Annotated in this window: 112 protein-coding genes, 3 pseudogenes and 1 riboswitch (1 of these 116 only partly in view); of the genes and pseudogenes, 32 read left to right on the forward strand and 83 right to left on the reverse strand. The window is 31.5% G+C overall.

Features of this window, described 5'->3' with window-relative positions; genetic code table 11:
* Positions 1-158, forward strand: partial view of a DUF7147 family protein gene (locus MUA60_RS10500; RefSeq protein ID WP_262648192.1) — the 3' portion only. Its footprint begins 232 nt before the window's first position; 158 of the gene's 390 nt are visible here — the last part of the coding sequence; the start codon falls outside the window, past its left edge; the stop codon is at positions 156-158.
* Here the strand turns inward: MUA60_RS10500 and MUA60_RS10505 are convergent, their stop codons facing one another.
* Positions 159-425 (reverse strand): DUF2129 domain-containing protein, encoded by a 267-nt coding sequence (locus MUA60_RS10505; protein WP_037587474.1) that lies wholly within the window; start codon positions 423-425, stop codon positions 159-161.
* Between the two features lie 158 nt (positions 426-583).
* Between MUA60_RS10505 and MUA60_RS10510 the strand changes: the two genes are divergently transcribed.
* Positions 584-1,498 (forward strand): glycerophosphodiester phosphodiesterase family protein, encoded by a 915-nt coding sequence (locus MUA60_RS10510; RefSeq protein ID WP_262648193.1) that lies wholly within the window; start codon positions 584-586, stop codon positions 1,496-1,498.
* Between the two features lie 44 nt (positions 1,499-1,542).
* On the opposite strand, the gene MUA60_RS10515 is transcribed toward MUA60_RS10510, so the two are convergent.
* Positions 1,543-1,983: a YlbF/YmcA family competence regulator gene (locus tag MUA60_RS10515; RefSeq protein WP_262648194.1), complete on the reverse strand. Its 441-nt coding sequence runs from the start codon at positions 1,981-1,983 to the stop codon at positions 1,543-1,545.
* A gap of 14 nt (positions 1,984-1,997) precedes the next feature.
* A complete protein-coding gene (locus tag MUA60_RS10520) occupies positions 1,998-3,065 on the reverse strand; it encodes a CAP-associated domain-containing protein (protein ID WP_262648195.1) in 1,068 nt (355 codons plus the stop codon).
* A 168-nt stretch (positions 3,066-3,233) separates the two neighbouring features.
* Here MUA60_RS10520 and MUA60_RS10525 point away from each other — a divergent pair, with 168 nt between their 5' ends.
* Together MUA60_RS10525 and ytvI are read left to right on the forward strand one after the other, a co-directional pair.
* Positions 3,234-3,605, forward strand: coding sequence for a YugN family protein (locus MUA60_RS10525; protein WP_025904648.1), 372 nt, complete (start codon positions 3,234-3,236; stop codon positions 3,603-3,605).
* 80 nt (positions 3,606-3,685) lie between these two features.
* Positions 3,686-4,732, forward strand: a complete 1,047-nt coding sequence (gene ytvI, locus MUA60_RS10530; protein WP_262648196.1) for a sporulation integral membrane protein YtvI — start codon at positions 3,686-3,688, stop codon at positions 4,730-4,732.
* Positions 4,733-4,785: 53 nt separating this feature from the next.
* Here the strand turns inward: ytvI and MUA60_RS10535 are convergent, their stop codons facing one another.
* The 7 genes from MUA60_RS10535 to cyoE all read right to left on the reverse strand — a co-directional run bounded on the left by MUA60_RS10535 (position 4,786) and on the right by cyoE (position 11,283).
* Complete coding sequence (locus tag MUA60_RS10535) at positions 4,786-5,247, reverse strand: DUF420 domain-containing protein (protein WP_262648197.1); 462 nt, start codon at positions 5,245-5,247, stop codon at positions 4,786-4,788.
* An 11-nt stretch (positions 5,248-5,258) separates the two neighbouring features.
* Positions 5,259-6,212 (reverse strand): cytochrome c oxidase assembly factor CtaG, encoded by a 954-nt coding sequence (gene ctaG / locus MUA60_RS10540; RefSeq protein ID WP_262648198.1) that lies wholly within the window; start codon positions 6,210-6,212, stop codon positions 5,259-5,261.
* Positions 6,213-6,362: 150 nt separating this feature from the next.
* Positions 6,363-6,716, reverse strand: coding sequence for a cytochrome C oxidase subunit IV family protein (locus MUA60_RS10545; RefSeq protein ID WP_037587459.1), 354 nt, complete (start codon positions 6,714-6,716; stop codon positions 6,363-6,365).
* A 1-nt stretch (position 6,717) separates the two neighbouring features.
* Positions 6,718-7,347: a cytochrome c oxidase subunit 3 gene (locus tag MUA60_RS10550; RefSeq protein WP_025904653.1), complete on the reverse strand. Its 630-nt coding sequence runs from the start codon at positions 7,345-7,347 to the stop codon at positions 6,718-6,720.
* A complete protein-coding gene (ctaD, locus tag MUA60_RS10555) occupies positions 7,347-9,248 on the reverse strand; it encodes a cytochrome c oxidase subunit I (RefSeq protein WP_048542273.1) in 1,902 nt (633 codons plus the stop codon). Before ctaD ends, MUA60_RS10550 begins: the two co-directional genes overlap by 1 nt.
* Before the next feature lie 23 nt (positions 9,249-9,271).
* Positions 9,272-10,339, reverse strand: coding sequence for a cytochrome c oxidase subunit II (gene coxB, locus MUA60_RS10560; RefSeq protein WP_262648199.1), 1,068 nt, complete (start codon positions 10,337-10,339; stop codon positions 9,272-9,274).
* Positions 10,340-10,377: 38 nt separating this feature from the next.
* Positions 10,378-11,283 carry a heme o synthase gene (cyoE, locus tag MUA60_RS10565; protein ID WP_262650614.1) on the reverse strand — a complete coding sequence of 302 codons (906 nt, stop codon included), beginning with the start codon at positions 11,281-11,283 and terminating at the stop codon, positions 10,378-10,380.
* Between the two features lie 357 nt (positions 11,284-11,640).
* Between cyoE and MUA60_RS10570 the strand changes: the two genes are divergently transcribed.
* On the forward strand, positions 11,641-12,552 hold the full coding sequence (locus tag MUA60_RS10570) for a COX15/CtaA family protein (protein WP_262648200.1): 912 nt from the start codon (positions 11,641-11,643) through the stop codon (positions 12,550-12,552).
* 51 nt (positions 12,553-12,603) lie between these two features.
* Here MUA60_RS10570 and MUA60_RS10575 read toward each other — a convergent pair whose 3' ends face one another.
* The 3 genes from MUA60_RS10575 to MUA60_RS10585 form a co-directional block, all read right to left on the reverse strand.
* On the reverse strand, positions 12,604-16,050 hold the full coding sequence (locus MUA60_RS10575; RefSeq protein WP_262648201.1) for a pyruvate carboxylase: 3,447 nt from the start codon (positions 16,048-16,050) through the stop codon (positions 12,604-12,606).
* 136 nt (positions 16,051-16,186) lie between these two features.
* Entirely contained in the window at positions 16,187-17,386 is a 1,200-nt protein-coding gene (locus MUA60_RS10580; RefSeq protein ID WP_262648202.1) for an FtsW/RodA/SpoVE family cell cycle protein, read from the reverse strand.
* A 66-nt stretch (positions 17,387-17,452) separates the two neighbouring features.
* Entirely contained in the window at positions 17,453-17,728 is a 276-nt protein-coding gene (locus tag MUA60_RS10585) for an Fpa/YlaN family protein (RefSeq protein ID WP_025904660.1), read from the reverse strand.
* A 140-nt stretch (positions 17,729-17,868) separates the two neighbouring features.
* Between MUA60_RS10585 and MUA60_RS10590 the strand changes: the two genes are divergently transcribed.
* Both MUA60_RS10590 and MUA60_RS10595 read left to right on the forward strand, forming a co-directional pair.
* Entirely contained in the window at positions 17,869-18,351 is a 483-nt protein-coding gene (locus MUA60_RS10590; RefSeq protein ID WP_048542262.1) for a hypothetical protein, read from the forward strand.
* A 5-nt stretch (positions 18,352-18,356) separates the two neighbouring features.
* Positions 18,357-18,509 carry a DUF2197 domain-containing protein gene (locus MUA60_RS10595; RefSeq protein ID WP_243559153.1) on the forward strand — a complete coding sequence of 51 codons (153 nt, stop codon included), beginning with the start codon at positions 18,357-18,359 and terminating at the stop codon, positions 18,507-18,509.
* Between the two features lie 29 nt (positions 18,510-18,538).
* Here MUA60_RS10595 and MUA60_RS10600 read toward each other — a convergent pair whose 3' ends face one another.
* Together MUA60_RS10600 and typA are read right to left on the reverse strand one after the other, a co-directional pair.
* Complete coding sequence (locus MUA60_RS10600; protein ID WP_037587446.1) at positions 18,539-18,877, reverse strand: YlaH-like family protein; 339 nt, start codon at positions 18,875-18,877, stop codon at positions 18,539-18,541.
* Between the two features lie 5 nt (positions 18,878-18,882).
* The gene (typA, locus tag MUA60_RS10605; protein ID WP_262648203.1) at positions 18,883-20,730 is read right to left on the reverse strand and encodes a translational GTPase TypA; all 1,848 of its coding nucleotides are present in this window, start codon (positions 20,728-20,730) and stop codon (positions 18,883-18,885) included.
* 220 nt (positions 20,731-20,950) lie between these two features.
* Between typA and MUA60_RS10610 the strand changes: the two genes are divergently transcribed.
* Entirely contained in the window at positions 20,951-21,136 is a 186-nt protein-coding gene (locus MUA60_RS10610) for a DUF5325 family protein (RefSeq protein WP_048542258.1), read from the forward strand.
* Between the two features lie 302 nt (positions 21,137-21,438).
* Here the strand turns inward: MUA60_RS10610 and MUA60_RS10615 are convergent, their stop codons facing one another.
* The gene (locus tag MUA60_RS10615; RefSeq protein WP_262648204.1) at positions 21,439-22,260 is read right to left on the reverse strand and encodes an inositol monophosphatase family protein; all 822 of its coding nucleotides are present in this window, start codon (positions 22,258-22,260) and stop codon (positions 21,439-21,441) included.
* Positions 22,261-22,363: 103 nt separating this feature from the next.
* On the opposite strand from MUA60_RS10615, the gene MUA60_RS10620 reads away from it, so the two are divergent.
* Positions 22,364-22,975 carry a YktB family protein gene (locus MUA60_RS10620; RefSeq protein WP_262648205.1) on the forward strand — a complete coding sequence of 204 codons (612 nt, stop codon included), beginning with the start codon at positions 22,364-22,366 and terminating at the stop codon, positions 22,973-22,975.
* A gap of 53 nt (positions 22,976-23,028) precedes the next feature.
* On the opposite strand, the gene MUA60_RS10625 is transcribed toward MUA60_RS10620, so the two are convergent.
* The 13 genes from MUA60_RS10625 to MUA60_RS10685 all read right to left on the reverse strand — a co-directional run bounded on the left by MUA60_RS10625 (position 23,029) and on the right by MUA60_RS10685 (position 35,075).
* Positions 23,029-23,547: a DUF4064 domain-containing protein gene (locus tag MUA60_RS10625; protein ID WP_262648206.1), complete on the reverse strand. Its 519-nt coding sequence runs from the start codon at positions 23,545-23,547 to the stop codon at positions 23,029-23,031.
* Between the two features lie 47 nt (positions 23,548-23,594).
* Positions 23,595-24,587, reverse strand: a complete 993-nt coding sequence (locus MUA60_RS10630) for a DUF4064 domain-containing protein (RefSeq protein ID WP_262648207.1) — start codon at positions 24,585-24,587, stop codon at positions 23,595-23,597.
* Between the two features lie 78 nt (positions 24,588-24,665).
* Positions 24,666-25,739 (reverse strand): ABC transporter substrate-binding protein, encoded by a 1,074-nt coding sequence (locus MUA60_RS10635; protein ID WP_262648208.1) that lies wholly within the window; start codon positions 25,737-25,739, stop codon positions 24,666-24,668.
* On the reverse strand, positions 25,736-26,548 hold the full coding sequence (locus tag MUA60_RS10640; protein WP_262648209.1) for an ABC transporter permease: 813 nt from the start codon (positions 26,546-26,548) through the stop codon (positions 25,736-25,738). The genes MUA60_RS10635 and MUA60_RS10640 overlap by 4 nt, the downstream gene beginning before the upstream one ends.
* 1 nt (position 26,549) lies before the next feature.
* Positions 26,550-27,353 carry an ABC transporter permease gene (locus tag MUA60_RS10645; protein ID WP_262648210.1) on the reverse strand — a complete coding sequence of 268 codons (804 nt, stop codon included), beginning with the start codon at positions 27,351-27,353 and terminating at the stop codon, positions 26,550-26,552.
* Positions 27,346-28,443 (reverse strand): ABC transporter ATP-binding protein, encoded by a 1,098-nt coding sequence (locus MUA60_RS10650; RefSeq protein ID WP_262648211.1) that lies wholly within the window; start codon positions 28,441-28,443, stop codon positions 27,346-27,348. Before MUA60_RS10650 ends, MUA60_RS10645 begins: the two co-directional genes overlap by 8 nt.
* Positions 28,444-28,453: 10 nt before the next feature.
* On the reverse strand, positions 28,454-28,996 hold the full coding sequence (locus tag MUA60_RS10655) for a helix-turn-helix domain-containing protein (protein WP_262648212.1): 543 nt from the start codon (positions 28,994-28,996) through the stop codon (positions 28,454-28,456).
* A gap of 114 nt (positions 28,997-29,110) precedes the next feature.
* Positions 29,111-29,383 (reverse strand): UPF0223 family protein, encoded by a 273-nt coding sequence (locus MUA60_RS10660; RefSeq protein WP_025905172.1) that lies wholly within the window; start codon positions 29,381-29,383, stop codon positions 29,111-29,113.
* A gap of 64 nt (positions 29,384-29,447) precedes the next feature.
* Positions 29,448-30,854 carry a dihydrolipoyl dehydrogenase gene (gene lpdA / locus MUA60_RS10665; RefSeq protein ID WP_262648213.1) on the reverse strand — a complete coding sequence of 469 codons (1,407 nt, stop codon included), beginning with the start codon at positions 30,852-30,854 and terminating at the stop codon, positions 29,448-29,450.
* Between the two features lie 2 nt (positions 30,855-30,856).
* On the reverse strand, positions 30,857-32,143 hold the full coding sequence (locus MUA60_RS10670; protein WP_262648214.1) for a dihydrolipoamide acetyltransferase family protein: 1,287 nt from the start codon (positions 32,141-32,143) through the stop codon (positions 30,857-30,859).
* Positions 32,144-32,185: 42 nt separating this feature from the next.
* Positions 32,186-33,163, reverse strand: a complete 978-nt coding sequence (locus tag MUA60_RS10675; RefSeq protein WP_262648215.1) for an alpha-ketoacid dehydrogenase subunit beta — start codon at positions 33,161-33,163, stop codon at positions 32,186-32,188.
* A 3-nt stretch (positions 33,164-33,166) separates the two neighbouring features.
* Positions 33,167-34,279, reverse strand: coding sequence for a pyruvate dehydrogenase (acetyl-transferring) E1 component subunit alpha (pdhA, locus tag MUA60_RS10680; protein ID WP_025905176.1), 1,113 nt, complete (start codon positions 34,277-34,279; stop codon positions 33,167-33,169).
* Between the two features lie 163 nt (positions 34,280-34,442).
* Complete coding sequence (locus MUA60_RS10685) at positions 34,443-35,075, reverse strand: YkyA family protein (protein ID WP_204257492.1); 633 nt, start codon at positions 35,073-35,075, stop codon at positions 34,443-34,445.
* 121 nt (positions 35,076-35,196) lie between these two features.
* Here MUA60_RS10685 and def point away from each other — a divergent pair, with 121 nt between their 5' ends.
* Positions 35,197-35,751 (forward strand): peptide deformylase, encoded by a 555-nt coding sequence (def, locus tag MUA60_RS10690; RefSeq protein ID WP_262648216.1) that lies wholly within the window; start codon positions 35,197-35,199, stop codon positions 35,749-35,751.
* Between the two features lie 226 nt (positions 35,752-35,977).
* Here the strand turns inward: def and MUA60_RS10695 are convergent, their stop codons facing one another.
* Both MUA60_RS10695 and MUA60_RS10700 read right to left on the reverse strand, forming a co-directional pair.
* Positions 35,978-36,250 (reverse strand): hypothetical protein, encoded by a 273-nt coding sequence (locus tag MUA60_RS10695; RefSeq protein ID WP_262648217.1) that lies wholly within the window; start codon positions 36,248-36,250, stop codon positions 35,978-35,980.
* A gap of 12 nt (positions 36,251-36,262) precedes the next feature.
* Positions 36,263-37,042, reverse strand: coding sequence for a Cof-type HAD-IIB family hydrolase (locus MUA60_RS10700; protein ID WP_262648218.1), 780 nt, complete (start codon positions 37,040-37,042; stop codon positions 36,263-36,265).
* 236 nt (positions 37,043-37,278) lie between these two features.
* Between MUA60_RS10700 and MUA60_RS10705 the strand changes: the two genes are divergently transcribed.
* Entirely contained in the window at positions 37,279-37,491 is a 213-nt protein-coding gene (locus MUA60_RS10705; RefSeq protein WP_048542221.1) for a DNA-dependent RNA polymerase subunit epsilon, read from the forward strand.
* Positions 37,492-39,165, forward strand: a complete 1,674-nt coding sequence (rnjA, locus tag MUA60_RS10710) for a ribonuclease J1 (protein ID WP_262648219.1) — start codon at positions 37,492-37,494, stop codon at positions 39,163-39,165.
* Positions 39,166-39,208: 43 nt separating this feature from the next.
* Here rnjA and MUA60_RS10715 read toward each other — a convergent pair whose 3' ends face one another.
* From MUA60_RS10715 to MUA60_RS10725, 3 genes are read right to left on the reverse strand one after another with little or no spacing between them, the layout of a single operon-like run.
* On the reverse strand, positions 39,209-39,871 hold the full coding sequence (locus MUA60_RS10715) for a potassium channel family protein (protein WP_262648220.1): 663 nt from the start codon (positions 39,869-39,871) through the stop codon (positions 39,209-39,211).
* Positions 39,872-39,898: 27 nt separating this feature from the next.
* Complete coding sequence (locus MUA60_RS10720) at positions 39,899-40,915, reverse strand: cytochrome d ubiquinol oxidase subunit II (protein ID WP_262648221.1); 1,017 nt, start codon at positions 40,913-40,915, stop codon at positions 39,899-39,901.
* Positions 40,915-42,261 carry a cytochrome ubiquinol oxidase subunit I gene (locus MUA60_RS10725; RefSeq protein WP_262648222.1) on the reverse strand — a complete coding sequence of 449 codons (1,347 nt, stop codon included), beginning with the start codon at positions 42,259-42,261 and terminating at the stop codon, positions 40,915-40,917. The genes MUA60_RS10720 and MUA60_RS10725 overlap by 1 nt, the downstream gene beginning before the upstream one ends.
* Positions 42,262-42,446: 185 nt before the next feature.
* Here MUA60_RS10725 and MUA60_RS10730 point away from each other — a divergent pair, with 185 nt between their 5' ends.
* Positions 42,447-42,677 (forward strand): glutaredoxin family protein, encoded by a 231-nt coding sequence (locus tag MUA60_RS10730; protein ID WP_262648223.1) that lies wholly within the window; start codon positions 42,447-42,449, stop codon positions 42,675-42,677.
* Positions 42,677-43,438 (forward strand): metallophosphoesterase, encoded by a 762-nt coding sequence (locus tag MUA60_RS10735; RefSeq protein ID WP_262648224.1) that lies wholly within the window; start codon positions 42,677-42,679, stop codon positions 43,436-43,438. The genes MUA60_RS10730 and MUA60_RS10735 overlap by 1 nt, the downstream gene beginning before the upstream one ends.
* A gap of 80 nt (positions 43,439-43,518) precedes the next feature.
* Here MUA60_RS10735 and ptsP read toward each other — a convergent pair whose 3' ends face one another.
* The 7 genes from ptsP to auxA all read right to left on the reverse strand — a co-directional run bounded on the left by ptsP (position 43,519) and on the right by auxA (position 51,223).
* On the reverse strand, positions 43,519-45,231 hold the full coding sequence (gene ptsP / locus MUA60_RS10740; protein ID WP_262648225.1) for a phosphoenolpyruvate--protein phosphotransferase: 1,713 nt from the start codon (positions 45,229-45,231) through the stop codon (positions 43,519-43,521).
* The gene (locus tag MUA60_RS10745; protein WP_262648226.1) at positions 45,231-45,497 is read right to left on the reverse strand and encodes a phosphocarrier protein HPr; all 267 of its coding nucleotides are present in this window, start codon (positions 45,495-45,497) and stop codon (positions 45,231-45,233) included. Before MUA60_RS10745 ends, ptsP begins: the two co-directional genes overlap by 1 nt.
* A 136-nt stretch (positions 45,498-45,633) precedes the next feature.
* On the reverse strand, positions 45,634-46,551 hold the full coding sequence (locus tag MUA60_RS10750) for a pseudouridine-5'-phosphate glycosidase (protein WP_198472262.1): 918 nt from the start codon (positions 46,549-46,551) through the stop codon (positions 45,634-45,636).
* On the reverse strand, positions 46,551-47,642 hold the full coding sequence (locus MUA60_RS10755) for a carbohydrate kinase (RefSeq protein ID WP_262648227.1): 1,092 nt from the start codon (positions 47,640-47,642) through the stop codon (positions 46,551-46,553). Before MUA60_RS10755 ends, MUA60_RS10750 begins: the two co-directional genes overlap by 1 nt.
* 153 nt (positions 47,643-47,795) lie before the next feature.
* Complete coding sequence (locus MUA60_RS10760; protein ID WP_025905191.1) at positions 47,796-48,332, reverse strand: hypothetical protein; 537 nt, start codon at positions 48,330-48,332, stop codon at positions 47,796-47,798.
* A 72-nt stretch (positions 48,333-48,404) separates the two neighbouring features.
* A complete protein-coding gene (locus tag MUA60_RS10765; RefSeq protein ID WP_262648228.1) occupies positions 48,405-49,577 on the reverse strand; it encodes a class I SAM-dependent rRNA methyltransferase in 1,173 nt (390 codons plus the stop codon).
* 347 nt (positions 49,578-49,924) lie between these two features.
* On the reverse strand, positions 49,925-51,223 hold the full coding sequence (gene auxA, locus MUA60_RS10770; protein WP_262648229.1) for a lipoteichoic acid stability factor AuxA: 1,299 nt from the start codon (positions 51,221-51,223) through the stop codon (positions 49,925-49,927).
* 147 nt (positions 51,224-51,370) lie between these two features.
* Here auxA and MUA60_RS10775 point away from each other — a divergent pair, with 147 nt between their 5' ends.
* The 4 genes from MUA60_RS10775 (at position 51,371) to MUA60_RS10790 (ending at position 54,535) form a co-directional block, all read left to right on the forward strand.
* Complete coding sequence (locus tag MUA60_RS10775; protein WP_255201038.1) at positions 51,371-51,496, forward strand: hypothetical protein; 126 nt, start codon at positions 51,371-51,373, stop codon at positions 51,494-51,496.
* A gap of 71 nt (positions 51,497-51,567) precedes the next feature.
* A riboswitch (TPP riboswitch) is annotated at positions 51,568-51,672 on the forward strand.
* Between the two features lie 91 nt (positions 51,673-51,763).
* The gene (locus tag MUA60_RS10780) at positions 51,764-52,339 is read left to right on the forward strand and encodes an ECF transporter S component (RefSeq protein WP_262648230.1); all 576 of its coding nucleotides are present in this window, start codon (positions 51,764-51,766) and stop codon (positions 52,337-52,339) included.
* A gap of 11 nt (positions 52,340-52,350) precedes the next feature.
* A complete protein-coding gene (locus MUA60_RS10785; protein WP_262648231.1) occupies positions 52,351-53,754 on the forward strand; it encodes an ABC transporter ATP-binding protein in 1,404 nt (467 codons plus the stop codon).
* On the forward strand, positions 53,744-54,535 hold the full coding sequence (locus tag MUA60_RS10790; protein ID WP_262648232.1) for an energy-coupling factor transporter transmembrane component T family protein: 792 nt from the start codon (positions 53,744-53,746) through the stop codon (positions 54,533-54,535). The genes MUA60_RS10785 and MUA60_RS10790 overlap by 11 nt, the downstream gene beginning before the upstream one ends.
* Before the next feature lie 93 nt (positions 54,536-54,628).
* Here the strand turns inward: MUA60_RS10790 and purD are convergent, their stop codons facing one another.
* The 11 genes from purD to purE are packed head-to-tail and all read right to left on the reverse strand — an operon-like array spanning position 54,629 to position 65,856.
* Entirely contained in the window at positions 54,629-55,882 is a 1,254-nt protein-coding gene (purD, locus tag MUA60_RS10795) for a phosphoribosylamine--glycine ligase (protein WP_262648233.1), read from the reverse strand.
* Positions 55,883-55,891: 9 nt separating this feature from the next.
* Positions 55,892-57,370, reverse strand: a complete 1,479-nt coding sequence (gene purH, locus MUA60_RS10800; RefSeq protein ID WP_262648234.1) for a bifunctional phosphoribosylaminoimidazolecarboxamide formyltransferase/IMP cyclohydrolase — start codon at positions 57,368-57,370, stop codon at positions 55,892-55,894.
* 15 nt (positions 57,371-57,385) lie between these two features.
* Positions 57,386-57,952, reverse strand: a complete 567-nt coding sequence (gene purN, locus MUA60_RS10805) for a phosphoribosylglycinamide formyltransferase (protein WP_262648235.1) — start codon at positions 57,950-57,952, stop codon at positions 57,386-57,388.
* A complete protein-coding gene (gene purM, locus MUA60_RS10810; protein ID WP_262648236.1) occupies positions 57,949-58,983 on the reverse strand; it encodes a phosphoribosylformylglycinamidine cyclo-ligase in 1,035 nt (344 codons plus the stop codon). The genes purN and purM overlap by 4 nt, the downstream gene beginning before the upstream one ends.
* Complete coding sequence (purF, locus tag MUA60_RS10815; protein ID WP_262648237.1) at positions 58,967-60,463, reverse strand: amidophosphoribosyltransferase; 1,497 nt, start codon at positions 60,461-60,463, stop codon at positions 58,967-58,969. The genes purM and purF overlap by 17 nt, the downstream gene beginning before the upstream one ends.
* Positions 60,442-62,631, reverse strand: coding sequence for a phosphoribosylformylglycinamidine synthase subunit PurL (gene purL / locus MUA60_RS10820; protein WP_262648238.1), 2,190 nt, complete (start codon positions 62,629-62,631; stop codon positions 60,442-60,444). Before purL ends, purF begins: the two co-directional genes overlap by 22 nt.
* Entirely contained in the window at positions 62,624-63,295 is a 672-nt protein-coding gene (gene purQ / locus MUA60_RS10825) for a phosphoribosylformylglycinamidine synthase subunit PurQ (protein WP_262648239.1), read from the reverse strand. Before purQ ends, purL begins: the two co-directional genes overlap by 8 nt.
* Positions 63,295-63,555 carry a phosphoribosylformylglycinamidine synthase subunit PurS gene (purS, locus tag MUA60_RS10830; RefSeq protein ID WP_058611483.1) on the reverse strand — a complete coding sequence of 87 codons (261 nt, stop codon included), beginning with the start codon at positions 63,553-63,555 and terminating at the stop codon, positions 63,295-63,297. The genes purQ and purS overlap by 1 nt, the downstream gene beginning before the upstream one ends.
* 1 nt (position 63,556) lies before the next feature.
* Positions 63,557-64,258: a phosphoribosylaminoimidazolesuccinocarboxamide synthase gene (gene purC / locus MUA60_RS10835; protein WP_262648240.1), complete on the reverse strand. Its 702-nt coding sequence runs from the start codon at positions 64,256-64,258 to the stop codon at positions 63,557-63,559.
* Position 64,259: 1 nt separating this feature from the next.
* Positions 64,260-65,387 carry a 5-(carboxyamino)imidazole ribonucleotide synthase gene (purK, locus tag MUA60_RS10840; protein ID WP_262648241.1) on the reverse strand — a complete coding sequence of 376 codons (1,128 nt, stop codon included), beginning with the start codon at positions 65,385-65,387 and terminating at the stop codon, positions 64,260-64,262.
* Positions 65,374-65,856, reverse strand: coding sequence for a 5-(carboxyamino)imidazole ribonucleotide mutase (gene purE, locus MUA60_RS10845; protein ID WP_262648242.1), 483 nt, complete (start codon positions 65,854-65,856; stop codon positions 65,374-65,376). The genes purK and purE overlap by 14 nt, the downstream gene beginning before the upstream one ends.
* A 204-nt stretch (positions 65,857-66,060) precedes the next feature.
* Here purE and folD point away from each other — a divergent pair, with 204 nt between their 5' ends.
* On the forward strand, positions 66,061-66,918 hold the full coding sequence (folD, locus tag MUA60_RS10850) for a bifunctional methylenetetrahydrofolate dehydrogenase/methenyltetrahydrofolate cyclohydrolase FolD (protein ID WP_262648243.1): 858 nt from the start codon (positions 66,061-66,063) through the stop codon (positions 66,916-66,918).
* Positions 66,919-67,206: 288 nt separating this feature from the next.
* Here the strand turns inward: folD and MUA60_RS10855 are convergent, their stop codons facing one another.
* Positions 67,207-68,364: a globin domain-containing protein gene (locus MUA60_RS10855; protein WP_262648244.1), complete on the reverse strand. Its 1,158-nt coding sequence runs from the start codon at positions 68,362-68,364 to the stop codon at positions 67,207-67,209.
* 187 nt (positions 68,365-68,551) lie between these two features.
* Between MUA60_RS10855 and MUA60_RS10860 the strand changes: the two genes are divergently transcribed.
* The 7 genes and pseudogenes from MUA60_RS10860 to qoxD all read left to right on the forward strand — a co-directional run bounded on the left by MUA60_RS10860 (position 68,552) and on the right by qoxD (position 74,377).
* A complete protein-coding gene (locus tag MUA60_RS10860; RefSeq protein ID WP_262648245.1) occupies positions 68,552-68,980 on the forward strand; it encodes an RrF2 family transcriptional regulator in 429 nt (142 codons plus the stop codon).
* Positions 68,981-69,111: 131 nt separating this feature from the next.
* Positions 69,112-69,402, forward strand: a pseudogene (locus tag MUA60_RS10865) (immunoglobulin-like domain-containing protein); the annotation flags it as partial.
* A gap of 234 nt (positions 69,403-69,636) precedes the next feature.
* A pseudogene (locus MUA60_RS10870) lies at positions 69,637-70,014 on the forward strand (immunoglobulin-like domain-containing protein); the annotation flags it as partial.
* A 374-nt stretch (positions 70,015-70,388) separates the two neighbouring features.
* The gene (gene qoxA, locus MUA60_RS10875; protein WP_262648246.1) at positions 70,389-71,492 is read left to right on the forward strand and encodes a cytochrome aa3 quinol oxidase subunit II; all 1,104 of its coding nucleotides are present in this window, start codon (positions 70,389-70,391) and stop codon (positions 71,490-71,492) included.
* Entirely contained in the window at positions 71,492-73,486 is a 1,995-nt protein-coding gene (gene qoxB, locus MUA60_RS10880; protein ID WP_262648247.1) for a cytochrome aa3 quinol oxidase subunit I, read from the forward strand. Before qoxA ends, qoxB begins: the two co-directional genes overlap by 1 nt.
* A complete protein-coding gene (qoxC, locus tag MUA60_RS10885) occupies positions 73,479-74,087 on the forward strand; it encodes a cytochrome aa3 quinol oxidase subunit III (protein WP_262648248.1) in 609 nt (202 codons plus the stop codon). Before qoxB ends, qoxC begins: the two co-directional genes overlap by 8 nt.
* Complete coding sequence (gene qoxD / locus MUA60_RS10890) at positions 74,084-74,377, forward strand: cytochrome aa3 quinol oxidase subunit IV (RefSeq protein WP_025905215.1); 294 nt, start codon at positions 74,084-74,086, stop codon at positions 74,375-74,377. Before qoxC ends, qoxD begins: the two co-directional genes overlap by 4 nt.
* A gap of 530 nt (positions 74,378-74,907) precedes the next feature.
* Here the strand turns inward: qoxD and MUA60_RS10895 are convergent.
* The 18 genes and pseudogenes from MUA60_RS10895 to MUA60_RS10990 form a co-directional block, all read right to left on the reverse strand.
* Positions 74,908-75,663 carry a nucleoside phosphorylase gene (locus MUA60_RS10895; RefSeq protein ID WP_262648249.1) on the reverse strand — a complete coding sequence of 252 codons (756 nt, stop codon included), beginning with the start codon at positions 75,661-75,663 and terminating at the stop codon, positions 74,908-74,910.
* Positions 75,664-75,676: 13 nt separating this feature from the next.
* Positions 75,677-76,228 carry a hypothetical protein gene (locus MUA60_RS10900; protein ID WP_262648250.1) on the reverse strand — a complete coding sequence of 184 codons (552 nt, stop codon included), beginning with the start codon at positions 76,226-76,228 and terminating at the stop codon, positions 75,677-75,679.
* Between the two features lie 131 nt (positions 76,229-76,359).
* A pseudogene (locus tag MUA60_RS15615) lies at positions 76,360-77,539 on the reverse strand (IS3 family transposase).
* A gap of 70 nt (positions 77,540-77,609) precedes the next feature.
* Entirely contained in the window at positions 77,610-77,786 is a 177-nt protein-coding gene (locus MUA60_RS10920) for a hypothetical protein (RefSeq protein WP_262648254.1), read from the reverse strand.
* Between the two features lie 52 nt (positions 77,787-77,838).
* Positions 77,839-78,120: a hypothetical protein gene (locus MUA60_RS10925; RefSeq protein ID WP_243558988.1), complete on the reverse strand. Its 282-nt coding sequence runs from the start codon at positions 78,118-78,120 to the stop codon at positions 77,839-77,841.
* A 146-nt stretch (positions 78,121-78,266) separates the two neighbouring features.
* Positions 78,267-79,592 carry a glycosyltransferase gene (locus tag MUA60_RS10930; protein WP_262648255.1) on the reverse strand — a complete coding sequence of 442 codons (1,326 nt, stop codon included), beginning with the start codon at positions 79,590-79,592 and terminating at the stop codon, positions 78,267-78,269.
* 23 nt (positions 79,593-79,615) lie between these two features.
* Positions 79,616-80,458 carry an ABC transporter ATP-binding protein gene (locus MUA60_RS10935; RefSeq protein WP_458256610.1) on the reverse strand — a complete coding sequence of 281 codons (843 nt, stop codon included), beginning with the start codon at positions 80,456-80,458 and terminating at the stop codon, positions 79,616-79,618.
* Between the two features lie 58 nt (positions 80,459-80,516).
* Positions 80,517-81,728, reverse strand: a complete 1,212-nt coding sequence (locus MUA60_RS10940) for a glycosyltransferase family 4 protein (protein WP_262648257.1) — start codon at positions 81,726-81,728, stop codon at positions 80,517-80,519.
* A 12-nt stretch (positions 81,729-81,740) separates the two neighbouring features.
* Positions 81,741-82,553 (reverse strand): ABC transporter permease, encoded by an 813-nt coding sequence (locus tag MUA60_RS10945; RefSeq protein ID WP_262648258.1) that lies wholly within the window; start codon positions 82,551-82,553, stop codon positions 81,741-81,743.
* A gap of 21 nt (positions 82,554-82,574) precedes the next feature.
* Positions 82,575-84,401: a hypothetical protein gene (locus MUA60_RS10950; protein ID WP_262648259.1), complete on the reverse strand. Its 1,827-nt coding sequence runs from the start codon at positions 84,399-84,401 to the stop codon at positions 82,575-82,577.
* Between the two features lie 30 nt (positions 84,402-84,431).
* Entirely contained in the window at positions 84,432-86,165 is a 1,734-nt protein-coding gene (locus tag MUA60_RS10955) for a glycosyltransferase family A protein (RefSeq protein WP_262648260.1), read from the reverse strand.
* Positions 86,166-86,291: 126 nt separating this feature from the next.
* Positions 86,292-87,065 carry a DUF3880 domain-containing protein gene (locus tag MUA60_RS10960; protein ID WP_262648261.1) on the reverse strand — a complete coding sequence of 258 codons (774 nt, stop codon included), beginning with the start codon at positions 87,063-87,065 and terminating at the stop codon, positions 86,292-86,294.
* Positions 87,065-88,009: a hypothetical protein gene (locus MUA60_RS10965; protein WP_262648262.1), complete on the reverse strand. Its 945-nt coding sequence runs from the start codon at positions 88,007-88,009 to the stop codon at positions 87,065-87,067. The genes MUA60_RS10960 and MUA60_RS10965 overlap by 1 nt, the downstream gene beginning before the upstream one ends.
* Before the next feature lie 18 nt (positions 88,010-88,027).
* Positions 88,028-89,311 (reverse strand): nucleotide sugar dehydrogenase, encoded by a 1,284-nt coding sequence (locus MUA60_RS10970; RefSeq protein WP_262648263.1) that lies wholly within the window; start codon positions 89,309-89,311, stop codon positions 88,028-88,030.
* 231 nt (positions 89,312-89,542) lie between these two features.
* Complete coding sequence (locus tag MUA60_RS10975; protein ID WP_262648264.1) at positions 89,543-91,108, reverse strand: acyltransferase family protein; 1,566 nt, start codon at positions 91,106-91,108, stop codon at positions 89,543-89,545.
* The gene (locus MUA60_RS10980; protein ID WP_262648265.1) at positions 91,109-91,510 is read right to left on the reverse strand and encodes an acyltransferase family protein; all 402 of its coding nucleotides are present in this window, start codon (positions 91,508-91,510) and stop codon (positions 91,109-91,111) included. It abuts the gene before it with no gap.
* A gap of 145 nt (positions 91,511-91,655) precedes the next feature.
* Entirely contained in the window at positions 91,656-92,822 is a 1,167-nt protein-coding gene (locus MUA60_RS10985; protein WP_262648266.1) for a glycosyltransferase, read from the reverse strand.
* Positions 92,823-92,837: 15 nt separating this feature from the next.
* Positions 92,838-94,511, reverse strand: coding sequence for a CDP-glycerol glycerophosphotransferase family protein (locus MUA60_RS10990; protein ID WP_262648267.1), 1,674 nt, complete (start codon positions 94,509-94,511; stop codon positions 92,838-92,840).
* A 137-nt stretch (positions 94,512-94,648) separates the two neighbouring features.
* Here MUA60_RS10990 and MUA60_RS10995 point away from each other — a divergent pair, with 137 nt between their 5' ends.
* Complete coding sequence (locus MUA60_RS10995) at positions 94,649-96,076, forward strand: glycosyltransferase family 2 protein (protein WP_262648268.1); 1,428 nt, start codon at positions 94,649-94,651, stop codon at positions 96,074-96,076.
* 52 nt (positions 96,077-96,128) lie between these two features.
* Here the strand turns inward: MUA60_RS10995 and MUA60_RS11000 are convergent, their stop codons facing one another.
* Both MUA60_RS11000 and MUA60_RS11005 read right to left on the reverse strand, forming a co-directional pair.
* Positions 96,129-99,326, reverse strand: coding sequence for a CDP-glycerol glycerophosphotransferase family protein (locus MUA60_RS11000; RefSeq protein ID WP_262648269.1), 3,198 nt, complete (start codon positions 99,324-99,326; stop codon positions 96,129-96,131).
* A complete protein-coding gene (locus MUA60_RS11005; RefSeq protein WP_262648270.1) occupies positions 99,323-100,813 on the reverse strand; it encodes a CDP-glycerol glycerophosphotransferase family protein in 1,491 nt (496 codons plus the stop codon). The genes MUA60_RS11000 and MUA60_RS11005 overlap by 4 nt, the downstream gene beginning before the upstream one ends.
* Positions 100,814-101,035: 222 nt before the next feature.
* On the opposite strand from MUA60_RS11005, the gene tagD reads away from it, so the two are divergent.
* Both tagD and MUA60_RS11015 read left to right on the forward strand, forming a co-directional pair.
* Positions 101,036-101,428, forward strand: a complete 393-nt coding sequence (tagD, locus tag MUA60_RS11010) for a glycerol-3-phosphate cytidylyltransferase (protein WP_232157918.1) — start codon at positions 101,036-101,038, stop codon at positions 101,426-101,428.
* A gap of 87 nt (positions 101,429-101,515) precedes the next feature.
* Positions 101,516-102,649, forward strand: a complete 1,134-nt coding sequence (locus tag MUA60_RS11015; protein ID WP_262648271.1) for a serine hydrolase domain-containing protein — start codon at positions 101,516-101,518, stop codon at positions 102,647-102,649.
* Between the two features lie 27 nt (positions 102,650-102,676).
* On the opposite strand, the gene MUA60_RS11020 is transcribed toward MUA60_RS11015, so the two are convergent.
* From MUA60_RS11020 to MUA60_RS11040, 5 genes are all read right to left on the reverse strand, one after another.
* Positions 102,677-103,351 carry an SGNH hydrolase domain-containing protein gene (locus MUA60_RS11020; RefSeq protein ID WP_316964820.1) on the reverse strand — a complete coding sequence of 225 codons (675 nt, stop codon included), beginning with the start codon at positions 103,349-103,351 and terminating at the stop codon, positions 102,677-102,679.
* Positions 103,333-104,661 carry an acyltransferase family protein gene (locus tag MUA60_RS11025; RefSeq protein WP_262648272.1) on the reverse strand — a complete coding sequence of 443 codons (1,329 nt, stop codon included), beginning with the start codon at positions 104,659-104,661 and terminating at the stop codon, positions 103,333-103,335. The genes MUA60_RS11020 and MUA60_RS11025 overlap by 19 nt, the downstream gene beginning before the upstream one ends.
* Positions 104,662-104,851: 190 nt before the next feature.
* Positions 104,852-105,904 (reverse strand): glycosyltransferase family 2 protein, encoded by a 1,053-nt coding sequence (locus MUA60_RS11030; RefSeq protein WP_262648273.1) that lies wholly within the window; start codon positions 105,902-105,904, stop codon positions 104,852-104,854.
* Positions 105,905-105,908: 4 nt separating this feature from the next.
* Positions 105,909-106,964 (reverse strand): CDP-glycerol glycerophosphotransferase family protein, encoded by a 1,056-nt coding sequence (locus MUA60_RS11035; RefSeq protein WP_262648274.1) that lies wholly within the window; start codon positions 106,962-106,964, stop codon positions 105,909-105,911.
* A 119-nt stretch (positions 106,965-107,083) separates the two neighbouring features.
* Positions 107,084-107,887, reverse strand: coding sequence for an ABC transporter permease (locus MUA60_RS11040; protein WP_262648275.1), 804 nt, complete (start codon positions 107,885-107,887; stop codon positions 107,084-107,086).
* Between the two features lie 207 nt (positions 107,888-108,094).
* Here MUA60_RS11040 and tagH point away from each other — a divergent pair, with 207 nt between their 5' ends.
* Entirely contained in the window at positions 108,095-108,889 is a 795-nt protein-coding gene (gene tagH, locus MUA60_RS11045) for a teichoic acids export ABC transporter ATP-binding subunit TagH (protein ID WP_262648276.1), read from the forward strand.
* Positions 108,890-108,916: 27 nt separating this feature from the next.
* On the opposite strand, the gene MUA60_RS11050 is transcribed toward tagH, so the two are convergent.
* The 5 genes from MUA60_RS11050 to MUA60_RS11070 form a co-directional block, all read right to left on the reverse strand.
* On the reverse strand, positions 108,917-109,174 hold the full coding sequence (locus tag MUA60_RS11050; protein ID WP_262648277.1) for a hypothetical protein: 258 nt from the start codon (positions 109,172-109,174) through the stop codon (positions 108,917-108,919).
* An 8-nt stretch (positions 109,175-109,182) separates the two neighbouring features.
* Positions 109,183-109,545, reverse strand: coding sequence for a hypothetical protein (locus MUA60_RS11055; protein ID WP_262648278.1), 363 nt, complete (start codon positions 109,543-109,545; stop codon positions 109,183-109,185).
* Complete coding sequence (locus tag MUA60_RS11060) at positions 109,508-110,650, reverse strand: thiolase family protein (RefSeq protein ID WP_262648279.1); 1,143 nt, start codon at positions 110,648-110,650, stop codon at positions 109,508-109,510. The genes MUA60_RS11055 and MUA60_RS11060 overlap by 38 nt, the downstream gene beginning before the upstream one ends.
* Positions 110,632-112,005: an AMP-binding protein gene (locus tag MUA60_RS11065; protein ID WP_262648280.1), complete on the reverse strand. Its 1,374-nt coding sequence runs from the start codon at positions 112,003-112,005 to the stop codon at positions 110,632-110,634. The genes MUA60_RS11060 and MUA60_RS11065 overlap by 19 nt, the downstream gene beginning before the upstream one ends.
* Positions 112,006-112,146: 141 nt before the next feature.
* The gene (locus MUA60_RS11070; RefSeq protein WP_262648281.1) at positions 112,147-112,974 is read right to left on the reverse strand and encodes a WecB/TagA/CpsF family glycosyltransferase; all 828 of its coding nucleotides are present in this window, start codon (positions 112,972-112,974) and stop codon (positions 112,147-112,149) included.
* 230 nt (positions 112,975-113,204) lie between these two features.
* On the opposite strand from MUA60_RS11070, the gene MUA60_RS11075 reads away from it, so the two are divergent.
* Together MUA60_RS11075 and MUA60_RS11080 are read left to right on the forward strand one after the other, a co-directional pair.
* On the forward strand, positions 113,205-114,485 hold the full coding sequence (locus MUA60_RS11075) for an LCP family protein (RefSeq protein WP_316964758.1): 1,281 nt from the start codon (positions 113,205-113,207) through the stop codon (positions 114,483-114,485).
* A gap of 18 nt (positions 114,486-114,503) precedes the next feature.
* Entirely contained in the window at positions 114,504-114,983 is a 480-nt protein-coding gene (locus MUA60_RS11080; RefSeq protein WP_262650617.1) for a DUF2538 family protein, read from the forward strand.
* The last annotated feature ends 360 nt before the right edge of the window (positions 114,984-115,343 follow it).

The following is a 115,343-nucleotide window of genomic DNA, read 5'->3' on the forward strand; positions in this document are numbered from 1 at the left end:
AGAAATTCGATTTAATCAATGAATGGGCAAATGCATATCACATACAAGTTAAAGGGCTAGATGTTAAATCTCGTGCTGATTTCGCTGAAGATGAACTTTACTTCGCCTATTTAAAAGGTGTATTAAGACTGGAAAGATACTTGCCACCGCTTCAGTAGTTAAAAGTTTAAATACTCTTTTTTGTCCGTATTTGAATTAGAGTAATCTCTTTTAACATATTTAAATGGTGAAACTTTTACATCTTTAACATATTTTAGTTTCATTAAATGTTGAACAGTGTCATCTATTTTATCTTCATTTGTATATAACATGACGTATTGTTCTTTTCTATGTGCAAAGTATATATTACCAAACTTGCGTAATTGTCGTTCGTGTTTCATATTCTTTAAATATACGACAATACTGATTCGTTCTACTAATTCCATCGACATAACCTCCTAACGCTTTTTATTTTTATATTAGCACTTTCTATAAAATGATGAAAGAAGATAACTTCAAGCGTATGTGACTTGCTTTCTTATCTTAAATCAATTTGATAGAATATATATAAGTCTTTATTTGCATTTCGAAAGGATAGGATAACATGTCAAAAATTAATTTATTAAAAACAACAGGTCTTATCGGAGGCATTGTTGCGGGTTCTTGGATTGTGACAAAAGCAACATCAAACGTTAAACCACGTACGATTAAACCATTCTTTACACAACCAGCTCCTTATGTATTCGCTCATCGTGGAGGCATGGCGTTAAGACCAGAACATACACGCTTAGCTTTTGATCATGTACTCAAATACGAAGTAACTGGATTTGAAGTAGACGTTCGACTTACTAAAGATGAAGTACTTGTCGTAACACATGATGACACTGTTGATCGTACAAGTAACGGTTCAGGGTATGTAGGTGATCATACATTAGAAGAACTTTGCCAATTAGATTTCGGATACCACTTCAAAGATATTAATAACGAGCATCCTTATAGAGGAGATGCAAAAGCTAAAATCGTCACTTTAAAAGAGTTATTAACTGAATATCCAGATGTCTTAGTAAATATAGATATTAAAGACCATCCTGAATCTTATAGTGGTAGTTTAGCACCATCACACTTATATCGTTTAATTACAGACCTTAAAGCTGAAGATCGTGTTAATATTACAAGTTTCTATGATGAACAAATTGATCGTTTTAATTTATATGCTCAAGATTCAATTGCATTAGGTACAGGTCAAAGTGAAGTAGCTAAAGCGTTCTTAGCTTATCAATCAGGATATGGTCATACGTATCAACCTAAATCTGATACATTCCAAATTCCAACGCAAGCTAAAGGCCTTCCTTTAGACTCAGAAGGTTTCATTCAATTTTTAACATCACTCAATATATCTGTTGCTTATTGGGTTGTAAATCAAATCGATACAATGGACGATTTAATCCAAAAAGGTGCACATACGATTGTAACTGATCGCCCAGATACAGCACACTTCTTAATAAAAAAACAATACTAATTTAAAAAGCTTTCCATCTGTCAAATGACAAATGGAAAGCTTTTTTATGTTGAACATCCACATGAGCCACCAGTAGAACAACCGCCACCGTGTGATTCACTACTAAAGAAAGGATTACCCGTATCCACTTTAACATTGCTAGAAACTGAATAAGAAACAATGCTAATCACTTCATCTAATAAATCTTGTAATGCAGTTTCTTTAGTCTTAAATTCAGAAACAACTGGATGTATTTCATATGCCCTCTTTTGTTGTCTTGTTTCTTTCATGACTCTACTGTAATCAGGATGATATCTGCCAAATCTTAAACAATCATCATAATGTGATTTTATTTGATCAAATTTTTGTCTTAATATTTTAACTTCAAAATTTGTTTCAAGTTGATGTTTTGCTTCGATATATTCTTGATAAATATATGAATCTTTAATACATGCGCTTAGTTCATCTGATTGATCAAGTATATCAACTGTTTCTGCAGTAAACATAATATGAATCCCCCTTATTCTTTATTTTCTTTGAAAACAAGTGAATAGTATTCGCGAGAATTACCAGCACCAAATTCGTCATATTGACTACCTAATAACTTTTCCCTATAAGTATTGTTGTTTAACCAGCTATTGATAAGTGTTGGTACATCATAGAAATTGTAAGCTAAATTTTGGTTAATGGATTCATATTCAATATTTTGATTATTGATATGTTTTGTGATGCCATCTTCTAGTGATTTAACTGCCTCTTCCTCATCGATATCATCTTCAATTAAATCTGCTTCCATTTGTGTGATATACGTAAGTTGATCATTAATCTGTAATGGTTTGACATCTTTCATTTCTCTAATTTCATTAACGATTTCAAGAAGTGATAAATCTTTATTTATATGAGCTTGAAAGTCTTGTTTATCTGTTCTCTTAAGTTTGTGCTCTTTATCACCTTTTATTTTAGTCATTGAAAATGGTGCACGCTCAATAACAGCATCTGAATCCATAAACTGTATGCCCATCACTTTATTTGTTTCACTATCAATTAAGACTTGTGTATAAACATTACCATATTTAATCAGTAATTGTATCTTGATATCACGTTCAGATAATTCTAATTGATATTTACCATATGTACTTTCAACAACTGGTTCCATATCTATATTTGTACCATTAAAAATCTTTGTTGCATCTTGTTTCATTTTAATCGGTGAAACATTCACTTTATTTCCTGTAGCAAATACTGAAGAGACTTTATCATTTTTAGTAGATATTAAATAATAATGCTCTTTATTTTTAAAGACATAATTCTTTCTATCGTGCTCTGCCTTATATACCCTATCTGGTTGTCCTAAATCATTTATGACTTCTTTAATATTTTTATAGACATATGTACCTACGCCTTCTTTCAACTTTGCATTGCCAGTTGATTTCTCGGCTTGTTGCTCATAATAATTCTCATTTGCTTTATCATGAGAGTAGTTTGGATTCTTTAAAACATCAAATTCTAATTTAGGTGAATAGAATAAATAAAAGAGTACAATGATTAAAATAGTTATTGCTACAACTTTTATGATAATATTTTTCAACTATTTACCTCCTCATTTATTCCTATATTCAATTATATCATTTTACAGGAAAACATTTACCTAAATCAATCGAAATGTTGTCATATTTGTTAAATATAAATGTACATTGCAACATTGGCGCTTTTATCATAAAATAAACTTAAAGGTACTTAGAGGGAGGAAAAATACATGGTATTTGATAATACAGGTCTTGAGAAGGTTATCATTGAACAAGAGCTATTAAAAGATGTTATGAATAAACATGGTTTTATTGCTGGAGGACATTGGGATTATGAACGTATTACTTATGATTTCAAATATGAAATAAGTGAAGGCGTCTATTACCTTAGAATTCCAGGTTATGCACTTAAAGGGGACATCGGTGCCAATAACGCAACAATTCAATTAATGGATCCATATCTCGGTAAACACTACTATCCAACAGGTGTAGAATACGGAGATGATGAAGTTTATCCAGATAATTTAGTTGCACATTGTAACTTATTAATTGAACGTATCACATCAGATATTAATGCATTAAATACATTAGGTGCGCATTAATTAAAATAATACTAACAGAGTAGAGACGTGATATTTCACGTCTCTTTATTTATATATAAATGAGCAAAGAGGTCATCATTATGAAAAAATGGATAAACAAACGAAACATAAGCATATTTATCATTATAGTTTTATCTATTCTATTTATTTATTTCATTTTACCGATATCAATACCTTTAATAACAGCACTTGTTATCGCATTAGCACTCAATCCGCTCGTTAATAAACTTACACATAAAATTAAAAGCCGGAAGTGGAGCGTAACGATTATTTATACGTTACTCTTATCGGTAACAGGATTTGTTATATTTTTATTTTTAACAAAATTAATAGACCAGATTGTGCTATTTATTAAAGATTTGCCTAATAAAATTAATATACTCATCACAGTGATTGAACAATACAATGACAAAATGAAAGCTATTTTACCGGATGAAATGGCAGTTACTATCAACAAAGAACTGCAGAACTTTGTTGCTTCATTAAGAGATTCAATTGCAAATTATTTAAGCGTTGAAAATATAACAGAAGTTGTATCTTCTTTACCAGGTTTCATTATAAGTCTTGTAGTGTTTCTTGTAGCATTGTTCTTATTTATGTTAGAAATACCAAATATTCATAAATTTATTAAACAACATCTATATCCATCGACTTATCATGAAGTTTATAAAATATACAATAAAATAGGTCATTCAATCATTGGAATGATATCTGCTACCGTCGTATTAAGCTTTATAACTTGGTTATTTACATACGTTGGTCTTCTGATTATCGGCGTTGACTCAGCGTTTATCATCAGCTTATTTATATGGTTTATAGATATTTTACCGATTATTGGCGCAACAGGTTTTACAATTCCGTGGGCAATTTATGCTTACATAGTTGGAGATCCGACGCTCGGTATTCAGCTGATTATACTTTCAGTTATATTACTCGTTCAAAGAAAAATATTAGAACCTAAAATATTCGGTACAGGTGTCGGTTTATCTCCATTACCTACTTTAATATCCATGTTTATCGGTTTAAAATTACTAGGCTTTATTGGATTCTTTATCGGACCATTATTCTTAATCGTTATCAAAACAATACTAGAATCTGGTCTTATAAAAACAGACTTTAAAATATAATATATGCCAAAAACCTCTCAATCCATTTTACAAACGAATCGAGAGGTTTTAATTTAATGTCCTAAAATTGCTTTTATCATAGATGTTGTATCTCCACCGTGATAGAACACATATAATAATAAATAAACGGCAACACCTGTAATAGCCGTAAAGAACCAAATAATAGATGTTACTGGCCCGAATTTACGGTGTCTGTCCAGTTTGTTCGTCCAACCTAAATATATCGTATAGATTCCCATCACTGCACCGACAGTCGCTAGTGTTATATGGAATATCAAGAATATTGTATAATAAATTTTGATATTATCCGGTCCACCAAATGAAGTATTTCCAATAAATACTGTTCTACTAGCATAAATGGTAAAGAATACGACTGCCGCAACTGCAGCAGATATCATAAACTTTTTGTGTGTTTCAATTTTTCGTTGTGCAATAAAGTACCATCCGATAGCAACTAAAATAGCGCTTAATACGATGAAAGTTGTACTTATTGTCGGTAAAATTGGTAAATTCATTTTCATACATCCTATCTAAATTGATTATATAATGCTTTTTGCTCTTGTAATTTTCTCAAGCTATCTTCAGTGATTTGCTTTTCATTTTTTCTCTCATACCTAAACCATCTCATGAAAATGATATATAAATAAATACCAAACACGATTTCTTGCATAACTTTCATGATGACGCCACCTGTTTGCTGATCTTCTAATGGTGTGAAATTCGTAAAGTATTCTGGACCTGATAATCCTGTTCCTTGAACGACTGTATTTAATGTATCAGCTGGTACACATAAAGTCATCGCACCAAGCCATGCTTTACCTGACGTGTATGTTTCATACATTGCAGTTCCGCTAAATATGATAAGTCCACATGAAGGTGTTAACAACACACCGATAAAGAAGATATATAAGATTTTCTTAATGTTACTCATGTGCAGTTCTTCAGGAATATGTTTATTAAATATTGGATGCCACATAAACCATGCACTTATGAATAAAATAATCGTATATAACTCATGCAAAACAAGATCTTGTTTTAAAGTATCTAACACAAGTGGTATATGATATACAGAGAATAAACCGTTAAAAAGAAAAATTGCTAATATCGGCTTTGTAAAAAATTGAACAATTTTATTGATTACAGGTAGTTCTTCCACATATTTGATGATATATTCTGGGATAGCAAAATACAGCAATGGAACTACAATTAAAAATAATAAAGCCATTTGCAACATATGGAAACTAAATATGATATGTGAAAGCAGATCAAAAGGTCCACCTTCTAATAAGTATATCGTTAGCATTAAGATAACGAAAAGTGTCGCTTCACCTTTTCTTAAAGGTCTTCCTCCTGGTATATCTTTATACCATTTTCCACAAATTAAAAAGTATAAAATAATTACACATAATACGCCTACAAAAAAGAATGGCGTCCAGTTTGCCCAAAAACCGAATATAGATATTGAGGTTAAGTTACCCATCTCTTTACACTTCCCCACTTAGTGATTACTTTCATTATAAAATTTAATCAACCGTTAAACAACCCAACAATGTAAATAGTTATGACAATGATATGACCAAATAAAAAGACTCGAGAACTTATATAACAAAGTTCTCGAGTCTTTTATAAATTATTTTGTTTTTACGAATAACGGATCGCCTAACCATACGATGTAAATAAACGTTACGATGAACGATAATCCGAAGAATACACCCGTAATCATAAATAATTTTGATATACCATGTTTTTCAGCTTTCATATGCATGAAATAATAGAATTGTAATACAACTTGTAGTACTGCTAATCCTAAAATAACCGGTATAACGAACTCTTTAGGAAGTTCAGCAGCAACTAATGCGAAAGCAATAAAAGTAACAAAAATCATAATAGCGAAGTTTGTAACTTGCATACGCATTTCTTTTGTACTTTTACGCTTCTTATAATCTCTAAGTGCTTGTGCGTCATGATTTAATTGTTGACTCATATTATCCTAACGCTCCCATCAAGTATACTACTGTAAAGATAAACACCCATACAACGTCAATGAAGTGCCAATATAAAGCAGCAGTATTAAATTTATGTGCATTATAAATACTTAATCCTCTAGCTCTATTACGGAAGATGAGTAATGTTAACCATACTAAACCTATAAGTACGTGGAATCCGTGTGTTCCTACTAAGAAGTAGAAGGCACTACCGAATGCACTTGAACGGAATGTATGACCTTGATGTACATACTCAACAAATTCATAAATTTCTAATCCTAAGAATCCTAATCCTAACAATATTGTAATACCAATCCAAAGGAATAATCCTTTAGCATTGAAATTACGCATATGATATAAAGCATACACACTTGTTAAAGATGATGTTAATAATAACATCGTCATTACGAACGCTAATGGTAAATGGAATAAATCTTTAGCTAATAAATGATCTTCACTTGGTACAGCATCTTTTAGTGCTAAGTAAGTAGCGAATAGTGATGCGAATAATGCAACCTCTCCACCTAAGAACACCCAAAATCCTACGAGTTTGTTCTTACCTTCCATAGATGCTGTTTCAGGATGGTTTGGCCAATTGTCAGCTGTAAATTTTGCTTCTTCATGTGACATTAACGCTCACCCCTTTCATACTCTAATAACTCTTCTTTAGAAATATGATGACCATGATCATCTTTAAGTGATCTTACAATCATACTTCCTGCAGTAATACCTAAACCAAGAATCAATACGTATACTGCCCATGGTTTTTCATGTAAATCTTTAACTGCATCTAGAGCCCATTCTTTACCATCTGCAAAGTACATAGCACCAAATGCTGCTACGAATAAACCGAATGCTTGCATAAATGGAATAAATGAATTATTTGGCATATGAATCTCATCTAAAGATTCAGCTGGAAGAATTTTTCCGTCGCCTTGTGTTTTTTCAATCCATAATGCATCTAATCCACGAACTAATGGTGTTTGTGCAAAGTTATAATGTGGTGTTGGTACTGGTAACGCCCATTCTAAAGTACGGCCGTCTCCCCAAGCATCTTTTCCAACTTTTTCACCTTTAGCTAATGTCATGATTACATTGATAACTTCAGTAATAACAGCTACTGCCATGAATAGCGCACCAATTGTTGAAACTAAGTTTGGTATGTCATACCCTTGACCAGGTAAGTATGTAAATACTCGACGTGGCATACCCCATAGTCCTAAGAAATGTTGAATTAAGAATGTTAAATGGAAACCAATAAAGAATAACCAGAATGTTACTTTACCTAATTTTTCACTTAACATTTTACCAGCTATTAGCGGGAACCAATAATGTAAACCAGCTAATAATGCGAATACTACACCACCAACAATTACGTAGTGGAAGTGAGCAACGATAAAGTATGAGTCATGTAATTGATAGTCAGCTGGTGCTGATGCTTGCATGACACCTGTTACCCCACCCATAACGAATGATGGAATAAAGAATAACGCATATAACATTGGTGTAGTAAATTCAACGCTACCGCCCCATACAGTTAGTAACCAGTTGAATATTTTCACACCAGTTGGAACCGCAATTGCCATTGTTGCAACAGCGAATATTGCGTTAGCTACTGGACCTAAACCTACAGTGAACATGTGGTGAGCCCAAACCATGAATCCTAAGAAACCGATTAATACTGTAGCGAATACCATCGCTGAATAACCGAATAAACGTTTTCTAGCGAATACAGGTATAATTTCAGAGAATATACCGAACGCTGGTAATACTAAAATATAAACTTCTGGGTGTCCAAAGATCCAGAATAAATGTTCCCAAATAATTGTGTTACCACCTTGAGAAGCAACGAAGAATGATGTACCAAACATTCTATCGAAAATTAATAAGAAAATACCGATAGTTAATGGTGGGAATGCAAATACGATTAATGTTGAAGCAACAAATGTTGTCCAAGTCATTAATGGCATACGCATATACGTCATACCAGGTGCTCTCATGTTAACGATTGTAGCTACAAAGTTAATACCAGCAATTAATGTACCAGCACCAGAGATTTGTAACCCTAGAGCATAGAAGTTAATACCATGCCCTGCCGATTCTAAAGATAAACTTGCATAAGATGTCCAACCTGCGTTAGGCGCTCCACCTAAAATCCAAGATAAGTTTAAGAAAATTCCACCGAAGAAGAATAACCAGAAACCTAATGCATTTAAGAATGGAAATGCAACATCTCGTGCACCAATTTGTAATGGGACAACTGCGTTCATATAACCGAATAACAAAGGCATTGCGGCTAAGAATATCATTGTTGTACCATGCATTGTGATAATTTCATTAAACAGTCCAGCTGTAACAAAGTCGTTTTCTGGAACTGCTAACTGGATACGAATTAACATTGCTTCGATACCACCGATAGCAAAGAATAATCCCCCAGCAATTAAATACAAAATAGCAATTTTTTTGTGGTCGACTGTTGTTAAATAGTCCCAAATAGTCGATCCAAACCCCTTTTTACTTTGAGTAGACACTAGAGTAACCTCCCTTTCAATTCTTACTTATCAACTTTTCTTTCCATTAAGTAGGCAGATAAAGCGTCAATGTCTTCATCAGAAACTTTATATTGACCAGTCATCTTATTACCAGGTTTAACGCTTTCTGGGTCTTTAATCCATTTTTTAATATTTTCTTCATCATGTTTTAAGTAACCTGCAATTAAATCACGATCACCAAAGTTAGTTAAGTTAGGGCCTTTAGCTCCATCTCCTGTTGGTGTAACAGCGTGACATCCTGCACATGATTTGTTAAATACCTTTTCACCCTCTTTAGCTTGGCTAGAAGTAGCGGCTACAGGTTTTTTAACGTCTTTCATATCTTTAACCCATTTATCAAAATCATCTTGTGGTAGGGCTTTCACTTTAAAGTCCATTAAAGCATGTGATGGTCCACATAACTCAGCACACTTACCATAGAATAGATTTTTGACTTCTTTAGCTCTTTTATCATCGAATTTTAAGTAGAATTTATTAATACCTTCTACGTTAGTATCCAATTTTCCTCCAACTGCTGGTACCCAGAATGAGTGTTTAACATCAGCTGAATGTAATCTGAAGTAAACTTTCTTATCTGTAGGTACAACGAGTTCTTGGCTGGTAACAATTTTTTCATTTGGATAACTAAACTCCCACCAATAAAGGTTAGCAGTTACATCAATAACAAGTTCTTTACTTTTACCTTTTTCATCTACTTTGTCGATTGATTTCGTATCTCCAAGTGAGAACGTAAGCATAACAGTAGGAATTGCTAGAACAATAAGTAAAATAATTGGGATGATTGTCCAAACCAATTCTAATTTATGATTTCCTTCAACGTCTTTAGGTACATAATCTTCACCTAATTTTTTACGACGGAATTTAATCATTGCAAATAAGAATATAACAACAACTACAACAATAACTAGCAACATAATGCCTATTGAAAGCATTAGTAAAAAGAATTGTTTATCAGCCACTTCACCAGCTGGGTGAAGTACTGATAAATGTTTTTGTCCACAACCTGCTAATACAAACAGCAAAGTAGCAAGCAAACCGAACATTTTCGTGTTTTTTAAACGTGTCTTCATTCGTTTAACCCCTCTTTCATGCATTCATTCATAATTAATTATATTAATTGTATAACAGTTACGATAACTGTCATGACAAAGAAAATAACAAGATAATTTAAAGAAAAAACAAACATACTCGTAGCCCATTTTGATTTGTTTATTTCTTTTTTAAATCCATATAAAGCTAATAACATCCATGCTAAATTGAGCAGTGTTGCAATAACGATAAACACTGTACCAAGTTGCGTCATTAAGAACGGTATCGGTAATAATAGAACTACCCAAAACAACATACTTAAACGCGTTCTATTGAAGCTTTTAACTGACGGTAACATTGGTATATTAGCTAAGGCATATTCATCTTTACGACGATAAGCTAAAGCATAAAAATGAGCAGGTTGCCATGCAAATAACACTAAGAATAGTGTCCATGCTAATGGGCTTAATGATGGATCAATACTCGCCCAACCAATTAACGGCGGTATTGCACCTGGAAAACTTCCTACAACTGTATTCCAAACGGTATGTCTTTTTGACCATATTGAGTACAGTACAACATATCCAAATATACCAAGTAATCCAATTATGCCAGTTGGAATATTTATCATGAATAATAAAATTTCACCCACAACCATTAATCCGAAACTTAATTGTATTAAGTGGCGATTACTAATACGTCCATTTACTGTAGGTCTCTTTTGTTTTGAAGGCATGATAGAATCGATATCTTGATCGTAATAATTGTTTATAGCACATGCTCCACCCATAATAAGGGTTGATCCTACCATCATTAATAGAACAACCGATAAACTGTGGAAGAAGTTAAATCCACCAAATACTATTGCAAGCCACGCACCTGCAAATGTTGGGATCAAATTTCCTTGAACAAGACCCATTTTAATGATGGCTTTAATTTCATACAAAGTGAGACGACCAGTTTCTATTTCTTTCTCAGAAGTCACACTATATTGATTTTGTTGCAATTTTGTCCCTCCTTCCATTATCTTTCACATATAATTCAATGATATATGAAAATTGTCACATAATCTATACATTTTTGAAACAAAATTTTGACATTTTATTACTTGTCATTTGTTCGCATAAAAAGTCATTATTGTGTAACATTTACAATGCACATTCATTGTTATACTATAGATATTAGTGTTTAAATTAGAATCGTATTAAAGTAAGAATAATTGTTAATACGTTGTTCTCTTAAATTCTATCATATTTTGACATATAAATAAGGTTTATTTTAGAATAAAACTCATTTTATAGTACTATAAATATCAATTTTAATTTTACTTGAGGTGTTCGAATTGTTTAGTGATAAATTTTTAAAATGGCTATCCACTATAGCGACAATTGTGATGCTCTTTGTCCAATTAGGTGGCGCTTTAGTTACGAAGACTGGTTCTGCCGATGGTTGCGGAAACTCTTGGCCATTATGTCATGGCTCTGTTATACCTGCAGATTGGCCAGTAGAAACGATTATAGAATTAGCCCATAGAGGCGTATCTGGATTAGCACTTATTCTTGTTTGTTTACTTACTTATATAAGTTGGGTCAAACTTGGTCATATTAGAGAAGTTAAACCACTTTGTATTACGAGCATTGCATTTATCTTTGCCCAAGCTTTAATTGGTGCAGCAGCTGTAATATGGCAACAAAATGATTTTATTTTATCTCTACATTTCGGAATATCACTTATTAGCTTCGCTTCAGTTTTATTATTAACATTAATCATTTATGAAGTTGATCAAAAATTCGAAGCTACAAGTTTAATAATAGATAAACACTTAAGGTTCCACACTTATGCTGTTACATTATTTATATATTTTGTGATTTATTCAGGCGCACTCGTAAGACATGCAGATGCAAGTTTAGCATGTTTAAGTTGGCCATTATGTAGAAACGGTGAAGTCGGACTACCTCAAAACTTTTATGAATGGATTCAAATGTCACATAGAACTTTAGCTTTCATCATATTTATTTGGATATTATATATATTCATTCATGCTTTCAAAAATTATACACAATACCGCGTTATTAAATACGGTTGGACATTAGCTTTTGTACTAGTTTGTTTACAAGTAACAACAGGTGCTTTATCAATTATCACACGTGTTAATTTATTTATCGCACTCTTCCACGCATTATTTATAACAATGTTATTTGGATTATTATGTTACTTTATTATGCTAATATCACGTTCTAAACGTCGAAGTTAACATACAAAAAGCCGCTTAAATCATCATTTGATTTAAGCGGCTTTTACTTTATTATGCTTTATCGATTGTAATAATCAAATCTTGTGTTTGAATACTGTCACCAGCTGAAACGTAAATATTGCTTACCGTTCCATCAAATGGTGCTTGTATTGTTGTTTCCATTTTCATTGCTTCAGTAATGATAAGTGCGTCACCTTGTTTCACTTCATCACCTTGTTTTACTTTCACTTCTGAAATTGTACCAGGCATTTGAGCACCAATATGAGATTCATTACTTAAGTCTGCTTTTTGTAATACTGCCTCAGAAACTTTAACATGTTCATCTTTAACGTATACTTTTCTTGGTTGACCATTCAACTCATAGTATACCCAACGATGACCATCTTCGTATACATGACCAATAGAAAGTAATTTAACGATTAAGATCTTACCTTTATCAATTGTTATTTCTACCGTTTCATTTTTCTTCATACCGAATAAGAATGTAGGTGTGTCTAACAATGATAAGTTTCCGAAACTTTCATATGTCTTAATATATTGTTCGTAAACTTTAGGATAAATGGCATAACTGATTAAATCTTGTTCTGTTACTTCTTCTTGTTGTTTAGCTTGTAGCTCTTCACGCAATGCATCAAAATCAACAGGCTCTAATAATTCACCTGGTCGTTTTTCAATTGGTTGTTGACCTTTTAAGATGACTTTTTGTAATTCTTTATTAAAGCCATTTACCGGTTGACCAATTTCACCTTTAAAGAATGAGACAACTGATTCAGGGAAATCTAGTGAACGTCCACGTTTAATGACACTTTCTTCATCTAAATCATTTTGAACCATGTATAATGCCATGTCCCCAACTACTTTAGAAGAAGGTGTTACTTTTACGATATCACCAAATAATAAGTTAACACGTTTATACATGTCTTTAACTTCATTAAATCTTTCACCTAATCCTAAACTTTTAGCTTGTTGGCCAAGGTTAGAATACTGTCCACCTGGCATCTCATGTTGGTAAATTTCAGTATGTGGAGAACGAATATCACTTTCAAAATCAGAATAATAGTTTCTAACTGTATCCCAATATTGAGATAATCTTTCAAGACCATCAATATTTATTCTAACATCTCTTTCATTTCCACTTAATGCATAGTATAAAGAGTTAGCTGAAGGTTGTGATGTTGTACCACTCATACTAGCTACTGCAGTATCAATAACATCAACACCTGCTCTTATCGCACTTTGATAAACAAGTAATCCGTTACCACTCGTATCATGAGTATGTAAATGGATTGGAATATCAATTTGTGTCTTCAATTCACTAATTAGTTCGTAAGCTGCTTTAGGTTTTAACAATCCAGCCATATCTTTAATGCCAAGAATATGTACACCTTCACGTTGTAATTCTTTAGCTAGATTAATGTAATACTCTAAAGTATATACGTTAGATCTTTCTGGATTTAAGATATCGCCTGTGTAGCAAATCGCACCTTCTGAAATTTTACCTGATTTTTGTACCGCTTCATTTGCGACTTTCATTTGATCTAACCAGTTTAATGAATCGAATATTCTAAACACATCGATTCCGGCTTCGGCACTTTCTTTAACAAATTTTTCAATCACATTATCAGGGTAGTTTTTATATCCAACTGCATTTGATGCTCTTAACAACATTTGGAATAACACATTTGGAATTTTTTTACGTAAGCGTGTTAAACGTTCCCATGGATTCTCTTTTAAGAAGTTGTATGCCACATCAAATGTTGCACCGCCCCACATTTCTAATGAAAATGCATCATTTAAATATTTAGCTGTTTCAGGAGCAATTTGTAACATATCGTATGTTCTCATACGTGTTGCTAATAATGATTGATGTGCATCTCTAAACGTCGTATCTGTTAATAGTACTTCTTCTTGTTCTTTTAACCATTTACTTACGCCTTCAGGTCCATGTTGTTCTAAAATTTGCTTCGTACCTGATAATGATGCAATTTCTTCTTTAGACACTTCCTCTAATTTGAACTTTTCGAAGTGTGGTTTTTCTCGTTTTTCCACACCAGGAAATCCATTTACAGAAATGTTTCCGATATATTGTAACGTTTTTGTACCTCTATCTCTAGTTGGTGTAATCTCAAAAAGCTCTGGGTTGTTTTCTAAGAATTTAGTTGTATATGTACCCTTCGCAAACTTCTCGTGATTTACCACATTATATAGGAATGGAATATTGGTTTTAATACCTCTTATTCTCATTTCTTTAAGAGAACGCAACATTTTTTCAGTCGCTTGTCTTAATGACATAGCATGCGTTGAAACTTTCACTAATAATGAATCGTAATAAGGTGATATTTCTGCACCTTCGAATCCATCACCAGCATCTAGTCTTACGCCGAAGCCACCACTTGAACGGTAAGCAATAATTTTACCTGTATCTGGCATGAAGTCATTTAATGGATCTTCAGTTGTGATACGACTTTGAATTGCGAAACCTAAAGTAGTAATGTCTTCTTGTTGTGGCATTTCAATTTTGTCACCAAATAATGATTCACCTTCAGCAACTAATATTTGCGTCTTAACAATATCAATACCTGTTACCATTTCAGTAATAGTATGTTCTACTTGTACACGTGGGTTAACTTCAATAAAGTAGAATTCATCACCAGATACTAAGAACTCAACCGTACCTGCATTGACATATCCGATTTTCTTCATTAAGTCTAATGCGACATTACAAATACGATGTCTTAATTCATCACCTAATGAGACAGATGGTGCAACTTCTACGACTTTTTGATGTCTACGTTGTACTGAACAATCTCTTTCATATAAATGAACTAAGTTTCCGTGTTCGTCACCTATGATTTGAACTTCAATATGTTTTGGTTGATCTATGTATTTTTCGACATAAACTTCGCTATTTCCAAAAGATTTTCCAGCTTCTGATTTAGCTCTTTGGTATGCATCTTCTAATTCACTCGCATTATTAACGATACGCATACCTTTACCACCACCACCTGAAATGGCTTTGATGATAACTGGGAAACCGTGTTCTTTTGTAAATGCTTCTACTTCCTCAAATAATTCAACAGCACCATCAGTTCCTGGAATAACTGGAACATCTGCAGCTATAGCTGTCGCTCTTGCTTTTACCTTATCCCCAAACATGTCTAAATGTTTAAGTTCTGGTCCAATAAATTTAATGCCTTCTTCAGCACATCTCTTTGCGAATGTTTCATTTTCACTTAAAAACCCATATCCCGGATGAATCGCATCGACGCCTGCTTTTTTAGCAACTTTTATAATTGCCTCTATATTTAAATAACTTTCAGTTGGTCCAAGATTTTCATCTACTAAATATGACTCATCTGCTTTATATCTATGCAATGCCCCTAAGTCTTCATTAGAATAAATCGCTACCGTTTCAATATCTAACTCTGTTGCTGCTCTAAAAATTCTGATTGCAATTTCGCCTCGATTGGCTACTAATAATTTATTTATTTTGCTCATATTTGGAGGCTCCCCTCAATGTATTTGAATTTTCTAAAAACAATATATTAGTCCATTATATAAAAATTGCGGGTTATATTCTACTATAATCCGCAATTTTTATATAATTTATTAATTTGATTGATTAAATATACATTTATCTCGTGCTTTGACGACTCTCAATTCTTATTTGTTTAGCCGTTAATAATAGTATACCTGTCGCGATACTTAAGCTTAACATTGAAGATCCACCAAATGTCATAAATGGCAATGGAACACCTGTTAAAGGAATCGTTCCTGAAATACCCGCTAAGTTTACAAAAGTTTGAATACCAATATAGCTTGAAATACCGACACATACTAATTTAAAGAAATATGAATCCGTAAGTGCTGCATATAAGAAACCTTTATATACAATGAACCCAAGTAATCCTATTATAAATAACACGCCGACTAAGCCTAATTCTTCAGCGATAACTGCAAAGATAAAGTCTGTATGCGGTTCAGGTAAATAACCTAATTTCATAATGCCATTACCTAGCCCTTTACCAAAGAGACCACCGTTACCGATAGCTAATAATGAATTAGCTAAGTGATATCCAATACCGCTTTCGTAGTTGAAAGGATTTTCGAGTACATGGAATCGGTCTGCTTGGTGTTGTGACAGAATGCCACCTTTAAACACTATACTAAAGATAATCAGTAATACAACACCTGCAAAAATTGGACCAGACCATTTTAAAATTGCTTTAATACCAATACCTGAATATGCGAAGATACATAATACAATCATACAGAGTATCAACGCTTGACCTGTATCATTTTGTAATAAGACTAATCCAATACAAGTACCAATCAAGAATAAAGGCATCATCAGTGCAAGTTTAAATTGCTTAAGTCGATTTCGTCTTTTATCAATAATGAATGATAAGTATAAAATCATTGCAACTTTCAAAATTTCAGATGCTTGTAAGTTCATAAAACCTAAGTTAATCCAACTTTTTGCACCGTTAATAGTCGTACCAACAAGTAAAGTTAACACGAGCAAACCAAATATTGTGAATATAACAATTTGTTGTACTCTTTTATTCTTTAAAATGTTAATATGCATAAAATACGACATAAAAAATACAATAAAAAATCCAACTATACAATATATAAACTGCCTTACAAAAAAGTAAGTACCCGATACTGGGATACCACCTGTTAAAGTACCTTTTGTAGCAGCTACCATACTTGCGCTGTATACCATCACTAAGCCAATGAATGATAAAATGATATAAGTAATTAACAATGTGAAATCTATGTATTTTGAGTAATTCTTAATGTACTGGAAAAACCTCTTAATATATTCCATCGACTCATTCCAATTCTAAAAAAATAAGTCTAAAGAAAGATTTCTCCTCTCTAGACTTTGTATAATTTAAGCATTTGTGAAAGCATCATGCAATTTAGATAGTTCCTTTTCTAAACTTGCCATAAGTGTCTGACCCTTTTCTCTATCAACAAGTCCAATTTGTACTGCAAAATCTACTTCCTTTTGAAGACCAAACATTTGCGTATCTAAAACTTCCTCATATAAAGGACATTGTGGCATAGTTAAGTTGTCCATTTGTACCTTTATTAACTGAAGGATTTTTTCAGAATCGTTATATAATTGGTCATATGCCCTTTGACAAATTTCTGAATCGTAATGCATGACATACTCCCCCTTAATTTTTTAAGTTTCTATACTTATAAAAGTTTAGCCTACAAATCTGAAAATTGCAAGCGAAAACAGAAGGTTATTAATTACAAATATGTTAAAATTGAATTGTGAGATTGATAGGAGTGAAAAAATTGATACAAATTAAAGGAAATACGAAGTTTAATATTACGTTAGATGCAACAACATGGATTTTTGATGATCGCAAAGTAAAAATTGAAGATTTAGAGCAAGGTATCTTTAATGGCGAAAAGCCAATTGAATTTGAAAATAATGTTGCATGGAACCGTGCAATCCTTGAAGGTGCTACAAATCCTCCAACATTAAATAGTGAAACAACTTATAAAAGACGTTCATTTTTAAAAGATACTTATGTTATAAATGCGATGCCTTTTATCAAAAATGCCGAACCAAATGAAAGCGCTACAAAAGTAGTCTTGAAAAATGATCAAGATTCAATAGAAATTCCAATTGAACAATGGCCATATTTATTTTTCCAATTCTCTAAAGAAGGAAAAATGATATATAAGGATGGCAAAATCGACGCTTTTACTTATGATCAAGAAAATGGTTACCAAAATAAATTCAGTTATGTTTCAGACATAGAGGTTGTTTAACCATGATTATGAAAGTAAAATGTATTATTTGTGATTCTGTTGTTAATTTGGATTCTAAATCTAAAGAAGCAAAAAGATTAAGAAATCACCCAATCCGTACATTTATGTGTGATGATTGTAAAGAAAGACTTGATAAACCTAAATCAGAATACAAATAAAAAAGGCAGCTCTTACGAGCCGCCTTTTTTTATTGTTGTTTACCGCTACTCCGTTCTTTATGAAGTCTGTAACGATATAGACCTAAAACAATTGCTGCTATTATTAAACTTTCTCCTACAGGCAAGAATACCGCTAGAAATGTTAATAATAAACAACCTAAAAACAGTAATATATAGATAATAATGTTTTGCCAAAACTTTAGTTTTCTTGCAAACCCTAAATTATAAACAATCGCACTTAATACAAAAATCGTTAATAATAAAAGCCACATACCAAGCTCTGGGTTCTCATCTACTCTAAATAACTTACCAAAAAATGAAAGCCTTTCTGTTGGATTAACACTTACATTTTTAGCAACTAAGAGCATCTATATCACTCCTCTTCTTGTTCAGCCATTTTTTGTCTCTTCTGAGCTCTTTCTCTTTCTGATTTATCTAAAATTTTCTTTCTTAAACGAATTGATTCAGGTGTTACTTCAACTAATTCGTCATCATTTAAGTATTCTAGCGCTTCTTCAAGTGTTAAAATTCTAGGTTTTTTCATTGTTGTTGTTTGTTCTTTAGTAGCTGAACGGATGTTGTTAGCTGCTTTAACTTTTGTAATGTTAACTGTTAGATCGTTTTCACGAGTATTTTCACCAACAATCATACCTTCATAAACTTCAGTACCTGGTTCCATGAAGTTTACACCTCTATCTTCTAAGTTCAAGATAGCATAAGTACTTGCTACACCTTTATCGATTGATACAAGAACACCATTTCTTCTTCCACCAATACGTCCTTTAATTCTTGGACGGTAAGAATCGAATGTATGGTTAATAATACCATAACCACGTGTCATTGACATGAATTCAGTAGTGTAACCAATTAATCCACGAGCAGGAACGATAAAGATTAATTTAGTTTGGCCATTTTCGTTAGATTGCATATCAACCATTTCACCTTTACGAGATCCTAAAGATTCAATAATTGCACCTGTATATTCATCAGGAACATCAATTTGAACACGTTCATAAGGCTCAGATTTAACGCCATCTATTTCTTTAACAATAACTTGAGGTTTAGAAACTTGTAATTCATAACCTTCACGTCTCATATTTTCAATTAGAATAGATAAATGTAATTCCCCACGTCCTGCTACAACCCATGCATCAGGTGAATCTGTAGGTGTTACACGTAAAGATACATCTGTTTCTAATTGTGTTTCTAATCTTTCTTCAATCTTACGAGCTGTTACGTAAGTACCTTCTTTACCAGCGAATGGAGAATTATTAACTGAGAATGTCATTTCTAATGTTGGCTCATCAATTCTTAAAATTGGTAAAGCTTCAACATGATCTTGAGGTGTAATTGTTTCACCTACGTTAATATCTTCCATACCACTAATAGCGATTAAGTCACCAGCGTATGCTTCATCAATTTCTATACGGTTTAAACCAAAGAAACCAAAGATTTTTGTAACTCTGAAGTTTTTAACGCTACCATCAATCTTAACTAATGATACTTGTTGTCCAACTTTAATTGTACCTCTGAATACACGTCCTACACCAATACGTCCAACGTAGTCATTATAATCTAATAATGCAACTTGGAATTGTAATGGCTCATCTCTATTATCAACAGGTGCTGGTACATATTCTAAAATTGTTTCATATAGACATTGCATGTTTTCGTCTTGTTTATCAGACTCTAAACTAGCAGTACCACTTAATGCAGATGCATATACAACTGGGAATTCAAGTTGCTCATCATTAGCATCTAATTCAATAAATAAGTCTAATACTTCATCTACAACTTGTTCTGGTCTTGCAGAAGGTTTATCAATTTTATTAACAACTACAACTGGTTTTAAATTTTGTTCTAATGCTTTTTTAAGTACGAAACGTGTTTGTGGCATCGTTCCTTCATAAGCATCTACTACTAATACAACACCATCAACCATTTTCATAATACGCTCAACTTCTCCTCCGAAGTCAGCATGTCCAGGTGTATCTAGTATATTGATACGGTGATCTTTATAGTCAATTGCCGTATTTTTAGCTAATATCGTAATACCGCGTTCTTTTTCAAGGTCGTTTGAATCCATCGCACGTTCTGCTATATGTTCATTTTCACGAAAAATACCAGATTGCTTTAATAATTCATCTACTAAAGTTGTTTTTCCGTGGTCAACGTGGGCAATAATCGCAATGTTACGTACATTTTCTCTTAAATTAGTCATGCAAAAAATTTTCCTCTCCTATTTAAATTAATCGACATTTATTCGACTTAAATTTATAACTTGATAATTATAACATAAATCGTTTGAAAAATAACTATTATTGAACAGATTTACTCAAATTTCCATATTTTTTATTTAGTACCGTTTTAATCAACAGGTTGATTTTTCTTTAAATGTGAAGCATAATAAAATAATGAAAACGGTTAAAGGATGGATATAAATGAAGAAATCTAAAGCAATATTCGTACTACTTGCTTTAATTGTAACATGTCTCCTTTTAGTGTTTAGCTTTGCATTAGCAGAAGGTTCAATGTTGTTTATGTTACTAGCAGTATTGCTAATCGTTGCAACAATGGGCTTTGGTTTTACACTTAAAAAGAAATACCGCGAAAACGGTTGGCTATAAACATCATACGACTTCAAATAAAAAGCATATCACTTAACGAAACGTTAAAGTGATATGCTTTTTTGTTATTTTAGATTTAGTTGTAAAGTGTTTATCGGAAATGGTGTTGATATTTAGGTGATAGATTTTGTTAGAATCTTGTTCGGATCATGATATCATAATTCTGAATTCTGGTAATTAGAATGCTCTAACTTCCATTATTCTGAATTCTGGTAGTTAGGTGGGCGCTCACTTACGGACATTTCTCGGAATTATGTCCCTATAAAAAAGAGGCTTAAACAATAATTGTTTAAGCCTGCTCGCTATTTTCCTTTAAATCTTTCTGTATGAATTTGTTCTAACATTGTCTTATATGGTAAGAAGTATTCATTCAATAGTTCTTGGTGAATTTTTTTATTGCCTATTAAAATTGAATTGGCTTCTAATATATTTAAGTGTTCTCCTAATTGGTTTGTTACAACTGCGCCTACTTCTTCTGCAATTATTAAACCTCCTGCAAAGTCCCATGGATGTAATCGCATTGTTAAATACGCACTTGTATTGCCTTTTGCAACGTTAGCAAAGTCTAACGCTGCTGACCCGTATGCTCTTGTACTTCTTGCTTGATCAACAATCGGCATATAAATTTTAGCTAATTTTTCTTTTGTTAACCATAAAGGATTTGTTGAAATTAAACTGGTCTGCAAATCAGTATCTTCTAATGGTTTAAGTTGTTCATTATTTAACCATGCCCCTTTACCAGCTATGGCGTGATACATTTTATCATTCATGACATCATATACAAATCCTGCATATTTTTCACCATCAATAAAAATACCGATTGAAATGGCGAAATTTTCTTGTTGATGTACAAAGTTAAGTGTGCCATCTATTGGGTCAACAATCCATAGGACGCCCTCTGTATTATCAATATCCGTGCCGTGACCTTCTTCTCCTAAAATACGATGTTCTGGATATGTAGATTTAATTTGATTAAATAATCTTTCTTCTGTTTCTTTATCTATATTTGTCACTAAATCATTAGGATTTGACTTTGTTTCTATTTGAATATCGTCATCTATTGAATCACGAATAATTTGACCCGCTTCTTGTATTATTTGATAAGCAAATTTGTATATTTCCATGACAAAACCTCCTATGTTATTTTATATTAGCATTGTTCTTTATATATTCAAAAAAATTTATGATAAAATATTGTTATGTACCACAGTTATAAGGAGGACAACTATGACTAAGTATACGTTTAAACAAAAAGATTTTAAAGTTTTTAGTGTTGAAGGTTTAGAAAATAGGATGCAAGCACTAGACGAACAAGTAAGACCACAATTACATGCTTTAGGTGAAAGATATACAAAATATTTAACTGAACAAACTGGAGATACATTCCATTACCATGTTGCAAAACATGCAAGAAGAACTGTAAATCCCCCTAAAGATACGTGGGTTGCATTTGCGACTAATCAACGTGGATATAAAATATTACCACATTTTCAAATTGGTTTATTTGAATCACAATTATTTATAATGTTTGGTGTCATGCATGAAAATAAAAACAAAGGTCAAATGGCTGACTTTTTAAATAAAAACTTTAACTTATTAGAAGACTTACCTAGTGATTATTCATTATGTTTTGATCATTATAATATTGATAAATCTCCTATTGATTCATTATCTACAGAAGATTTGAAACATCATATAAAGAGATTAAAAGATATTAAAAAAGCGGAATTCTTCGTGGCACGTACTTTAGATCCTAAGTCTGATGTATTAAAAACAGATAAATCATTTACTGCATTTTTAGATGAAACATTTGATGAGTTAATTAAATTTTATAGTTAATTTTTAAAACAACAGCCCTTCAGTTCGATACTGAAGGGCTGTTGTTTTATTAATTAATAAATATATGGGTCGTCATCTTTTTTCTTTTTATCTTCTGAATTAAACTGATTTTGTTGATGATTATCATCGTCTAAATGATTATGGTCATTTTGGAAATTCACATCTTCAAATTGATGATTTTTTTCTTTTCTCACTAATAACATAATACCTGCAATAATTAATACAAGGAATGAAATAATGTTAAAGATGAGTATTGAAACAAGACCACCAAGTATAGCTGATATACCAGATAAAATTCTTTGCTTTTTAACAAATACTAATGCCACTATCACTAATATAATACTGATGATTAGAATAACAAGCGCATAATTCAATATACTACTCATAACAGATGATAATTCATCCAAAGGCACTTCATTTTGCAAATCAGGATTATTTTGCATTTGTCGCTCAAATTCCATCTTAAATTCAGCAGTATTCGAAACAGATTTCGTTATAAATGCCAATACAATTCCAATTAACGAGAATACTGCACCAACAACGAGTAATATATATTCTGTTGTTCTTTTCATTTAAACCCTCCTAAATTTTGTCAATTATCATTATCTCAATCTGAATTTTATTTATCAAGTTTATGATCGTTTTTTTCTATATTTTGTTCATCTTTATTTTTTTCTTCAAAATATTTTTTCTGTTGTTGCATTCTTTTTTCGTAATTCTTTCTTCTTTCAATTGTTGCATTAGGTTTAACTTTTTTAGGTTTCTTTTCTTTTTTTAGTTTATCAGGTTGAACTTGATACTCATCTGATTGTGTTATTTCATAATTGTATGGATCTTCATGTCTTTGACCAATATCCTCTTGTTGATCTATATCGGACTGAGCTGCATCATCTAAGTCTTCAACATTTGTCTCTTCTTGTTGATTTCTTTGTTTTTTATTTTGATGCTTTTTACTACGAGAAAGCACTTCCTCACTATGAGTCGTTTCAGTTTGTTCTACTGGATCAACTTGTGCTAAACGCTCTTTCTCTTGTAGTGGTTCTTCTACATGTTCTTCTCGATATTGCTGCTTAGGTTCAACTCGCTGACGTTCTCTAGGCTGTGGTGGAATATTTTCGCGTTGATTTTCATAATATGGTTGTTGTGGTTCCATACCTTGAACTGGTAATATTTTATCTTTTCTTACGAATAATAAAATACATACAATAAAGAAGAATAATGGTACAAGCACAATAAATAATGGAATTGTTATAATTGCTAAAAGTAAAAATACAAAAGCAGAAAATATTCTCCACCTCATTAAAACTAAACCAATAAATGAAAATATTAAAACAATAATCAAGTAAATTATAAATAACCAAATACCATTTTGAATATTGAGTGCTACTTCACTAGCAGACATTAATTGTCCGTTAGTTGTAATATTAATATTTAGTCTATTAATTAAAGTTTCTAGCCTATTTATATTATCTGGATTATTTAATACGACAAGTGCAGCAAATAAAGATAAAGCTGTTATGCCTAATAAGATAATCCAAGCAAACCAGCCGAGAAATTTTTCTACACCTCTACCAACTGGCTGTCTCACATGTTCTACATATGAATTCATCATGTTTACCTCCTAATAATGAATTGGTTTTAATTATAACAAAAAAAGGGCTTTGTTTCTCACAAAGACCCTTTATAATGACTAATTAAGCGACATTTTAAATTTTAAAAAGGCTTCATTATACGCTGCTATATTTTCTTTTCCTAAATCTTTGTAAACTTCAAGTTTATTTCTTACTGAAGAATCAGGATAGAAACGCTCATCTTCTCTAACACTCTTATCTAAAAGATTATAAGAAGCTTTGTTAGGCGTTGCATATCCAACCCACTCTGCATTTTGCTTTCCATTTTTCTCTTCTAATAAGAAGTTAATAAATTTATGTGCACCATCAACATTCTGTGCTGTCTTAGGTATAACGATATTATCAAACCATAAGTTTGAACCTTCTTTAGGAACAACGAAATTCAATTTATCATTTTCAGTCATGATATCAGCTGCCATACCACTCCAAACAACGGCTACATCTGATTCATTCTGAACCATCATTGTATTAATTTCATCACCTACAACACCTCGAACATTAGGTGATAACTTAATTAATTTATCTTGTACTTTTTTCAGTTTTTGTTTATTCGTCTCATTTAAACTTTCATTCATACTATTTAATGCAAATCCTATACCTTCTCTTGATCCATCAACGATTAATACATCATCTTTAAGACGTTTATCCCATAGACTATTCCATGTATTAAAGTTGATCCCTTTCGTTGTTTCAGGATTGTACAAAATGCCTACCGTCCCCCAAAAATAAGGTACGGAGTATTTATTCCCTGGATCAAATGGTAGGTTCATAAAATCTTTATCAATATTTTTTAAATTCGGTACTTTTTTATGATCAATCGGTATTAACAACTTTTCTTTTTTCATTTTTTCAATAGTATACTCACTTGGTACTGCAACATCATATGCTGTACCACCGTTTTTAATTTTAGCCATCATCGCTTCATTTGAATCAAACGTTTCGTATACGACTTTAATACCTGTTTGTTTTTCAAACTTTTTCGTCAAATCTGGGTCAATATATTCTCCCCAGTTATATACATAAATGACATTCTTTTTTCCTTTAGAAGGAGGGGGATCAATTAATTTAGTAGATAACATTAACAATGCCCCTACAACAATTGAGATGCCGACTAACTGCATTAATTGTTTCATCTTATAATGCCCCCTCTTTTTTCAAGTCTTTTTTGTTGGCTTCTTTTTATGAAATAATATCCTAAAATCAGTATCATAACTAACGCAAATAGTAATGTAGAAATCGCATTGATTTCCATTGTAATACCTTTTCTAGCCATTGAATACACTTCAACAGATAATACGCTAAACCCACTACCTGTCACAAAAAAGCTCACTGTAAAGTCATCTAATGAGTACGTAAGTGCCATAAAGAATCCACCAATTGCACCAGGTAGAATATGAGGTATCACAACTTTAATAAGTGTTTGCCATGAAGTTGCACCTAAATCTTTAGCAGCATCGATCATAGATGTATTCATATCATATAGTTTAGGAAGTACTAAAAGCACGACTATTGGTACACAAAATGCTATATGAGATATTAATACCGACCAGAAACCAAGCCCCATACCTGTATAGTGATCAATAACAGTAAATAACAGTAAAAATGATGATCCGATTACAACATCAGAACTTACCATTAAGATATTATTCAATGTTAATAATCCGACTTTTAATTTTTTATTTCTTAAGTAGTAAATACCTATTGCGCCACATATTCCGATTAAAGTAGAAATACTCGCGGCCAACAATGCAATCGCAATGGTATTCACAATAATCACTAACAATCGTTTATTTTGAAACACTGATGTGTAATGATCAAAAGTAAAGCCTTTAAAGTGCGTCATGTTACCTGCACCGTTAAATGAATAAAATATTAAGAAAAAGATAGGCAAGTATAGAAATATAAGTATGATTGTAAAATAAATTTTTCCTGTTAATTTCATACTATACCTCCTTATTCTCTGATTTAGATTTCGTAATAATGAGTATAATTGCCATAGCTAATATTAAGAACACAGCTATCGTAGAACCCATACCATAATTTTGTGTAACTAAAAACTGTTCTTGAATTGCTGTACCTAAGTTAACAACTTTATTACCTGCGATTAAACGTGTAATCATAAATAATGATAATGCTGGTATAAATGTAATTTGGATACCCGTTTTCACACCTTCTAATGTTAAAGGCACGATTACATTTTTAAATGTTGTAAAACTATTTGCACCTAAATCTCTTGAAGCTTGCAATAAATTCTCTGGTATTTCATCCATTGAATTAAAGATTGGTAACAGCATAAATGGAATATAAATATAAACCGAAACGATGATAAATGCTGTACTTGTAAATAATAATTCTGTTGATGGTACATGAAATACACTTAAGATTTTATTTAATAAACCATCATGACTAAGAATGCCGATAAAAGCATACGTTTTAAGTAACAAGTTAATCCAAGTTGGTAATATTATAAGTAATAATAATATATCTTTATGTTTAGCATTTCTAAGTGTTAACGCTAAAGGATAACTGATGAGTAAACAAAAGAAAGTTATAATTAATGCATACCAAGCTGAACTTAATGTCATTTCTAAATAACTGCTTGTAAAAAAGTTTTTGTAATTCTCGAATGAAAAGTGTCCATGAATATCAAGTAATGATGCATAGAAAATCATAGCAATCGGTACGATAATAAATAATACTATCCATATCATGTAAGGTACGAGTAATAATGATTTTATTTTATGCATGTTCCTCATCCTCATAGCTTTCAATTCGACGATCAAATTCTTCTTCAGTTTCACCTGGCAACATAATATGAATCGCTTCTGAATCAAAATCAAGTCCTACTGTTTCACCGATTGTTGCTTTTTTCGTCGTTTGGATTATCCATTCATTACCTTGCGCATCATAACAACAAATTTCATAATGAACGCCTCTAAATAATTGAGAATCAACAACTGCAGAGATACGACCTTCATTCTCTGATTTAATCGTGATATCTTCTGGACGAATCACGACGTCAACTTTAGCATCTTTCTCAAATCCAGCATCTACACATTCATAAGGAATACAGTACATTTCAACAACATAATCACGTTTCATAACACCAGTAACGATATTAGATTCACCAATGAAATCAGCTACGAATTTATTAACAGGTTCGTCATATATGTCGACAGGCGTACCACTTTGTTGAATTTTACCGTCTTTCATAACAAATATGTAATCACTCATTGCTAATGCTTCTTCTTGGTCATGTGTAACAAATATAAACGTAATACCTAGTCGTTGTTGCAATTCACGTAATTCATATTGCATTTCCGTTCTTAACTTTAAGTCTAATGCTGATAATGGCTCATCAAGCAAGATAATTTCAGGTTCATTCGCAATTGCTCTAGCAATCGCAACTCGTTGCTTTTGACCACCACTCATTTCAGTGATTTTACGTTGTTCATATCCTTCAAGTTTCACTAATTTTAATGCTTCTTTTACTTTAGTTTGAATATCTTTTTTATTTAACTTTTTTATTTTTAGTCCAAATGCTACATTGTCGTATACATTTAAATGAGGAAATAATGCGTAATCTTGGAAAACTGTATTTACTTTCCTATTATTTGCTGGCACTTTATTAATAATTTTATTATTAAACAAAATATTACCTTTAGTTGGTGTTTCAAATCCTGCTATCAATTTTAAAATAGTTGTTTTACCACAACCTGACGGACCTAATAATGTATAAAATTTACCTTCTTCAATTTCAAAACTGACATCATCTAATACTTGCGTGTTGTTAAAGTTCTTTGAAATGCCTTCGAACTTTATGATTGGTTGTTTCATGCCTTACCTCCTATAAATACGATTCTGTAGCTACAATCAATACTTCAGCATCTTTGCTAGATTGATTTAAAAACTGATGCGTTTCATGCGCTTTAAAATAAAAACATTCTCCACTTTTAGCAGTATATGTTTGATTCCCTATATTCAAAGTTATTAATCCTTTTTTTACATATGCAAATGTTTCAGAATTTGATGGGCTAAATGCTTTATATTTAGATCCACTTTTTAAAGTGATAATTACAGGTTCCATTTCAAATTCATTGGAATCTGGAACGAGCCATTTTATTTTGTAACCTAAATCATATTCATCATATATCGTGTGTGCTTGTTCAGGATAATGTATACGAGCTTGATACAATTTCTCATTAAAAAACTCACTCGGTTCAACCCCTAATACATCTAAAATATTCAAAAAAGTTTCCATAGATGGTGAAGATAAATTTCTTTCTAATTGCGAAATATACCCTTTAGATAAATCTGTACGCTCTCCAAGTTCTTCTTGTGTTAGGTTCTTTTGATACCTTAAATTTTTAAGTTTTTCTCCTATATTCATAAATCCCCCAAGAAAGTGTAATGTTTACTTTTACTAAACATTAAGTTTAGTACCTTTAATAAAATAACAGAAATCATTTTATAGTTCAACACTTTTTTGGGGGATTTTATAATATTATTTAACTGAAATCGTTGTCGCTTCTTTATTCTCTTTTAAAGCTTTTACAACTTTATAGCCATCATAACCACTTTCTTCTTTGAAAGCTTTATAAAAATTATTCTCATCAGCTTTACCAGGAATAATTTTTTTGAAATTTTTATAAGCTTTGTCTAACTGTTCTCTATTTGCTTCACTTTCATATGCATCTTCTATAAGGTTATAGAAAGCCATCACTTCGAGAATCTCTTCTTGCGTCCAATCCACATCTATTGGATAACTATACTCCATATTTTCTACTCCTTTACAAAAAAAGGCTGGGACATAAATATGTCTCAGCCTTATATTTTTATGATTACATTGTATGGATAGGTGTTCCTAATGCTACTTCTGCAGCTTCCATAGAAATTTCACCTAATGTTGGGTGAGCATGAATTGTTAATGATACGTCTTCAGCAGTCATACCTGTTTCAATTGCTAAACCTAATTCAGCAATGATATCTGAAGCGCCTGTACCAGCAACTTGTGCACCAATTAGAATACCATTTTCTTTTAAAGCGATAAGTTTAACGAAACCAGCAGTTTCATTTAATGCTAATGCACGACCATTTGCAGCAAATGGGAACTTAGCAGCTTTAATTTCTAATCCTTCTTCTTTAGCGCTAGCTTCTGTGTAACCTACTGTAGCTAATTCTGGCTCAGTGAAACATACTGCAGGAATACCTAAGTAATCCACAGCTGATTTTTCACCAGCAATTGCTTCAGCAGCAACTTTAGCTTCATAACTTGCTTTGTGAGCAAGTGGAGGTCCAGCAACGATATCACCGATTGCATAGATATTGCTAATTGAAGTACGGCTTTGTTCGTCAACTTCAACTAAACCACGATCTGACATTTTTAGACCTAATTCTTCAAGACCTAATTCATCAGTATTTGGTCGACGTCCTACTGTAACTAATACATAGTCAGCATCGATTTCTTTTGTTTCTCCGCCAGCTTCGTAAGTAACTTTAACGCCGTTATCAGTTTCTTCAGCTGATTTAGCCATCGCTTCTGTTACGATTTCTACACCTTTAGCTTTAAGACCTTTTTTAACGATTTGAGTCATTTGCTTTTCAAATCCGCCTAAAATGTCTTTAGCACCTTCAAGGATTGTTACTTCAGAACCAAAGTTAGCATATGCAGTACCTAGCTCAGATCCAATGTATCCGCCACCTACTACTACTAATTTTTTAGGTACTTCTTGAAGTGATAATGCACCTGTAGAATCGATTACACGTTTACCAAATTTGAAATTAGGAATTTCGATTGGACGTGAACCAGTTGCGATAATAGCATTTTTGAAAGTATAAGTTTGAGATGCTTTTTTAGTCATAACTTTTAAGTTATTTTCATCTACAAAATATGCTTCTCCGTTAACAACATCGATTTTGTTACCTTTCATTAATCCAGCTACGCCGCCTGTTAATTTTTTAACTACGCCATTTTTGAATTCTTGAACTTTTTCGAAGTTTAATGCTACCTTCTCAGCTACAACACCCATATCTTCTGAATGTTGAGCGTTGTAGAAACGGTGTGATGCTGATAATAAAGCTTTAGATGGGATACAACCAACATTTAAACATACGCCACCTAATTCGCCTTTTTCAACGATTGTTACTTTTTGTCCTAATTGTGCTGCACGAATTGCTGCAACATATCCACCAGGACCTGCTCCAATTACAATAGTATCTGTTTCAATAGGAAAATCTCCAACTACCATTTTTACCCCTCCATTAATAATAATTCTGGATTATTTAATAATCTCTTAATATGGTTCATTGCATTTTGTCCAGTAGCACCATCAATTTGTCTGTGGTCGAAACTTAATGATAGTGATAATACAGGTGCAGCAATAATTTCTCCATCTTTAACGATAGGTTTTTGAGCAATACGACCGATACCTAAAATAGCTACTTCAGGATGGTTGATTACTGGTGTAAACCATTGTCCACCTGCTGAACCGATATTACTTATCGTACATGTTGCGCCTTTCATTTCGTTAGCTTGTAGTTTACCGTCACGTGCTTTTACAGCTAATTCGTTAATTTCATCAGAAATTTCGAACATTGATTTGTGATCAGCATTTTTAACTACTGGTACTAATAAACCACGATCAGTATCCGCAGCTATACCTATATTATAGTAATGTTTATGAACAATTTCACCATTTTCTTCATCAAATTCAGTATTTAATGCTGGGTATTTCTTAAGTGCAGATACTAATGCTTTAACAACATATGGTAAGAATGTTAATTTAGTACCTTGCTCAGCAGCAACTTCTTTGAATTTTTTACGGTGATCCCATAATTCTTGAACATCAATTTCATCCATTAATGTTACGTGAGGTGCAGTATGCTTAGAGTTAACCATTGCTTTAGCAATTGCTTTACGCATAGCTGGTATTTTCTCACGAGTTTCAGGGAATTCTCCTTCTGGTACTTGTGGAGATTGTACTGCTTGTGTATCTTCAGATGAAGTTTGAGCTTCTTCTTTAGCTGGTTGCTCTGTAGTAGCGCCACCATTTAAGTAAGCTTCAACGTCTTCTTTTAAGATACGGCCATTTTTACCTGAACCTGAAACAGCTTTAATATTTACATCGTTATCACGAGCAAATTTACGAACTGAAGGCATAGCAATTACACGTTTAGACTCATCAACATTTTCTGATTGAGTTTCAGTAGTTGCTTCTTCTTTAGCTTCTTCAGCTGGTGCTTCTTCTTTAGTTTTTTCTTCATCGTCGTCATGACCTTTGAATTGTAAGCCTTCTGCATCAGGTGCATCAATTTTAACAATTGTATCACCAACAACAGATACTGTACCTTCTTCAACCATAACTTCTTCAATTTTACCTGCAACAGGTGATGGAATTTCAACGACAGATTTATCATTTTGAACTTCACATAATACATCGTCTTCTTGAATTTCGTCTCCTGCTTTAACAAACCATTTTACAATTTCACCTTCGTGGATACCTTCACCGATATCTGGTAATTTAAATTCGAATGACACGATTTTTTCCTCCTAAATATTAAATCCGTATTTTAATGCGCATTAAAACTCTAATGTTTCTTTAGCTTGCGCTACGATATCTTTTTTGTTTGGTAACCAAACACCTTCAGCTTGTGTGAATGGATAAATAGTGTCAGCAGCTGCCACACGTGCAATAGGAGCTTCTAATGAAAGAACAGCTCTTTCAGAAATTTCAGCTACAACATTTGCGCCAACGCCTGCTTGTTTTTGAGCTTCTTGAACTACGATTACACGGTTTGTTTTTTCTACTGATTTAACAATCGTTTCAATATCTAATGGTTGAACAGTGATTAAGTCAATAACTTCAACTGAATAACCATCTTTTTCTAAATCTTCAGCTGCTTTTAATGATTCTTGAACCATTGCACCATAAGCGATGATTGTTAAATCTGTACCTTCACGTTTAACTTTAGCTTTACCGATTTCTACTTCGTACTCTTCCTCAGGTACTTCTTCACGGAATGAACGGTATAACTTCATGTGTTCTAAATAAACAACTGGGTCATTACTGCGGATTGCAGAAATTAATAGTCCTTTAGCATCGTAAGGGTTTGAAGGAATAACAACTTTCAAACCTGGAGATTGTGCTACTAAACCTTCTAAGTTATCTGCGTGTAATTCTGGTGTATGCACACCACCACCAAATGGTGCACGGATTGTGATTGGAGCCACTTTAGAGTTACCTGAACGGAAACGGTGACGAGCTATTTGACCAGCAATTGAGTCCATAACTTCAAATACGAAACCAAAGAATTGGATTTCCATGACAGGACGGTAACCTTCAAGCGTTAAACCTAAAGCTAGACCACCAATACCTGATTCAGCTAGAGGTGTATCAAATACACGATCTTCACCGAATTCTTTTTGTAAACCTTCTGTTGCACGGAATACACCGCCGTTTACACCAACGTCTTCACCGAATAATAGAACATCTTCGTCTCTTTTTAATTCGTTTTGAAGCGCATTGTTAATCGCTTGAATCATTGTCATTTGTGCCATGACTTATTTCGACTCCTTCTCTTTGTAAATTTCATATTGTTCAGCTAAATTGTAAGGCATTTCTTCATACATGTTTTCCATTAAGTCTGTAACTTTTTGTTTAGGTGTATTGTCTGCCTCTTTAATAGCTGTTTTAATTTCTTCTTTAGCTTTTTCCATTACTTCGTTTTCTTTTTCTTCAGACCATAAGTTTTTCGCTTCAAGATATTTTCTGAAACGTACTAATGGATCTTTCTTTTCCCAATCAGAATCTTCATCAGAAGTTCTGTAACGAGTTGGATCGTCACCAGCCATTGTATGTGGACCGTAACGGTAAGTTAATGTTTCGATTAATGATGGACCTTCACCATTTACTGCACGTTCACGCGCTTGTTTAGTTACTGCATATACTGCTAATGCATCCATTCCATCTACTAATACACCTGGAATACCAACTGCTACTGATTTTTGAGCTAATGTTTTAGCAGCTGTTTGTTTGTCACGAGGTGTTGAAATCGCATAGTTGTTATTTTGGATAACGAAAATTGCAGGTGCTTTGTAAGCAGAAGCAAAGTTGATACCTTCATAGAAGTCACCTTGTGAAGAACCGCCATCACCAGTGTAAGTAATTGCAACATTTTTCTTACCACGTTTTTTAAGACCTAGTGCTACACCAGCTGTTTGGATAAACTGTGCACCGATAATAATTTGTGGACTTAAAGCATTAACACCTTCTGGGAATTGGTTTCCAATAAAGTGTCCACGTGAGAATAAGAAAGCTTTTGTTAATGGTAAACCATGCCAAATTAATTGTGGCACATCACGGTAACCAGGTAATACATAGTCTTCTTTCTCTAACGCATAATGTGAAGCTAATTGTGAAGCTTCTTGTCCAGCTGTTGGTGCATAGAAACCTAAACGTCCTTGTCTATTTAATGAAATAGAACGTTGATCTAGAACACGAGTCCAAACCATTCTTTCCATTAATTCAACAAGTTCTTCGTCAGATAAGTCCGGTAACAAGTCACTATTTACGACATTTCCTTCTTCATCTAAAACTTGAACCATTTCAAACTTAGACTCTATTTCATTTAAAGTCGCTACTGCATCGAATTGGGCTTTTTTTCTCGGAGCCATTCAATTCACCATACCTTTCCCTATATTAAATAATCATTTCTTAATCATTCTAACACAAAACTGTTTTACTGTTAAATAAAAAATACTAACATCTTAAAAACCCCACAATTAAAGGTTTCTATGTAACTGTACTAAAACATAATATTAGCTGTACTAATACAAATTATTTATCTAAAATAGCTGAAACATCTTTCTTTTCTTGTTGGACTTTTCTTAATGTGTTTTGATAATCTGTTACAACTTTTTCAGTCTTTTTATTAACTTCAGTTAATTTAGAAGAACGATCATTTGCACCTTTTTGCGTAGCATTGTCTTTTGATAAGTAACTAAATAAATCTTTTTCAGTTTTTAATACTTCTTGATATGCATTCATTACTTCATTATGTAGTTTATACTTTTCATCTAAAGCATTCTTTAAATCTTTAGCTTCTTTTAATTGTTCTTCATCTTCTATATTTTTATAGTCTTTTTTAGATGATTCATAAATGTCCTTAGATTTCTTCATTGCAGCTTTTTCATCTTTTACAATTTCTTCTCTATCTTTTATACCGTCAGTTAATTCTTGCGCTTTTGCTTTAAAGTCATCATTTTTAGCTTTATTTAATGCTTCAATTTTTTGAACTTTATCTTTTTCTGCCTTAGTCATTTTCTCATTTAAATCAACAATAACTTTTTCTTCTTTATTTGCTTTTTCAACTTTGTTATAAAAAGATTCAAGTGATTCTTTAGATTGACCACACGCTGTTAAAATTATTGAAGTCGCTAATGTTAATGTTACAAATTTCTTGCCAATCATTGGTAATTCCTCCTTTTAATCCTATCAATATGTTACTCTGTTTTTTTTATTTATACAATTAATAATAGATGTAAAAATGACCAGTTTTTGATAATATTTTATATGAGGAAGGTGCATGTAAATGATAACGATGGAAAATATTATTCGTGACGGCCACGAAACACTTAGAAAGAAAGCCGAAGAAGTAGAATTACCAGTATCGACTGAAGACAAAGAAACATTAAATGAAATGATGGAATTCCTAAAGAACTCTCAAGATGAAGATCTTGCTAAAAAATACAAATTACGTTCTGGCGTAGGACTTGCCGCTCCACAAATCAATATTTCTAAAAAAATGTTAGCTGTATATATACAAGATGACGGAAAAGGAAACCAAATCGAACTTCAACTTATCAATCCTAAAATCGTAAGCCATAGCGTACAAAAAGCATATTTAAATGGCGGAGAAGGATGCTTAAGTGTAGACGAAGCTAAACCAGGACTTGTTCATCGTAATTATAAAATAACAATTCAAGCATACGATATAGAAGGAAATCCATTTAAGAAAAGATTCAAAGGATATCCAGCAATCGTATTGCAACACGAAATCGATCATTTAAATGGCATCATGTTCTATGACTATATTAATGAAGAAGATCCATTCAAACCACTCGATGATGCAGTAGAAATTAATTAATAAGTATGATGATAAAAGAGCGAATACCATTCAGTCGGTATTCGCTCTTTTTACTGTCATTATTCTGAATTCTGGTAATTAGATATGCCCCATCTTACGGACATTTCTCAGAATTATGTCCCTAACTCGCACATCACCCTTGTTTCTCTTCTATCACTCAATAAAAAACAGTAATCTCAATTTTCCAATTGTAGATTACTGTTCTTCTGTTTCATAATTTTGTTCATTACATAAATTCATCTCTTCGTTCGATGAAATGAATGTTTTTTTCTTTTAATGCTTTTTGAATAGCGGTTAATTCGTCCAAACTTAACCATTCTGGATCTTTGTTATGTCGAATGTAATGTGGATCTTGTTTAACGTTATTAATCATTTCATCATAGTTATAAATCATCACAACTTCATTTTTTCGAATATTAAATTCTATTCCTTTAAATTGTTTGTCAGATTTGTTTTTTTCTGCATCGATTGTTTTGATGATGCGTTCGACCTTATCCATAAAATTCACATCCTATTCATCTATCAATCCTAATTCTTTACAAGCATAGTATATACCATTTTCACTTACATGTTTCGTTTCAAAATCACAAACTTCTTTTAGTGCGTCAACGGCATTCCCCATTGCTACACCACACCCTACTTCAGTAATCATTTCTACATCATTAGGTCCATCACCGAATGCTACTACTTCGTTTAATGGGAATCCTAATTTATCACTGAGTTCTTTTATGCCTTCTGCTTTAGAACGATCATTTGGCACAACATCTCTACTTAGTGGATGCCATCTATAGAACTTCAATGCATTGAATTGATTATCGTACTTGTCATCTTCATCATCAGCATGGAAAATAAGTGTTTGATAAACTGGGTGATCAAGATAATATGTATTGTGGTATTCTGGATAATCCATCTTTAATGTTCCAAGACTTTCAGAAATGTCGTTATCACTTTCTACATTTGCATATACTGCAGTTTCACCGAAGAATACTAGTGGATGATTATTCGCATGTGCTTTGTCTACTATGCTCGTAAGTTCCTCTTTATTTAATGGATATTTACTTAAAATTTCTCCATTATATACAACAATTTGTCCGTTTAGCGAAACAAAAGTATCTATACCTGTTTCTTTAATAACTTCTTTAAACATATATGGTGCTCTTCCTGTTGCAATTGCGACGATATGGCCAGCTTCTTTTAATTTTTTTATCGCTTCAATAGTTGATTCTGGAATTTCTTTGTTTTCATCATAGATTGTACCATCTATATCGAAAAATATTAATTTCTTATTCAACTTTCATCGCCTCCTTGTCTCTATTCTAGTTGATAATCAATATATATGAAAGATTTAGTTAAATATCTTTATTTATCTCTAATTATCATGTAAAATGAACTTATTAAAAAGGTATTTATATATTTTCATATAATTACTTTTAAAAATGTACGGGAATCAAATTTCGAAATTGACAAACCCTAGACTTAAAAACTAGGGCTTTATTTATGTTAATTAACCTAGGAGGATTTATATATATGGCAGTATTTAAAGTATTTTTTCAAGAAGACAAAAGTGAAGTAATCGTACGTGAAAGTACACAAACAAAATATTTCGAAGGACAAACTGAAGAACAAGTTAGAAGATATTTATCTGACCGTAATTACAATATCGAATTTGTCCAAAAATTAGAGGGCGCTCATTTAGAATATGAAAAGAAATCAGATCACTTTAATGTGGAGACAATCTAAATGAAGCCTTTACAAAAAAATGAAGTAGGCGTATACGCACTGGGTGGTCTCGGTGAAATTGGTAAAAACACGTACGCCCTCGAATATCAAGATGAAATCATTGTCATCGATGCAGGTATTAAATTCCCTGATGACGATCTTCTTGGTATCGATTACGTGATACCAGATTATACGTACTTAATTCAAAATAAACATAAAGTGAAAGCTTTATTTATCACTCATGGACACGAAGACCATATTGGTGGTGTCCCATTTTTATTAAAGCAAATGAATGTTCCGATTTATAGTGGACCACTTGCTTTAGGTCTTATTAGAAATAAATTGGAAGAACATAATTTATTGAAGACAGCTCAATTAAATGAAATTGATGAAGATTCTGTATTTGAATTCAAACATTTCAAAATTTCATTTTATTTAACAACACATAGTATTCCAGAAGCATACGGGATTATTGCAGATACACCAGAAGGTAAAATCGTTCATACAGGTGACTTCAAATTTGATTTCACACCTGTTGGCAAACCTGCAAACATTGCTAAAATGGCTCAACTTGGTGAAGAAGGCGTATTATGTTTGTTATCAGACTCTACAAACTCTGAAGTTCCTAACTTTACATTAAGTGAAAAGGAAGTTGGACAAAACGTAGATGAGATTTTCCGTAAATGTTCTGGTAGAATTATTTTTGCAACATTTGCATCTAATATTTATAGAGTTCAACAAGCTGTTGAAGCAGCCGTTAAATACAATCGTAAGATCGTTGTGTTCGGTCGTTCAATGGAGAACAATATTAAAATTGGTACAGAATTAGGTTATATCAAAGTACCACCTGAAACATTTATTGAACCTAACAAAATTAATACCGTTCCTAAACATGAAATTCTTATTTTATGTACAGGTTCTCAAGGTGAACCAATGGCAGCATTATCAAGAATTGCGAATGGTACACATAGACAAATCAGCATTATTCCAGATGATACAGTTGTATTCAGTTCATCACCAATTCCAGGTAACACGAAGAGTGTAAATAGAACAATCAACGCATTATACAAAGCTGGTGCTGATGTTATTCACGGTAAATTATCTAACATTCATACTTCAGGTCACGGTTCACAAGATGAACAAAAATTAATGTTACGTTTAATTAAGCCTAAATATTTTATGCCGATTCACGGTGAATATAGAATGCTTAAGAAACATAGTAAAACTGGTGTGAACTGTGGTGTAGATCCAGATAATATATTTGTTTATGAAATTGGTGATGTGCTCGCACTTACTAAAGATTCTGCAAGATATGCTGGCCGTATTCCATCAGGAAATGTATTTGTTGATGGTAGCGGAATTGGAGACATTGGTAATGTCGTAATTAAAGACCGTAAAGTCCTTTCTGAAGAAGGTCTTGTAATAGTTGTTGTAAGTATAGATTTCAAAACGAAACAACTACTCTCAGGACCAGATATCATCTCAAGAGGATTTGTATATATGAGAGAATCAGGTCATTTAATTTACGATGCACAACGATTAATCAAAAAAGCTGTTATTGAAAAGCTAAATAATAATGACAAAGTAGAATGGCATCACGTTAAATCTACAATTACTGAAGCTTTACAACCTTATTTATATGAAAAAACAGCTCGTAAACCAATGATTTTACCAATTATCATGAAAATTAAATAAAACATTAAAACACCCGTAATTTTTAGAAATTACGGGTGTTCTTTTATTCGTTTACGAGTTTTTTCTCGAATCTATTTAAGTCATTGTCATGACCTATCACGATTAATATATCATGAAATTCAATATTTTCATTTGGATCTGGTGCTACGATGATATCTTTACCCCTTTTAACAGCAATGATATTGATACCGTAATTTGCACGTACATCCAATTCTAATATAGAACTACCAGCAAGTCTTTCCCCTGCTTTAATTTCTACAATTGAATACTCATCAGAGAGTTCTAAGTAGTCTAGTACAGATGCGCTAGCAACATTATGTGCGATACGACGACCCATATCTCTTTCTGGATGGACAACAGTATCCGCACCTATTTTATTTAGAATTTTAGCGTGATAATCGTTCTGAGCTTTAGCTGTAACTTTTTTAACACCTAATTCTTTAAGAATTAATGTTGTTAACGTACTCGCTTGTATATTCTCACCTATCGCAACAATGACATGATTGAAATTGCGTATACCTAAACTTTTCATGACCGCTTCATCTGTTGTATCTGCAATCACTGCATGTGTGGCGATATCACTGAACTCATTCACTCTTGCTTCATCTGCATCTATGGCCATTACATCCATATCTAAAGCATTGAGCTCTCTTACAATACTTCCGCCAAATCGGCCTAAACCTATAACTACATACTCTCTACTCATGATATGCCTCCATACTTTATAATAATTTTATTTTTTACCTTTAACGTAATCAGCATCAAAGATAAATAATCTTAATAATAATATAAGCGATGGCACGAGTAAAAGTAAACCTAAAATAAATACGATTACAAGCATTAATGCCATTTGATCGTTCACAACTGCTTTATCAATATTGATAAATGGATCTAAGATATACGGCAATTTACTTACACCATATCCAAAGAATGCTGTACCGAATTGTAATAATATCATAATAAATGCAACACCATGTGCTTTTTTAAAGTATATTAATCCAACAGCAATGATAAAGAATATAATACTTAAACCGAATAACCACCAATAACTGCCGACTGCATTATTAAAATGCGTTTCGTTATGTTGTCTTAAAGATAAGAAAACGAACTGACAAATGATGATCATCGGAATTGCCCATATAAGGAACCACTGTCTCAATAAATGATATGCTTCAGAATCTTTAGCTTTATTCGCATAAAATGTTAAAAATCCTGATGAAATATATAACACTGAGATAATTGCTAAAAATACAACTGCCCATGCATATGGACTTAATAATAAATCAACCCACAGTAGGTGAACGCCATCACTTGTTTCTCTAATATAGCCACCTTCAGCAATTGTTAAAATTGTTGATAATGATGCCGGAATCAATAAACCTGTTCCACCATATAAGAATAACCATGATAACTTACTATCTTGTCCATAGTTTTCAAATGCATAAAAGCTACCACGAATGGTTAGTAAAATTAATGCAATACTACCAGGTATTAATAATGTTGACCCGAAATAATATGCAGAGTCTGGGAAGAATCCAACTATTCCTACAAAGAAGAATACGAAGAACACATTTGTTACTTCCCAAACTGGGTTTAAATATCTAGAAATCAAGTTATTGATAATATGATCTTGCTTCGTTAATTTAGCGTGAAATGCGAAGAATCCTGCACCAAAATCAATAGCACCAATAATAATGTAACCAAACAGAAAGAGCCAAAGCACTGTAATACCTATATGTTGATAATCCATTATACTTCACCCTTTCTGTCTATTATTTTGTTCACATCATCAGTCGTTTTACTGTGACTAAACATTCTAATAAGTACATAACTTGATGAAATACCAAGAACTAAATAAAGTATTGCGAATGCAATGAATACAAGTGCAAGTCCATCAGCATTTGTTGCAGCTTGTGCAACTTTTAAGTAACCTCTTAATATCCAAGGTTGTCTACCCATCTCAGCTAAGAACCAACCAAATTCAATTGCAAGCATTGCAAGTGGTCCGGTTAATACCGCTAAATATAAGATTGGCTTACTATATTGCGACCATTTTTTCACCCATTTTAATACGACAAATAAAGCTGAAACGACAAAGCAATACACACCAAAGAATACCATCAAATCAAAGAAATAGTGAATGATAAGTGGTGGTGTTTCATCGCTCTTAAATTCGTTTAAACCTTTAACTTCAGTATTAAAATTACTATCTGACAAGAAACTTAAAGCGCCAGGTATTTTAATAGCACCTTTAACTTCTTGTTTATCTTCATCAACTACCCCAAATAATACTAGGTCTGCTTTTGATTCACTTTCAAAATGCCACTCCATAGCTGCTAATTTTTCAGGTTGTTCTTGATGTAAGAACTTAGCTGATAAATCGCCAGCTAACATTGCAAGTAAACTCGCAATTAAACCGACTATCATCGTAAGTTTAAGAGCTTTTTTATGATATTCCTTATCATCTATAAATTTATTCTTAATTAAACGATATGCTGCTATACTTGCTAAAATAAATGCAGCTGTCATAAATGCAGTCGCTATAACGTGAAAAGCTCTAATACCGAATGATGCATTAAACATCGCAGCAATTGGATCAATGTTCATCAATTTTCCATTGATAAAATCGAATCCATTTGGCGTATTCATGAAAGAATTCACAGATGTAATAAAGAACGCTGAGAATGTACCACCAATAATTACTGGTAACGTAATTAAAAAGTGCGTCCATTTACCTTTGAATCTATCCCACGTATATAAATAAATACTTAAGAAAATAGCCTCAAAGAAAAAGGCGAATGTTTCCATAAATAATGGTAGCGCAATAACTTGCCCACCTAATTGCATAAATGCTGGCCACAATAATGATAATTGTAGACCAATAATTGTTCCCGTAACTACTCCGACCGCTACAGTAATCGTATACCCTTTAGACCAACGTTTTGCCATTGCTATATACATAGGATTATTGTTCTTAATACCTATGAATTCAGCAATTGCAAACATTAATGGGATCCCCACACCAATTGTTGCAAAAATGATATGGAATCCCAAGGTCATAGCAGTTAGTAAACGACTTATAACTACTGCATCCATAATATTCCTCCATTCAACGTTTGTGATATACATCACAATTTAATCTTATTATACAACACTTTAATCATTTGTGAAATGTTTAACATTTACAAAGTAATGACAAATTAATGGCAAAATAGGACATAATCGTTGAACGCTTAAAAAAATCATTTATAATATGTCTATATAAAGTTGAGGTGAAATCTATGAGTGAAGTTACAATTTATACACAAGACCAGTGTCCCCCTTGCCAATTTGTAAAACAATATTTTAATGAAAAAGAAATTCCTTTTACAGAAAAAAATATAAAAAACAAACAATTTAAAAACGAACTTATCGATCTAGACAGTTTTTCAACACCTACTGTTCTCATTAATAGAGAAGTTTTTTATCAAGTTGATATAGAATCTTTTAATAAAGCATTAGGCATTCATTAATGAAGATTCAATTTCCAAGTTCTAAAATTAAAGTCACCACACATTCTATTGATACAAACTTAAAATCAAATCTGAAACTCATTCATATAACAGATTTGCATTTAGGTTATTATTCTAATTTAGAAAATTTATATCAACTTGTACGTCTTATTAATGAGCAAGAAGCAGATATTGTTTGTTTCACAGGTGATTGTTTTGATGATATTGCTCAAATTTCATTTGACCCTTATCTAGTTATACCTTTATTTCGTACAGTTCAATCAAAATATGGAAAATTTTTTGTTCCAGGCAACCACGATTACGGTTCAAACGGCACTCATACGGTATTAGATATCATGAATAAATCGGGTTTTGAAGTCTTGTTAAACAGTTCTTACGTCGTCAACACACCTGCTGGTATCATTCAGATAAACGGTATAGACGATTTGTGTTTTGGTCAGCCTAACTTTTGTAGTTCATTCCAAGTACCTAATTGTCGTATAGACTTTAGAATAGGTCTCGTACATGAACCAGATAAAGTTAAATTATTAGATCCAAACATCCATTTAGTACTATCTGGACATACACATGGTGGTCAAGTTCGACTTCCTAAGTTTGGCGCTATTTATACACCAACTTATGGAAAAGTATATAAACAAGGTTTGTATCAAATTAGAACTGGACAATACCTCTATGTTAATCAAGGCTTAGGTATGACAAGACTTCCGATTAGAATATTTTGCTCACCTGAAATTGCGATATTCAATTTGCAATCTCAATAAAGTCTGAAAAGATCATTCACATATAAAAACAGAGCAGTTATCTACTTAATGTTAAGAGATAACTGCTCTGTTTTTTAATTTTAAAGAATTTGATTAACGAGTTCAACAACTTCTTCTTCTGTTGCACAGTTAATTGCTTTGTTCGCTAATTCTTGCATTTCTTTTTGATCTAATTGTTTGATTTGTTTTCTAGCTTTTAGAATACTTGTCGCACTCATAGAGAATTCATCTAAACCTAATCCAAGTAATAATGGAATTGCTGTATTGTCTCCAGCCATTTCTCCACACATACCAGTCCATTTACCTTCTTTATGAGAAGCTTCAATTACTTGCTTAACTAAGCGAAGAATTGCAGGGTTATATGGTTGGTATAAGTAAGAAACACGCTCAGACATACGGTCAGCAGCCATTGTATATTGGATTAAATCATTCGTACCAATACTGAAGAAATCAACTTCTTTAGCGAAGATGTCTGCAAGTGCTGCAGTAGATGGAATTTCTACCATAATACCGATTTCGATATCATCCGCAACGTTAACACCTTCAGAAACTAATTTTTCTTTTTCTTCAAGTAAGATTGCTTTAGCGTCTCTAAATTCTTTAATAGTTGCAATCATAGGGAACATGATATTTAACTTACCAAATTCAGAAGCACGTAATAAAGCTCTTAATTGAGTTCTAAAGATATCAGTTTGATCTAAACATAAACGAATCGCTCTATATCCTAAGAATGGGTTCATTTCTTTAGGTAAGTTTAGATAAGATAATTCTTTATCTCCACCTATGTCTAAAGTACGAACGACAACACGTTTGCCGTCCATTTCTTTTAAGACTTTACTATATGCTTCAAATTGTTCTTCTTCTGAAGGCATATTGTCTCTACCCATGTATAAGAATTCAGTACGGTATAAACCGATACCTTCTGCGCCGTTATTTTTAACACCTTCTAAGTCATTAGGTGTACCAATATTCGCAGCTAATTCTACATGAACACCATCTTTAGAAACAGATTCATCATTAACTAGTTTAGCTAATTCTTCTTTTTCAGCTAAGAAGTTTTTCTGTTTTTGTTCGTATGCTTGAACTTCGTCATCTGTTGGGTTAATGATTACATCACCAGATAAACCATCAATGATTAAACTATCACCATGGTTTACACGATCAGTAATATCTTTAGTACCTACAACAGCAGGAATTTCTAATGAACGACTCATTATTGCTGAGTGTGAAGTTCTTCCACCGATATTTGTCGCAAAACCTTTAACAAACTCTTTGTTAAGTTGCGCAGTGTCAGATGGTGTTAAATCTTCACCTACAATAATAACGCTTTCATTAATCATACTAGGGTTTGGTAATTCTACACCTAAAATATGTGCCAAAATACGTTTAGAAACGTCACGAATATCTGCCGCACGTTCTTTCATGTATTCATTATCCATATTTTCGAAAATTGTAATGAAGTTTGTTGATACTTCATTTAACGCAGTAGGTGCATTTACTTTGTTATTGCGAATATTTTCTTCAATTGGATTTAATAATTCTGGATCTTCTAACACTAATAAATGTGCATCAAAAATCGCAGCTTTATCTGCACCAAGTTGTTTTTCAGCATTATTACGAATTTGAGTTAATTCAACTTTTGTTTGATTAACAGCCGCTTTAAACTTTTCAACTTCGCCGTCTACATCGCTGATATTTTCGCTTGAAAACGATAAGTCAGGTTCAACTAATAAATATGCTTTACTAATAGCCACACCATCAGATGCAGCTATACCTTTTAATAATTCAGACATTATTTAGTTAATCCTTCTTTAGATAATACTTCAGTAATTGCTTCGATAGCTTCTTTCTCATCACTACCCTCAGCGTAGATAGTAATTTCAGCATCTTTACCAACACCTAGGCTCATTACACCCATGATTGATTTTAAGTTAACTTTTTTAGTGTTATATTCTAATTGTACATCTGAATCAAATTTAGATGCAGTTTGAACTAACATTGTTGCTGGTCTAGCGTGAATACCCGTTTCGTCAATAATTACGTATGAATTTTGTTCCATTTTTATTGTCTCCTTCTGATACCTATATTAAATTTGTATAAAATCAAATTTTATCTATACGATTAAAGAATATCAAAAAACCACTTACAATTCAATCATATTACATAAGTATGCAATTATTTGAGCTGATTATTCTTTATTTTTGAAGGTTCGTGTATTCAACTGCTATTTGTGTACCAATTTTAGCGTTATGTTCAACAAGTTTAATATTTGTTTCTAATGATTTACCGCCAGATTGCTTAACGATTTCACCTAATAGGAATGGTGTAGAATCTTTGCCGTGAATACCTTCTTCTTCAGCTTTAGCAACTGCTTTGTCAATAATACCATTGATGAAACTTGGTTCTAATTGATCCTCTTCTGGTACTGGGTTAGCGACAACAATACCTGTTTCTAAACCTAAGTCCCATTGTACTTCTGCAAGTTTCGCAATTGTACTTACTTCATCAATTCTTGTGTTTAATTTAAGACCACTTTCTCTTGTAAAGAATGCCGGGAGTTCATCAGTTTGATATCCAACTACAGGTACTCCTTTTGTTTCTAAATATTCTAATGTTTTGTCTAAGTCTAAAATTGATTTAGCACCTGCACAAATGACAGCTACTTTCGTTTTAGAAAGTTCATCTAAATCTGCAGAAATATCCATTGTATGTTCAGCACCTTTATGAACACCACCGATACCACCAGTAACAAAGAATTTAATGTCTGCTAATTGAGCACAAATCATTGTTGAAGCCACTGTTGTTGCACCAATTTTTTTAGTTGCTAATATTTCAGCGATATCTCTTCTAGAAACTTTTGCTACATTTTCTGCACTTGCTAATAATTGTAATTCATCTTCGCTCAATCCAATTTTAATTTTTCCATCAATAATTGCGATTGTTGCAGGTACCCCACCATTATCTCTTACAATTTGTTCTACTTTTTGTGCCATTTCTACGTTTTGAGGATAAGGCATACCATGTGAAATAATTGTAGATTCTAAAGCAACAATTGCTTTACCTTCCTCTTTTGCTTGTTCTACTTCTTTTGAAAATTGAATATAGTTTTCCATTATAAAGCCTCCATGTCCTTAATTAATTGTTTTTTATCTAAATCTTGTCTGACTGTATAAGCTGTTTGAATTGTTTTAGATGCATTTGCTTTTGCCAAATCAATAATTTTGTCGATTTCATATGATTTCAACCATCCATAAATTAAACCTGATGTAAATGCATCACCGGCACCTGTTACATCAACGACATTATCGACTTTTTTGACTTCAAATTGACGTTGACCTTCATCACCATCATAAATAATCTTATCTTTACCTGATGTCACAACTAAGTTATTCACACCAAGTGATCTAATTTCACCAATGTATTGAATTAATTCCGCTTCTGTTTGTGCATCTTTACCTACAAATGATTCAACTTCATCTTTATTTAATATGAGCCAATCAACAGCATGTAAATTATGAGGTAGACGATTCATCTTCGGGCCTGAAACTGCAATCAATACTAATTTAATCTTTTTCTTCTCTGCATATGAACATAAAAACTCTATCGTCTCTTTAGGACAGTTTAAATCTGCAATAATACATTTTGATTTATTGAGTAAATATGTGTTTTTAATCATAAATTCTGGCGTAATTTTGTCATATACTGACATGTCCGCAAACCCCATCGTCATACTACCATGTTGATCTAACAATGCTGTATAACTTCCCGTTGATTCACTAGAGATTTTCTCAACATAGTCTACATTCATAAATGGTGATGATAAATCAGAAATATGTTGCCACTCTGCATCATTACCTGAAGTCGTTAATAACAGAACATCTTCACCGATACGTCCTAAATTCTCAGCAACGTTTCTAGCAACACCACCAATAGAAGTTTCAGAAGTTACTGGGTTTGAAGTGCCCTGCACTAAATCGTCTGTAATATGAAATTTCCTATCTATGTTAGCTCCACCAATACATACAATTGGATTTTGCTCGTTTAATACATATGCTTTCCCTTGCACATATTCTTTCTTAACTAAACCTGAAATAATATTTGCAACTGCAGGTCTAGACAAACCAACTTTATCTGATAACTCTTGTTGTGATATAAAAGGATTCTCTTTTATTAAGTTAAGAATTAATTTTTCATTTTCATTCATCAATTTCACCTCACAAACATTTGTTTATATTTCAAACTTTAGTTTGCTTTTTTGATTATAAAGCGTTTTTAGAATAATTGCAAATATAAAATAAAAAATTACACAAAAAAGAAGCTAAGACATTACAAAATGCCTTAGCTTCTTTTCAATATTCTATTCACCTATAAAGTCTTGAATGACTGTTTCACATTTTTTAATGTGATCCTCACCCATTTTTTTCATTAAATAATAACTAATTGAACCAGCAACTGCTTGTCCAACTAATGGTACCCATCTTGATTGTTTTGCCGCTTCTCTTTTTACGACTGATCTAAATATAACTTTCACCATTGCATTCGTTACTTTTTGACCAATAAACTGGCTACCTCTCATTGCAGCTGATGTTAAAACTTTTTGTTTTAAATCATCTTGCATTTTATTAACTTGCTTATGACTTAATCCATAAATTTTATTAATATCTTCAATGATATCGCCCATTAATTTAATATCCATACCAACACCAAGTCCTGGGATTGGTACGACATTTGCAGCTGAAGACATTAATGACTTCTTATGAATAAGTTCTTTAGCTTTTTTTCTACGTTCTAACAATTCTTCTTGTGAAGTTGGTAATTCAGAACGCTTCTTTATTTCTTGTATACCAAATGCTTTATTGCCTGCTTTTGTCGTAATTTTATCGAAAATTCCCATTGTTTCCATTCTCCTCACAGTTCGATTATATTCAAACATTATTATAATAATGTATACCCGAACTAGGAAATTTTAACCATTTATTTGTACGAATACGACTTTCAAGTATTTACTTGGTTTATAGTGTGGATGACTCTTGAAGTCTTTAGGTAATCCCATTACATCAGAAATTGTATAATCAACACCTAATTGATCTAATGTTTGAATTATCATTTTTTTGAATGCTTTTTGTGGGAAAGCACTTGAATTTGTACTTAGCACTAAGTTACCACTCTCGTTCAATAATTCTAATGCACCTTCAATTAATTCAGGATAGTTTTTCTGAACACTAAAAGTCTTTTTCTTATTACGTGCGAAGCTTGGTGGATCAATCACGACAACGTCATAACTTAAACCATGTCTTAAAGCATATTTGAAATAATCAAATACATCCATTATAAATATATGGTTCTGATTAAGATCTATTGTATTTAAACCAAAGTTTGCTTCAGTTAATGGTCTAGCTCTATTAGCTAAATCCACACTTGTAGTTGAACGAGCATTTTCACTTGCTGCAACTGAAAATGCACCCGTATAACTAAATAAATTCAATATATCTTTATCTTGACTATAGTGGTCTCTTAATTTTTTTCTAACGTCTTTTTGATCTAAGAAAATACCTGTCATAGGTCCATCATCAAGATTAATATTATAGAACATATGATTTTCTTCTATGACATATGGAAATTCTGGTGCTTCACCTGCTACGAAGTCTGAAGCAGTTTCCATTCCTTTAAATCTTCTTTTTTCAAAAATTGATTTATAATCGAAGACTTCTTTAATTGCAGGTAATATTCTATCTTTCAATCGATATATACCTACTGAGTACCACTGAACTAATAAATGACCGTCATAATGATCAATTGTCAGTCCACCAATTCCATCGCCTTCTGCATTAAATAATCTATATGCATTGATACCATCTACATTTTCATAATATGCTCTATCATTTTTAGCTTCTTCGAATAACTTTACAAAAAAGTTATGATCAATCTTTTCAGTTGAGTCTAATGATAATACCCAGCCTATACCTTTATTTTGTTCACCATAATATGCAGTTGCAATGAATTTTTTCCCCGCATCAACAAGCGCAACTAATTCTCCTTCATCCATTTTAGGCATATCAAAAACATCGTCTTTTTCTACTAGAGGATATCCTCTTAAATATTTATCTTCTTTTCCTTTTTTGAGCATTAATTGTTTCATTATATATTAGCCATCCTTTCGAAATGTCTCACATATTATAACGTATATTATTCAAAACACCAAAAAACAGAGTATTCCCCTTTAGAATACTCTGTTAACCGAATTTTATTAATCAAAATTTCCCCCAGAAAGTTTTGATCCCCTTATATGTAAACGCTTACTAAAGTTAGTATAAAGGATAAGATTATTCCACGCAATACATTTTTTGAATAAATTCATTAAAATAGTTTACTTATTACATATTTAAACTTTTAATTACAGCAATTGCTCGTGAAAATTATAAAATAAAAAACACTTTATTAAGCGCATAGTGCTCAATAAAGTGTCTAATTATATCGTGTAAGATATTAAAATGATTTTTTCAAGTGAATGATAAATGCTGGTGTTACAAATAATAATAGTAAAAATGAAATTGGTGTGATAAACACGGAAAATTGTGAAGTTTGAATTGCTGAAACAAAGAATGTCGTTGCAATTTCAAAGAATAATGCTGAAATAACAAACAATTTACCAAAATTATTTTTATTCTTATAATTTGTCGTGTAATTGAAGTATGCATATAAGATAATCAATAACATCATAATAAATAATGTTAACCATTCAAAAACATATTGAATTTGAGATAATTTCCATTCACCTGATAAGAATAAACCATTACGGTTATTAAACTCTATAAATGTAAATAAGAATAAAACTACAGTACTTATCCATTCTATATAGCTTTTCTTTAACCATTTCGGTCTTCTCATCCATCTTGGAATATCGTCTTCTTCGATTTTAATAATCTCTATCCATTTTTCATTACGGCGTTTTCTTTTAGCAATTGCCTCTTCAGAATTAAATTTTTCTAAAGTCGCCTGTTTGAAATTCTGTAATTTTTGGTAAAAACCTTCTGCTAAAGTATATATTTTTCTTGTTAAGCGGTTATTTTTAACTCTTGAATATCTTTCTTCATGAAATTGTTCAATGTCTTCATCGCTTACTGGTAAAGATCTTCTTAAATATAAACTAATCCAAACTGACATTTGACTTAGACACCACAACAGAATGAAGAATAAGTTAACACTCATAACGTCTATAGGCTTTACATTTTGAGCATCGATATTATGGTTCATTGCAAATTGTGAAATGAAATAACATAATCCATAAGAAATGATAATCCATAAGTACTGTTTCTTTCGATGCATTGGATTTAGCTCATTTTTATAAACGACATATCCCACATGAATTGCAAATGGAATAATAAATAAGAAAGATGCAAAACTATATACTTGGAACATGGTCATCATAATAACAATCATTAAAATAATTGTCAGTCCGATATAAAATACAGAAATATCATAATCGTAATGCGTCGTTCTTCTTAAAGTACGTCCTACTAATAATACAAACACACCAAATAGCAATACAATTATTGCTGCGATAACTGGAAAGTTACCAATATAATGGTGCAATATTCTTACTAATTCATCAAAAAAAGCTACAAAAAAGTCCCAAATGTTATTGATATGGATATTACTTGAATCCTTGATATTATAGTCTTTAATACGTGGCGCATTAAAAAGTATAAGTAATCCAGTAATCAAAAGAAATATACCTATAATTCGACTAAAATGAACTTCCCAGCTTTTTTTCTTTATAGCCATGTTCTTCACCTCATTGAACATTATAATTGTTTCATTTTCAATTGTCTTTAATTATATTGAAAATCAGTCCCAAGTACTAGCAAGAAGTTTAATACTTATATGTAGTTGGGTATATAATAATATCATACATTTTAAAGGAGTGTTATTATGACTCATAATGATAAGCATAAAGAAGAAGCAGAAAAAGCTAAAAAGAAAGAACAAGAAAATAAGCAAGACAACAACAAAGGTCAGGATGAAACAAAAGAAAATATACAAGACACATTTGAATAAATGAATTTTAGTTTTATGATTTACTATTGACAAATAGATTAATAAGACTTATCGTATGGATAACAAATTAATAAATGCACTAGGGGTGTTTTGAAACTGAGACAGACATGAAAAGGTCTGAACCCTTTGTACCTGATCTAGATGATACTAGCGTAGGAAAGTGTTCGTAAATCATATAATATTCATTTTTAAATGATAACAATATTTTTGTGCGCTTCTATTTAGATATAGGAGTGCACATTTTTTTATTTAAAAGGAGAATATAACATGTCAAAGAAATTAACGTTATCAGATATTTTAGTAACTGTATTAATTGGTGCTTTGTTTGCAATCATTTATAAGTTCTTATGGATACCTTATGAAATTTTAAAACCACTCGGTCTACACTTAGAACAATCTGTATATGGTGTATGGTTTATTGCAGCAATTGTCACTTATTTAATTATTCAAAAGCCTGGTGTTGCAATTCTTGCTGAATTTGCTGCGGGTGCTGGCGAAACGATTGTAATGGGCCAATTCGATATTCCAACATTTGTATACGCATTATTACAAGGTTTAGCTTGTGAAATCACCTTCTTAGCTGTTCGATATCAATCTAGAAAATTATCAGTTGCTGTTATAGCTGGTATGGCTGCAGGTATTATTACGTTACCAATTGATTGGTTCTATAATTACTTAGGTGACGTTGCTTTATGGAATGTTATTTTAATGTTTACGATTAGAATTTTAAGTGGTGCAATCGTTGCTGGTGCATTAGGCTATGCAATTGTAAAAGCACTCGACCAAACTGGTGTTACGAAATTGTTCAGACCAGCATCTAAAAAAGATTATGACTTATTATAGGAGTTATTCAATTGTTATCACTAAAAAATTTAAGACTAAAGTATCCTGATGATGATCGCATTATATTTAAAAATTTAAACATCAATATTAATGATAAAGAAAAAGTACTTTTACTAGGTCCAAGTGGATCTGGTAAAAGTACGTTATTAAATATATTAAGTGGTATTATACCGAGATCGATGGACATACCGATGAAAGTTGATTCAATCAATATCGATTCACTTCCAGGTGTTATTTTTCAAGACCCTGATACGCAGTTTTGTATGCCTGAGATTAAAGAAGAATTAGCATTTGTGCTTGAGAATATGAACATCGAACCTGATAAAATGGACGGATTTATAAAAAATGCCATGAAACAGGTAAATTTAAATGCTGATCCTTCACTTAAAATCAATCGTTTAAGTGGTGGTATGAAACAAAAATTAGCGATTGCTTCTATATTATTACAAGATACAAATACGTTATTTCTTGATGAACCGACAGCAATGCTTGATCATCAATCAACGACACAACTATGGGATTTGATTATGGAACATTGGACAAATCAAACTGTTGTAATCGTAGAACATAAAGTTGATTATATTTGGAATTATGTAGATAGAGTTATTGTAATGAATGAAAATGGTGAAATCACACATGATAGTACACCTCAAGATATATTAGATCATCATACAGACATTTTAAATGAATACGGTGTTTGGCACCCTAACTCGTGGCAATATGCCCCAAAATTATCTGAACAGACTGCTGAGCACAATCCGTTGTTAAATATAGAGCAGTTAGATGTACTGCGTGGCTCCAAAAAACTATTTAGTATAGATAAATTAACGATTTCAAGTGGCGAATGGCTTACAATAACTGGACCAAATGGAACAGGTAAGACAACATTATTAGAAACGATGATGCAGCTCATTAAATATAATGGTAAAATATTTTATAAAAACAAACAGATTAAAAAAGTAAAAGATGCTTCTAAACATATGTATTTCGTATATCAAAATCCAGAATTACAATTCATCGAAACATCTGTATATAACGAAATATTTATCAATTATGCTTATCAAGATAAACAAACAGCTCATGACAAGACCCAAAACATGTTGACGTTATTAAAACTTAATCATGTGAAAGACCAGCATCCTTTCGAATTATCAATAGGACAGAAAAAAAGATTAAGTGTCGCAACTGCATTAAGTACGAATTCTGAAATTATTTTACTTGATGAGCCAACATTCGGTTTAGACAGTCACAATACCTTTGAACTCATCAAATTATTTCATGAACGCGTTCAACATGGTCAAACTATCTTAATGATTACGCACGAAAATGAGATTATTAATCGCTATGCTACTAGAAGATTAACAATCAAAGACGAGCAATTACATGTAAGCGGTGGTGAATCTCATGTTAACTAATTGGAAGAAATACCGTACTTTTATTGATGATGTCAATATTCTAACGAAACTTATATTAGGTGTCATACTATTTTTCTATGCGATATTTATTCATCAATTTGATTTCATGCTTTATTTAACGATTATTATGTTCCTTTATCTAATCTTCATGAGCGGCGTGAGATGGTTGCCACTATTAATCGTCATTGCTATCACTTTATTTTTCGGACTCACTTCTTCCTTATTTATGATTTTCTATGGTGAAGGAAATGAAACAATTTTCAAGTTTGGTATTATTCATATTACTGAAGAAAGCTTTTTGAGAGGTATTCACGTAACCATGCGTACACTTGTCATTTCATTTTACGGCATGGTTATCCCATTTACTTCGCAAATCATTTATGTGTTTTATAGTTTCATGCAACATTTAAAAGTAAAACCTAAAATCGCATATGCTTTCATGGCTTCTATACGCATGATACCGCTTATGTTTAGTTCTTTTATGCAGTTAAGACAAGCTTTAAAAATGCGATATGCAGTTATAGATAAAAGCAATCGTAAAGGCTTAAAATGGATTCACCATTTACTCATTCCAACATTAAGTCAAAGTATAAGAAAATCACATAGGTTAGCTGTTGCGATGGAAGCAAAAGGATTCACAAACGGCAAAAGAACTTTCTATTATAAAGTACCTTTCACTAAAAATGATTTATATTTCATCTTATTGACGATTGCACTCGTTGCTGTCGCATATTTATTAAATGTTTATTTACCTATAACACACATTTCAGATATTCGATAACATTGCGTTATATTTGACCATACCTTTCCCTAAAAGAATGAAATATAGCGCAATGAAAAGGCTGAGACAAACTTTGTTGTCTCAGCCTTTAATTTATGATTTATATGCTTTTAATGCTTTATGTCCAATATCATTTCTATAGAATAGTTGTTCACTTTTAATATATTTGACTTGTTCATATGCATTTTTTTGAGCCGCTTCAATATTGTCACCTGTACCGATAACAATCATGACACGTCCACCATTATTTTCATACTTGCCTTCTGAATTTTTCTTCAAAGCACTCACAAAATATTGATCTACATGTTCTAAACCTTCAACTGAATATCCTTTATCATAACTACCTGGATATCCTTTAGATGCTAATACGACACCAACAACACTTTCATCTTTCCATTTTAATGTTATTGGCTCTTTATGATACACCTTGTTTAATATTTCAATAAAATCAGAATCTAATTTAGTCAATAATACTTGTGCCTCTGGATCACCGAATCTTGCATTAAATTCAATTACTTTTGGTCCTTCTTTTGTTAAAATTGCGCCAATATAAATCAAACCAAAATAGTTAATGCCTTCACTCACTAACGCATCCGCAATAGGTTGTGCGATTTTTTGATTCGTTTCTTCCAATACATCGTCCGTAATATGAGGTACTGGACAGTATGCACCCATTCCACCAGTATTTGGGCCTTTATCACCATCGAATGCACGTTTATGATCTTGGGCGATACAATCAAATGGAACTGCATATGATTGATTCACAAATGTCATAACTGAATATTCTTCTCCATCAAGAAACTCTTCGAATACGACTTTTTCATGAGGTGTTTGATATAAAGTTTCTACGCCTTCTCGTGCTTCTTCTCGCGTTAAAGCAACGATTACACCTTTTCCAGCTGCAAGTCCATCTTTTTTAAGTACGATAGGTATTTTACACTGCTCAACATAATTGATTGCTTCTTCTTTTGTTGTGATTGTCTTATATTCTGCAGTTGGTATATAATACTTTTTCATAATTTTTTTCGCAAATTCTTTAGAACCTTCTAATTGTGCTGCTTCTTTATTTGGTCCGAAGACTTTAGCATTTGTTTCCTCTAATGCATCTGTTAATCCATCTATTAAAGGTTGTTCCGGTCCTATTATTACCCATTCAATATTGTTTTGTTCTACAAAAGATTTTATAGCTAAATGGTCATTTTCTTGAACATCCGATACAATTGTCGCAACTTCTTCCATTGCATCATTACCCGGAATGACAAAGACTTCATTTACTAATTTAGACGATTGACATTTTTGAGCTAACGCATGTTCTCTTCCACCTGATCCTATAACAAGTACTTTCATATTGACCTCCTAATGTTTAAAGTGTCTCATACCAGTAAATACCATACTGATGCCATATTTATTTGCCATATCTATTGAATCTTGGTCTTTAATAGATCCACCCGGTTGGATAATTGTTTTAATACCTGCTTTAGCAGCTGTTTCTACAGTGTCACCCATTGGGAAAAATCCATCAGAAGCTAAGGCTACATTTTCATTCATTTCGATTGCACGATCAATTGCTATTTTTGCAGAACCAACTCTATTCATTTGTCCAGCACCTACACCAACAGTTTGGTGATCGTTCGCTAGTACAATGGCATTACTTTTAACTGAGCGGACAACTTTCCATCCTAGTTCTAAAGCTTTCCATTGTGCTTCAGTTGGTTCAACATCTGTAACGACTTTCATTTCTTCGCGCGTTAATGTTGCATTATCTTTATCTTGAACTAAGTACCCACCTGAAACTGATACAAATTCTTGTTCATCTTGCGTTTCTGTCATATCAATTTCTAATAATCTAATATTCTTCTTCGCTGTTAATACTTCTAACGCATCTTCGTCATAACTTGGCGCAATAATAACTTCCAAGAAAATAGAATGTAATTTCTCAGCTAATTCCTTTGTAACAGGTCTATTTAAAGCGACAATACCACCAAATATAGATTGAGAATCCGCTTCATATGCATATTCGTATGCTTCTTCAATAGTTCCGCCTACACCAACACCACATGAGTTCATATGTTTTACTGCAACAGCTGCAGGTTGTTCAAACATTTTAATAAGTGATAACGTTGCATCGGCATCTTTAATGTTATTAAAGCTTAAAGCTTTACCATGTAATTGTTTAGCGCCAGCTATTGTATTCGGTTCGTTAGAAGTCTTTACAAAAGTAGCATTTTGTTGAGGGTTTTCTCCATATCTTAATGTTTCTGATGTATTTCCAAAGAATTCAACAATCGCATTATCATAATCATTTGTATGTTTAAATACTTTTACCATTAATGATTTACGATAATCTTCATCTAATTTGTCAGAAGCAATACGTTCAATAACTTCATTATAATCAGAAGGATCTACGACTGTTGTAACAAATTTGAAGTTCTTAGCTGCTGCTCGTAACATAGTTGGTCCACCGATATCGATGTTTTCAATTGCTTCATCTTCCGTTACATCTTCTTTCTTAACAGTCTCTTTAAATGGATATAAATTTACGACTACTAAGTCAATTAAGTCGATGTCTTGTTCTTTCAATGCTGTTAAATGTTCAGGAATAGAACGATTTGCAAGAATACCTCCATGTACACCTGGATGTAAAGTTTTGACTCTTCCATCCATTATTTCTGGAAAGTTTGTTAACTCTGAAACTGAATATACTTCAATCCCAGCATTTTCAAGTGCCTTTTTAGTACCACCAGTTGAAAAAATTTTATAATCATTTTCTATTAATTTGCTTGCGAAATCTTCTATATTTGTTTTGTCTGACACACTTAATATTGCATTCTTCATTTTGTAAAGACTCCTTTATTGAATAATTTCTTTCATAACACGTGGATATAATTCGTATTCTAAGTTCTGTATTCTTAATTGTAATGTCTCTCTCGTATCATCTGGATATACTTTACAGCTTAATTGATCGATGATTTCGCCAGTATCCATACCACTATCAACGTAATGAACAGTTGCTCCTGTAACACTTACGCCGTAATCTAATGCTTGCCCTACAGCGTCCTTACCAGGAAAACTTGGTAATATTGATGGATGTATATTCAACATTTTACCTTCATATTGTTTTAATAATGTAGGCCCAACGATTTTCATATATCCTGCTAAAATAACCCAACTTACACGATCTTGAGCCAATCTCGTAAGTAGAGCTTCTTCATATTCTTTTTTACTATCGTAAGTTCTTGGATCAATGATATAAACTGGTAAATTAAATCGTCTTGCTCTTTCTATACAAAAGGCATTAGGGTTATCTGTATACAATGCTGTTACTTCTATATGGTCTAAATAACCTGCTTCGATATTTTCCATTATTTTTTCAAAGTTCGATCCATTTCCTGATGCAAATACAGCTATTTTAATCATGATTGAACCCCCGTCAATTTGACTTGACCTGTTCCGTTTGAAATTTCACCTATTATATATGCTTCTTCATTTTTTGCTTTCAAGATATCTAATGTTTCTTGTGCATCATCTTTATTAACGATAAGTACAAAGCCGATTCCCATATTAAACACATTATACATTTCCTCTGCTTCAATCTTTCCTTGCTCTTTTAACCAATGGAATATTTTTGGTACTTCATATGATTGAACATCGATATGCGCATCTTTATCTTCTTGAATCGCTCTTGGAATATTTTCAATAAATCCTCCACCAGTAATATGAGACATACCTTTAACTTTTACTTTATCTAATACAGCAAGAACAGGTTTAACATATAACTTAGTTGGTTCAAGAAAAGTTTCTAAATACGTTCTTTCTTCATCAAATGCATCATTTAAGTTAATTTGGCTTTCTTTAATTAAGTTTCTAACTAAACTGTAGCCATTTGAATGAATACCACTTGATGTAATACCAATTATGACGTCGCCTTCATCAACTTCACTGCCATCTATATAGTCATCTTTTTCAACAGCACCAACACAAAATCCTGCGATATCATATTCTCCTTCATGATACATTTCGCCCATTTCGGCAGTTTCTCCGCCAATTAATGCACAATTCGTTTCTTTACAACCGACAGATACACCTGAAACAATCGCTTCAATCGTTTCAGGATTTACTTTATTCGTCGCAATATAATCAAGGAAATACAAAGGCTCTGCGCCAGTCGTTAAAATATCATTCACACACATTGCAACTGCATCGATACCGATTGTGTCATGTTTGTTATAATCAATTGCGAGTTTAAGCTTTGTACCAACACCGTCTGTTCCAGAAACAAGTACTGGTTTCTTCATATTTAGTTGTGACAGATCAAATGCAGCACCAAAGCCACCTAAACCGCCTAGAACTTCCTTTCTCATTGTGCTTTGAACATGTGACTTCATTCTATTGACCGCTTCGTAACCAGCTTCAATATCTACACCAGATGCTTTATATGCTTTCGACATTAAGATTACCCTCTTTATCAAAGTATTGTTTATTACTAGCTAAATAAGCTTTTTGACGTGGACTTAAGTTTTGATAATATCTTTCTTCATAGTCATAAAGACCTGCTGGATAGTCACCAGTAAAGCTTTCTACACATAATCCGTGATAAGGTACGTCTTTATCTAATCCTATTGATCGTATTAAGCCATCAACTGATAAATATGCAAGTGAATCTGCACCGATATAATCTCTAATTTCTTCAGGTGATTTATGTGCAGAAATCAGCTCAGCAGATGTCGACACATCAATTCCATAGAAACTTGGAAACATGAATTCTGGTGATGCGATACGTACGTGAACTTCATTTGCTCCAGCGTCTTTTAACATTCTAACGATACGTTTACTTGTTGTCCCTCTCACAATAGAATCATCAACAAGCACAATATTTTTACCATTTACGATATCTTTTACAGCTGATAATTTAACACGTACTCCTTGTTCTCTTAATTCTTGTGTCGGTTGGATAAATGTTCTAGCAACATATTGATTTTTTACAAGACCCATTTCATAAGGTAAATGACTCTCTTCTGCAAAACCAGATGCTGCTGAAAGTGAAGAGTTTGGTACGCCGATTACCATATCAGCATTTAAGGCCGGACTTTCTTGAGCTAATTTTTTCCCTGATGCTTTACGAACTGCATGAACATTCTTACCAGCAATTGTAGAGTCCGGTCTTGCAAAGTAAATATACTCCATCGCTGAAATTGCAGTCGTTGTTTCCGTTGTGTATGATTCAACTCTTATACCATCATCATTTATAACAATATACTCACCTGCATGAATATCTCTCACAAACTCTGCGCCAAGTACATCAATTGCACATGTCTCACTAGCAATGATATAAGCCCCCGTCTTCATTCTCCCAACAGCTAAAGGTCTTATTGCATTTGGGTCAACAGCGCCATATAATGCATCTTTTGTTAATAAAGCAAATGTGAATCCACCTTTAACGGTATTCAAACTTTCTTTCAATGCTTCTTCGAAAGTAGGTGCTTTACTTCTTCTTATAAGGTGCATAATCACTTCAGTATCAGAAGAAGAATGGAAAATGGCACCTTCTTGTTCTAATTCTTTTCTTAAGCTTTGTGCATTGACTAAGTTACCATTGTGACAAACACCAACACTCATATCATAAAAGTGATATAAAAATGGTTGAATATTTTCAATTCCCTTATTGCCAGAAGTTGCATATCTTACATGCCCTATCGCATGTTGATTCCCTTTAAAACCTTCTAATTGTACATCCGTAATCGCATCAGATAATAATCCTAATCCTCTTTCACCTTTTAACTCGAAACCGTTTGAAGTTACAATTCCTGCACCTTCTTGACCTCTATGTTGTAAACTATGAAGCCCCATGTATGTGAGTTGTGCAGATTCTGGATGATTCCATATACCAAATACACCGCATTCTTCATTTAAACTCTTGATTTCATGCATTGAGCTATTGCCCCTTTCAATTGCTCATTCAAATCAGATACATTGTATTTAATTTGAGCAGCATCATTTTTAATCGTAAATTGAGCATTATCAGTAACACGACCTATTTCAACGGCATCGTCAATATCTATAGATTGTCCTTCTTTAACGACAACAATATATCTACCTTGAGTTTCACTAAATAATTGAGCATTTGTTACTGGTAAAGTCACATCTAATCCTAAGTTAAAGTGTGTGGCTATTTTTGCAAGTCCAATAGCAAGACCACCTTTACCAACAGCTTGTGTATGTGAAATTTTGCCTGAACGTATAGCATCTTTAATTTGTTCTCCACGTTTTACTTCTGCTGATAAATCAATTGAACTTGGTTCATGATTAACTTCTTTAAATAATAACTTTTCAATCTGACTGCCACCAAAGTCATCTTTCGTTTCTCCAACTACGTATACACGATCATTTACTTTTGGTTGATAATCATTTAAATACGTCACATCTTCAATTAAACCAACCATACCGACTACAGGTGTAGGGAAAATTGAAGTCCCTTTTGTTTCATTGTATAAAGAAACATTTCCTGATACGACAGGTGTATTTAAAGCTTCACAAGCTTCAGCCATTCCTTTAGTAGAATCTGCAAGTTGTTGGTATATATCTTTCTTCTCAGGAGAACCATAATTTAAGCAATCTGTCATTGCTAATGGTTTAGCACCTACAGAAATTAAATTTCTATATGCTTCTACAACAACCATTTTCCCGCCTTCATATGGATTGTTATAAACATACCTCGCTTCTCCATCTATAGTAGAAGCTATCGCTTTATTTGTACCTTCCACTCTAACTACTCCAGCACTAATACCTGGCTTGATAATTGTATTGGCACCAACTTGTTGATCATATTGGTCATATGCGTAATGCTTAGAAGCAATTGTTGGATGATTAATTAGTTTTTGGAATACTTCTTCTACATTGATTTCATCATATTGATTATCATTGTGCTTAAATTCTTTTGCTTTACCTTCTAGAATATAAACGGGTGCTTCATCAGCTAAAGGTTCAACAGGAATATCAGCGTAGATTTCATCTTCATAAGACAGGACAAATCTATTTGTATCTGTTACTTCACCTATTACGGCAGAATCTAATTCATGATGATCAAATAAATCTAAGAATTTTTGTTCTGTACCTTTTTCAACTACTAATAACATACGCTCTTGTGTTTCTGATAGCATCATTTCATATGGTGAGATACCTTCTTCTCTAGTTGGTACTTTCTCTAAATGAAGATGGATACCACTTTCACCTTTAGCTGCCATTTCAGAAGAAGATGACGTTAATCCTGCTGCACCCATGTCTTGAATACCTACTAATTCAGGATAAGTAATTGCTTCTAATGTTGCTTCCATTAATTTTTTACCTACAAATGGATCTCCTATTTGTACTGATGGTCTTTTACTTTCAGATGCTTCACTTAGTTCTTCAGATGCAAAAGTTGCACCGTGAATACCGTCTCTACCTGTTTTTAATCCAACGTAGATAACTGGGTTTCCGATACCTTTAGCAGTACCTTTTTGTATTTTGTCATGATCTATAATGCCAACACACATTGCATTAACAAGTGGATTGCCATCATATCTTTCATCAAATTCAATCTCACCAGCTACTGTCGGTATACCGATACAATTTCCATAACCACCGATACCTTTTACGACTCCACTAAACAATCTACGGTTTGTCTTATTAGATAACTCTCCAAATCTTAAACTATTTAATAATGAAATAGGTCTTGCTCCGATTGATACGATATCGCGGATAATACCACCAACACCTGTTGCGGCACCTTGATAAGGTTCAATTGCTGAAGGATGGTTATGAGATTCTACTTTAAACACGACTGCTTGATTATCACCTATATCTACAACACCAGCACCTTCACCTGGACCCATTAAGACATGTTCTCCAGAAGTAGGGAATTGTTTTAAAAATGGTTTAGAATGTTTATATGAGCAATGTTCACTCCACATTACCGAGAATATACCTATTTCAGTAAAGTTCGGTTTGCGTCCTAAAATGCTTACGACTTTTTGATATTCTTCGTCCGTTAAACCCATATCTCTATATAAATATTCTTTTTCAATTTCTTCTATACTAGGTTCTAAAAACTTAGACATGTTGTTCCCTCCAACTTTCGATCATAGATTGAAATAATTTAACGCCACTATCTGAACCAAGTAATGTTTCCATGGCACGTTCTGGATGAGGCATCATCCCACAAACATTTCCTTCTTTATTCGTAATTCCAGCTATATCTTTGTATGAACCATTAGGATTATCATTGTAAGTTAAAATAATTTGATTATGATTCACAAGTTCTTCATATAATTCATTTGTACAATAATAGTGACCTTCACCATGCGCAACAGGATAAATGACAGTTTCATCTTTATCATACTGATGTGTGAATTTCGTTTCGTTATTCACGATTGTTAACGATTCATTTCTACTTACAAATAAATGACTGTCGTTATGTAACAGTGCACCTGGTAACAAACCAACTTCTGTTAAGATTTGGAATCCATTACATACGCCAAGTACTGGTTTACCTTCAGATGCAAGTCTTTTTACTTCGCTAATAATTGGTGCTACGCGTGCCATTGCACCTGATCTTAAGTAATCACCAAATGAGAAGCCTCCAGGTATTAACACACCATCAAAACCTTCAAGAGAAGTTTCTCTATAGTCTACATATGCCGCTTCGACACCTGAACGTTTAGCAGCATTATACATATCACGATCGCAATTAGATCCTGGAAATACTAATACAGCTAATTTCATTATGCGTTCTCCTTATCTTCTAAGATTTTAAAACTATATTCTTCAATAACCGTATTGGCAAATAGCTTCTCACTTAAAGTATTAACGACATTCTTGATTGAATTTTCATCTGTTTCGTCAACAGTCATGTATATAACTTTACCTACTCTTATATCATTGACTTGTTCATAGCCTAAATCGTGTACCGCTCTATTTAAAGCTTGTCCTTGTGTATCTAATACTTGACCTTGTAACGTAATATGCAATTCAATCTTTTTCATTTTATAGTTCCTCCAATTTTTTGTAGAAAGTTTCATAAGTATCAATTAATGAGCCTGTATCTTCTCTATATACATCTTTATCAAAGTTTTCTTTTGTTTCTTTGTCCCAAATTCTGCATGTATCTGGAGAAATTTCATCCGCTAATAAGATTTCTCCATCTGAGGTTATGCCAAATTCGATTTTGTAATCTACGAGTATTAACTTCATGTCATTCATAATTTCACTTAATACTTTATTTACTTTTAACGCTTCTTTTTTAATAGTTGATAATTCTTCTGATGAAGCAATATTTAATAATGACACGTGATCATCCGTGATAAGTGGATCATTTAACTCATCTTTCTTATAGAATAGTTCTAATAAAGGTTCTTTAAATTCATGTCCTTTTTCAAAACCTAGTCGTTTACAAATTGAACCTGCAGCAACATTTCGTACGACAACTTCTAATGGGAAAATTTCTACAGCTTTAACAAGTTGTTCTGTTTCAGAAATTTGTTCAACAAAGTGGCTCTCAACGCCTTTTTGTCGTAATATTCCAAATATTTTTGATGTAATTAAATTGTTTAATCGCCCTTTTCCTAGCATTTTATCTTTTTTAGCACCGTTTCCGGCAGTCACTTCATCTTTATATTCGATTCTCAAAATACCTTCTTGATCTGTGTTGAATACTCTTTTAGCTTTGCCTTCATAAAGTAATGACATATTAATCGTTCCGCCCTTCAAATAATTGATTAAATTGATTTTCATCTTTATTTAAATCTGTTGATAGTCTTGTAATATGTCCCATTTTACGGTTTACTTTATTGACCTTTTTACCGTAAATATGAACGTGCCATTCAGGATGCTCACTAAATACTTCTTGTAAATTCAACACATCTTGTCCTAGCAAGTTCATCATGATTGCTGGTTGTAATAAAGTAATCTTTTTCGGTAAATGCCATCCTGCAACTGCAAGTATATGTGTATCAAATTGTGAGTAGTCACATGCTTCAATAGAGTAATGTCCTGAATTATGTGGTCTAGGCGCAATTTCATTCACATAAAGTTTATGGTCTTCCGTTACAAAAAATTCAACTGTAAACGTTCCTACAAAATGTAACTTCGTCATAATTTTTTGAACTTCTTGAATGGCTTGTGTTTCTAAATCTACTCTAGCTGGAACAACTGTCTTATATAAAATTTGGTTTCTATGTTCATTCTCTTGTAATGGAAAATAAACTGTATGATCATATATATCACGTGTAGCTGTTATGGATACTTCTTTATATAGAGGGAGATATTTTTCAACTACGCAAGGTGTATCAGTAATTAATTTCTTAGCTTCATCTAAATCTTCTTTAGATTGAATGACAAGCTGACCTTTACCGTCATATCCACCAAAGCGTGTCTTTATAATAAATGGAAAGCCAATTGTTTCTATAGCTTCATTCAAGTCTTCTGTTGATTTAACTTCCATAAACGGTACAATTTGAACATTTGCACTTTCTAACGTTTGTTTTTCAGTTAAGCGATCTTGTAATAAAGCAACTGTTTGGCTCCCTTGAGGAATATTAAATTGATTGGAAAGTCTTTCTAACTGCTGTGCATCTATATTTTCAAATTCATAAGTTACAACTTTAGAGATGTCACCAAGCTGATTGAGTGCATCTATATCCGAAAATTCAGCGTTTATAAATTGGTGTGCTACAAATCTTGCAGGACAATCTTCGTCAGGGTCTAAAACAGCAACTTGAAATCCCATTCTTTGAGCAGACTGAGCCATCATTTTACCTAATTGACCTCCACCGACAATACCTATCATGTCACCTGATTCTAGGTTATAATAAGTCATTTTGCATTTCCTCCACTTTATCGACTAAACTTTTTTCATAATTAACGAGTTGTTTTCTTACATTTTCATCTGTCATACCGATCATTCTTGCTGCTAAAATACCAGCATTTTTAGATCCGGCTTTTCCTATTGCAGTTGTCGCAACTGGTATCCCACCAGGCATTTGTACAATCGACAATAATGAATCCATACCTTTTAAGCTTTTCGATTCAATAGGTACACCAATTACTGGAACTGTTGTTAATGAAGCTACCATTCCTGGCAAATGTGCTGCCCCACCTGCTCCAGCAATAATAATATCTATATTATGATTAGTAGCATTTTTAGCAAAGTCAACCATTTCTAATGGTGTTCGATGTGCAGAAACGACCTTTTTCTCATATTGAATATTAAAATATTCAAGCATATCGCATGCTTCTTTCATGATTGGCCAATCTGAAGAACTACCCATTATAACTGCCACTTTCATGTAGGTCACCCTTTCAAATAGTTGAAATATTTAATCTTTTCTGTGTATATTACAGATATAGCATAACAATTGATCATGCTATTTTCAATAAAAAACGAACATTTTATATATTTTTTACAAAAAGTTTGATTTATGTTCGTATTAAGGGCATAATTTTCATTGTATGAATCAATATAGTTCGATTATTAATAGGAGGCAATTTTCATGGTAGCTAAGATATTAGACGGTAGAGAAATAGCGAAGACTTACAGAGCAGGTCTTCAGGCAGAAGTAGAAAAGTTAAAAGAACATAACATCGTACCTAAATTAACGGTCATACTGGTTGGTAATGATGGCGCGAGTCAAAGTTATGTTAATTCTAAGAAAAAAGCAGCTGAAAAGATTGGTATGATTTCTGAAATTGTACATATGGATGAATCATCTACTGAAGAAGAAGTATTATCTGAACTCGATAGATTAAATCATGACGATTCAGTAAGTGGTATATTAGTCCAAGTTCCACTTCCAAAACAAGTTTCTGAAGCAAAAGTATTAGAAGCAATCAATCCTGACAAAGATGTAGATGGATTTAATCCTATAAATATTGGTAGATTATATACTGGAGAAAGAACATTTATCCCATGTACCCCACTAGGTATAATGGAAATTCTCAAACATGCAGATATTGACTTAAAAGGAAAGAACGTAGCTGTAATCGGTAGAAGTCATATTGTTGGTCAACCAGTTAGTAAACTATTAACAGATCAAGATGCAACTGTTACGTTATTACATTCAAAATCAACAAATACAGAAGAAGTCTTAAAACAAGCAGATGTAATCGTAAGTGCAGTCGGACGCGTACACCTCGTTACAAAAGAATTAGTAAAACTAGGAGCAGTCATTATTGATGTAGGTAACACACCAGATGAGAATGGTAAATTAAAAGGTGACGTCGATTTCGAAGCCGTTAAAGAAATAGCTGGCGCAATCACACCAGTACCAGGCGGCGTCGGTCCATTAACAATTACTATGGTATTGAACAATACATTATTAGCTGAAAAATGGAAAAACGGACTTGAATAAAATTATAATATAGAAAAAAGCGGAACCCGATGGCGGTTCCGCTTTTGTTTATTGTGGTAGATGGAATGTGCTAACTTCCATTATTTCGAATTCTGGTAATTAGAATGCTGTAACTTCCATTATTCTGAATTCTGGTAATTAGGTGGGCGCTCTCTTATGGACATTTCTCGGAATTATGTCCCTAACAACCTCTCTTACGGACATTTCTCAGAATTCTTTCCCTAACGAAACAAAAAAGCACCACCCCATTATGCTGATCATAATGGAATGGTGTTTTAAATATTTATATTATACGTTTGTAATACTCATTTTTGGACCAAATGGTTCGAAGTGAACATCTGCTTGGCCAATATTTAATTTTTCTAGCTCATCAAATATTGTATCCATAAATGTGATACCTCCACATAAATAGATGTCGACGTCTTCATTAATCCAATTGCTTAATTCATTGCTTGTTAAATATCCGTCTTTTTCTTTTAAATGATAAGTAACTTCTACATTTTCGTTCATTGCATTTAATGCATCCACTTCTTCTTTAAATGGTACGTCTTTTTCTGCTTCATTAACATGTACGAAATGAACATTTCTACCTTTATACGCTTCATCTTCTAACATTGCTAGCATTGGTGTAACACCTGCGCCTGAAGATAATAGTAATAATTTTTTATCTTTATCTGCTTCTACTTTGAAATCACCTGCTGGAGCTGAAAGTTCAATTGTATCTCCAACTGAATATTTATCATGTAAATCATGAGATACAAGACCTTTTTTCTCGCCTTCTCCTTCGCGTTTTACAGCAAATCTTATTTTACCGTCATTTTTTACAGAGTAAATTGAGTAATGTCTTAATGCTAAATTATCATCGTTTGTTGGTTTAATACGTACAGTGATATATTGACCTGCAACAAGTTCAGGAATTTTAATGTTATCTACTGGTTCAACTTCGAATGATTTCATTGAAGTACCTTGATCTTCAATGTTTGTAATTTTAAATGATTTAAAGTCATCCCAAGCTGCTTGTTCGTACATTGCTTTTTCCATTTGGATAAATACGCCTGCGATTTCACCATATGCTTCTTCCCAAGCATTCATAATGTCATCTGTAGCTGCATCGCCTAGAACTTCTTTAATTGCTTTTAACAAGAATTCACCAACAATTGGATAATGTTCTTCTTTAACTTGTAATGCACGGTGTTTATGTGCAATTTGATTTACGTTAGGAACGATTGCTTCTAAATGATCGATATGTTTAGCTGCTGCTAAAACTGTTTGTGCTAAAGCTGTTTGTTGTTTACCTTGTTTTTGGTTAGATTTATTAAATATGTTCAATAATTCAGGATGTGCTTCAAACATTCTTTGATAAAAGACTTTTGTAATTTCATTTCCGTATTGTTCTAATACTGGTACTGTTTGTTTTACGATTTCTTTAGTTTGTTCTGATAACATCAGAAGTCCCCCTCTAAAAGATATATTTTAAATACATGTTTAATTGTAAATAATTTCACAATGTTTTTCAATACAGTTTGCAAAAAGTTTACAAAGTTGTCACTCTTTTAAAAATACATATATTGATTGATTGTTTTTTAACCTTCATATTAAGTATAATTAATATATTATAAGGAGGTTGAACTTTATGAAGCTCACCCAATACACGGATTATTCTTTACGTGTCCTCATGTATTTAGCCCAACAAAATAAACAATCTCAAATAGAAGAGATTTCAAACTTTTATGGCATTTCAAAAAATCATTTAACAAAAGTCGTACATCAACTTGTTAAGTTAGGATACTTAAAATCTATAAGAGGAAGAAATGGTGGCATAATCCTCAATCAGTCCCCTAGTGACATTAATATAGGTAAACTTGTTAGACAAACTGAAGATCATTTTGAATTAGTAGAATGCTTTAATATGGAAACAAACACTTGTCCAATAGCATTAAATTGTGGATTGAAAGGTGCAATCAATCATGCTTTAACAGAGTACTTACGTACGCTTGATCAATATTATTTAAGTGATATCATTCCTAAAAACATCCTAAAAGACACAGTTTACACTCTTTAAGTTGGGAAATCGGTCTAAAGGTCGATGTAAATGTGAAAATATTACGATAATATATCATTTAGTAAGGAAATGAAAAACGAGACATGTTATTCTTTCCTTATAGCATACAACAAAGGAGTACATAAAAAATGATGAATAAAATATTACAATCACTTACAGTACTTGGTGTTTCTGCTTCACTTGTTACACCTTCATTAACTGCGAGTGCTACTGGAAACAGCCTTCCACAAATTAAAGGTGTCGAGGGTGACGTTGTTGAAAAAGGTGCTGACTACGATTCATTAAAAGGCATAAAAGCATATGATAAAGAAGATGGAGACTTAACAGATAAGATTAAAGTAACTGGTGACGTTGATACTTCTAAATTAGGTAAATACAAAGTACAATATAAAGTCACAGATTCTGATGGCGCATATAGAACAAAATGGCATTATGTATATGTTGTCAAAGAAGGTTCATTAAATGACTCTAAAGACAACGATACTAAAGATAAGAATAAAGATGAATCTAAAGCTGAAGTAGCATCTAACAAAAAGACATCTACTAAAGATTTAGATGAAAACATGCCAATTATAACAGTGCCAACTAAAGATTTAGTTTATCAAGGTGACCACTTCGATCCGATGAAAGGTGTTAAAGCATCTGACAAAAAAGACGGTGACATCACTGATAAAGTAACTGTTAAAGGTGATATTGACACTTCTAAAACAGGTTTACAATATATCACTTACCACGTTAAAGATTCTGATGGTTACTACTACACATACAAAAGAGGCGTTTACGTAAACGATGCTGATTTAGCACCTAATCCTGAATTATCAGGTATTAAAGATGTTACAATTAAAAAAGGTCAAGACTTTGACTTATTAAAAGGTATAACAGCTAAAGATAAATCAGGTAAAGATTTAACATCTGATATTGTTACAAGTGGCGAAGTAGACACTAACAAACCAGGTAAATATAAAGTCGGCTATGCAGTTTCTGATGCTGACGGTCATATTTCAGCTGAAGGTAGAACAATTACAGTAAAATAATCATGTATAAACAAACCAAATGACATCATTCATTTGGTTTGTTTTTTATATTTATCAAAAGTGTAATGTTTAAATTTACATTTCATTTAAGTACTTATTAAAGAACATTAAAAATATTTTAAACTATTCTTAATAAGCTGAAAACTCAATGTTTTTATCAATTTAAAGATGTTTTTTCGTTTTTTTAAATATTTTTAAAATGTACACAAAAATTTAACAATTAGAAAAAAACGCGTCATATCAAAGTTAATTAAATACATTTTTATATTATAACGCTTACACCCTATTTTATAGCCTTGTAAATATGTTTAAATCCTTTAAAATTAAGGTCTAGCCATATATATAGGTATATAGAAAATTGGGAGGTAAAAAACGTGGCAAAGTTAAAGTCAATACTTCTCATGTCAACATTAGGTATTTTACTTAGTGGTTGTTCAAATTTAGAAGTATTAAACCCCAAAGGCCCTATGGCTGAAGATCAACATTTCTTAATTATCTTTTCAATTATAATGATGATCTTTATTGTTATAGTGGTCTCCGTTTTGTTTTTAATATTTATTATTAAATATAGAAAAACAAAAAACGAAACATCTGGTATGATGCATCACAACGTCGTTTTAGAAGCTGTATGGTTTATTATTCCAATAATCATACTTGTGGTATTAGCTGTACCAACAATTAAATCATTGTATTTCTATGAAGAAGCACCGAAGTCAGAAGAAAATCCGGTTGTTATTTATGCAACAAGTGCAGGCTTTAAGTGGTTCTTTAGTTATCCAGATGAGAAAGTAGAAACTGTCAATCATGTAACTATTCCAGAAGGTCGACCAGTTCTATTTAAATTACAATCTATGGATACAATGACAAGTTTCTGGGTACCTCAATTAGGTGGACAGAAGTACGCTATGACTAGCATGACAATGGACTGGACATTGCAAGCTAACGAAACAGGTACATTTAAAGGTAGAAACTCTAACTTTAATGGTGAAGGGTTCTCTAGACAAACATTTAATGTCAACGCTGTAAGCAATGAAGATTATGATAAATGGGTTTCTAAATCTCAAAAACGTAAAACAATTGATCAAGATACATTCGATCATCAACTTTTACCTACAACTAAGAATGAGGAACTTACATTTAGTGGAACACACTTAGCATATGTAGATCCTGCTGCGGATCCTGAATACATTTTCCATGCTTATAAACGTTTCCGCTATGAACCAAAAGATCCAAACTTCTATGATGAAAGTGAAGGCGTAACAGAAAAACCAGTATTACCTGCACGTAAAGTGACTGTTACAAACCCTAACTATGAACGTCATGGAATGAAACCTATGATTCTTAAAAATAACGAAAAATATGACAGTGACTTCAAAAAAGAAGAAAAACATCATATGGACGAAATGGAAAAAATGCAAGAAGATGCAAAATCTGATGATGAAAAATCTTCAGATAAGAACCATGGAGGTGACAAGTAATGAATTTTCCATGGAATGAACTTATCGTTCAAAGTGACTGGATGATAACAATGGCACAAGTTTTACTTGTATTAACAGGTATATGTGTTTTTGGTGGACTAACATATTATAAAAAATGGAAATGGCTTTATACAGAATGGTTAACTTCTGTTGACCATAAAAAAATCGGTGTAATGTATATTATATCTGCAATCATTATGTTCTTCCGTGGCGGTGTAGATGCACTTCTTATCCGTTTACAATTAATGACACCAGATAATACATTACTTGAATCTCAGCACTATAATGAAATCTTCACAACACATGGTGTAATCATGATTATCTTCATGGCAATGCCGTTCTTAATTGGTTTAATGAACGTTGTTGTACCATTACAATTAGGTGCTCGAGATGTTGCATTCCCTATGTTAAATAACTTAAGTTTCTGGTTATTTGCTGCCGGAATGGGATTATTTAATATTTCATTCGTACTTGGTGGTGCGCCAGCTGCTGGTTGGACAAACTATGCGCCACTTGCAACTGACTTCAGTCCAGGTACAGGTATTAACTATTATTTAATTGCAATTCAAATCGCTGGTATTGGTACGTTAATGACAGGTATTAACTTCTTTGTTACGATCTTAAAATTACGTACTAAATCAATGAAATTTATGCAAATCCCAATGTTCTCAATGACAACATTAATTACATCATTATTAATTATCTTAGCCTTCCCTATTTTAACTGTCGCACTTGCTTTAATGACATTCGACCGTTTAATGGGAACAAGCTTCTTTGAAGTTGCTAATGGTGGTATGCCAATGTTATGGGCTAACTTCTTCTGGGTATGGGGTCACCCTGAAGTTTATATTCTAGTATTACCGGCATTCGGTATTTACTCAGAAATCATCCCTACTTTTGCTAGAAAAAGATTATTCGGACATCAAAGTATGGTTTGGGCAACTGGTGGTATTGCGTTCTTAAGCTTTATCGTTTGGGTTCACCATTTCTTCACTATGGGTAGTGGTGCATTAGTTAACTCATTCTTCTCAATAACAACTATGTTAATTGCCGTACCAACTGGTGTTAAAATATTCAACTGGCTATTAACCTTATATAAAGGTCGAATTACATTTGAATCACCTATGTTATTCGCATTAGCCTTTATTCCAAACTTCACATTAGGTGGGGTTACAGGTGTTATGCTTGCTATGGCAGCAGCGGACTATCAATATCACAATACTTATTTCTTAGTGGCACACTTCCACTACGTTATTATCGCTGGTGTTGTATTTGCATGTTTCGCAGGTTTAATATTCTGGTATCCAAAAATGTTTGGTCACAAATTAAATGAAAAGATTAATCAATGGTTATTCTGGACATTTACTTTAGGATTCAACTTATGTTTCTTACCACAATTCCTATTAGGTTTAGATGGAATGCCACGTCGTTTATATAAATACACTCAAGCAGATGGATGGTTCTCATTAAACTTCATCTCTACAATTGGTGCATTCTTGATGGGTATTGGTTTCTTAGCTCTAGTATGGAACGTCGTATATAGCTTTGGTAAAGCGAAACGTGAAGCAACTGGTGACAATTGGAATGGTTTAGGTAGAACATTAGAATGGGCTACTGCTTCAGCTATGCCACCACACTACAACTTCGCTATTACACCAAAATGGTACGATACTGAAACATTTGTAGAAATGAAACAAAATGGTAAACACTATTTAGACGATAGAGATTATAAAGATATTCATATGCCTAACAATACACATATCGGATTCTGGATGGCAGTATGTTTCTTATTCGGTGGATTCTTCTTAGTATTCGAAACATATATACCAGCAATTATCTTTGGTGTTGGCGTATTAGCATGTATGGTTTGGAGAAGTTTCGAAAAAGACTACGGCTACCATATTCATGCTGAAGAATTAGAAGAAAATGAAGCAAAATTACGCGAATTACGTGAACAAGAATTACAGGAAAAGGAGGACAATAAAGATGAGTAATGAACACCACAATACAATTGATACTGTTAATGAAACAGGACAATTAAATAAACTCGGATTTTGGGTCTTTCTTACTGCTGAGGTTGCGTTATTCGGTACATTATTTGCAACATTCTTAGTATTACAGAAAAGTGGTTCATACGGTGGTTTCACTACACCAGAATTATTTGAATTACCATTAGTTATGATTATGACATTCCTATTACTTGTAAGTAGTTACACTTGTGGTATCGGTGTTTACTACATGCGTAAAGAAAATGTCAAAATGATGATGGTATGGATGGTTATCACACTTATCTTAGGTGCAGGATTCGTAGGATTTGAAATTTACGAATTTACTCACTATGTTCATGAAGGTGTTACACCTCAATTAGGATCATTCTGGTCTGCATTCTTTATACTTTTAGGTACACATGGTCTCCATGTTACTGTAGGTATATTCTGGATTTCAGGTGTATTAATTCAAATCCTTACACGTGGATTAAATGAACACAATGCACCTAAAGTATTTATCGGAAGTTTATACTGGCATTTCCTTGATGTTGTATGGATCTTTATCTTTACATTAGTTTATCTTGTAGGGATGGTGAGTGGATCATGAATAAAACAGTCGTTACACATACAGTCGGTTTAATATTCTCAATTGTATTAACATTAGTAGCTGTTTATGTCATGTTATACACTGGCATGTCACTACAAGTAAGAACATCAATCATTATCGGATTTGCTTTCTTACAAGCATTAGTCCAATTACTAATGTTCATGCATTTAACAGAAGGACCAGATGGACGCGCAACTGCATTCAAAGTACTCTTCGCAGTAATTATTACTTTATTAGTAATAATCGGTACTTATTGGGTTATGGTTGGCGGACACAGCGCCCATATGTAATACCTATATATTTAAAGCTGTTAATAAAGTCAGAGACTTTATTAACAGCTTTTTATTTTATATAGAATTAATTAATGGTATGGAGACTGAGTTGGTTGTTGGGGTTGGTTGGATGGGGATTTTGGATTGTATTGAGGGTGCTCTATGTTGCTAGTTTGGGTCGTCTTGCAATATACAGGGGTTCTATGTTGCTTGTTTGGTCAGTCTTGCAATATTCGGGGGTGCTATGTTGTTATTCGTGGCTGTCTTGCAATGTTCGAGGCTCCAACATTGCTAGTCACGTCCCACTTGCAATATTCAGGGCTCCAACATTGCTAGTCATGCCTCACTTGCAATGTTCAGACCCTCTATTTATCTTGTTTGGTCAGTCTTGATAAATACATGCCTCCTATTTATCTTGTTTGGTCAGTCTTGATAAATACATGCCTCTTATTTATCTTGTTTCACCTGTCTTGATAAATGGAATACCCCATACTTAAACATTTAAGTATGGGGCATCTGATAGATTTACACTAGTATTTTTCCATGATTTATAAATCAAGTTCTTCTATTATATTCAGAGCTACATGAAATTTATCTATATTATGATTTGCTTCTTTTAATCCATCTACATTATATGTTTCTTCAGAAAGTACATCACCAGCTACAAGAAAATTAAATAGTTCAAAGCCGTGAAAATCACAAACTGCTTGTACTCCAGCAAGCTCCATATCTACTGCAATACATCCTTCTTTTTTTCTAGTATTATACTGAGTGATTGTTTCCCTCAGTACTGCATCAGTTGTCCAAACTTTACCTTTTATAAATGGTAACGCTAATTTATTAAATACTTCAGCTAATTTATAAGCATTCTTCACTTTAATATAATCTGATGGAGGAGCGTAATGATATGACATTCCTTCATCTCTATAGCTGTGAGTAGGTATTATAAATTTATTAAAAGTCCTTTCGCTATCAAGACTTCCTGCTGATCCAAACATTACAAATTTTGTAGCGCCTGTTATCCAATTACATATCATGCAATATTGAGAAGCAAGCGTTGAACCAATTGCAGATAGATAAAATGCTACAGCTTTACCTTTATAAGTGAATTTATATATAGGAAATGCTCCGTTAGAGGCTTTGATTTCACCAATTTTTTCACACTTATTTTCTCTTAGAATACCATCGTATATTTCTTTAGAATATGTAATTAAGCAAACTTCAACTTTGAATTGTTGTTCACCATAGAAATCTCTCAAATTTACAATTGGTTTTCCTTGTATATCAAATGAATCGGTTATCATTTAATTACCTCCCTTATTCATTTATAGTACTTAGCCAACTTTTTATTTCTTTTTCTACTTTTACAGGGTTATCTATATAAATATCGTGGCCACTGTCAGTGATTGTTTTACAGTATATATGTGAAGGGATATTCTTAATTTTCATGTCTAATATGAATTGATCCTGTTCTTGTGGTAATAAAACCAATATATTTCTGTCTGTTAATTGATTGAAGGTAGGTAAGTTGATTTGTCTTCTTATTTTTAATAATTTTAGGATAGAATGTTCATTAATATTAAGTTCATAAACTTGTTTATTTAAATTGAAAGTCATCCTTGCAGTTGATGCTTCTAATAAATTTTGATTCCATGTTTTATATGCATCCTTTTCTGACTCTATAAATTCGTCCAAGTTCTTGAATTGAAAATTTTCTAAATGATTTTTAGTATCTTTTATTTCAACTTCACTGCTGTAGTCTAGGTCTTCAAGATTAAATAATCCACCATCTAATAATATAATATTTTTAATTTGTGGAACCTTGATACTTATATAAGATAATAAATCCGCTCCTAAAGAATGCCCCATTATAGTCAGTTCTTCATTACCATAAATTTTTATCTCTGATATAAACCAATTGGATCTATATCAAGAATACAGACACAGTAAAAAGAGAATTCTACCGCGCTTCGCTTGCTTGCCTCGCGATTCATATTCTTTTAAAGGACCAAAATTATATGAATCGCGAGGATGTTTTTATGCATATTTTTCTCAAATTCAATTGGACTCATATAATTTAGTGTCGAATGAATTCTTTTTGAGTTGTAAAAAGTAAGAATGTATTCCATAACACTGAACATTACTTCATCCCTTGTTTTGTAGTCACAATGGTGAATTAATTTTTTTTTTTGATAATACTATGAAATGATTCTATACACGCATTGTCATAACAGTTTCCTTTTCTACTCATGCTTGTTTGAATTCCTTTTTCTTTAAGTAATGTCTGATATTCTATAGAAGCATATTGACTTCCACGGTCTGAATGATGAATCAGTCCTTTTCTTGGTTCTTGTATTGTACATGCTTTTCTAAAGGCTGATAACACAAGATCTTTAGTCATTCTTGAAGACATTGACCATCCAATAATTCTTCGTGAAAATAAATCCATGACTGTTGCTAAGTATAGCCAACCTTCTCTCGTTTATATGTACGTTATATCTGCGACCCAAACACTTCCTAATCCGGATACTTTAAATGATTGGTTTAATATATTGGGATATACAGGAAGTTGATGTTTGGAATTTGTTGTAGCCTTATATTTCTTTTTTGTTATTGATTTAATACCTAATTCATTCATTATCCTACTGACTGTTCTTTGTGTGACCGTACATCCTTTGCTTCTTAGTACTTGTGTAATTTTAGGACTACCATAACGTTTTTGACTTTGAATATAAATTTGATAAATATGTTTTTTCAATACATCATGTCTAATTGTACGTTTACTTGGTTTACGATTCTTCCAACCATAATAGCCACTTTTTGAAACACCTAACACTTCACACATCTTTATAACACGAAATTCATGTCGGTGTTCTTCAATAAACCTGTATATTACTTCTGGTCTTTGGCAAAGATGTGCATAGCCTTTTTTAATATCTTATTTTCTTCTTCTAGCTCTTTTAATCTTTTTTGTAGATCAACTTCAGACTGTTTCTTAGGGGTACGTCTACCACTACCAACAAATCCTTTTTCACCTTCTTTACGATAAACACTTAGCCATTTGGTTAATGTTTGAATAGGGATGTCTAAATCTCTTGAAACTTCTGTTGCTTTTCTACCAGATTCTACTAACTGAATTGCTTCCATTTTAAAGCTATGATCATATTTTCTTTTAGACATAACGAACACTCCTGTAAATTGATTACTTTCATTATAGCTTAATTTATTATCAATTTACTGTGTCCGTTATTCAGTCTAGCATCAAATCTACTAATTCATTTAAATCATTAACGCTAACATCTAGATTCAAACCATGACCTGGTAGATCAATTTGAACTAAATTCAGATTATCCAATTGGTTATTTAAATCTTTCAAAAATAATCTATGACTACCTAAACCAGAAAGAAATAATATTTGTTCTTCCATAATAAGCTCCTTCATTAAAGATATATAGTTTATTACTTACCTCTACCAACCTCTACAAGATCAGATTTTCAAAGTTACGACTGACTTGGGATACTTTTTCTTGGTTTCCGACTTCTCTATAATATAGGATTGCTTTTTGATACATTTCGATTGCTTTTTTTCTATTTTTTTGTGAAATATATAATTCTGCAAATTTGTTAAACCCGTCTCCCATTATTTCAAAATCATATCTCACTACATTTGCTTCTAAATCTCTTAGTAACATCATTGCTTCTCGTTCATTACCTACTTCAATAAAATTGCTAACGCGTTCTATACTTTTTTTAATATACATCTTACAATTACTCCTTCTACCGTTACTATCTTAATTATATAATTTTAATCCCAATATTTACAAAACACAAGTTACTAAATATAATTGATGACTACTTCAAAGCATGTAAAAAAGGTCTACGATGCCGAGGCATGGTAGACCTTCTGTTATTTAGTATGAACTTGAGTTATTGGATGCTCAAATGGTACAAATTGATTATAAATTTCGAGTAATTTTGATTTTTCATTATTCCAATTGTAGATTTCTTTTGCTTGTTTAGTATTTTCACTTAATTGATTTCTTAAGTTTGTATCTTTTACAAGTTGATTCACTGCATTAGCTATTTCTGAAGCATTATGTGAATCCACGACTAAACCTGTATTAGTTTCTTCGACTACTTTCTTAATTTCTGGGAAGTCACAACTGATAACTGGTACGTGAGCCATCATATATTCAAACAACTTATTTGAACTTGCTGAATAGTGATTGAAGCAAATGTTCTGCAACACTTGGAATCCAAGGTATGCTTCACGCGTATATGATGGTAATTTTTGAAATGGTACTTTATCTAAGAAATGAATTCTATCAGTTTGTTTGGAAGCTTGAGCTTGTTCTTTTAAAGGTTGCGTTAACTTCCCTCCACCGATAAATAGTAAATGACCTTCTTTAATTTCATCCATTGCTTCAATAAGTAATTCAAGCCCTCTTCCTTGTTGCAGTCCGCCTTGATAAAGTAAAATTTTCTCATCTTCATTGATGCCTATTTTCTTATGTAAATTGATTTGTGGCTTTTCTTCAATATTGTATTTCTCTGAGTAGTTATACAATGTTTTAGGATAGAATCCATAAATATCTTCATTGTATTTAGCTCTTGTATGATTTTCTACAATCATTTGATCTACAAATTTTAACAGAAACGACTCAATACGCTTAATTGTTTTTGGATTATAGCCCGTTCTGTCTGATTGAACTTCATGGCTATCATAAATTAATGGTTTTGGTTTTAAGCGCAATTTAGAACAAATGATCGCTTGAGGTAATGTATTTAAATCATTTGCATGATATATATCAGCATTTTGAATATATCCTTTTACAATCATTCTCGTAATAATTGCTCCATTTATAAACCATTTTCTTATTTTTTTAAACTTTATCATACCTGCAGCAACCACGAGTGATAATAGATAAGCTGCCATTAATGTGAAACTTATATAGAAAAGACTTGGTATAATAACAACTTGGACACCAGCTACAACTAATAAGAATTTCTTGCCATGATCTTGATAAGCTTGCAATAACCATGGATATCTCTTCACTCTATGAACTTTAAATGTATTAGATATTTCTTCATAAGCTGAAATAGCAGGATTTTTCGGATCATTTATCGCAATTAAATTTACGTCATATCCATTATCCGCTAAAGTTGTACACTCTCTATTGACTCTTGCATCATTCGTAAAATGATTCCATACAAACATTGTGACCTTTTTCATTTGATAACCTCATTCCATGCAAATTATAGTATCCCTACTTGGAATAGTAGTATATATATCCATGCCACACTCATGATTCCAATCATCGCTAATAAACTTGTAGGTCTTTTTTCTTTTTGTATGACTGAATCATCAACTTCTTTATTACGTTGTTGTTGGATTTTAATACGTTTATATTCTAATTGTTCTTGTTTCGATTTCTTTTTTACTTTCTGAATGAGATTAACGTACCTGGCCACGATATCATTGACTTCACCATATGCAACCATCTCACCGTAATGTATCCAAATCGCTTTTTTACACATTTTTTTAATTTGTCCTGCTGAATGAGATACAAAAAATATTGTTTTTCCTTGTTCTTGTAAATCATGCATTTTATCTATACATTTATTCGAAAAGGTTTCATCGCCTACTGACAAAGCTTCATCGACAATAAGTATATCTGGATTTGTATGAATCGCAATTGCAAAGCCTAATCTTGATTTCATACCACTAGAATATGATTTTAAAGGTTGATAAATAAATTCATCAAGTTCACTAAACTGAACAATATCATCAAATTTTTCATTTATTTCTCGTTGCGACATACCGTGCATTAAACATTTATAATGAATATTTTCTTCACCTGTAAATTCAGGATTTAACCCTGTGCCAATCGCAATTAGCGACGGCTTACCATTTGTATATACTGTACCAGACGAAGGTTCAACAACACCACCTAGAATATTAGATAAAGTTGATTTACCTGAACCATTCAGTCCAATTATGCCTACAGACGTCCCTTCTTCTACTTCAAATGAAATATCATGTAAAGCATAATAAGGTTTAGATTTATAACTTAATCCAAAAGTAAATAAAGATAGCAGCTTATCTTTTCTGTTTACATTTAAGTCGTAAACTTTCGAGACATTTTCACATTTTATTTTATAAGTTTTTGTCATCTCTATCACCTTTTCTTAAAAATGTCATAAGCTTTTCAATATTATCTTCCCAAATGAGGTGTTCATCACGATATTCACGTGCATTCTTGGCTTTAATGGATAATGCTTGTTCGTCATATTTTAATGATTCAATTTCGTTTACGATTGTATCTATTGAAGCTTGTCTTCTTGCAAATCCTAGATTGTATTTTTGAATTATGGCTTCAGTTGGACCACTAATATTAGATATAGGAGGTGTTCCAACCCCAATTGCGTCTACAATTTTTCCAGGCATCACATTCATAAACACATCTGAAGATTCTAAAATGGAAAGTGAAATATGATGTTTGGATATTTCAGTTAAACAAGATGTCCGATCCATCGGCTTTTTCACTTGAATATACTTACAATCTCTCACAGTTTTTCTAAACTTGTCAGCTTGGACACCGTAAACAATCGCTGTAACATTGATTTGTTTACCATTTAAAGCTAAGTATATTGAAATAAGTTTATCTACATCTTGGGCATATCCAATATTTCCTGTATAAATAACACTAAAATCATTATATTTTTCTTCAGTTATCAGTTCATTTCTTGAAATGCCATTTGGTAAATAAAATATGGGCACTTTTCGCTGTAATCGCTTCTGAATATGTGACCTAAATGCTTCATTATTAATGACAATTTTATCTGCAGAATTATACATTTTCTTCTCTAAAAATTTTAATAGTGGCATAAATAAACTTATGTTAATATGCTTTAATCCATTTACACTGTCTGGCCATAAATCTCTAATTTCTAACACATATGTCGGATGTTTCGCACTTTTAAAAAATAACGTCGCCCAAGCTAAAAATATATTAGGACTAGAAACATATACAATATCATAATCGTCATTGTGCATTTTCAAGAAGACTCTTAATCTAACATATTGTTCTATATAATAGACTAACCTCATGATAAAATTACTATTTTGCTTATTGCCATGCATCTTCATTCGAATAATTTTCTTCTTTTCTAATTTATTTAAAGATGCATCTGTAAAATAAGATTGATCTTCAAATAAACTTTGGTTAGGATATGTTGGCTCGGTTGTTAACATTGTTGGGTCTGAACCACTTGAACGAAAAGCTTTGAACATCATTTTCATTCGATTTGCGGCAGAACCAAGTTCTGGATAAAAGTTTTGTGAAATCATTAATAATTTCTTTGTCATATTATGAACACCCTATAAGTAGTCTAGTAATTTCCGTTTAAACCTTGAATGAACCAATGAACCTATTAATAATAATATAATTGTTAAAAGCCAAAAATATAAATGATCATGCCATTGCCCGTACACAGAGACATTATCATGCACAAACGCCGTACGATAAACACCTACTAAATATGCAAATGGATTTAGACTTGCTAACCTTTGTAAAATACCATGTGCTTCTTCCATCGCCCAAAAGATAGGTGTCATAAAGAATAACATTCTTATAACATTTTGTAGTAAATTTTTAGTATCGCGAATAACAATAATTAATGTACTCATAATTAATGAGATACCAAAAATAATTGCATAAGATGCGACTAAAAAGTATATAAACCAAAAGTAGTGCCACCAAGGTACATAGCCATTAATGACAGATATGACAAATAAAATGGCTGATGTAATCATTAAATTAATCATATTATTTGTTAACGCTATAGAAATAAATATTGAAGATGGGAACTTCATTTTTGATAAGAGTCCTACATTGCCTTGAATAGCAGATGCACCTGTATTGATCCCTTGTGATATAAACAACCAAGGAAACAAACCTGAAATAAGATGTACTAAAAATGGTACGCCTACTACTTGTGCACTCGCATCTCCTCTTAACCCTAAACCAAACACAAGATAATATACAGCAACTTGTAAGATGGGTTGTAATATATTCCAAAATACACCAAGATAATGATTGGCATATTGACTTTTCATATTATAAATTGCAAGTTTAAAAATTTTAGGTAAATTATTAAATTGTTCTTTTAAGATATCAATAAGTATCTTCATATATAACGACCTACTTGATTTTTATTTTTCAATAAGTTCAAATTGTGAAGCACTGATCCAAGATTCTTTTTCAAAACTTTTACTTGCGTAGACAGAAATTGAAATTGATGATTGTGGTTCTATCGTCAATTCAAAATTGTTTTTACTCAAATCTACTAAGTCAATTGACTCACTTTCTATATCAAAGTACACCGTATCTCTGCCTTTTTTATTTTGATAAAATGTTCTCAACTCAAGTGTAATCGTGTTATCCTGCGTATTCGTTAATATCATTTTCTTTTGATTTTCATTACTAAATTTAGGTGTTAATGCACGAAATAACTTTTTTTCATTTTGAATAACTTGATAGAAATCTTCAGTTTGAATCATAATATTCGCCAAACTTTCTACTTGCTCATTAGTGTCTTCTTCTAATTGAGTTATTCTATCCTCTAATGTATTCATGTCATTGATTTGAAAATAATTTAAAATTGGCCAATGATGTTTAATCATCAATTTATGTAACATTTGATTCTGCTTATCTTCCTGATTAATACTCATAAATTCAAATAAGATATGCCTCGTATTGATTAAGCTAAACACATCTAAATAATCATCACTTTCTTGAACAATACAGCTATGCCAACCGTTCATTCTAGATTCGTAATACAACGTTTCATAAGGATGATAACCTAATTCAATCGTCTTATAGAGATCATTTCTTTTAACAAATTCTAGTAAATAATCGTGAGATAATTGATCCACTTGAAAATCTTTAGCCCATTTTTTGATTACATTTTCATACGGTAAAAATGAGTCTGTTCGTTGTATCCGCTTCGGAATAATACTTTTAGCAAGTTCAAAAATAGTAGATTTTAAATGTATACAATGATTAAACGACTTACTCTCATGATAATAATTGATTAAATGAATACTATGATGTGTTTCATATAACTGATATCTATCAATCAAATTTGAATTGACTGCTAGTTGATCCATATTAAATAACGTATGCTTTAAATTTAAATTGTATGCTAACTTTTGAGAAATATATTCATCTATACGATAAATATGAGCAGCTTGTTTATGTTCTAATTCACCTATATTTTTTGTATAAGTAAAGAAATTCACATCATTGATATGTTCTTTAATATAAGATAAGGATACTTTAGAATCATGACCAGCTGTGATAGAACAAATCACTTTTTGATTAAATTGAAATAAATATTCAACCGCTGCTTCAATTTCATCATTAACAATATCATATACTTCTTCTGCTGATTTCTTAACACATGGCTTGATAGGATAAATTCTTTTAATTGTATGGTCAGTTATATTGAATCTTGTATTAGCATTGAATTTATAAACATCTTTATATTTACTATAGTCTAAAAATCCATATGACTTATGCGCGATTCTTTCACAAGTCTTATCAAAACATAACTTTACGAGTTGATTTACTAATTCTGAATGACTAGCATATAAATCATGAGATGCATGATAATACAATGATAAAAATGACGTTGCATCATTATATAGTAGCAAACGTCCATTATACTCTATCAACATAATATACCTACCATTATAAAAACTCATCTCTTCAAGAAAATCATAAGAATCTATTTCGTGAGATAATAATTGGGCGCATATTTCAGGATATTTTAAATCGACATGTTTAGTATGCACAAAATGACCTAATATGACTACTTTGATGTCATTCTTTGTATACTCATAAGCACTTAAATCATTTGAAAAATAAATCGTAAAGTCAGTGAATTGAACATATTGACGATAGTTTTGATCTTCAATTGAAATTTGTCGAGGAACGATCATATATGCTTTGTTAAATTTTATGAACGTATTATCCATCATACACACCCCCTTATATTAATCACGCAATTATTGCTGAACCTCTTGCTTTAAATGTTCAACATATTGATTTAAATCATGGTCTTCTGGACGTTTATATTGATCATACAAACTATATATTTCTAAAAATCGTTCTACCGCTTCTTTTCTTTCTTCCGGTTTTACTTTTTCTAATCTTGGCAAATACCAGCCTTTAACGTAAAAATTAAATCTATGTTCTAAGTAGGATGTTAGTAATCCATGTTTTTCGTAAAATGGAATTCTTTCAATTTCTAATGTGTAATATTTATCAAATAGTTTCTTAGAAATTGAATTTGTAACTGAACCAGACACAGCTGCGTAATACATATGAATAACATCTGTTACAGCTTGTACTTTTTTAGAATGAATCATTAATTCTTGGAAGAATAACGTATCTTGGCCAGCAGCACCTTCAATCATTCGAATATGATTATCTTTAATAATTTGTGATTTAATGATTAAAGCTTGAATACTTTGAGCACGGAGACCACATTTTTTCATATATTTTTTAGGGTCTTCGATTAATAATTTTCCGTCGTTATACTTCATCACTGTGCCCGCATAATTAAACAGTGCTCTGCGCTTGTTATCTTCTTTAATAATATTACCGACAACCATATCGACATCTTTATTCGATTCTATTTCTTCTAATAATGTTGCATAACCATCACCAGTCGCTTCGTTATCAGGATCTAAATAAGTAATATAATCTGTAGAGGCAAGTTCAGCACCTTTATTTCTAGGTCTTGAAGCACTACCTGATCCTTCTTCATATGCATAATAAACGATATCTGGGTATCGTCTTCTTAATCGATTAATAATAGATATCGTTTCAGAATCCGTACTACCATCATTTACGAATATAATTTCCATATCTTTAAATATTGAAGATCTTCTTAAACTTCTCATACACTTGTCTTCTAAATAAGTACCATTATTATGAATTGGAATAATAACACTTAATTTTTTCTTGCGGTTATTTTGACCATATAAAGATGCGTCATAAATTTCTGATTGATCTAAATTATAGCCATTTTGCGACTGTGTAATATTCAATTGATGATCGAATATATTTTTATGATACATTGTTACATATTTATCTTGAGCTTTTTCAATAAATTGATGTGCTTCATGTTGTTTATCTTTCGTAACAAAATCAACATCTACATATTTAAATGCTGTTAATAAATCTTCTAAATAATACTCTTCATATTCAATTGAATCTTTCATGTAAGTTATAAAATTATATTGTGATACATCTTCTACTGTATCTTGAGCTTCTATAACATCAAACTGAACATGTAATTGTCGATATAGAATATCTTTCATTTTATCGGTTAATGCATCAACAACTACGAGTATTTGTGATTCTTTTTGAGTCGGTTCAATGCCAATATATGATAGAACTTCATCTAAGCGATGATACGTTGTACAATTTCTCATCACACTACGTATACTTTTAGCCTGCATATCTTCTATTTCATATTCTTGATATTGATTCATGATTGGTGCCACATCAGTTTTATGATTAATCATAAATACATTTGGAAACTGATTATTAACACCTACTGAATAGTTAGATAAGATTAAATTCCCAAAAGCTTGTAACTCAAATATTCTATTAGCAAACATCGTTTCTGAATATTTTACTGAATTGACATTTATTGCCCATCTATATACTTTATGCAGTTTCATAAGTTCTTCATGATCAATTGGCATTGTTAAGTATGGGATATATTTCATTGGGAATTGATATCGTCTTCTTCTTAACGGTAAGTTTCTATCGACAATTGTTAAGTCATTTTCATTATTGATTAATTCATCAAAGATTCTTGCAGATTCTTGGTTTCTAACAGGATATTTCTCAGTCTAACTTCCTGCAAAAATAACATCGTTTTTAAATGATTTATTATATGGATTTCTCGTACCGACTGGATTATGATAATGAGGATTAATACCAAATTGAAGTACATGTACTTTATCATTTTGACAATACTCTTTATAATCTTCTACTACTTCCGCAGCAGATGTCAGAATAATATCGCATTCTGTCGCGATATTTTTGTATAAATGGAAATTGACGGGGTCTTCTTTAGAATAAAAGACTATCGGTATATTGAACTTTTTAGCTTTTTGAATGCCTTCTATGAGCATTCTTCGCTTCTCACTATTTACTGAAGCTAACCCTGTCCAACTTCCGTCTATACCTCGCCATGCTGTCGCAACAATTACAACATCCATATCTCGACTTAAATCCGTAAATTCACTATCTAAATAAACAATATTCCCTATATCTTTAAATGAGTTATATAAAAATTCATCAGCAATGAGTCCAACTTTGTATTTATTTTTAATAAATACACGTGATGTATCAGAATTCACAAGTTTCGATAAATGTTGTTGGTGATTCTGAAGGAAATCTAATTTGGATTCTTCTGCTACTTTTTTATAGTAATTATGATGATTTGTATGATCTTTAACTTTTTTTAATTTATATAGTCCATACATATAATCTTGTTCAACAATATTTAACACTTCTTCTAATTGTTCAACTTTTGTTTTATCATCAAAATTAACTAACGCCTCTTTAGTGGATTCGATATTACTTTTTTGATTGATATTTGTTGGCATATTTGAAGACATTATGATTTCCTCCTATTTCTCCAACTCCAGTATTTCGTTTGAATCTTTCCTAATTTAGAATTTTTTAAATTCAAATATAATCGTTCATACTGATTTTTCTCTTCATTTTTATTTGTTTTTTGTAATGAGATATTTTCGTTTATTAAACAAACAATTGCAGATTTTGACTCTTTTCTTTCTTCTTGAAAGTTTGTAATCATATCCAGCTGTTCTAATGTTAATTCGTTATAGTTTTCATATTGTTTAGCTTCTAAATCTTGAATAATACTTTTATCTTCTAAATCATTTAAACTAATCCAATATTTTTTCTTTTTAATAATGATCCTTACCGATTCTGCTTTTAAGAACACCATATCGATCAAGACGTTATTGAAATCAAATTGTTCTTCATCCAAAGATAAATCGATTGATTTGTACAATGCACTATCTTGATAAAAAACTGCAGATTCTTCTATCGATACTTTTTTATTAATAGGAATTGCTCTATCTATATCTTTCGTAGGCACAAATCCTGTAAATGTTCCTTTATTAAATACAGCTTCTAACACTTCACCTTGAATTAAATACAATGCTCTAGATGAAAAGTTCTTTTCTTTAAACAACAAATTATAATCAACTTTAAATCCTAGCTCTCTATTAATTTGTGGTGTAGAGAAATTACGTAAATCCACTCTTATCGTATCAATAGGTTTCGAAATTAATTTGATAGAATGATTTAATCTTGTCCATCCTATAATATTCGTACCTCTTACAATTAATCCATATAGTTCACTTTCTATCTCTTTTACAGAAATAACTTTTAATGCTTTATTTAAATAGTCAGACGCATAGCCGACTGTAAGTTCATCATCATCTACATCAAATATTTCTTGATTTTCTGGTTCTCTTAAAATAATTTGAAAGCTCAATCCGCTTTGAATAATTGGACTTTTAACGTCTATCATATGAAGACCCCTCAATCTTTACTTATTAAATGAAAGTGCAATATCTTTTCCGAAAGTATATAAATTACCGTAGTTGTAATATTTAACTTGTTCAAATTGTGATTGAACAACATTTTTCGTATCGAAAATGACTTTCTCTTTCATACCTTCAAAATCTTGATCTACTAAATTTTTGAATTCTGAATGGTCACTCAAAATTAATACAAGAGATGCGTCTTTAACGGCTTTTTGAATATCTTTTTGGACAAAGCCTAGCTCAACATGTGGATCATATGCTTCTACTTGAATATCATTTTCTTTTCTCAAATCATTATATATATCAAATGCTGGTGATTCTCTGACATCGTCTACATCACCTTTATAAGTTAATCCAAATACAACAACCTTATGACCATTTAAAGTTTCTAAAATTTTCTTAGACTCATTAATGACATATTGAGGCATTGAACGATTAATACGTCTACCTTCTTGAATGAGATTCGTCGTTTCTGGATCTTTTGCGATAATAAAGTATGGATCAACTGCTAAACAGTGACCACCAACGCCTGGACCTGGTAAGTGAATATTCACACGTGGATGTTTGTTCGCCATCTTGATAACTTCTAATACGTTAATATCTAAATGATTACATACCATCGCAAGTTCATTTGCTAGTGCAATATTCAAGTCACGGTAAGTATTTTCCATTAACTTACTCATTTCTGCTGTCTTAGCATTTGTTTCAATCATTTCACCTTGTACAAATGTTCCATATACACGTTTACCCGCTTCAACACATGCTGGCGTTATACCACCAATTATTCGATTGTTATGAATAAGTTCATGTAATATTTTTCCTGGTAATACTCTTTCAGGGCAATGTACTAAGAATATATCTTTACCAATTTCAAATCCTTGGCTTTCAAGATACGGTTTAACATGATCATCCATTGTTCTTGGTGCTATCGTAGATTCTACAATGACCGTATTACCTTTTTCTAAAAATGGTACGATAGATTCAACTGCCCCCATTACTAACGAAATATCACATGATTCATATTGATCATCATTATTTGGAGTTGGAACTGCAATGATAAATGCATCTGCTTTTTCAGGTTGCATACTTGCTTTGAATTTATTTTTAGCTAACACTTCTTCATAAGCTTCTTGTAAGCCAGGCTCTTCAATATGAATTTGACCATTATTTAATTTATCTACTGCTTCTTTATTTATATCTACACCTACAACATCTACACCATGTTTCGCAAACATAATTGATGTTGGTAATCCAATGTATCCTAAACCAATAGTAGTTAATTTCATATTATATCCATCCTTTAATAATTAATTGTTAAGCTATTACTTTCGTAATGTTAAATATATTGTAACTTCTATGAATACAATAAACAGGCGTTTAACAGATACTTAAGGAAGGGTTTACACTCTTTTATCATTGTTTAAAATTGCTCAATATTTCGTGTTAAAAATAGCCCCTCGCTCATATAAAATCATATGAGCGAGGGGCTTTATAGATTAATGATTAAGTTCTTTAAATTATTGTTCGATATCTTTCTTTATTTTAGGACCAAACGTTTTAGAGTAACTATTTGATATATGTCCTTTATCCATATATACAATGACGTTACCTATTACAGGTGCAAACTTTCCATTTTCTTTGAAATACGATGTATAGTCTACATATTTTGTATTTGCAGGCTTTTGTTCAAGTTGGTCCCATTTAGAAACTTTTGGTAAACGTTGTTTAGCATTCATCTTCTTAATCGTCTCTTGTTCTCCAAATTTATCTAACGTTTCTGGAACATTAAACTCATATCTCGGATTATCTCTTATTGCCATAATCGGTGTTTTTGTATTTGTAATGTTTTGATATTGTTTTAATTGTAATGGATCGATTTGTCCATTTACATCTGTACTTGAATCTGCAGTTGTAACAACTAAATCGACGTCTTGCTTATCAAGTTCTTTAATTAAATTTTTATTCCACTCCGTACAATCTTGGTCACTGTCTTTCGTTGTTAATACACAGCCACTTTTCGTCATGCTTAATACTCTATAATTGCCTTCTTCAGCTGCTTTTTGAAGTGCGCCTAACCAATGTTGTGCATGAGAACTCCCTACTAAAGCGATTGTCTTATCATAGTTTTCTTTTTTACCGTACTCTCCTACTAGAACTTTTGATTCACCTATTTTTTGATGAACTTTGTCTCTTGTAGAATCTGGTGATTCGTTCCTGATTTTTGAAAACTCTGGAATTGCTTCTACACCTTCTTTAACTTTTACATGCTTTTCTGTAGCCATTGCACCAGGATAATTTTCACTCAATGCTACCTTTTCTTTTTCAAAAGGATTATTAAAGATAACGAAATATAAAGAGGCGATTGCCAATAACTGTATTGCTAATCCGATTCCTAATTTTTTGAATGCAATTTTATCAGAAGATGCTGACCTAATTGGTTTTTCAATATAACGTGTCATTAAATATGATAATAACCATGATAGTAAAATTATACAAATACCTAATACAATTCCAGGTCGTTCATTATTATGGTATTGATAAAATGATAAAATCACCCAATGCCATAAATATAAGCCAAATGACAATCCACCAACCTTCACCATAATGGATGATCCTAAGAATTTTTTAACTCCATATTTAGTTTCATAGTTACCGGAAACGAGTATAAATACGGCACATAACATTGGCCATAGTGCAATATATCCAGGAAACATTGTTGATACATTAAAAATAATACCCGTTAAGATCAAGCCAATTAAGCCTAACCATCCAATCAAACTTGCTACTAGACGATTAATTTTAATTTTATTAAGGTTGATTGCTAATAATCCACCGAGCGAGAATTCCCAAACTCTTGTAAATGTATGGAAATATGCCCAAGGTTGATTGACGTGCGCTAAATAAATAGAATACGACAACGAAACGATAAATAATGTACCTAAACAAAGATTTATGACATTAATAATTTTTAGGTTGGTGTATTTTTTATATAACATAAAAATCAAACTAAAGATGACAAACCATATAATATAGAATTGTCCTTGAATCGACATTGCCCAAAAATGTTCAACTGGCGTCTTCATTTAATCTTTATTTAAATAATCTGTACTCGATAAAGCGAGTTGCCAGTTTTGATAATAAAATAAAGAAGCAAAGATTTCTTTTATCGTTTTGCCAAGTATTGATTCTGGCAATAAGAAAAAGCTTAAGAAAACCGTAACAAGTAAAACTGTTATAACAGAAGGAAATAATCGTTTAATTAATCCTGTTATGTAAGGTATAAATTTAAATGAACCTGTTTTATTGTATTTAGAAATAATGGAAGTGGTAATTAAGAATCCTGAAACAACGAAAAATACATCGACGCCCCCAGACACTTTCCCAAACCAAATATGATATATTGCAACTAATAATGCTGCAATAACTCTTAGCCCTTCAATTTCAGGTCTAAATTTTTTGTCTAGATTGATAGGATTTGTCTGCATATAAAAATCTCCTTTAAGTATTATACAGTTGTAAGTATATATATAAGGATATTTATAAGAAAGACAATTAATTAATATTTACAATATCTTAACACCCTATTAAAAAATCCCTAACAATTGGCTTGTTAGGGATTGAGGTTACTTCTTATTTAAAGTGCTTGTTTAAATCTTTCATGAATTGCTCATAAATGACATCATCATCGAAATCGTTACTTCTTTCTAGACCTTTTTGAATGACATTTTGAACATCATGATGATCATAATTTTCAATGACATATGCAAGTTGCTTTCCATATTCTTTAGCATCTTGATAGTCTACTAAATAACCATTTTTTTGATTTTCAATTAAAAATTCTGGACCATAACAGCCCTTATAACTAATAACAATATTTCGTTGATACATGGCCTCTAATATTACAAGTCCAAAACCTTCAACTCTCGATGGAACAGCCGTAATTTTACTTTCAGCTAATACTTGTGATAATGAGTTAGTAGTAGGCTTAAGCTTCACAATATCTTGAATATTATATTGATTAATTAATTGATGATATTGTTCTTTTTCTTGTCCATCACCATATAGATCTAATTGAAATTGATATTTTCGCATTGTATCTTGAATTAAATTGATACTATCCAGTAACAAATCAAACCCTTTTTCACGCTCAAATCTACCTGCAGCAACAATTGTATTGTGCTTATCTACGTTATATTGAGTTTCTTTTAGTATATTTGGAACAATGATTACTTTAGTGTATGTTAAACCTTGTTGATAATCTTGTTGGTCCTCTTTAGTTAATGTCGTAACTAAATCAAGTTGTTCATAACTTTTAAGTATATCTTTTTGATATTGCTCATCATGTGCATGTAAATACATATGTTCCATACCAATTTTAAATACCAACTGACTAGCATATTTGCTAACAAGTATATTATAACTTGCGCGTGTACCTACAATAATATCTGTATTCACATTCTGAATGGCTTTAACAATATGTTGCTCAATATGACTTGAAAATTGATGAAGTCCAGGTTCAGACGGATGAATAATTTTAGGACTCAAAAAAGGAGTGTACTTATTGATTCTATTTACAAATATATTTTTCAAACCTTTGATGGTTTTGTTATATTCAATAATGGGTTGAATTTCTATATTTTCATGCAACTTAAAATAAGGTGCATCGCTCGCTTTAAATACTGACAATATTTTAACAGAGTGACCCTTTTCACTTAATTTATTTGCCAAATTAGAAATCGATTTCGTCGTCCCACCCATATGATAAATATTGTGAACTAAAAATGTAAAAGATTTCATATAAATCCCCCCTTTTCAGTCCATAGCTTGTTCTATCAATTGCGTGATAGTTTCGTATGACTGATTATTTTTGTTGATAAATTGGTCACTAATCGTATGATAATCGTTATTCATAATTGCATTAAACAATAATGACTGTTCAAAATATTGATTATCATTGATTGTTTCATAAACTTCTTTATATAAACCACGGTTATAATCATAATTATTAAAATCTGGTGTATATAAATACACTTTTTTATCAATTGTTAATGCATCAAACACGATTGAAGAGTAATCACTGATTACAATGTCAGAAACAAGTAGTAATTGTTGTGTTTCAAACTGTGTTGTATCGATATAATTATGCTGTTTATTGGCATGATCTTCTTCGTGATATTTATAAATAATGTTATATTTCGCTTTCATCTCATCTGTAAATTCTAATAAAAACTCTTCTTCTTGATTATCTCTCCATGTCGGCGTATAGAGAATTGTTTCCTTATCAGTATTTAAATTTAACTGTTGTTTGATTTTATTTATTTCATTTGAATTTGAGTGTTGCTCTAATAAATACTGATTTCTAGGATAACCACATGCAACAATTTCTGTTTCTTCCAATGGAAATGCAGATTTAAACACTCCATTGATAGATTCTACATCCGTTATAAAATAATCTTGTTTAATTAATTTATTATATTTACGTGCTCGATAATTATAAATATCAATATTTTGTTTAGGTTCTTTGCTATCTAAGAATAGTCGTTTTAAAGGTGTACCGTGCCATAACTGAATGATTGTACCATTAGGTTTAAAATGATCTGGCAAGTAACTTTCAAGTATCACTACGTTAGCTTCCTCTATAATTTGTTTCGTATCAGAATGAGAAGGAGAAACAAAGTGATCACCTTTTTCTTCGTCCGTAATAAAGTAAACCGTATATTTAGGGTGTTGCTTTATTAAATATTCAAATAAATATTTTGAATTACCTCTGTAACCATAATCGAAACCTAAAAATACAATATGTAGCTTGATTTTCGACTGATCTTTGTCATAAATATTAATTGTCTTTATTTGTTTTTGTAGTGCTGTATTATTTAATTTTTGATACGCAATTTTAGGTAATTGAAAATGTGATTTTAACATGACTTTATCAATTGTTCTTGCGATAGATGGAAGGCGTGTTTCTTTCGCCTTAAATATTGGTGTAATGCCATTTAAAAGTGCAATTTTGTTTAAATAGAATTTTTCTTCAAATCTGAGACTTTCATTTTTAAATGCTGCTAAACAGCTTGCACTTGGTTTACTTTGATGAACATAATCAAATATAACGTGAGGATCAATCTTAATTTCATCCAAGTGAAAAATCGCATTTAATGTGATATCAAATATCGTTTCCCACTTATAATTAGAAATTAGCCATAATAGATCATCTTTTTTGAAAATAATATTTGGTTGAAGCGTTATATTATTAAACCAATCAGCAACTGTAATAAATGCCTTGCCCATATATCTACTATCGTTTGTATAATAACCATTGTTTGTATAATCAACAATATAAGATTGGTTATCCAATTCTAACTTGTTTAATACGTCTTCCCTAACTTGCGTATATTTATCTATTAAAATAATATGATTTTCTTCATGACATTCTGTAATTAAATAATTCTTTAAATTATACTGGTCATGAACATTTATAATTTTAATCATTTTACACCTCATATATTTTAAGTTAATACAATAAATTGACTTCACTTTCTATTCATATTACATTATATAAACAATGTGAGACAAATATGCCACATTGTTTATACAATTTGATTTTTTTAAACGATTGGAGTTAATTTATGTTATTCAAAAGTAAAAAGCTTTTTTCTATTATTGTCACATCATATAATAATGAAGCTAAAATAGAACGTGCAATCGATTCAATATTAAATCAATCACTAGATAAAAAATATTATGAAATCATCATTGTAGACGATCATTCTACAGATAATACTCAAAACTTAATTAAAAACTATAAAGCTAAAAATATCAAAGTTATCATTTTAGACGAAAATTCAGGTGGTCCTTCAAAACCTCGTAATATCGGTATTGAAGAAGCAACAGGCCAATATATTTATTTTCTAGATGCAGATGATTATTTAGCAACAGATATATTAGCAAGAATTGCTAACGACGATGCACTTCTTAAATCAGACATGATTGTTGGTAGAACGTTACGTCAAAATGACCATTCTTTAACTATACATGCTAGATTTATGAGTAATGATAATCGTTATAATTATAACATCAATGACATCCCATATATATATAATCACTTTGGTCCGCCATCAAAATTTATTAAACTAAGTCATATTAAAAAACACAATATAAAGTTCCCGGAAAACTTACATTTCGGGGAAGATAAAATGTTTTTCACATACTTGAGTCCTTATATTAATGATGTATCTACGGTGACGGATAATTGCTCGATTATTGACAGAACAACATCTAATGAGTCACTTACAACAGGTGTAGATTTCTATGAAAAACGTGATTCAGATTTAGAAATTATTCAGCATTTACTAAAACAAGAATCAAACGCTAAAAACATTCGATTGTTAAATCGATTTTTAGAATACGATTTACTGAAAAGTTGTAATAGTCATGTATTTTTAAATAGTGATAAACAAAAACAAGTTCGGTATTTTAAACAACTGAATGAGATTTTCAATCAATCATATATAAAAACAAATATCATTCAAACAATCAGTCAAGAATATACAGACTCAATTAAGTTTATTCAAAATAATGATTTTGAGTCATTTATCAATTTCTTTACTTGGCTGAAAAAACAACCTAAAATCATTCAAAAGCAGCAACAACAAACAATATTAACTGATGCTAATGAAAGATTCACAATACCATTTCAACAGGCAACGTTATTAAACATAGCTGAAGTAGACAAATCCATCAAAATACAAATTGAAATAGATGGTTTAGATACAGACAAAATACGTAACTTGTCTCTTATGTCTCGAAAAGATTACAAAGATGATATTTTTATTGATAATATAGATGTCCAAGATAACCTCTTAACCATCTCAATACCTAAAACTGAAATCAATAATAAACCAGCAGCAATTTATAACTGTATCATTGTATATGATGGATTTAAGCATTTAAATATTAAATTTGGTTATGATAAGAAAATTAATTTAACGGATAAAAAAGGTGTTTTCTACCCTACTATAAATGGAAACCTTTCTTTAAAATTAACGAATAAATAATAAAAAGCAGAACTGACACACAATTACAGCGTCAGTTCTGCTTCTTGTTTATTTAAAATAATTTATCTACAATTTGTTTCGCCGCTGTTCCTTTTTCAAATGAACAGAATTTTTCATAGAATTTATCATATTTATCTTTATATGATTCATTAACCGTTTCTATGTTTAGAATAGCATCTATTAAGCTTTCATTGTCTTTCAACAATGGACCTGGTGCTTCGTCTTCGAAGTTCATATAGAATCCTCTTAAATTATCTTTATAATGTTCTAAATCATATGTGAAGAAGAGTAATGGTTTTTGTGTATTAGCATAGTCAAACATTACAGATGAATAGTCTGTAATACAAATATCGCTAATTAAATACAAGTCACTAATATCTTCGTAGCTCGCAACATTATAGATAAAACCTTCTAATGATTTATCGATAATAATATTATTACTAATAATGATATGAGGTCTTAAGAGAAGTACGTACTCGTCTCCAAGTTTTTCTTTCATTTGATGTAAATCTAATTTTAAATTAATTAAATGTTTTTTCGCAGATGATACTTCGTCATCTCTAAATGTTGGTGCATATAATATCACTTTTTTATCTTTAGGAATTGAAAGTTTACGTTTGATAATATGTTGTTTTTCTTCAATATCACTTTCATTTTCATAGAAGATATCATTACGTGGATAGCCCACTTCTAGCATTTCTTTTTTAAAGTTAAATGCAGATTTAAAACAACTCGTCGCGTACGGACTTGGCGAAACTAAATAATCCCATCGTGAAACTGAACGATTAATTCTATCAATATAACCTTCATCTCTACCTTTAAAGTCATCAACATCATTTAACATTTTTTTCAATGGCGTACCATGCCATGTTTGAATATATGTTGTGTTTTTCTTTTTCTCAATATAGTGAGGGAAGTTCTGATTATTAATCCAGTATTTAGCTAATGATAAATATTTATAATAACTTGGGCTTAAACGTTTAACCGTTATTACATTTTCATCATCAAATGGATATATTTTATTGGATACCCATACGATCTTATAACCTTTATCGAGCGCTTTAATTTGATCGTAAATCATTTTAGGACTATCTGTAACTTGTTTACCTAAGTTACTTTCTATCACAATTAATTTTTCATCTATTTTCCCAAATCTTACAAGGAATTTATTCATATGAGACATTATATCAAAGTATTTTTTATGTCTTCTAAATCGTTTAAACACATGTTGTGAAAGAATGTCATATTTTAATGCATCTTTAATGATATTTTTACGTTTAAATGATTTAGCTTCTTCATAAATACGTTGTGAATTGTTTGTATCTTTGTATGCTACAAAGTTATTAGCTTTGTTGATAATTTGTTGTTCATTCTTGAAGTCGTTATCAACATAATGGTTAGCCGCTTCTATAACTTCTTCAACATTATCAACAATTCTACCAGGTAGTTCTTTATCAAGATCTAAATGTGATGGTAATCTTCCGATAAATCTATCTCTATCAAATTGATAGTAAATAACTGGTTTTTCTAAGAAACTAAAGTCAAATGCAACACTTGAATAGTCTGTAATCATCAATTTACTTTCTTTAATAAGTAATTGAACATCTACTTCACCTTGTCTAATGACTTTAATGTAATCAGGTATATCAAAATACTCAACAAATGCTTGCATATTAGGATGTAAACAGAATATGATATCTACATTTTTGGATTGAGCAATTGTTTTCCATTCTGGTCTATTCAATAAGTCATTATAATTTTGTAGATAATCAGATTCTAAAAGACTATTAATATTTGTTATCCAGTCACGCCATGTAGGTATAATTAAGATTTGATTTTTAACTTCTACGTTTTCCTTAAATAATTCATCAAATCTTGAAAGACCTGTAACTTTCGCCTGATATGAATCAAATAATAAATCTCTATTGACGATTTGTTTTTCTCGATTAGAGCTTGTGATAAACATATCAACGTTAAAGTCTTTCAATTGTTTACCATTAATTTGTGTTAAGTTTTTAGCACCTAACACACCATGTTGTAAGAAGACGCGTTTAGCTCTAATTTTTTTCACATAACTTGCTTCGTGACTTGGGAATAATAATTCTGTGTGATGTGTACTGCAAATCACATCTGCTTTGATCATAACTTCGAAATGTTCTTTTGATTTAAAATCAATAACATTTCCATATGGTTCAACATTTTTTCGTTCTTCAGAGTTTTTATCTATAACATAATATACTTCTTCATTAGGATGTTCAGTTCTCATATATTTAAAGAAGTGATAACCATTATCTTGAGCTTTATATGATTTTTCACCAATTACCCAAACTTTATTTTTATTCAAATTATTTTTAATTAATGTTGGATAGTCATGCATTAATTTTTTATACGCTTCATAGTCTTCTTTTGCATATTCATTAATTCTAAACGATAAATTTCTACCCTTCATCGTGAAATATGGTATAGCCGTTTTTACTGTTTGACCAAGATCAATTGATACTTCACCTTTAGCAAATCTTTCTACCATAATTCTAGGATTACCTAATTTTACATCAATTACATTTTTAAATTCTTTTACTTTTATACTTAGGAAAATATCGATAATGTCTTCTGAATCAAAATCATTTTCTAAATACTGCTTTAGTTCATTTAAAATATCAATTTCAAAATCATAACTTGTAGAGTTTAGTTTCTTATATACATTAAATACAGTAGGTTCTAATGGGATCTCAACTACATTTTCACTTAACCTTGAAGTGATTCTTAAATGAGCATATTCAAGTGTTGAATTTTGAATCGAGAACTTCCCTTTTAAAAATGCTTGTTTATTATTTATAATAATTTTATCTATATGTCTTCTTGCAAAATAAGTAGACACTGGTAATGCTGGTTTTAATGTGAATTGTATAATTCCGTTTTTAGTAATATACGGGGTAATAGTCACTTCATCATTATTGATTGTTTCAAAGTTTTGTATATTATATTCATATTTTTTTATGTTTATTTTTTGAATGGATTGCGTAATGCCATCAGATTTTTCGAGTAAAATAAAGATAGTTTCTCTATCATATTGTGAAAATTTCTCCAAGACTTCATTTAAATTAATTTTAAATTTATTTTTGATGTTTGATTGTGGAACCATTATTTCATCAAATTCATTTTTTATATAAACATTTTTAATATTATCTAATGTTTGATCAAACTCGAAGATTAATAATTCACTTTCTTGATAAATATTTAATATTTTCATTGTTCATGAAACTCCTTTTCTTTATCTAGAGTACGTATGATTTTTTCACTTACTCTTTTAGTTGCTTCTCCATCATCAAGTTGATTATATTTATGATTAAATGTTTTATAAGTGTCTGATTGAGGTATGTCTAAATATTGCATTGATTTAATATAATCAATTAATGCTTCACTTGTTTCAAAGACTGGTCCTGGTAGATCTGATTCATAAGGTAAATAGAATCCTCTAATATCATTAGCATATTCATCTTTATCATATGCAAAAAATAAGATTGGTCTGCGTAGATTCGCGTAATCAAAATAAACAGACGAATAATCTGTGATTAATACATCACTCATTAAGAATAATTCATTGATGTCATTAGCATCTGATAAATCATACACATTTTTATAATCATCTAAATTTAAATGTTCTGATACTAAATAATGTGCTCTTATGAGTAATACATATTCATTAGACAACTCTTTACTAAAAGCATCTAAATCAAGCTTCAATTTAAAATTGTATTTACCTATATCTGTACGATCATTATCTCTCCATGTCGGCGCATACAATATAACCTTTTTATGAGAAGGGATTTCATATTTTTGTTTGAGTTGCTGAATATATTTTTCATCATTTAACTGAATTAAGTCATCATTCCTTGGATAACCTAGCATCAACATCTGTTCATCTTTTAAATTAAAAGCAGATTTAAATCGTTCAGTTGCAGTTTCACTTGGTGATATGAGGAAATCCCATCTACTTGTTTCTTTATTAAAGCCATAAATATATTCTTCAAGCGTGACATCTGGTATTGAAATAACCGTTTGATCATTAGCTAATTTCTTTAAAGGTGTACCATGCCATGTTTGAATATATAGTTGATTATCTTTCTTTTCTATCTGTGGTGACAACCTCGTATTAGCAATCCACACTTTAGCTTTTTGATAGATCTTAAAATATTGCTTTGAATTTTTCTCAACAGTATCAATGTTAGATTCATTTAGTTTTTCTTTTAAATCTTGATTATCTGTTACCATTACATGTTTGTATTCAGGTAAAGCAGCACTTAAATAGAAATAAAGCATTCTTGGAGAATCTGTAAATGATTTACCATTAAATGATTCATATACAATTGTTTTGTCTAATTTACCTGGACATATATCTGCAGCATAATGTTTAGAGCGAATAGTAGATAAATATTTACGAAATTGGGAAATCATATAACTATATTTATATTCCCCGCGTTTCATAGCTTTAATCTCCATATATTTAAATACACTTTTTTTAGAAGTGTTATAATTAATTTTTCTTAACAAAATTGACAAACCATTTCTATTTTTTAGTATAAAGTCAAATTTATAAGGAAATAGAGGATTGAAAACTTTGTTAAAATAATAAAGTAGTTTCTCTTTATTTGTATAATCAATTTCTTCCTTATTATTAAAATATATAATCGTACTTTTAAATGAGTTTTCTGTCATCAGAAATAATTTTTCTTCCATAAATACTCCTCTAATTCATAATTTACACTAAATTAACATATTCTATCATGATACACTAATGAATTATAAATTAAAACTAATGTCACATATCATATTGTAAAAAAACATTTATTATTAAAATATTTACAATTGCCTTCATAATAATTTTACAAACTTTGCAAATAGTTTACAATAATACTTATATATATTATGATTAAACATATAAAATAATGGGGTGAAATAATGCGTAGAGTAATAACTTATGGAACTTATGATTTACTACATTACGGTCATATAGAACTTTTAAGAAGAGCTAAACAATACGGAGATTATCTAATTGTTGCTTTATCGACAGATGAATTCAATAAATTAAAAAATAAAAAATCATACTATAATTATGAACAAAGAAAAATGATGTTAGAATCTATTAGATACGTTGACTTAGTTATTCCAGAGAATAACTGGGAACAAAAAACTGACGATGTTATTAAGTATAATGTTGATACATTCTTAATGGGTCATGATTGGGAAGGCGAATTTGACTTCCTAAAAGATCATTGTGAAGTGATATACCTTAAGAGAACAGAAGGTATTTCAACAACTCAAATTAAAAAAGAACTCTACGGTAATGAATAGAACACTTAATTGTGTTCTTTTTTATGATATTAAATGTAAATATTTTCAATTCGTGGTAATATAATGTAAAAACATCAGGAGAAAAACATGAAGAAAATATATAAACTAATATTAGGTTTACTCGTAGTATGTCTTATCATTGTTGTAAAAGATATTTATCAACATCGTGAAGCAAAAAAAGAACAAGCTGAGTCATATATCCAAAAACAACAAAGCCAGAATAAACAAGTTCAAAATAAACAAACTTCGTCTAAAAGTTTTCACGAATCTAATGATATTGATAAATACTTAAAATCTAAAGGATTTAATGGAAATATAACGATTTATAAAAATAACCGCCCCATTATGAGTAAAGCATATGGTTTTAGAGATATTGAGAATGGTGTTTTAAATGATGCTAAATCGATGTATCTTCTTGGTTCAGCTAATAAATTTATAACTGGTTTAATGTTGAGAGAATTAGAAGAACAAGGTGTTATTAATATAAACGATAATGTTAATAAATATATTCCGAATTTCCAAAATATATACCCCATAACTATTAAGGATTTAATGTTGCATAGAAGTGGCTTAGCTAAAGTAAATTTCCCACCTACCGTTAGAGGATTAAATGGCGCGATAGAAAGTATTAAGCTAAATGGCGTTGTCTCTCAAAATTATCATAAATATTTTTATAATGATGCTAATTACATTACAATAGCTAAAGTTATAGAAAATGCTACACATAAATCTTATAAGCAGAATCTAAATGAACTCATTATTAATAAAGCCCATTTAAAATATACTGCTCGATATGATTCTATCAATCACCAACAGTATATGGTAAAAGGCTATAAAGTTATTAATAATCAGTCTATATACCATCATCCTTTAACTTTAGATAAATATGATGGTGCTGGTAATGTCTATATTTCAACAGATGATATGGCTAAGCTTGTTAATCAATTCAAAAATAAACAAATTTTAAATGGATCATCTACTGATATTTTGCTTTCACAGATTGATACGCATATTTTTCCAAGCTCATATAGATATGGATTTTATAGATACCCGTATCATCAAAGATATAGAGGTATATTTTATCATAATGATTTTGTGACATTCTCTAACGATCAATATATCGTTTCTATCGCAAGCAATAAACTGAATGAACCTTATCAAAGTGATTTAGAGAATATGCTAAAACATATTTTTAGAGACATACTTAAACAAAAAATATAAAAATAGAGAGTGGACTTTGACCACTCTCTATTTTTTAACGACAGATTTAATTTCTTTACCTAAAATAGGTCCGAAAGTTTCTGAATAAGTATTTGTCATATGGTCCATATCTCGATACACGACAATGTTACCTATTATAGGTCTATATTCACCATTCACTTTAAAGTATTCAGATGGATCGAATTTCGGTAAATCTTTGTTTGTTTCTGATAGTTTTTTCCAATATGAAGAATCTTGTTGATTATTCCCTTTATTCATAAGTTTAATTGTTTCTTTTTCACCAGATTTTTCTAGTTCTTCTGAAACATTAAACTCGTATCTTGGAATATCTCTTATTGCCATTACTTCAATATTATAATCATTTTTAACTTTTAATAATTCATCTACCATTTGTTGTTGAATCTTATCGCTATTTGAGTCAGCTGCTGTAACATGTGATAACACTAGATCAATATCATCAGATTTCTTTAAATAGTTTTCGACATTTTTAACCCATTGACCTTTTAATGAATTATCATCATAACCAGTAGAGAATCTTGTTCCTGATCTCGTGATATTAATCACTCTGTAATCATGCTCTTTAGCCGCTTCAATAACTGCTCCTAACCAATGTTCAGAATGTGAACTACCTACTAAAGCAATTGTTGCTTTGTAGTCTTTTTTCTTACCGTAAGTACCAATCTTTAAATCTGATTTTTTAATCCTTGGTTTGAATCATCTAAGTGTGATTGTGGTAAATCATCAAACACATTACCGAATTCAGGCTTAGGATCATTTTCTTTAATTTTTTGTTTTGATGTTGCAGCTAGTGCACCTGGATAATCTTTAGATGCTAGTTCTTTATCGGCAGACATTTTCACATAGGCATTATGAGAGACTAAACCAGCGATTAATATGATATTAGCTAGTGCGATAATACCAATTCTCTTGAATGCTAATTTATTTAATTCTGCACTTCTAATTGGTGTTTGAATATATTTTGTCGTAATGAATGAAAAAACAATAGATAATGCAATTATGAGTACTCCTGAAATAATACCAGGTGTTTCTGAAATATTGTATTTGTAGAATGACAGTAATACCCAGTGCCATAAATATATTCCGAATGATACGCCACCTAGTTTAATCATAATCGGCATAGATAAGAAGTTCTTAACACCATATTTAGTATCTTTATTACCTGATAAAATAATCAGTAAAGCACAAGTCATAGGCCATAAAGCAATATAACCTGGAAACATTGTTGATACATCAAATATAGCCCCTGTTAAAATTAAACCAATAAGACCAATCCATCCAATAATTTCAGCTGTTAAATTACTAATTTTTATTCTGCTTAAGTTAATACAAAGCAAACCACCTAATGCGAATTCCCATACTCTCGTAAATGTAATAAAGTATGCTAAAGGTTGATTTACAGCAGTTAAATAAACTGAGTATGCAAATGATACAACAAATATAAAACCAAGTAAGTAATTGATTAACTTTTTACCATTTGATAAATCATATCTTTTGATTATGAATAATACACCTGTAAATAATAAGAACCAAATGATATAGAACTGTCCTTGAATGGACATTGCCCAATAATGTTCTAGCGGACTTTTCATTTGCTGTGCATCTAGATAATCAGTATTACTCAATGCCAATTGCCAGTTTTGATAATAGAACATAGATGAAACGACTTCTTTCATTGTTTTATCAAAAATGGTTGATGGTAAGAAGAATATGCTTAATACCAATATGACTAATATAATGATAAATGCCAGTGGAAATAACCGCTTCATTAATTTAGATATGTATGGCCAAAACTTAAATTCTCCTGTTTTATTAATTGTAGATATAATAGATGTTGTGATCAAGAAACCAGATACAACGAAGAAAACATCTACCCCACCAGATACTTTACCAAACCAAATATGGTAAATAGCGACTAATAAAGCCGCAATAATTCTTAAACCTTCAATTTCAGGTCTAAATTTTCTTTCTATATCAATCATATTTTTATTCATTTTTAAACTCCATCTTAAATTAGTTTGATATGCAATTATAAATTATATCAAACAATTAACTGATGTAAAGTATGTATAATAAATATTTAATTAGTGTAAATATCGATTTTAATTATAAATTCATCTATATACAACAAAAACTACTAACAATATTTTACGTTTGTTAGTAGTTTTTAAAATTTCATAATATTTAATGAGATATTTTTTTACTTTTATTTCTGATGTTTCTTAAGTTCATTTTTGTTTTTAGTTTCAATTGCTTAAATTTATATGAACGGTAAGCTTTTTTATCAATTTGCATATCTAAATTACTTGCCACTACTTTAAATCTTTCAAAATTGTAATTCGCAGCAATTGTTAATACGAGATCTTTCAAATCTTTCACGCTATTCGTTTCAAGTTGTTGAACGACTTGTAAATACTTAATTGCTGGTTCAATAACGTGATTTAAGTTTTCTACTTTCATGAAATTATTACGAATTAAAAAGTATATAATGAGATAATCCATTCTATAACTATAGTAGTTACTCACTTTTTCTTTTAAATCACTTAAGATATCCATTGTTCTTTTTCTAACTTCAGTGGCATCATTTAAGTATTTTTCAATATTTTTGTAACTTGTCGCTACTATAGAATCTTCAACGCCTATGTTATATAAATAAGCTGAATCATCTAATATTGTAATATGACTTTTTGACCAAGCTTTCAAATTAAAGGTATGCTCTTCACAAAAAGTAATATCTTCATCGAATCTAATATTTTCTAATACTTCATGTTTGTACAATTTACCATAAGGACCTATAGACTGCGTAACTTCTGGAGTTAAGTTTAATGTCGTACGATCTACAGCTTTTAAATCATTGTATGTTTGAATCGGCCTAATCTGATCACCAATTAAATGAGAAACCTTACCGACCACGATATCTGTATCATTTCTTTTTATCGCATCAACCATTTTGTCGATAATATCTTCACCTAATTTATCATCTGCATCACAAAACATAATATATTTACCTTTGGCGATACTGATGCCTTCATTTCTCGTTGCCGCAGCACCTTTATTTTCTCGATTCACAAGTACAATATTAGGATTATTAATTTTGCTAATTACATCTGCACTATTATCTTTTGATCCATCATTAATACAAATAATTTCATGCTCATAATGACTCTTAATTGATTTAATGGTTTGCTCTATTGTTTTTTCTGCATTATAAATAGGGATAATGACACTTACTTCCATATCGTTAAGCTCCTTTGTTTATAAAATCAACTAACTTTTGAGTTGCATCGAAGTTTGTATACTGATGCCACATTGGTTTAATTTTATTATTAATTTTATTCAGATTCACAAGTTTATAAAGCGTTTCTAAATCATAAGCTTTGTTCTCTTTCGTCATTTCATAATAGTATTGATTGAGGCCTCTCATTTCATCGTACTTTGCTTCATCATAACTATAGAAAATAATCGTTTTATTTAAAAGTGCCGCTTCAATACTAAGTGAACTGTAATCTGTAATAATGATTTCTGCCATTTCAACTAAATCTTGTATATCTCTCGAATCTGAATCATGTGAAGTAATGCTTGGATGTAATTTAGTCACAAGTTCGTATTCAGGGCACATTTTTTCAAATTTCTGTTTATCTATCGTATGAATTTCATTTGTATAATCTCTATATGTAGGAACATATAAAGCTATTTTTTTAGATTTATTAGGATACTCATGTTTATCTTTATATTGGTCTAATCTTGGTAATCCAAATGGTAATATTTGATTGGGTTTGGCATCTAAACTTTTAATAAAGACGTCTTTCATAATATCTGAACTTACTAAATAATAATCTGTAAAATGATAAACTGATAAATAATTTTTTATGAGTTGTTTATGTTCAAGATTAATACTTTTATCTTCTAAGCCAAATTTTTTCAAGGCTCCGGCAGCATGCCATGTTTGTATAACTTTTTGTTCTGGCGTTTTACTGATACTGCCTAATAATAAATAATAAGTATCGATAATTATTATTTTACTACTTTTAATGGCTTTTAACTGTTGTAAGACATATTTATTACTTAAATTGATCACTTTATCTACTTCTAAATCGTTCAAAAAATCAATCCATTTTGGATGCGCAATAACTGTAATATGATATTGTTCTTTCTTTAATGCTTCGATTATAGGTAACACATCTTCTTTAAATGTCATAAATACCACGACATTTTTACGTTTCACATTACTTTTGAATAATTTATTAAATACAAAAATAATAGAAAGATAGACTTGTTTAATTATGCTTCTTACCACATTGACACTTCCTTACGTATAATTTACTAAAGTTAAAAAAATTGACCATGAGAAGCTCTATATTGAGATAAAGGCTGAGACAATCATTGATGTCTCAGCCTTTTCATTTATTAATCATTTTAAATAAAGTCAGCAAATCTTTGTCTAAATCTAACATGCAATATTGCACCTACTACAAAGAATAACACTGTTACGCATATATTATAAAGTAATAATTGCCAATGATCTACGAAGTACCAATTATCATATAATATTGCTGATCGATACCCTTCTGCAAAGAAGAATACTGGATTTAATTTCATAATCATTTCAATAACTGAACCTTTTTCTGGTATCCAAAGAATTGGTGACATGTAAAATAGCATTCTCAAAATAGCTTGCATCGCCATTTGTGTATCTCGAATAATAACACCTAAAGTGGAAGTTAATAAAGAAACTGAAAATGCAAACATATACACTAAAGGTAAATATATAAATAATTGTAAAATATAAATCGAAGGTATAATGCCAGTTGGTATACATAATAAAATAATAACTAAAACTAAAATAATATGACCATAAAATCTACTTGTTAAAACATAGGCAGGTATTGCAGACAAAGGGAAATTCATCTTTGCAACTTGATTAAACTTAGTCCCTATTGATTTAGTTCCTTCAAGAATACCTTGGTTTACAAAGAACCACATACTAATACCGACTAATAAATATAAGATAAACGGCACACCATTTATCGGTGCATTCTGACGTATACCAAAGCCAAATGCAAACCAATATACAAATATTTGTAGTATAGGATTAATCAGTTCCCAAGCTAATCCTAAATAATTATCATGATTCGAAATTTTTAATTGGAATTGTGCTAATCTTTGAATCAAATAAAAGTTTTTGACGTGCTCTTTTATCACTGTAAAAACAGCATGCATGAATATCACTCTCTCGCTAAGACATTTATAACTTAATCTTTAATATAGCATCAAATGAGCATAGATGATATATTAAACTTTAGGTTAATCTCATAATTATAGAACATATATAATTTACATGATTCTAACAGAATTTACAATAAATTTACTAAACTCATAAAATAATGCATAATAGAAATGTTAATAATTATAAGGAATGAAGTACATATGAAAGAATCAGTTATCATTAATAATTTAACAAAAGAATATAAAATTTTCCGTAATAATAAAGACAGATTAAAAGATGTGTTTTTACCGAAGCATCAATCACAAAGATTTTACGCGCTTAAGGATATATCATTTACTGCGTATGAAGGCGATATTATCGGTTTAGTTGGTATTAATGGTTCAGGTAAATCGACATTAAGTAATATTATTGGTGGTTCACTTCAACCAACAGACGGTGTAATCGAACGCCACGGTGATGTTAACGTTATCGCAATTAACTCTGGTTTAAACACTCAATTAAATGGTATAGATAATATCGAATACAAGATGTTATTACTTGGTTTCTCTAAAAAACAAATTAAAGAACTTACACCTCAAATTATCGAATTCTCTGAATTAGGTGAATTTATATATCAACCTGTTAAGAAATATTCAAGCGGTATGAAATCTAAATTAGGTTTCGCAATCAATGTTACCGTCGATCCAGATATTCTTGTAATTGATGAAGCATTATCTGTTGGTGACCAAACATTCACTAAGAAAAGTTTAGATAAAATGAATCAATTTAAAGAAGCTGGCAAGACTATTTTCTTTGTCAGTCACAATATAAATCAAGTTAAAGATTTTTGTACAAAAATAGCTTGGATTGAAGGCGGCATACTAAAAGAATTTGGTTCTACTGAAGATGTACTTCCAAAATACCAAGCATTCTTAAAAGATTTTAATAAAAAATCAGCAAAAGAAAAAAAAGCATTTAAAGATGAACTAGATTCTAGCAGATTTTACGTTAAATAAAAACTGATATTGAGGCTGTAATTAGTCTCAATATCGGTTTTTTTCAATTATAATCTTTATCATCCCTTGTTGATTGATACATTTAATTTTATTTTCTTGAAATGCTTTTTCTAATGTTTCATCTATATAAATTGGATTTTTGTATTTCACAGTATAAAGTTGCCACTCAACATCTTCTAACAACCATTCACATACAAGTTGGCCGGGTACAATTTCTTGATGGATTGGATTTGAATCATGAATAATAGTTAAATATTTGTTAACAAGACTAATATCAAATTTCATGCTATACCTCACTTTCCAACGAACATTTGTTTAAGTCGAGTGTATATGTCATCTCCACTTGTAATCGTCAAACTAAATTCATAAATCGTAAACGACTTCACTTTTTTTATTTTCTCTTTTTTTAATTTTGCTTTATAAATTGTATCAACATCTAATGCTTTAAACTGTTCAACTAAGGTTTCTTTTAAGTAAATCTCTTTTCCTAAAAAACGCTCAAACATTGAAAATTTTGGCCATATACTTGCTAAATATAATACTGGTACTGAAGGTGCATCCTTTTCTATAGGAAGTATTTTTTTATATGCTTCGACATCTTCATTGTTGAAAATGACGTCAATTATTTCGATTCCATCTTCTAAATAATGTTGCATGTCCCATGCCTCCTCCTATTCCCATTGTTGCTATCGATGTCTCAATTTCTTTCATATGATATAAACGTGTAACGAGGCTTGCACCACTCGCTCCATATGGATGTCCAATAGCTAAGGCTCCACCATACAAATTAAATTTATCGTCTGGAATATTTAACATATCTTTTGAAGCAAGTACTTGAGAACTAAATGCTTCATTAAATTCAACACCGTCAATATCTTTCATTGTTAAATGCGTATGCTTTAATAAACTTTCAACTGCAGGTACTGGTCCTATACCTAGCAATCTTGGATCAACACCTTTAACAGAACTATCGATAAATTCCAGTCCTTCGCGATAATCTAAAGCAGCCGCCTTTTCTTTACTCATAATTAAAAGTAATACCCCACCGTCATTTTTCATGCAACTATTACCTACTGTTACAGTCCCATCTTTAATAAGTGGTTTTAAACGTGATAACGTTCTTAAAGTTAATTTAGGTTTAACGCCTTCGTCATGTTGAATCCATTCATTTCCAACTTTTATTGGATAAATTTCATTTGATAAATAACCTTTTTCCATAGCTTTTATTGTCTTTTGATGACTATTATATGCAAATTCGTCCTGGCTTTCTCTCGAGATTTGATATACTTGCGCAACATTTTCAGCCGCTTCAATCATTGAAGGGTCTTCTCCATCAGGCGCAAATGAAGCACGCTCAAAAAATTCTGGTGCATCATAAACTGATAGTGGTCTTTTGATTTTCCAAGGTGCTCGACTTGTACTTTCAACACCACCAGCAATATAAACTTCACCAGCACCTGCTTGAATCATTCTACAAGCATAAGTTACCGCTTCTAATCCTGCTCCACATTGTCTATCTATTGTGACACCAGGAATATCAACCGGCAAACCTGCTTCTAGCAAAGACTTTCTAGCGATATTTCCTCCATTTCCTACTACGTTCCCTAAAACAACTTCACTTAAATGTTCAAGTGCTTCAGCATGATCAGTTAATAAATATTCATATAAAGGTTTCAAGAGTACTTCGGGTTCTAATTGTTTAAAAATACCGCCATATTTACCAAATGGCGTTCGTTTTGCAGCTACAATAACTGGTTCCATGCTTTTCCTCCTAATTCATAAATAGATTTCATCTTATATCTCGCTATCTTGCCACTAGATGTATATTTCATCTGTTTAACTCGTATCATTCGAGATGGTATTTCATAACGACTTAACCCACACGCTAACAAATACGCTTTCATGCTTAAATATTGCAAATGATCTTTACCTTTATATAATAAAATTGCTATTTCTCCGAATTTATTATGTTGCCTACTTATAATAATTGCTTCATTAACTATATCTAGATTTAATAATTTTTGCTCAATAATCTCTGGATATACGTTTTTACCGCCAATAATTAAACGGTCACTTTCTCGTCCATATAAGCGTAGTTCTTGGTCTGCAGAAATTGATGCCCAATCGCCTATTTTAATCCACTCATCACAGACTTCTCCATTTAAATAACCACTAAATGTCATGTCGCTTTTGACATATAACCTGCCTATATTATTTTCATCTTTATCTTTAATTTGTACTTGAACAGATGGAAATAGTTTACCTACAGATTCTGAATCTGCTTGTCCATTAATATTGTAGCTAATAAAACTCGCTTCAGAGCTTCCGAAGAATTCAATTAAATCAATATCAGGATACTTATATTTAAATTTTTCAAATATTTGTGTAGATAATTTTGCACCTGATGAATAAATACTCGAAACATTCATTAAATGAACGTTATGATTCAATAAACTATATAGCATTGTAGGCACAATAAACATCGTTTGATTTTCATTAAAAATATTGATTAATTTATCTAGAATTTGTGTATTAAATTTCTTTTGGCCAATAAATGTTCTACCTGTACATAACGCATATATCATAGCGTATAGTGTTAATGAATGTGCGTGTGGTCCAGGTGCTATAATAATGTCTGTATGACCTTTGAGTAAGTCTTCATTATATTTAAATGATTGAACCCAAGATTGATGATTTCTCATATACGCTTTAGGTATGCCTGTCGTCCCAGAAGTAAATCCAATATGTAAAATATCTTGAGGTATTGATGTATTAACTTCTATTTGTCGATATATAACCTTATTATTGTCATCTACTAATAATGGAATACGATATAACACTAATAATTCATACTTTTTCTCTTCAGATATATGAGGATCAAGGACACACGGTATAAGTTCACACTTTAAAGCTGCAATATACCATTTTATAAACTGAATTGGATTTTTCATCGAAATACCAATCATGATATGTTTTGGATATTGTATTAACGTTGTGGCAATTTTTTCAGATTCTATCAATAAATCGTTATAAGATATATGCATCTCATCAATATACATGGCAATTTTATCTTCTTTTGTATTTAATTGTTTATTTATGAGTTCCAGTACTTGCATTAGAATACCACCTACTTTCATTGTTACCTTCATCATAACATTTAGTTAACAATTGAATAGGTAAAATTCTTCATAAAAAAACACCTTAATGTTAAATTTCAACATTAAGGCGTTTCTAAATTATCTATTCTTCATATAATCCTATTTATTTTTTTTAGGTGTGCATGATTTTTGGAATTGAACTTCTTTTAAAAACAGCGGAATTTTAAGTGCTCTATTCACACGTTTCAAATCAGTTATAATTCTATATAACCACTCTAAATTAAGTTTAATAAACATTTTTGGTGCACGTTTAACATTTCCGCTTATGACATCAAATGAGCCACCTACACCCATCATTACTGTATGCTCAAAGTGATGACGGTTATAATAAATCCAATCTTCTTGTTTAGGAAAACCCATTGCCGCAAAAATAAAGTCTGGATTAAATTTTTTTATTTTCTTAGTTACTTTATAATCTAGTACATGTTTATAGCCATGTTTATGATCAAACGTAATATTTGGATATTGTTCTTCTAAAATTTTACGAGTTGCTTTAACGCCTTCTTTAGAAGAGCCTAATAAGAATACTCTCTTGCTACTTGCGTTTGCAATATTCAACATTTCTTCCATTAACTCTATTCCCGGAACACGTTCTTTCAATGGCGTATTTAAATATTTAGCTGCTTTAACAATACCAATACCGTCTGGTACAATGTAATCTGCATGTTTAATACGTCGTTGATAGTGATTATTGCTATAAGCATAATGTGCAATTTCAGGATTAGCTGTTACAATAAATAAATTGTCATTTGTTTCCTGATTTACAAAATACTTAATACGTTCTACCATTTCATTCGCCGTCAGGTTTGCAAATGGCAAACCTAGAACATTAACGGTTGGAGGCTTAATCACGTCATACGAATTCTCTCTATTTAATTCTATTTGTTCACTTATACTATTTAAATCTTTTTCTAGTACTTTTGCCATTTGTATCACCTCTCATTCTTCACTATAATTTACACCATTTCCATAAATTTTACAACAAATTTACATTCTATATTTGATAAGTAGTACACATAATTCATTTAAATTGTTGAATTTTACTTGTATAATCATATATGATGTATAATATGCAAAAATAGATATTTCAAAACACAATACGAATAGAAGGGTAAATATATAATATGAAAAGATTCGCAAAAATAGGTTTACTTTTGATGTCAATAGTACTCATGATTCTACCCGTAGTATTTGGACTCATGCTTTATCTTGAAACTAAAGGTGCGATAAATGATTCATTTCTTGATTCTAAAAAAAGCAAATCATCTTTAAGAGATAAGCCAGTAGATCCTAGTTTAGATCATGTGTCGGTATTATTTTTAGGTATAGATGATAGTACATCAAGACGTGAAGGTGGTCAAAAGGCTAGCCAATCTCGTACGGATGCTATGATTTATACAACATTTAATAGAGATAAAAAGCAAATACGTATGGTTAGTATCCCACGTGATACATTAAGTTATATACCAGCCGTAAAATATTATGATAAAATCACGCATGCTCATGCAATAGATGGTCCAGAAGGTTCAATGGAAAGTGTTGAAAGTACATTAAACGTTCCAGTAGATTACTATGCAAGAATTAATATGGAAGCTTTTGTTGAAGTTGTAGATGAGCTTGGTGGTATTGAGTTTGATGTACCATTTGATTTAAACGAGCCAAACACAGAAGATAAAGGACGTATTAAAGTTAAAAAAGGTAAACGTATTTTATCTGGTGACGAAGCACTTGCAGTTGTTCGTTCAAGAAAACAAGATTCAGATTTAGAGCGTGGTAAACGTCAAATGGAAATGATTAAAGCCATTATCAAAAAAGCTCAAGAAACAAATTCTATTAATAAATTAGATGACTTAGTTAAAATCGTTGGTAAAAATGCAAAACACAACTTCACATTTGAAGATATTCAAAACTTAGCAACGACTTATTCATCTAGTAAAGTGAAAATTAAAACAGAACAAATTAAAGGAACTGATGCTAATTTCAATGGTGTTTACTTCTTCAATCCTGACTTAGATAATTTATTAGAACTTTCTAATAAACTTAGAAAAGACTTAAACTTACCTAAGACTAAGAAAACAGAATTAATGAATTATCTTATGATTCAAGCATATGGTGATCTAACACCTTATATTGAAGTATCTAAGAAAAGTCTAAAGAGTGGAAGCACATCAGGTGACAATGATTCAGCTGAAACAGTCGAACCAGCTATAGACCCTGATACTGAAGAAACAACCGAGCAGCAGACTGAACAACCATCAGAGCAACCATCCGAACAGCCTGTACAACAGCCTGTAGAACAACCTGTACAACAAACACCTACAGAAGAAGTACCATCACAAGAAACACCATCACAAGAAGTACCACAACAAGCAACACCAAATCAAAGTGGTCAAGCACCAGTTCTAAGCGCTCAACAACCTGGTCCAGAAGTTTACTAGGAAAGGAGGCAAATTATGATTCAACGTAAAATATATGAAAAATATGAACAAATCAATACAATGTTTGATGCACTTGAAAATCAAATCATTCATTCTGGAGATTTGTCTCACTTCAGACAGAATTTGTACTATGTTAATCAAGAACATCATGAGAATTACGAAGCGTTATTACTATACTATAAACAAGCAAACAACGATCCAATTGTAGATGGCGCTTGTTACATCATTGCCATCCCTGAAATCTTCAATGTTATCAATATCTTTGATAACCCCCTACCTTTTTCATGGGTATATACAGAAACAGGCTTAACAGAAGAAATGAAATCATTAAGCGTTCATTTGCAATATCTTGTAGCAGCAGCACTAGAAACAAGCCAAATTCAAATATTTACACCAAGTGGATATACAATGGGTATGACAAATTGGAGTATTCACCAATTAAGATTATTCTGGCAATATACCGCAATCGTTAGAAGACAAGCAGTACAAACTATATAAATTAAAAGCTGAGCCATATAAAGTGGTTCAGCTTTTTTGTGTGGACAGAAATGAGATGGAACTTATTGTGAAAATATAGTGTGAATGTTGCTAGATTGGTGTGTCTTGCAATATTCAGTCCTCCTATGTTGCTAGTCAGCCTCGTCTTGCAATATTAGAGATTCATATTTATCTTGTTTGGTCAGTCTTGATAAATACAACGCCTCTATTTATCTTGTTTCGCCAGTCTTGATAAACACAACGGCTCTATTTATCTTGTTTAGTCAGTCTTGATAAATACAACGCTTCTATTTATCTTGTTTGGTCAGTCTTGATAAATACAACGCCTCTATTTATCTTGTTTAGTCAGTCTTGATAAAT

The organism is Mammaliicoccus sciuri, from assembly GCF_025561425.1.
Classification (GTDB): Bacteria; Bacillota; Bacilli; order Staphylococcales; family Staphylococcaceae; genus Mammaliicoccus; species Mammaliicoccus sciuri_A.

Excerpts from the sequence above, each read along its gene's own strand:
- MUA60_RS10505 (WP_037587474.1), bottom strand. The coding sequence starts at position 425 with ATGGAATTAGTAGAACGAATCAGTATTGTCGTATATTTAAAGAATATG.
- MUA60_RS10510 (WP_262648193.1), top strand. The coding sequence starts at position 584 with ATGTCAAAAATTAATTTATTAAAAACAACAGGTCTTATCGGAGGCATT.
- MUA60_RS10515 (WP_262648194.1), bottom strand. The coding sequence starts at position 1,983 with ATGTTTACTGCAGAAACAGTTGATATACTTGATCAATCAGATGAACTA.
- MUA60_RS10525 (WP_025904648.1), top strand. The coding sequence starts at position 3,234 with ATGGTATTTGATAATACAGGTCTTGAGAAGGTTATCATTGAACAAGAG.
- ytvI (WP_262648196.1), top strand. The coding sequence starts at position 3,686 with ATGAAAAAATGGATAAACAAACGAAACATAAGCATATTTATCATTATA.
- MUA60_RS10535 (WP_262648197.1), bottom strand. The coding sequence starts at position 5,247 with ATGAATTTACCAATTTTACCGACAATAAGTACAACTTTCATCGTATTA.
- ctaG (WP_262648198.1), bottom strand. The coding sequence starts at position 6,212 with ATGGGTAACTTAACCTCAATATCTATATTCGGTTTTTGGGCAAACTGG.
- MUA60_RS10545 (WP_037587459.1), bottom strand. The coding sequence starts at position 6,716 with ATGAGTCAACAATTAAATCATGACGCACAAGCACTTAGAGATTATAAG.
- MUA60_RS10550 (WP_025904653.1), bottom strand. The coding sequence starts at position 7,347 with ATGTCACATGAAGAAGCAAAATTTACAGCTGACAATTGGCCAAACCAT.
- coxB (WP_262648199.1), bottom strand. The coding sequence starts at position 10,339 with ATGAAGACACGTTTAAAAAACACGAAAATGTTCGGTTTGCTTGCTACT.
- MUA60_RS10575 (WP_262648201.1), bottom strand. The coding sequence starts at position 16,050 with ATGAGCAAAATAAATAAATTATTAGTAGCCAATCGAGGCGAAATTGCA.
- MUA60_RS10580 (WP_262648202.1), bottom strand. The coding sequence starts at position 17,386 with ATGGAATATATTAAGAGGTTTTTCCAGTACATTAAGAATTACTCAAAA.
- MUA60_RS10585 (WP_025904660.1), bottom strand. The coding sequence starts at position 17,728 with ATGCATTACGATTCAGAAATTTGTCAAAGGGCATATGACCAATTATAT.
- MUA60_RS10600 (WP_037587446.1), bottom strand. The coding sequence starts at position 18,877 with ATGCTCTTAGTTGCTAAAAATGTAAGTGTTAATCCAACAGAAAGGCTT.
- typA (WP_262648203.1), bottom strand. The coding sequence starts at position 20,730 with ATGACTAATTTAAGAGAAAATGTACGTAACATTGCGATTATTGCCCAC.
- MUA60_RS10610 (WP_048542258.1), top strand. The coding sequence starts at position 20,951 with ATGAAGAAATCTAAAGCAATATTCGTACTACTTGCTTTAATTGTAACA.
- MUA60_RS10615 (WP_262648204.1), bottom strand. The coding sequence starts at position 22,260 with ATGGAAATATACAAATTTGCTTATCAAATAATACAAGAAGCGGGTCAA.
- MUA60_RS10620 (WP_262648205.1), top strand. The coding sequence starts at position 22,364 with ATGACTAAGTATACGTTTAAACAAAAAGATTTTAAAGTTTTTAGTGTT.
- MUA60_RS10625 (WP_262648206.1), bottom strand. The coding sequence starts at position 23,547 with ATGAAAAGAACAACAGAATATATATTACTCGTTGTTGGTGCAGTATTC.
- MUA60_RS10630 (WP_262648207.1), bottom strand. The coding sequence starts at position 24,587 with ATGATGAATTCATATGTAGAACATGTGAGACAGCCAGTTGGTAGAGGT.
- MUA60_RS10635 (WP_262648208.1), bottom strand. The coding sequence starts at position 25,739 with ATGAAACAATTAATGCAGTTAGTCGGCATCTCAATTGTTGTAGGGGCA.
- MUA60_RS10640 (WP_262648209.1), bottom strand. The coding sequence starts at position 26,548 with ATGAAATTAACAGGAAAAATTTATTTTACAATCATACTTATATTTCTA.
- MUA60_RS10645 (WP_262648210.1), bottom strand. The coding sequence starts at position 27,353 with ATGCATAAAATAAAATCATTATTACTCGTACCTTACATGATATGGATA.
- MUA60_RS10650 (WP_262648211.1), bottom strand. The coding sequence starts at position 28,443 with ATGAAACAACCAATCATAAAGTTCGAAGGCATTTCAAAGAACTTTAAC.
- MUA60_RS10655 (WP_262648212.1), bottom strand. The coding sequence starts at position 28,996 with ATGAATATAGGAGAAAAACTTAAAAATTTAAGGTATCAAAAGAACCTA.
- MUA60_RS10660 (WP_025905172.1), bottom strand. The coding sequence starts at position 29,383 with ATGGAGTATAGTTATCCAATAGATGTGGATTGGACGCAAGAAGAGATT.
- lpdA (WP_262648213.1), bottom strand. The coding sequence starts at position 30,854 with ATGGTAGTTGGAGATTTTCCTATTGAAACAGATACTATTGTAATTGGA.
- MUA60_RS10675 (WP_262648215.1), bottom strand. The coding sequence starts at position 33,163 with ATGGCACAAATGACAATGATTCAAGCGATTAACAATGCGCTTCAAAAC.
- pdhA (WP_025905176.1), bottom strand. The coding sequence starts at position 34,279 with ATGGCTCCGAGAAAAAAAGCCCAATTCGATGCAGTAGCGACTTTAAAT.
- MUA60_RS10685 (WP_204257492.1), bottom strand. The coding sequence starts at position 35,075 with ATGATTGGCAAGAAATTTGTAACATTAACATTAGCGACTTCAATAATT.
- def (WP_262648216.1), top strand. The coding sequence starts at position 35,197 with ATGATAACGATGGAAAATATTATTCGTGACGGCCACGAAACACTTAGA.
- MUA60_RS10695 (WP_262648217.1), bottom strand. The coding sequence starts at position 36,250 with ATGGATAAGGTCGAACGCATCATCAAAACAATCGATGCAGAAAAAAAC.
- MUA60_RS10705 (WP_048542221.1), top strand. The coding sequence starts at position 37,279 with ATGGCAGTATTTAAAGTATTTTTTCAAGAAGACAAAAGTGAAGTAATC.
- rnjA (WP_262648219.1), top strand. The coding sequence starts at position 37,492 with ATGAAGCCTTTACAAAAAAATGAAGTAGGCGTATACGCACTGGGTGGT.
- MUA60_RS10715 (WP_262648220.1), bottom strand. The coding sequence starts at position 39,871 with ATGAGTAGAGAGTATGTAGTTATAGGTTTAGGCCGATTTGGCGGAAGT.
- MUA60_RS10720 (WP_262648221.1), bottom strand. The coding sequence starts at position 40,915 with ATGGATTATCAACATATAGGTATTACAGTGCTTTGGCTCTTTCTGTTT.
- MUA60_RS10725 (WP_262648222.1), bottom strand. The coding sequence starts at position 42,261 with ATGGATGCAGTAGTTATAAGTCGTTTACTAACTGCTATGACCTTGGGA.
- MUA60_RS10730 (WP_262648223.1), top strand. The coding sequence starts at position 42,447 with ATGAGTGAAGTTACAATTTATACACAAGACCAGTGTCCCCCTTGCCAA.
- MUA60_RS10735 (WP_262648224.1), top strand. The coding sequence starts at position 42,677 with ATGAAGATTCAATTTCCAAGTTCTAAAATTAAAGTCACCACACATTCT.
- ptsP (WP_262648225.1), bottom strand. The coding sequence starts at position 45,231 with ATGTCTGAATTATTAAAAGGTATAGCTGCATCTGATGGTGTGGCTATT.
- MUA60_RS10745 (WP_262648226.1), bottom strand. The coding sequence starts at position 45,497 with ATGGAACAAAATTCATACGTAATTATTGACGAAACGGGTATTCACGCT.
- MUA60_RS10750 (WP_198472262.1), bottom strand. The coding sequence starts at position 46,551 with ATGGAAAACTATATTCAATTTTCAAAAGAAGTAGAACAAGCAAAAGAG.
- MUA60_RS10755 (WP_262648227.1), bottom strand. The coding sequence starts at position 47,642 with ATGAATGAAAATGAAAAATTAATTCTTAACTTAATAAAAGAGAATCCT.
- MUA60_RS10760 (WP_025905191.1), bottom strand. The coding sequence starts at position 48,332 with ATGGGAATTTTCGATAAAATTACGACAAAAGCAGGCAATAAAGCATTT.
- MUA60_RS10765 (WP_262648228.1), bottom strand. The coding sequence starts at position 49,577 with ATGAAACAATTAATGCTCAAAAAAGGAAAAGAAGATAAATATTTAAGA.
- auxA (WP_262648229.1), bottom strand. The coding sequence starts at position 51,223 with ATGGCTATAAAGAAAAAAAGCTGGGAAGTTCATTTTAGTCGAATTATA.
- MUA60_RS10775 (WP_255201038.1), top strand. The coding sequence starts at position 51,371 with ATGACTCATAATGATAAGCATAAAGAAGAAGCAGAAAAAGCTAAAAAG.
- MUA60_RS10780 (WP_262648230.1), top strand. The coding sequence starts at position 51,764 with ATGTCAAAGAAATTAACGTTATCAGATATTTTAGTAACTGTATTAATT.
- MUA60_RS10790 (WP_262648232.1), top strand. The coding sequence starts at position 53,744 with ATGTTAACTAATTGGAAGAAATACCGTACTTTTATTGATGATGTCAAT.
- purD (WP_262648233.1), bottom strand. The coding sequence starts at position 55,882 with ATGAAAGTACTTGTTATAGGATCAGGTGGAAGAGAACATGCGTTAGCT.
- purH (WP_262648234.1), bottom strand. The coding sequence starts at position 57,370 with ATGAAGAATGCAATATTAAGTGTGTCAGACAAAACAAATATAGAAGAT.
- purN (WP_262648235.1), bottom strand. The coding sequence starts at position 57,952 with ATGATTAAAATAGCTGTATTTGCATCAGGAAATGGATCGAACTTTGAA.
- purM (WP_262648236.1), bottom strand. The coding sequence starts at position 58,983 with ATGTCGAAAGCATATAAAGCATCTGGTGTAGATATTGAAGCTGGTTAC.
- purF (WP_262648237.1), bottom strand. The coding sequence starts at position 60,463 with ATGCATGAAATCAAGAGTTTAAATGAAGAATGCGGTGTATTTGGTATA.
- purL (WP_262648238.1), bottom strand. The coding sequence starts at position 62,631 with ATGTCTAAGTTTTTAGAACCTAGTATAGAAGAAATTGAAAAAGAATAT.
- purQ (WP_262648239.1), bottom strand. The coding sequence starts at position 63,295 with ATGAAATTAGCTGTATTAGTATTTCCAGGATCTAATTGCGATCGTGAT.
- purS (WP_058611483.1), bottom strand. The coding sequence starts at position 63,555 with ATGAAAAAGATTGAATTGCATATTACGTTACAAGGTCAAGTATTAGAT.
- purC (WP_262648240.1), bottom strand. The coding sequence starts at position 64,258 with ATGTCATTACTTTATGAAGGCAAAGCTAAAAGAGTATTCAACACAGAT.
- purK (WP_262648241.1), bottom strand. The coding sequence starts at position 65,387 with ATGACTTATTATAACCTAGAATCAGGTGACATGATAGGTATTGTCGGT.
- purE (WP_262648242.1), bottom strand. The coding sequence starts at position 65,856 with ATGAAAGTGGCAGTTATAATGGGTAGTTCTTCAGATTGGCCAATCATG.
- folD (WP_262648243.1), top strand. The coding sequence starts at position 66,061 with ATGGTAGCTAAGATATTAGACGGTAGAGAAATAGCGAAGACTTACAGA.
- MUA60_RS10855 (WP_262648244.1), bottom strand. The coding sequence starts at position 68,364 with ATGTTATCAGAACAAACTAAAGAAATCGTAAAACAAACAGTACCAGTA.
- MUA60_RS10860 (WP_262648245.1), top strand. The coding sequence starts at position 68,552 with ATGAAGCTCACCCAATACACGGATTATTCTTTACGTGTCCTCATGTAT.
- qoxB (WP_262648247.1), top strand. The coding sequence starts at position 71,492 with ATGAATTTTCCATGGAATGAACTTATCGTTCAAAGTGACTGGATGATA.
- qoxC (WP_262648248.1), top strand. The coding sequence starts at position 73,479 with ATGAGTAATGAACACCACAATACAATTGATACTGTTAATGAAACAGGA.
- qoxD (WP_025905215.1), top strand. The coding sequence starts at position 74,084 with ATGAATAAAACAGTCGTTACACATACAGTCGGTTTAATATTCTCAATT.
- MUA60_RS10895 (WP_262648249.1), bottom strand. The coding sequence starts at position 75,663 with ATGATAACCGATTCATTTGATATACAAGGAAAACCAATTGTAAATTTG.
- MUA60_RS10900 (WP_262648250.1), bottom strand. The coding sequence starts at position 76,228 with ATGGGGCATTCTTTAGGAGCGGATTTATTATCTTATATAAGTATCAAG.
- MUA60_RS10920 (WP_262648254.1), bottom strand. The coding sequence starts at position 77,786 with ATGGAAGAACAAATATTATTTCTTTCTGGTTTAGGTAGTCATAGATTA.
- MUA60_RS10925 (WP_243558988.1), bottom strand. The coding sequence starts at position 78,120 with ATGTATATTAAAAAAAGTATAGAACGCGTTAGCAATTTTATTGAAGTA.
- MUA60_RS10930 (WP_262648255.1), bottom strand. The coding sequence starts at position 79,592 with ATGAAAAAGGTCACAATGTTTGTATGGAATCATTTTACGAATGATGCA.
- MUA60_RS10940 (WP_262648257.1), bottom strand. The coding sequence starts at position 81,728 with ATGACAAAGAAATTATTAATGATTTCACAAAACTTTTATCCAGAACTT.
- MUA60_RS10945 (WP_262648258.1), bottom strand. The coding sequence starts at position 82,553 with ATGAAGATACTTATTGATATCTTAAAAGAACAATTTAATAATTTACCT.
- MUA60_RS10950 (WP_262648259.1), bottom strand. The coding sequence starts at position 84,401 with ATGGATAATACGTTCATAAAATTTAACAAAGCATATATGATCGTTCCT.
- MUA60_RS10955 (WP_262648260.1), bottom strand. The coding sequence starts at position 86,165 with ATGAAATATATCCCATACTTAACAATGCCAATTGATCATGAAGAACTT.
- MUA60_RS10960 (WP_262648261.1), bottom strand. The coding sequence starts at position 87,065 with ATGTCTTCAAATATGCCAACAAATATCAATCAAAAAAGTAATATCGAA.
- MUA60_RS10965 (WP_262648262.1), bottom strand. The coding sequence starts at position 88,009 with ATGATAGACGTTAAAAGTCCAATTATTCAAAGCGGATTGAGCTTTCAA.
- MUA60_RS10970 (WP_262648263.1), bottom strand. The coding sequence starts at position 89,311 with ATGAAATTAACTACTATTGGTTTAGGATACATTGGATTACCAACATCA.
- MUA60_RS10975 (WP_262648264.1), bottom strand. The coding sequence starts at position 91,108 with ATGAAGACGCCAGTTGAACATTTTTGGGCAATGTCGATTCAAGGACAA.
- MUA60_RS10980 (WP_262648265.1), bottom strand. The coding sequence starts at position 91,510 with ATGCAGACAAATCCTATCAATCTAGACAAAAAATTTAGACCTGAAATT.
- MUA60_RS10985 (WP_262648266.1), bottom strand. The coding sequence starts at position 92,822 with ATGAAATCTTTTACATTTTTAGTTCACAATATTTATCATATGGGTGGG.
- MUA60_RS10990 (WP_262648267.1), bottom strand. The coding sequence starts at position 94,511 with ATGATTAAAATTATAAATGTTCATGACCAGTATAATTTAAAGAATTAT.
- MUA60_RS10995 (WP_262648268.1), top strand. The coding sequence starts at position 94,649 with ATGTTATTCAAAAGTAAAAAGCTTTTTTCTATTATTGTCACATCATAT.
- MUA60_RS11000 (WP_262648269.1), bottom strand. The coding sequence starts at position 99,326 with ATGAAAATATTAAATATTTATCAAGAAAGTGAATTATTAATCTTCGAG.
- MUA60_RS11005 (WP_262648270.1), bottom strand. The coding sequence starts at position 100,813 with ATGGAAGAAAAATTATTTCTGATGACAGAAAACTCATTTAAAAGTACG.
- tagD (WP_232157918.1), top strand. The coding sequence starts at position 101,036 with ATGCGTAGAGTAATAACTTATGGAACTTATGATTTACTACATTACGGT.
- MUA60_RS11015 (WP_262648271.1), top strand. The coding sequence starts at position 101,516 with ATGAAGAAAATATATAAACTAATATTAGGTTTACTCGTAGTATGTCTT.
- MUA60_RS11025 (WP_262648272.1), bottom strand. The coding sequence starts at position 104,661 with ATGAATAAAAATATGATTGATATAGAAAGAAAATTTAGACCTGAAATT.
- MUA60_RS11030 (WP_262648273.1), bottom strand. The coding sequence starts at position 105,904 with ATGGAAGTAAGTGTCATTATCCCTATTTATAATGCAGAAAAAACAATA.
- MUA60_RS11040 (WP_262648275.1), bottom strand. The coding sequence starts at position 107,887 with ATGCATGCTGTTTTTACAGTGATAAAAGAGCACGTCAAAAACTTTTAT.
- tagH (WP_262648276.1), top strand. The coding sequence starts at position 108,095 with ATGAAAGAATCAGTTATCATTAATAATTTAACAAAAGAATATAAAATT.
- MUA60_RS11050 (WP_262648277.1), bottom strand. The coding sequence starts at position 109,174 with ATGAAATTTGATATTAGTCTTGTTAACAAATATTTAACTATTATTCAT.
- MUA60_RS11055 (WP_262648278.1), bottom strand. The coding sequence starts at position 109,545 with ATGCAACATTATTTAGAAGATGGAATCGAAATAATTGACGTCATTTTC.
- MUA60_RS11060 (WP_262648279.1), bottom strand. The coding sequence starts at position 110,650 with ATGGAACCAGTTATTGTAGCTGCAAAACGAACGCCATTTGGTAAATAT.
- MUA60_RS11065 (WP_262648280.1), bottom strand. The coding sequence starts at position 112,005 with ATGCAAGTACTGGAACTCATAAATAAACAATTAAATACAAAAGAAGAT.
- MUA60_RS11070 (WP_262648281.1), bottom strand. The coding sequence starts at position 112,974 with ATGGCAAAAGTACTAGAAAAAGATTTAAATAGTATAAGTGAACAAATA.
- MUA60_RS11075 (WP_316964758.1), top strand. The coding sequence starts at position 113,205 with ATGTCAATAGTACTCATGATTCTACCCGTAGTATTTGGACTCATGCTT.